This window comes from Ensifer sp. ENS08 (genome assembly GCF_014852195.1).
Taxonomy (GTDB): domain Bacteria; phylum Pseudomonadota; class Alphaproteobacteria; order Rhizobiales; family Rhizobiaceae; genus Ensifer; species Ensifer adhaerens.
The window spans coordinates 110,494-225,836 of sequence record NZ_JACVBF010000002.1 but is presented as its reverse complement, the minus strand read 5'-3'; the positions used below and the strand labels follow the sequence as shown (position 1 = coordinate 225,836).

At 63.5% G+C, this 115,343-nt stretch carries 101 protein-coding genes, 1 other RNA gene, 1 pseudogene and 1 riboswitch (1 of these 104 running past the window's edge); of the genes and pseudogenes, 35 read left to right on the top strand and 68 right to left on the bottom strand.

What is annotated here, in order from left to right; translation table 11 throughout:
- Positions 1-30 precede the first annotated feature (30 nt).
- Positions 31-190: pseudogene (locus IB272_RS34850) on the bottom strand (IS5/IS1182 family transposase); the annotation flags it as partial.
- Positions 191-324: 134 nt separating this feature from the next.
- On the opposite strand from IB272_RS34850, the gene IB272_RS06570 reads away from it, so the two are divergent.
- From IB272_RS06570 to IB272_RS06555, 4 genes are all read left to right on the top strand, one after another.
- On the top strand, positions 325-969 hold the full coding sequence (locus IB272_RS06570; protein WP_060582711.1) for a hypothetical protein: 645 nt from the start codon (positions 325-327) through the stop codon (positions 967-969).
- Positions 970-1,093: 124 nt separating this feature from the next.
- Positions 1,094-1,501, top strand: coding sequence for a carboxymuconolactone decarboxylase family protein (locus IB272_RS06565; RefSeq protein WP_060582710.1), 408 nt, complete (start codon positions 1,094-1,096; stop codon positions 1,499-1,501).
- A 133-nt stretch (positions 1,502-1,634) separates the two neighbouring features.
- Positions 1,635-4,100 (top strand): UvrD-helicase domain-containing protein, encoded by a 2,466-nt coding sequence (locus tag IB272_RS06560; protein WP_060582709.1) that lies wholly within the window; start codon positions 1,635-1,637, stop codon positions 4,098-4,100.
- Positions 4,101-4,255: 155 nt separating this feature from the next.
- A complete protein-coding gene (locus tag IB272_RS06555) occupies positions 4,256-5,506 on the top strand; it encodes an adenylate/guanylate cyclase domain-containing protein (RefSeq protein ID WP_060582708.1) in 1,251 nt (416 codons plus the stop codon).
- Positions 5,507-5,525: 19 nt separating this feature from the next.
- Here the strand turns inward: IB272_RS06555 and IB272_RS06550 are convergent, their stop codons facing one another.
- From IB272_RS06550 to IB272_RS06540, 3 genes are all read right to left on the bottom strand, one after another.
- A complete protein-coding gene (locus tag IB272_RS06550) occupies positions 5,526-5,987 on the bottom strand; it encodes a GNAT family N-acetyltransferase (RefSeq protein WP_060582707.1) in 462 nt (153 codons plus the stop codon).
- A 43-nt stretch (positions 5,988-6,030) separates the two neighbouring features.
- Positions 6,031-6,666 (bottom strand): isochorismatase family cysteine hydrolase, encoded by a 636-nt coding sequence (locus IB272_RS06545; RefSeq protein ID WP_060582706.1) that lies wholly within the window; start codon positions 6,664-6,666, stop codon positions 6,031-6,033.
- Between the two features lie 170 nt (positions 6,667-6,836).
- Positions 6,837-7,508 (bottom strand): phosphoribosyltransferase, encoded by a 672-nt coding sequence (locus tag IB272_RS06540; RefSeq protein WP_060582705.1) that lies wholly within the window; start codon positions 7,506-7,508, stop codon positions 6,837-6,839.
- 333 nt (positions 7,509-7,841) lie between these two features.
- Here IB272_RS06540 and IB272_RS06535 point away from each other — a divergent pair, with 333 nt between their 5' ends.
- Together IB272_RS06535 and IB272_RS06530 are read left to right on the top strand one after the other, a co-directional pair.
- Positions 7,842-9,086 (top strand): GGDEF domain-containing protein, encoded by a 1,245-nt coding sequence (locus tag IB272_RS06535; RefSeq protein WP_162732998.1) that lies wholly within the window; start codon positions 7,842-7,844, stop codon positions 9,084-9,086.
- Positions 9,087-9,239: 153 nt separating this feature from the next.
- Positions 9,240-9,734: a CreA family protein gene (locus IB272_RS06530; RefSeq protein ID WP_034792543.1), complete on the top strand. Its 495-nt coding sequence runs from the start codon at positions 9,240-9,242 to the stop codon at positions 9,732-9,734.
- A gap of 244 nt (positions 9,735-9,978) precedes the next feature.
- Here IB272_RS06530 and IB272_RS06525 read toward each other — a convergent pair whose 3' ends face one another.
- The 3 genes from IB272_RS06525 to IB272_RS06515 form a co-directional block, all read right to left on the bottom strand.
- Positions 9,979-10,287, bottom strand: coding sequence for a hypothetical protein (locus IB272_RS06525; protein WP_060582703.1), 309 nt, complete (start codon positions 10,285-10,287; stop codon positions 9,979-9,981).
- A 260-nt stretch (positions 10,288-10,547) separates the two neighbouring features.
- On the bottom strand, positions 10,548-11,012 hold the full coding sequence (locus IB272_RS06520; protein WP_034792537.1) for a chemotaxis protein CheW: 465 nt from the start codon (positions 11,010-11,012) through the stop codon (positions 10,548-10,550).
- 2 nt (positions 11,013-11,014) lie between these two features.
- Positions 11,015-13,114: a methyl-accepting chemotaxis protein gene (locus IB272_RS06515; RefSeq protein WP_060582702.1), complete on the bottom strand. Its 2,100-nt coding sequence runs from the start codon at positions 13,112-13,114 to the stop codon at positions 11,015-11,017.
- A gap of 370 nt (positions 13,115-13,484) precedes the next feature.
- Here IB272_RS06515 and IB272_RS06510 point away from each other — a divergent pair, with 370 nt between their 5' ends.
- From IB272_RS06510 to IB272_RS06500, 3 genes are all read left to right on the top strand, one after another.
- Positions 13,485-13,643: a hypothetical protein gene (locus tag IB272_RS06510; protein ID WP_034792531.1), complete on the top strand. Its 159-nt coding sequence runs from the start codon at positions 13,485-13,487 to the stop codon at positions 13,641-13,643.
- 338 nt (positions 13,644-13,981) lie between these two features.
- Positions 13,982-14,581, top strand: a complete 600-nt coding sequence (locus tag IB272_RS06505; protein WP_192444242.1) for an SCO family protein — start codon at positions 13,982-13,984, stop codon at positions 14,579-14,581.
- 161 nt (positions 14,582-14,742) lie between these two features.
- Positions 14,743-15,618, top strand: coding sequence for a 50S ribosomal protein L11 methyltransferase (locus tag IB272_RS06500; RefSeq protein WP_034792526.1), 876 nt, complete (start codon positions 14,743-14,745; stop codon positions 15,616-15,618).
- A gap of 71 nt (positions 15,619-15,689) precedes the next feature.
- On the opposite strand, the gene IB272_RS06495 is transcribed toward IB272_RS06500, so the two are convergent.
- Positions 15,690-17,447 carry an adenylate/guanylate cyclase domain-containing protein gene (locus IB272_RS06495; RefSeq protein ID WP_113135686.1) on the bottom strand — a complete coding sequence of 586 codons (1,758 nt, stop codon included), beginning with the start codon at positions 17,445-17,447 and terminating at the stop codon, positions 15,690-15,692.
- A 620-nt stretch (positions 17,448-18,067) separates the two neighbouring features.
- Here IB272_RS06495 and IB272_RS06490 point away from each other — a divergent pair.
- Positions 18,068-19,903, top strand: coding sequence for an aminopeptidase P family protein (locus IB272_RS06490; protein WP_060582699.1), 1,836 nt, complete (start codon positions 18,068-18,070; stop codon positions 19,901-19,903).
- Positions 19,904-20,024: 121 nt separating this feature from the next.
- On the opposite strand, the gene IB272_RS06485 is transcribed toward IB272_RS06490, so the two are convergent.
- The 5 genes from IB272_RS06485 to panC all read right to left on the bottom strand — a co-directional run bounded on the left by IB272_RS06485 (position 20,025) and on the right by panC (position 23,389).
- The gene (locus IB272_RS06485; RefSeq protein ID WP_034792522.1) at positions 20,025-20,264 is read right to left on the bottom strand and encodes a hypothetical protein; all 240 of its coding nucleotides are present in this window, start codon (positions 20,262-20,264) and stop codon (positions 20,025-20,027) included.
- A gap of 182 nt (positions 20,265-20,446) precedes the next feature.
- Entirely contained in the window at positions 20,447-20,761 is a 315-nt protein-coding gene (locus tag IB272_RS06480) for an AzlD family protein (RefSeq protein WP_034792520.1), read from the bottom strand.
- 2 nt (positions 20,762-20,763) lie between these two features.
- Positions 20,764-21,480, bottom strand: a complete 717-nt coding sequence (locus IB272_RS06475; RefSeq protein WP_034792518.1) for an AzlC family ABC transporter permease — start codon at positions 21,478-21,480, stop codon at positions 20,764-20,766.
- Between the two features lie 210 nt (positions 21,481-21,690).
- Positions 21,691-22,512 (bottom strand): 3-methyl-2-oxobutanoate hydroxymethyltransferase, encoded by an 822-nt coding sequence (panB, locus tag IB272_RS06470; RefSeq protein WP_060582698.1) that lies wholly within the window; start codon positions 22,510-22,512, stop codon positions 21,691-21,693.
- A gap of 1 nt (position 22,513) precedes the next feature.
- The gene (gene panC, locus IB272_RS06465) at positions 22,514-23,389 is read right to left on the bottom strand and encodes a pantoate--beta-alanine ligase (RefSeq protein ID WP_192444241.1); all 876 of its coding nucleotides are present in this window, start codon (positions 23,387-23,389) and stop codon (positions 22,514-22,516) included.
- 249 nt (positions 23,390-23,638) lie between these two features.
- On the opposite strand from panC, the gene IB272_RS06460 reads away from it, so the two are divergent.
- From IB272_RS06460 to IB272_RS06450, 3 genes are all read left to right on the top strand, one after another.
- Positions 23,639-23,938, top strand: a complete 300-nt coding sequence (locus tag IB272_RS06460) for a hypothetical protein (RefSeq protein ID WP_060582696.1) — start codon at positions 23,639-23,641, stop codon at positions 23,936-23,938.
- Between the two features lie 320 nt (positions 23,939-24,258).
- On the top strand, positions 24,259-24,669 hold the full coding sequence (locus IB272_RS06455; protein WP_060515938.1) for a VOC family protein: 411 nt from the start codon (positions 24,259-24,261) through the stop codon (positions 24,667-24,669).
- A gap of 203 nt (positions 24,670-24,872) precedes the next feature.
- Entirely contained in the window at positions 24,873-25,526 is a 654-nt protein-coding gene (locus tag IB272_RS06450; RefSeq protein WP_113135685.1) for a CatB-related O-acetyltransferase, read from the top strand.
- Positions 25,527-25,560: 34 nt separating this feature from the next.
- Here IB272_RS06450 and ligA read toward each other — a convergent pair whose 3' ends face one another.
- The 10 genes from ligA to aqpZ form a co-directional block, all read right to left on the bottom strand.
- Positions 25,561-27,717 carry an NAD-dependent DNA ligase LigA gene (gene ligA, locus IB272_RS06445; RefSeq protein WP_060582694.1) on the bottom strand — a complete coding sequence of 719 codons (2,157 nt, stop codon included), beginning with the start codon at positions 27,715-27,717 and terminating at the stop codon, positions 25,561-25,563.
- Positions 27,718-27,792: 75 nt separating this feature from the next.
- Positions 27,793-28,782 carry a hypothetical protein gene (locus IB272_RS06440; RefSeq protein ID WP_162732997.1) on the bottom strand — a complete coding sequence of 330 codons (990 nt, stop codon included), beginning with the start codon at positions 28,780-28,782 and terminating at the stop codon, positions 27,793-27,795.
- A 159-nt stretch (positions 28,783-28,941) separates the two neighbouring features.
- On the bottom strand, positions 28,942-30,615 hold the full coding sequence (gene recN / locus IB272_RS06435) for a DNA repair protein RecN (protein ID WP_060515935.1): 1,674 nt from the start codon (positions 30,613-30,615) through the stop codon (positions 28,942-28,944).
- A 37-nt stretch (positions 30,616-30,652) separates the two neighbouring features.
- Positions 30,653-31,519, bottom strand: a complete 867-nt coding sequence (locus tag IB272_RS06430; protein WP_034792504.1) for an outer membrane protein assembly factor BamD — start codon at positions 31,517-31,519, stop codon at positions 30,653-30,655.
- Positions 31,520-31,692: 173 nt separating this feature from the next.
- Positions 31,693-32,646 (bottom strand): UDP-3-O-acyl-N-acetylglucosamine deacetylase, encoded by a 954-nt coding sequence (gene lpxC / locus IB272_RS06425; protein WP_060582692.1) that lies wholly within the window; start codon positions 32,644-32,646, stop codon positions 31,693-31,695.
- 334 nt (positions 32,647-32,980) lie between these two features.
- Positions 32,981-34,768, bottom strand: a complete 1,788-nt coding sequence (gene ftsZ, locus IB272_RS06420; protein ID WP_034792500.1) for a cell division protein FtsZ — start codon at positions 34,766-34,768, stop codon at positions 32,981-32,983.
- Between the two features lie 105 nt (positions 34,769-34,873).
- Positions 34,874-36,205: a cell division protein FtsA gene (ftsA, locus tag IB272_RS06415; protein WP_192444240.1), complete on the bottom strand. Its 1,332-nt coding sequence runs from the start codon at positions 36,203-36,205 to the stop codon at positions 34,874-34,876.
- Positions 36,202-37,152, bottom strand: coding sequence for a cell division protein FtsQ (gene ftsQ, locus IB272_RS06410; protein ID WP_060515933.1), 951 nt, complete (start codon positions 37,150-37,152; stop codon positions 36,202-36,204). Before ftsQ ends, ftsA begins: the two co-directional genes overlap by 4 nt.
- Positions 37,140-38,066, bottom strand: a complete 927-nt coding sequence (locus IB272_RS06405; protein WP_060582690.1) for a D-alanine--D-alanine ligase — start codon at positions 38,064-38,066, stop codon at positions 37,140-37,142. The genes ftsQ and IB272_RS06405 overlap by 13 nt, the downstream gene beginning before the upstream one ends.
- A 310-nt stretch (positions 38,067-38,376) precedes the next feature.
- Entirely contained in the window at positions 38,377-39,063 is a 687-nt protein-coding gene (gene aqpZ / locus IB272_RS06400; RefSeq protein ID WP_060582689.1) for an aquaporin Z, read from the bottom strand.
- Positions 39,064-39,383: 320 nt separating this feature from the next.
- On the opposite strand from aqpZ, the gene IB272_RS06395 reads away from it, so the two are divergent.
- The gene (locus tag IB272_RS06395) at positions 39,384-40,694 is read left to right on the top strand and encodes an MFS transporter (RefSeq protein WP_060515931.1); all 1,311 of its coding nucleotides are present in this window, start codon (positions 39,384-39,386) and stop codon (positions 40,692-40,694) included.
- A 167-nt stretch (positions 40,695-40,861) separates the two neighbouring features.
- Here IB272_RS06395 and IB272_RS06390 read toward each other — a convergent pair whose 3' ends face one another.
- From IB272_RS06390 to IB272_RS06305, 18 genes are all read right to left on the bottom strand, one after another.
- The gene (locus IB272_RS06390) at positions 40,862-41,425 is read right to left on the bottom strand and encodes a hypothetical protein (RefSeq protein WP_162732996.1); all 564 of its coding nucleotides are present in this window, start codon (positions 41,423-41,425) and stop codon (positions 40,862-40,864) included.
- 150 nt (positions 41,426-41,575) lie between these two features.
- Positions 41,576-42,550, bottom strand: a complete 975-nt coding sequence (gene murB / locus IB272_RS06385) for a UDP-N-acetylmuramate dehydrogenase (RefSeq protein WP_034792458.1) — start codon at positions 42,548-42,550, stop codon at positions 41,576-41,578.
- 2 nt (positions 42,551-42,552) lie between these two features.
- The gene (murC, locus tag IB272_RS06380; RefSeq protein WP_060515929.1) at positions 42,553-43,962 is read right to left on the bottom strand and encodes a UDP-N-acetylmuramate--L-alanine ligase; all 1,410 of its coding nucleotides are present in this window, start codon (positions 43,960-43,962) and stop codon (positions 42,553-42,555) included.
- On the bottom strand, positions 43,959-45,083 hold the full coding sequence (murG, locus tag IB272_RS06375; protein ID WP_060515928.1) for an undecaprenyldiphospho-muramoylpentapeptide beta-N-acetylglucosaminyltransferase: 1,125 nt from the start codon (positions 45,081-45,083) through the stop codon (positions 43,959-43,961). Before murG ends, murC begins: the two co-directional genes overlap by 4 nt.
- A gap of 3 nt (positions 45,084-45,086) precedes the next feature.
- Entirely contained in the window at positions 45,087-46,241 is a 1,155-nt protein-coding gene (ftsW, locus tag IB272_RS06370) for a putative lipid II flippase FtsW (protein WP_034792447.1), read from the bottom strand.
- A gap of 96 nt (positions 46,242-46,337) precedes the next feature.
- Positions 46,338-47,729: a UDP-N-acetylmuramoyl-L-alanine--D-glutamate ligase gene (gene murD / locus IB272_RS06365; protein WP_060582687.1), complete on the bottom strand. Its 1,392-nt coding sequence runs from the start codon at positions 47,727-47,729 to the stop codon at positions 46,338-46,340.
- 7 nt (positions 47,730-47,736) lie between these two features.
- A complete protein-coding gene (gene mraY / locus IB272_RS06360; protein WP_034792441.1) occupies positions 47,737-48,837 on the bottom strand; it encodes a phospho-N-acetylmuramoyl-pentapeptide-transferase in 1,101 nt (366 codons plus the stop codon).
- A 232-nt stretch (positions 48,838-49,069) separates the two neighbouring features.
- Positions 49,070-50,524 carry a UDP-N-acetylmuramoylalanyl-D-glutamyl-2,6-diaminopimelate--D-alanyl-D-alanine ligase gene (locus tag IB272_RS06355; RefSeq protein WP_034792439.1) on the bottom strand — a complete coding sequence of 485 codons (1,455 nt, stop codon included), beginning with the start codon at positions 50,522-50,524 and terminating at the stop codon, positions 49,070-49,072.
- A 1-nt stretch (position 50,525) separates the two neighbouring features.
- On the bottom strand, positions 50,526-51,989 hold the full coding sequence (locus IB272_RS06350; protein ID WP_060528867.1) for a UDP-N-acetylmuramoyl-L-alanyl-D-glutamate--2,6-diaminopimelate ligase: 1,464 nt from the start codon (positions 51,987-51,989) through the stop codon (positions 50,526-50,528).
- A gap of 66 nt (positions 51,990-52,055) precedes the next feature.
- Positions 52,056-53,804, bottom strand: coding sequence for a penicillin-binding protein 2 (locus IB272_RS06345; RefSeq protein ID WP_060582686.1), 1,749 nt, complete (start codon positions 53,802-53,804; stop codon positions 52,056-52,058).
- Positions 53,804-54,187: a hypothetical protein gene (locus tag IB272_RS06340; protein WP_034792423.1), complete on the bottom strand. Its 384-nt coding sequence runs from the start codon at positions 54,185-54,187 to the stop codon at positions 53,804-53,806. The genes IB272_RS06345 and IB272_RS06340 overlap by 1 nt, the downstream gene beginning before the upstream one ends.
- A 6-nt stretch (positions 54,188-54,193) precedes the next feature.
- Positions 54,194-55,219, bottom strand: a complete 1,026-nt coding sequence (gene rsmH, locus IB272_RS06335) for a 16S rRNA (cytosine(1402)-N(4))-methyltransferase RsmH (protein WP_060515925.1) — start codon at positions 55,217-55,219, stop codon at positions 54,194-54,196.
- Between the two features lie 14 nt (positions 55,220-55,233).
- Complete coding sequence (mraZ, locus tag IB272_RS06330) at positions 55,234-55,674, bottom strand: division/cell wall cluster transcriptional repressor MraZ (protein WP_060582685.1); 441 nt, start codon at positions 55,672-55,674, stop codon at positions 55,234-55,236.
- 602 nt (positions 55,675-56,276) lie between these two features.
- Positions 56,277-56,676: RNase P RNA component class A (gene rnpB, locus IB272_RS06325), an RNA gene on the bottom strand.
- Positions 56,677-56,782: 106 nt separating this feature from the next.
- Positions 56,783-57,973 carry an FAD-binding oxidoreductase gene (locus IB272_RS06320; protein ID WP_060582785.1) on the bottom strand — a complete coding sequence of 397 codons (1,191 nt, stop codon included), beginning with the start codon at positions 57,971-57,973 and terminating at the stop codon, positions 56,783-56,785.
- 290 nt (positions 57,974-58,263) lie between these two features.
- Positions 58,264-58,791 (bottom strand): lytic transglycosylase domain-containing protein, encoded by a 528-nt coding sequence (locus IB272_RS06315; RefSeq protein ID WP_060582684.1) that lies wholly within the window; start codon positions 58,789-58,791, stop codon positions 58,264-58,266.
- A 223-nt stretch (positions 58,792-59,014) separates the two neighbouring features.
- Positions 59,015-59,779 (bottom strand): N-acetylmuramoyl-L-alanine amidase, encoded by a 765-nt coding sequence (locus tag IB272_RS06310; protein WP_034792393.1) that lies wholly within the window; start codon positions 59,777-59,779, stop codon positions 59,015-59,017.
- Entirely contained in the window at positions 59,776-60,483 is a 708-nt protein-coding gene (locus IB272_RS06305; RefSeq protein WP_034792391.1) for a DnaJ family molecular chaperone, read from the bottom strand. Before IB272_RS06305 ends, IB272_RS06310 begins: the two co-directional genes overlap by 4 nt.
- 430 nt (positions 60,484-60,913) lie before the next feature.
- Here IB272_RS06305 and IB272_RS06300 point away from each other — a divergent pair, with 430 nt between their 5' ends.
- From IB272_RS06300 to IB272_RS06290, 3 genes are all read left to right on the top strand, one after another.
- Positions 60,914-62,131, top strand: a complete 1,218-nt coding sequence (locus tag IB272_RS06300; RefSeq protein ID WP_060582683.1) for a pyrophosphate--fructose-6-phosphate 1-phosphotransferase — start codon at positions 60,914-60,916, stop codon at positions 62,129-62,131.
- Between the two features lie 128 nt (positions 62,132-62,259).
- A complete protein-coding gene (locus IB272_RS06295; protein ID WP_060515921.1) occupies positions 62,260-62,895 on the top strand; it encodes a LysE family translocator in 636 nt (211 codons plus the stop codon).
- A gap of 116 nt (positions 62,896-63,011) precedes the next feature.
- Positions 63,012-64,046 carry a lytic transglycosylase domain-containing protein gene (locus IB272_RS06290; protein WP_034792386.1) on the top strand — a complete coding sequence of 345 codons (1,035 nt, stop codon included), beginning with the start codon at positions 63,012-63,014 and terminating at the stop codon, positions 64,044-64,046.
- Positions 64,047-64,113: 67 nt separating this feature from the next.
- Here IB272_RS06290 and IB272_RS06285 read toward each other — a convergent pair whose 3' ends face one another.
- Both IB272_RS06285 and IB272_RS06280 read right to left on the bottom strand, forming a co-directional pair.
- A complete protein-coding gene (locus IB272_RS06285; RefSeq protein WP_034792383.1) occupies positions 64,114-65,466 on the bottom strand; it encodes a serine hydrolase in 1,353 nt (450 codons plus the stop codon).
- Between the two features lie 129 nt (positions 65,467-65,595).
- The gene (locus tag IB272_RS06280) at positions 65,596-67,155 is read right to left on the bottom strand and encodes an EAL domain-containing protein (protein ID WP_192444239.1); all 1,560 of its coding nucleotides are present in this window, start codon (positions 67,153-67,155) and stop codon (positions 65,596-65,598) included.
- 178 nt (positions 67,156-67,333) lie between these two features.
- Between IB272_RS06280 and IB272_RS06275 the strand changes: the two genes are divergently transcribed.
- From IB272_RS06275 to IB272_RS06255, 5 genes are all read left to right on the top strand, one after another.
- Positions 67,334-68,584 carry a DUF3419 family protein gene (locus IB272_RS06275; protein ID WP_060582680.1) on the top strand — a complete coding sequence of 417 codons (1,251 nt, stop codon included), beginning with the start codon at positions 67,334-67,336 and terminating at the stop codon, positions 68,582-68,584.
- A 36-nt stretch (positions 68,585-68,620) separates the two neighbouring features.
- Complete coding sequence (locus IB272_RS06270; RefSeq protein ID WP_060582678.1) at positions 68,621-69,256, top strand: class I SAM-dependent methyltransferase; 636 nt, start codon at positions 68,621-68,623, stop codon at positions 69,254-69,256.
- 239 nt (positions 69,257-69,495) lie between these two features.
- Positions 69,496-70,287, top strand: coding sequence for a GH25 family lysozyme (locus IB272_RS06265; RefSeq protein WP_060582676.1), 792 nt, complete (start codon positions 69,496-69,498; stop codon positions 70,285-70,287).
- Between the two features lie 141 nt (positions 70,288-70,428).
- Positions 70,429-71,658, top strand: coding sequence for a lytic murein transglycosylase (locus IB272_RS06260; protein WP_060582784.1), 1,230 nt, complete (start codon positions 70,429-70,431; stop codon positions 71,656-71,658).
- Positions 71,659-71,952: 294 nt separating this feature from the next.
- A complete protein-coding gene (locus IB272_RS06255) occupies positions 71,953-72,891 on the top strand; it encodes a DMT family transporter (RefSeq protein WP_060582674.1) in 939 nt (312 codons plus the stop codon).
- A 743-nt stretch (positions 72,892-73,634) separates the two neighbouring features.
- Here IB272_RS06255 and metF read toward each other — a convergent pair.
- The 4 genes from metF to IB272_RS06235 form a co-directional block, all read right to left on the bottom strand.
- Positions 73,635-74,576 carry a methylenetetrahydrofolate reductase [NAD(P)H] gene (gene metF, locus IB272_RS06250; RefSeq protein WP_060582672.1) on the bottom strand — a complete coding sequence of 314 codons (942 nt, stop codon included), beginning with the start codon at positions 74,574-74,576 and terminating at the stop codon, positions 73,635-73,637.
- A gap of 2 nt (positions 74,577-74,578) precedes the next feature.
- On the bottom strand, positions 74,579-75,598 hold the full coding sequence (locus IB272_RS06245; protein WP_192444238.1) for a metalloregulator ArsR/SmtB family transcription factor: 1,020 nt from the start codon (positions 75,596-75,598) through the stop codon (positions 74,579-74,581).
- 606 nt (positions 75,599-76,204) lie between these two features.
- Positions 76,205-77,854 carry an energy-dependent translational throttle protein EttA gene (gene ettA, locus IB272_RS06240; protein WP_034792366.1) on the bottom strand — a complete coding sequence of 550 codons (1,650 nt, stop codon included), beginning with the start codon at positions 77,852-77,854 and terminating at the stop codon, positions 76,205-76,207.
- A gap of 209 nt (positions 77,855-78,063) precedes the next feature.
- Positions 78,064-78,846, bottom strand: coding sequence for a ribonuclease (locus IB272_RS06235; protein ID WP_060582670.1), 783 nt, complete (start codon positions 78,844-78,846; stop codon positions 78,064-78,066).
- Between the two features lie 186 nt (positions 78,847-79,032).
- On the opposite strand from IB272_RS06235, the gene IB272_RS06230 reads away from it, so the two are divergent.
- The 3 genes from IB272_RS06230 to IB272_RS06220 are packed head-to-tail and all read left to right on the top strand — an operon-like array spanning position 79,033 to position 82,627.
- Positions 79,033-79,968, top strand: a complete 936-nt coding sequence (locus IB272_RS06230) for an alpha/beta hydrolase (RefSeq protein WP_060582668.1) — start codon at positions 79,033-79,035, stop codon at positions 79,966-79,968.
- A gap of 11 nt (positions 79,969-79,979) precedes the next feature.
- Positions 79,980-80,933 carry a DMT family transporter gene (locus IB272_RS06225; RefSeq protein ID WP_034792361.1) on the top strand — a complete coding sequence of 318 codons (954 nt, stop codon included), beginning with the start codon at positions 79,980-79,982 and terminating at the stop codon, positions 80,931-80,933.
- Positions 80,934-80,980: 47 nt separating this feature from the next.
- Entirely contained in the window at positions 80,981-82,627 is a 1,647-nt protein-coding gene (locus tag IB272_RS06220) for a thiamine pyrophosphate-binding protein (protein ID WP_034792359.1), read from the top strand.
- Between the two features lie 309 nt (positions 82,628-82,936).
- Here IB272_RS06220 and IB272_RS06215 read toward each other — a convergent pair whose 3' ends face one another.
- The 3 genes from IB272_RS06215 to IB272_RS06205 all read right to left on the bottom strand — a co-directional run bounded on the left by IB272_RS06215 (position 82,937) and on the right by IB272_RS06205 (position 84,627).
- Positions 82,937-83,287: a cupin domain-containing protein gene (locus IB272_RS06215; protein ID WP_060515907.1), complete on the bottom strand. Its 351-nt coding sequence runs from the start codon at positions 83,285-83,287 to the stop codon at positions 82,937-82,939.
- Between the two features lie 63 nt (positions 83,288-83,350).
- Entirely contained in the window at positions 83,351-83,689 is a 339-nt protein-coding gene (locus IB272_RS06210; protein ID WP_034792356.1) for a TIGR01244 family sulfur transferase, read from the bottom strand.
- A gap of 92 nt (positions 83,690-83,781) precedes the next feature.
- The gene (locus IB272_RS06205) at positions 83,782-84,627 is read right to left on the bottom strand and encodes a DUF4432 family protein (protein WP_060582666.1); all 846 of its coding nucleotides are present in this window, start codon (positions 84,625-84,627) and stop codon (positions 83,782-83,784) included.
- A 164-nt stretch (positions 84,628-84,791) separates the two neighbouring features.
- On the opposite strand from IB272_RS06205, the gene IB272_RS06200 reads away from it, so the two are divergent.
- The 4 genes from IB272_RS06200 (at position 84,792) to IB272_RS06185 (ending at position 89,237) form a co-directional block, all read left to right on the top strand.
- Positions 84,792-86,246 carry a L,D-transpeptidase gene (locus tag IB272_RS06200; RefSeq protein ID WP_034792355.1) on the top strand — a complete coding sequence of 485 codons (1,455 nt, stop codon included), beginning with the start codon at positions 84,792-84,794 and terminating at the stop codon, positions 86,244-86,246.
- 386 nt (positions 86,247-86,632) lie between these two features.
- Positions 86,633-87,922 carry an FAD-binding oxidoreductase gene (locus IB272_RS06195; protein WP_192444237.1) on the top strand — a complete coding sequence of 430 codons (1,290 nt, stop codon included), beginning with the start codon at positions 86,633-86,635 and terminating at the stop codon, positions 87,920-87,922.
- A gap of 262 nt (positions 87,923-88,184) precedes the next feature.
- Positions 88,185-88,550, top strand: a complete 366-nt coding sequence (locus IB272_RS06190) for a hypothetical protein (protein WP_060515904.1) — start codon at positions 88,185-88,187, stop codon at positions 88,548-88,550.
- 156 nt (positions 88,551-88,706) lie between these two features.
- Positions 88,707-89,237, top strand: coding sequence for a dihydrofolate reductase family protein (locus IB272_RS06185; RefSeq protein WP_060582662.1), 531 nt, complete (start codon positions 88,707-88,709; stop codon positions 89,235-89,237).
- A gap of 160 nt (positions 89,238-89,397) precedes the next feature.
- Here the strand turns inward: IB272_RS06185 and IB272_RS06180 are convergent, their stop codons facing one another.
- The 9 genes from IB272_RS06180 to IB272_RS06140 all read right to left on the bottom strand — a co-directional run bounded on the left by IB272_RS06180 (position 89,398) and on the right by IB272_RS06140 (position 100,428).
- Positions 89,398-90,012 (bottom strand): GNAT family N-acetyltransferase, encoded by a 615-nt coding sequence (locus IB272_RS06180; protein WP_234852534.1) that lies wholly within the window; start codon positions 90,010-90,012, stop codon positions 89,398-89,400.
- Positions 90,013-90,146: 134 nt separating this feature from the next.
- Complete coding sequence (locus IB272_RS06175; RefSeq protein WP_060582660.1) at positions 90,147-91,667, bottom strand: globin-coupled sensor protein; 1,521 nt, start codon at positions 91,665-91,667, stop codon at positions 90,147-90,149.
- Positions 91,668-91,936: 269 nt separating this feature from the next.
- Entirely contained in the window at positions 91,937-92,656 is a 720-nt protein-coding gene (locus IB272_RS06170) for a ParA family protein (RefSeq protein ID WP_034792347.1), read from the bottom strand.
- A gap of 187 nt (positions 92,657-92,843) precedes the next feature.
- Positions 92,844-93,590: a ParA family protein gene (locus IB272_RS06165; protein WP_063891130.1), complete on the bottom strand. Its 747-nt coding sequence runs from the start codon at positions 93,588-93,590 to the stop codon at positions 92,844-92,846.
- A gap of 234 nt (positions 93,591-93,824) precedes the next feature.
- On the bottom strand, positions 93,825-94,970 hold the full coding sequence (locus IB272_RS06160) for an iron-containing alcohol dehydrogenase (RefSeq protein WP_060582658.1): 1,146 nt from the start codon (positions 94,968-94,970) through the stop codon (positions 93,825-93,827).
- Positions 94,967-96,352: an aldehyde dehydrogenase family protein gene (locus IB272_RS06155; protein ID WP_060582782.1), complete on the bottom strand. Its 1,386-nt coding sequence runs from the start codon at positions 96,350-96,352 to the stop codon at positions 94,967-94,969. Before IB272_RS06155 ends, IB272_RS06160 begins: the two co-directional genes overlap by 4 nt.
- An 84-nt stretch (positions 96,353-96,436) precedes the next feature.
- A complete protein-coding gene (locus IB272_RS06150) occupies positions 96,437-97,801 on the bottom strand; it encodes a glutamine synthetase family protein (RefSeq protein ID WP_034792288.1) in 1,365 nt (454 codons plus the stop codon).
- A gap of 192 nt (positions 97,802-97,993) precedes the next feature.
- On the bottom strand, positions 97,994-99,541 hold the full coding sequence (locus tag IB272_RS06145) for an amino acid permease (protein ID WP_034792285.1): 1,548 nt from the start codon (positions 99,539-99,541) through the stop codon (positions 97,994-97,996).
- Between the two features lie 113 nt (positions 99,542-99,654).
- Positions 99,655-100,428: an N-formylglutamate amidohydrolase gene (locus IB272_RS06140; protein WP_113135697.1), complete on the bottom strand. Its 774-nt coding sequence runs from the start codon at positions 100,426-100,428 to the stop codon at positions 99,655-99,657.
- A 175-nt stretch (positions 100,429-100,603) separates the two neighbouring features.
- Between IB272_RS06140 and IB272_RS06135 the strand changes: the two genes are divergently transcribed.
- The 6 genes from IB272_RS06135 (at position 100,604) to IB272_RS06110 (ending at position 106,550) form a co-directional block, all read left to right on the top strand.
- The gene (locus tag IB272_RS06135) at positions 100,604-101,482 is read left to right on the top strand and encodes a MurR/RpiR family transcriptional regulator (RefSeq protein WP_034792277.1); all 879 of its coding nucleotides are present in this window, start codon (positions 100,604-100,606) and stop codon (positions 101,480-101,482) included.
- 204 nt (positions 101,483-101,686) lie between these two features.
- A complete protein-coding gene (locus IB272_RS06130; protein ID WP_034792275.1) occupies positions 101,687-102,793 on the top strand; it encodes an ABC transporter substrate-binding protein in 1,107 nt (368 codons plus the stop codon).
- 183 nt (positions 102,794-102,976) lie between these two features.
- Positions 102,977-103,858, top strand: a complete 882-nt coding sequence (locus IB272_RS06125; RefSeq protein ID WP_034792273.1) for an ABC transporter permease subunit — start codon at positions 102,977-102,979, stop codon at positions 103,856-103,858.
- A complete protein-coding gene (locus IB272_RS06120) occupies positions 103,855-104,637 on the top strand; it encodes an ABC transporter permease (protein WP_034792271.1) in 783 nt (260 codons plus the stop codon). The genes IB272_RS06125 and IB272_RS06120 overlap by 4 nt, the downstream gene beginning before the upstream one ends.
- Positions 104,638-104,648: 11 nt before the next feature.
- Positions 104,649-105,710, top strand: a complete 1,062-nt coding sequence (locus IB272_RS06115) for an ABC transporter ATP-binding protein (protein ID WP_034792269.1) — start codon at positions 104,649-104,651, stop codon at positions 105,708-105,710.
- Positions 105,711-105,833: 123 nt separating this feature from the next.
- A riboswitch (FMN riboswitch) is annotated at positions 105,834-105,983 on the top strand.
- Positions 105,984-106,076: 93 nt separating this feature from the next.
- Entirely contained in the window at positions 106,077-106,550 is a 474-nt protein-coding gene (locus tag IB272_RS06110; protein ID WP_060515900.1) for a 6,7-dimethyl-8-ribityllumazine synthase, read from the top strand.
- 380 nt (positions 106,551-106,930) lie between these two features.
- On the opposite strand, the gene IB272_RS06105 is transcribed toward IB272_RS06110, so the two are convergent.
- From IB272_RS06105 to IB272_RS06065, 9 genes are all read right to left on the bottom strand, one after another.
- On the bottom strand, positions 106,931-108,214 hold the full coding sequence (locus IB272_RS06105; protein ID WP_060582651.1) for a low temperature requirement protein A: 1,284 nt from the start codon (positions 108,212-108,214) through the stop codon (positions 106,931-106,933).
- 211 nt (positions 108,215-108,425) lie between these two features.
- Complete coding sequence (locus IB272_RS06100; protein ID WP_034792218.1) at positions 108,426-108,869, bottom strand: RpiB/LacA/LacB family sugar-phosphate isomerase; 444 nt, start codon at positions 108,867-108,869, stop codon at positions 108,426-108,428.
- Between the two features lie 42 nt (positions 108,870-108,911).
- Complete coding sequence (locus IB272_RS06095) at positions 108,912-109,679, bottom strand: triose-phosphate isomerase (protein ID WP_060582649.1); 768 nt, start codon at positions 109,677-109,679, stop codon at positions 108,912-108,914.
- The gene (locus IB272_RS06090; protein WP_034792214.1) at positions 109,676-110,455 is read right to left on the bottom strand and encodes a DeoR/GlpR family DNA-binding transcription regulator; all 780 of its coding nucleotides are present in this window, start codon (positions 110,453-110,455) and stop codon (positions 109,676-109,678) included. Before IB272_RS06090 ends, IB272_RS06095 begins: the two co-directional genes overlap by 4 nt.
- Positions 110,456-110,555: 100 nt before the next feature.
- Complete coding sequence (locus IB272_RS06085) at positions 110,556-111,494, bottom strand: TIM barrel protein (protein WP_060582648.1); 939 nt, start codon at positions 111,492-111,494, stop codon at positions 110,556-110,558.
- Between the two features lie 14 nt (positions 111,495-111,508).
- Positions 111,509-112,360, bottom strand: coding sequence for a TIGR01459 family HAD-type hydrolase (locus IB272_RS06080; RefSeq protein ID WP_210339420.1), 852 nt, complete (start codon positions 112,358-112,360; stop codon positions 111,509-111,511).
- Positions 112,357-113,643, bottom strand: a complete 1,287-nt coding sequence (locus IB272_RS06075) for an FGGY-family carbohydrate kinase (protein ID WP_060582646.1) — start codon at positions 113,641-113,643, stop codon at positions 112,357-112,359. Before IB272_RS06075 ends, IB272_RS06080 begins: the two co-directional genes overlap by 4 nt.
- On the bottom strand, positions 113,640-114,692 hold the full coding sequence (locus IB272_RS06070) for a class II aldolase/adducin family protein (RefSeq protein WP_192444236.1): 1,053 nt from the start codon (positions 114,690-114,692) through the stop codon (positions 113,640-113,642). The genes IB272_RS06075 and IB272_RS06070 overlap by 4 nt, the downstream gene beginning before the upstream one ends.
- 10 nt (positions 114,693-114,702) lie before the next feature.
- Positions 114,703-115,343: the 3' portion of a glycerol-3-phosphate dehydrogenase gene (locus tag IB272_RS06065; RefSeq protein WP_113135681.1), read on the bottom strand. It continues 877 nt past the right edge of the window; the window shows 641 of its 1,518 coding nt (coding positions 878-1,518); the start codon falls outside the window, past its right edge; its stop codon occupies positions 114,703-114,705.

The window sequence follows — 115,343 nt, the reverse complement described above, 5'->3', positions numbered from 1 at the left end:
CCGCTCCGAGCGTTCGAAGCTTCTTCTAGGTCACCGACCTGTAGAGCACAACCAGGTTTTGGCTGAAGCGAGTTTGACGAGAGCAAGGTCGTTTTCGCTGTGCTTGTCGAAGCCGGTGACGACGGCACGGAAGTGCCTGAGTGCTGACGAAGCGTTCGACGAGGTTGCGATAGCGACAGAGGAAGGTGCTGACGGACGGGCATCGTTTCTGGACGGCAACGATGCCGCGGGGTTGATCGAGCGCGGCAAAGGAAGGCGCTTGTTTGCGGGCAAAAGTCTTCGGGAGTATCTTGGGCAGCGGTACGGACAATGGCGGGGGTCGTCATGGGGCCGCATGCATTTTGCCTGACATTCGCACTCGTCTCCATGGGCCTGCTTCTTGCGGGGTGTCAGACCGTGACTGTCCAGGCGGACGACAAGACCGGCCCGACCACGAAACTCGAAATCACCGGCATCCTGGATGACCATGGCAATCCCGACCCGGTCTTCAACGACAGCGGCTGCTGTAACCGCCGCCGAAGCGTCCCCGATCTGGCCCCGCTCACCATTGCGGCTTCGGCCGAGGATCCCGAGAGCGGTGTGCGCGACATTGCCGTCTGGATCTGGGCCATCAAGCGGTGCCGCTACGACGACAGCACGGCAGATTTTCAGATCACGCAATCGACCGTGGCCGCTGCAGGCACGGCTTCAGGGACGTACCCACCCGGCAGTTCCGCGCCGCTCAGCCGCAGTTCGACGGCAACCGTTCGCATGGCCGACACACCCTATGGCGCCTGCAACCCCAAGACCGTCACTGACGCCAGTGGCCAGACGCGCGTGGTTGCCGCGCAGCCGACGGGCTTTTGCGGCCGCAGGGTCTTCATTGTCACGCAGAACGGCAACGCCTATCAGGGCTCGAGCAAGGGCGTGCTGTTTACGACCGGACCATTCGGCACGAACAATCAGCCCTGCAACGAAATCCCCAACTGAACGCATCGGCGACGGCTTCCCCAAAACGCAGCGCTGGCAATCGCCGCGACGTCGGCTATCGTCACCGCTTCAGGCGACCGGCCGGCCCGCACACAACCGCCGAGAACAACAGCGAAGGAGCCCCATGAGCACCGTATCCCCGCCTCAGAACCCGGAATCCGATCCGCGTGTCAAAGCCGTGTTCGACGACATTCGCACCACCCGCAAATCCGACTTCATCAACAATATGTGGCTTTGGCTCGCCTTCGATCCGGAGCTCCTGGAACAGACCTGGCGCGACGTGAAAGCGGTGATGGCAACGCCCTCGGCGCTCGATCCGCTGGTCAAGGAGATGCTCTATGTCGCCGTCTCCGTCACCAATGGCTGCGGCTACTGCGCCCATTCCCATACGGCGGCGGCAAGGGCGAAAGGCATGACCGACGCCGAGCATGCGGACCTGCTCAGGGTAATCTCGCTTGCCGCCCGCACCAACCAGTTGGCGACGGCGCTGCAGGTGCCTGTGGATACCGCCTTCGACAAGACAAAAGAATAGTCCGCGCGACCAAGAATAAGCGGTCTCGAAATCGCCTGTCTTTCCACAGGCTTGGTGCGGCTGGCGCAGAAAACGGAATAAAAGAAGAACATCCTTTCTGGCCTTTCCCCACCGAATCACTACATTGAGCCGCATGATGAGTGGTTTCGACGATATTCCCTTCTTCGACGAGGAGCCGGCGCCGCGCAAGCAGCAGCCCGCCCCCGCAGGTATTCCGGCAACGGGCGGCATCGCCGCGCGCGCCATGGCGGCGCGCGATCGCGCCCAGCCGCGCCCGGACTATCTCTCCGGCCTCAACCCGGAACAGTCCGAAGCGGTCGAGACGCTCGATGGCCCCGTGCTCGTGCTTGCCGGCGCCGGCACCGGCAAGACCCGGGTGCTGACGACCCGCATCGCCCATATCCTTTCGACCAACCGCGCCTTTCCCTCGCAGATCCTGGCGGTGACCTTCACCAACAAGGCGGCGCGCGAGATGAAGGAGCGCATCGGCGTGCTCGTCGGCCATGCGGTCGAAGGCATGCCCTGGCTCGGCACCTTCCACTCGATCGGCGTCAAGCTGCTGCGCCGCCACGCCGAGCTCGTCGGCCTGCGTTCCGATTTCACCATTCTCGACACCGATGACGTGGTGCGGCTGATCAAGCAGCTCATCCAGGCCGAAGGCGTCGATGACAAGCGCTGGCCGGCCAAGCAGTTTGCCGGCATGATCGACGGCTGGAAGAACAAGGGCCTCGATCCGGCGCAGATCCCCGAGGGCGACGCCCGCGCCTTTGCCAACGGCAAGGGCCGCGAACTCTATGCTGCCTACCAGAACCGGCTGTTGACGCTGAACGCCTGCGACTTCGGCGATCTTCTTTTGCACCCGATCCGCATCTTCCGCATGCATGCGGATGTGCTGAAGGACTATCACGACAAGTTCCGCTACATTCTCGTCGACGAGTACCAGGACACCAACACGGCGCAGTACATGTGGCTGCGGCTGCTTGCCCAGCGCCCCAAGGGCGTACCGCAGAACGTCTGCTGCGTGGGCGACGACGACCAGTCGATCTATGGCTGGCGCGGCGCGGAAGTGGACAATATCCTGCGCTTCGAAAAGGATTTCCCGGGCGCCAAGGTGATCAAGCTTGAGCGCAACTACCGCTCGACCGAGCACATTCTGGGCGCTGCCGGTCACCTGATCGCCCACAACGAGGGCCGCCTCGGCAAGACGCTCTTTACCGACCGCACCGATCCGGATGATGAGAAGGTGCAGGTGCACGCCGCCTGGGATTCCGAAGAGGAAGCCCGCGCCGTCGGCGAAGAGATCGAGCAGTTGCAGCGAAAGAGCCACAAGCTCAACGACATGGCGATCCTTGTGCGCGCCTCGTTCCAGATGCGCGAATTCGAAGACCGCTTCGTCACGCTCGGCCTCAACTACCGCGTCATCGGCGGCCCGCGCTTCTACGAGCGCCTCGAAATCCGCGATGCCATGGCCTATTTCCGCCTCGTCTGCCAGCCGGCCGACGATCTCGCCTTCGAGCGCATCGTCAACACGCCGAAGCGCGGTCTTGGCGACACCACCGTGCGCACGCTGCACGACTATGCCCGCGCCCGCGACATCCCGATGCTGGCGGCTGCCTCCGAGATCATCGAGACCGACGAGCTGAAGCCGAAGGCGCGCAAGGCACTGTTCGACGTCGTCACCGATTTCCGCCGCTGGCAGAGCCTGCTTGAAACGACCGTACACACCGAGCTTGCCGAGCAGATCCTCGACGAGAGCGGCTATACGGCCATGTGGCAGAACGACAAGACGGCGGAAGCCCCCGGACGGTTGGAAAACCTGAAGGAACTCATCCGCTCGATGGAAGCCTTCGAGAGCCTGCGCGGCTTCCTCGAACACGTCGCTCTGGTCATGGATGCCGAGCAGAACGAGAACCTCGATGCCGTCTCGATCATGACGCTGCACTCGGCCAAGGGCCTGGAGTTCGATACTGTCTTCCTGCCCGGCTGGGAGGAAGGCCTGTTCCCGCACCAGCGCGCGCTTGATGAGGGCGGCCGCTCCGGCCTTGAGGAAGAACGGCGCCTCGCCTATGTCGGCATCACCCGCGCCAAGCATCGCTGCCACATCTGGTTCGTCTCCAACCGCCGCATCCACGGCCTTTGGCAGTCGACCATGCCGTCACGCTTCCTCGAGGAGCTGCCGCTCGCCCATGTGGACGTGGCCGAGAATGAACAATCCTATGGCGGCTATGGTCGCGGCGGCTACGGCCAGTCGCGCTTCGACAAGGCTGATCCCTTCCAGAACAACTACTCCACGCCCGGCTGGAAGCGCGCCCAGCAGCACCGCTCCGACGCCACCCGCGACAACTGGGGCACCCGCTCCGGCCACGCGGTCGAGCGCATCGGCTACGGCGAAAGCGGCCCGCGCGGCCGCACGATCGACGGCGAGCTGGTGGCGAAATCGACGGCCACCGAACCCTCGCGTTTCTCGGTCGGCGACCGCGTCTTCCACATGAAGTTCGGCAACGGCAACATCGCCGCCATCGAAGGCAACAAGCTCACCATCGACTTCGACCGCGCCGGCCAGAAGCGGGTGCTGGATGGATTTGTGGAGAAGGCGTGAGGAGGTCGAAGCCCTCCTCACGTGCACTCCCTATGGACTGCACAACCATCGATCTCATGGCGCCAACCGGCGAAGTGCAATAATATTGCGGGCACAATTCTCGCGTTTGAACGAAACCATGTACCGATCTCCCTCGACGCAAAGTGGGTGGAGACATGTCCTGGACGAGCGCTGTTCGCAGCCTGCTGGAGCTGGGCGCAGCAAATGCTGCGGAGGGTGACCGTGAAGGCATCCTCGTCGCGAATGTCGCGGCCTGTGTGATCGTCGTCACCACCACGAGCTTTGCCCTCATCTACGCACTCTATGGCGAGCCGAGCCTCATTCCCCTCGTCTATGCCAATCTCGCGCTAGCCGTCGCGGCAGCCATGACTCCGCTTTTTCATCGCTTCGGCCGCGTCGCGTCAGGGCTTTGGGAATTCGGTATCTGTGTGGTGGTCCTCGTCTGGATCGCCTCCTATGTCGGCCGGGACTCCGGCGTCCTGCTGACGCTGCTCGGCGTGACGCCGGTCGCCTTCGCGATCCTCGGGTTTCAAAACATCGCACTGGTGACGGTCCTCAGCGCAATGGCTGCGATCACGGTCATCGCCGCATCCATCGCGTTTCCTCAGGCGCGGTCGGGTGTCTATGACGACACCCGTTTCCTGCAACTCCTCCATTCGTCGTCGATCATCACGCTCACGCTCATGTGCTTCGCAACGATCTACTATGCCTTCCACCTGGCGAGAGAGGCGCAGGGGCGGCTCGCCCGCCTGATGACGTCGATCATGCCGGACGAGATCGTGGCGCGCCTGCTGAGGAACGAGCGTGAAACGATCATCGACGAATTCGAGCATGCGACTGTTGTCCTGATCGACATCGTCCAGTTCGTGGCCCTGTCAAACAGCCTGGGGCCGGAACGGACGGTCAACCTGCTCAACGAGCTCTTCAGCGAGTTCGATCGCCTGGCCGCAGCAACCGGTGTCGAAAAGATCAAGACCATCGGCGATGCCTATCTTGCGGTGGCGGGCGTGCCCGCCCGGCACCCCACGCCCGAGAAGGCGGCGGCAGTGTTCGGCTTCGGCGCCATCGCCGCGGCCCACGAGATCGGCGAACGCCATGGCGTCGTCCTCAAGCTGCGCGCTGGCATGGCCTCGGGATCGGTAACGGCTGGCGTGCTTGGGCGAGCGAAATATGCCTATGATATCTGGGGTGCACCCGTGAACCTTGCCGCGCGCCTGGAAGCGATCGGCAAGCCCGGCTGCATCACCACCACCGCAGAAATCAGGCAGCGACTAGGCGAGTCTTTCCTGTTCATTTGCTCCGGCCGCGAGGACATCAAGGGCTTCGGCCCGACCGAGATCTGGACCACGCGGATGCCGGATCCCGATGCATGTGTCCCTGGCATCCGCGCGCACACGGCGACGTGAGCAGCCGCAGGGAGAGCCCTCAGACCGCCTTGCGATAAACGAGAAACCCCGACTTCTCCGCCACCTTGTCGTAAAGCGTCATCGCCGTCTCATTGGTCTCGTGCGTCATCCAGTAGACGCGTGGCGCGCCGACGGCACGTGCCGCCTCATAGACGCCCTCAATCAACGCTCGTCCGATGCCCTTGCCGCGGGCTTCCGCATTGGTGAACAGGTCCTGCAGGTAGCAGTTCGGCTGGATCATCGTCGTGCTGCGGTGGAAGAGGTAGTGCGTAAGCCCGATCAGCCGCCCTTCGCTCTCCGCCACCAGCGCATGCACCGGCTCGTAGGCGTCGAAGAAGCGCGACCAGGTCATGGCGGTGATCGCCGGGTCCAGCGCGGTTTCGCCCGAGCGACCGTAGAAGGCGTTGTAGCCGTCCCAGAGCGGCAGCCATTGTTCGTAGTCGGTCCGGGCTATCGGGCGGATGTGAAGCTTGTCGGTCATTTGTCGGTCCTGTGATCGATTGGATGGAGCGGCACTGCGGCCCCTAGCGTTTGGTCATCGCGGCGGTGATTGCCTGAACGTCGGTCATGATCGCATCGCCCATGAAGGCGATGTTTTCCATCGCGCGCTCGCCGGCCTCGTGGTGGCCTGCCCCGCAGGCGTCGCGCACGACGACCGGCACCAGGCCGAGATCGGTCGCATGACGCACGGTCGGGTCGATGCCGATTTCCGTGGCGATACCGCAGATGGCGAAGGAAGTAAGCCCGAGGTCGCGCAGGATCATGGCGAGCGGCGTGCCCTCGAAGGCGGAAAACGTGATCTTGTCGAGGATCGCCTCGTCGTCACGGGGCGCAAGTTCTGGCACCAGCTCGAAGCCCGGCGTGCCGCGCAGAAACCAGGGGTGCACCGCATCCGGATCGTCTGTCCGCTGCCAGGCCATCGCCTGGCGTAGCTGGAAGGCGCCCATCAGCGGCCTCGGCATCGACAGATGCCGGAGAAAGATCACCGGAAACCCGCCGGCCCGCGCAGCGTCCAGCACCTTCAGCACCTTGGAAAGCACCGCCGGGCCGTTCTTGACCTGATTGGTAATCCCCACCTGCATGTCGTAGACGATGAGCGCCATCCGCTCCGGCCGGCAGAAATCCTCAAGCGTCTTTCCGATTTCCAGTTTCGCGGCCATGACATCTCCTCCGGGCGCCTCCTCTGGCACCCCTCTCCCGGCAACATCGCGCGCCGGGAATGTGGCGCGGGAGAAGGAGGCTTGCAAGACGGTTTCGGCCGCCTCGCGCAACTATTCGGATGCCTGGCGGAAATCGCGGCAACCGGAGCCCGGCTTGCCCGGAACATGGATCAATCGCGCTCGTTGCGCAGCCGCGCCTTCTCCATCAGCGCCAGCACCTCTTCGTCCGCCGTCTGCTCGAAATTGCGGTAGTACAGGCCGACGGCACGGAAGGCGAAGGGCGTGGCGAGGCAGACGATGCGATCGACCTGGCTGCGCAGTTCGGTAAGTTCGCTTTTCGGCGCTACCGGAACAGCAAGCACGAGGCGCCCCGCCCCCATTCGCCGCAGCGCCTTGATCGCCGCCCGCACGGTGCCGCCGGTGGCGATACCGTCGTCGACGAGGATTACATCACGGGCTCGGGGCGACGCCGGCGCGCGGTCGCCGAAATAGAGCGTGCGGCGGCGCAGGATCTCGGCGCGCTGGCGCTCCGTTTCGGCCTCCAGATAGCCTTTCGGCGGACGGACCAGCCGGATCGCCCGACGGTTGAGTACCAGTTCCGGCTCCTCGCCATCGACCAGAGCGCCCAGACCGAATTCCTCATGCCCAGGCGCGCCGATCTTGCGCACGATCAGGATTTCCAGCGGCGCCGCAATATGGACGGCGATTTCATAGGCGACCGGAACGCCTCCGCGCGGCAGCGCCATGACGAGCGGATCGTCAAGCCCCTCGTCTTCGACCGCGCGCGCCAGCTGGCGCCCGGCATCCGCCCTGTCCTCGAAGAGCCACGTTGCCGTGAACATGTCGCCTCTCCCGGTTCGTCCTCCTGCGTGAGTATCGGGCCCTGAAAACAAGGGGCGCGCATGCCTGGCCCGAGGCTCGGATCGCGCTGCCCGAAGGGCCTCACCCCGGGGCTGCGGGCGGTACCGTTCATGCACGCCTCTTCGCCTGCCGGCGTGCCGCCCCACGGTTGATCGGGCGCCGCTGTGAACAACCGTGCCAATCCCGACCAATCGCTAAAATTGCAACGGATTTCGCCGGGTTTCGTTAAGGCGCCATCGCTACCAATTGGCGTCACATATCTGGCTGAGACGCAAGCCGCCTTTGTTGATTTTAGCACGACAGGCCGTTTCGAAATGAGCTTTCTCCCTGCCATATCGATCATCGCTCTTCTGGCGATGCTCCCGGTGCTGATTTCCCTGCGGGCCTCCATGGTCGAGGGGGGCACGGATTTTGCAGCCGCCTGCGCCATCGCAGCGGCGGCAACGCTGTTTCTGATGCTGTCCGAGATCCCGGCGCTGCGGCCGTTGTCGCTGATCGGCATCGTCTTTCTCATTGGCGCCTGTCTTTTCGTGCTCTCGGGCTTTCACCGGGCGCTCGGCGTCCTCCGGCCGATGTCGACGCCGCTGGTCGCTGCCGCCTCGATTTCGGCCGTGGTGGTGCTGATTGCCGCCTTCGGCCCGCACAGCGCGACATTGCACGCACTGTCGGCCGTCGGCATCGCCGCCGCCTTCGTGCTGATCATCGCCGTCTGTTCGCAGCACCGGCGCGTAGCGCCCGGGCCGATCGAGCGCCTCTGCGTCATCGGCTGCGCCGCCATCGGCTGTTCCGCTCTGATCGCGGTCACGATTTTCTCGCCGATCGCCCACGGGACCGCCGAAACCCCGCTTGCGTCGGCCAGCTGGGACTTCGCCTGCGTTGTGCTTAGATATTTCTACCTGCCTGTGCTGTTCCTCGGCGTGATCCTGATGATCCAGAACCGGGTGATCACCGACCTCAAGAGCGCCATTGCCCGCGATGAGTTGACGGGCGCCCTGTCGCGCCGCGCGCTGCTCGACCTCGGACAGCGGGCGCTGGCAGTGGGTTTTGCGCGCCAGAGACCCGTCACCTTCCTGCTGCTCGATCTCGATTATTTCAAGCAGATCAACGACCGCTACGGCCATGCGGTCGGCGACACGGCGCTCGGCCACTTCGCCGGCACGGTCGCTGCCTGTCTCGGCGGGCGCGGCACGCTCGGGCGCATCGGCGGCGAAGAGTTCGGCATCGTCCTGCCCAATCACTCGGAAGATGCCGCCTTTGCGGTGGCCGAGGAGATCGGCCGCACGGTGCGCGATACGCCGATCGGCCGCTTCGACCGCCCGATCCGGCTGACAGTGAGCATTGGCCTTGCCGAGGCCGAGCCCGACGATACGATCAGCGACATCATGATCCGCGCCGACATGGCGCTCTACGACGCCAAAGCCGACGGCCGCGACCGCTGCACCATCGCCGGCCGCTTCCAGCCCGAGGCCAGCGCACGGGCGCTTGCCGCCGCCGCCGCGCAAATGCGCGCTGCCGACCACCGAAACCTCGAGCCGCAGCTTCTTCGCGGCACCGGTTGAGCCGGCACGCCTTGTAAAGCCAATTCCCGGACCTATGTGAACCTGGCTGCCCGAGCGCATGCCTTCCCGGGGATTGCCTCGGCAAAAACATGCGTCAATTCAAAATGCTACGGCGACCTTGCGTGAGACGTCAGGCGCTGCAGGAGGACATCCATGTCGCGTTCGCTTCGTGCGCTCTTTTTTGCCGGCCTTGCCATAGCCGCCACAGCCCTGCCCGCTCGCGCCGAAACAGTCGGCGAAGTCGGGGTCGACTGGCTCGGCAACGACATCATGATCGATGCCGTGAGCGACCCGAAGATCAAGGGTGTGACCTGCCACGTGACCTATTTCGACCGCAGCGTCATCGACCGGCTGAAGAACGGCAACTGGTTCGAGGATCCGTCGAACAATTCGATCGCCTGCCGGCAGACCGGCCCGATCGAAATCGGCGACATCGATCTTTCCAAGGAAGGCGAGGAAGTGTTTCGCGCCGGCTTGTCGCTCGTCTGGAAGAACCTGCTCGTCACACGGATCTACGACCGAAGGAACGATACGCTGATCTATCTGGCGCATTCGCGCGAATTGACGGATGGCTCTGCCAAGATGTCGATCACCACCATTCCGCTCTACGGCCAGACGGTCAACTGGCAGAACGGCAAGCCGCAGTAGGAGCGGTCCCTGCCGCCGGCATCGGCGTGCAAGGCGATCGGTCAAAGGTTGAAAGCGCCCGCCGCTTTGCGGGCGCTTCCGAAACCTCTTCGGTGCGAAACAGGGAGAAGTCTGGGAGCAACCCGTTCCGCTTTTGTAAGCACCTGACGTTCCGTGCGTTCACACGAACCTACGTGAACTCCCTGCCGCATTCATGCCAAATCGAATTTCCGCCTTCAACGTTTCCACTTCACCGCAGGATGATCTAGTAGGCCGTCGGCGGAACGATGCCCTGGTAGTAGTCGCCATCACCGCCCTGGTATCCGCCATAGGGGTTGCGATCACGGTAGACCGGCGCCGGCGCCGGCGCCGACATTCTGTTGATGCTGCCCGTCGACATCGTGTCAACCGAAGCGCTCGGCCGCTTCATTGGCGTCATCATCTTGTGTGTGTTCTGCGTTCCGGGAGGATTGTTGACGTCGATGCCCTGGTAATAGCTGTCGGCCAAGGCCGGTCCGGCGATGACCATCGTAACGGAGAGCACGGCGGCGAGTTTCCTGAGAGAGATTGTCATAGGTTCAACTCCTGTTGACGGGACCAGGCACCCGGCCTCCGTTCGGGCACCCGGCAACACCGGTAAAGTAGTACAAGTAACCCGCCCAGCCACTTGACGTTTTGTCACAATGGCATCGCCCAAGCGTGAAGTTCATTGCCGAAGTTTAACTTGACCGTTCCGTTCCAGTACGTGCGGAAACGGTCTGAAAACACGCCGAAACGCAAGAAAGCCCCGGCGCCGATGCACCGGGGCTTTCTCAGATAAGGAACAAGCTTGCGTCAGGCGGCCTGGGCCAACTCGTCGGCAATGACAGTATCGAGGTTGAGGAAGCAGACCATGGTCTTTTCCAAAGCGACGATGCCGCGGCAGAAGGCGCGCTGCGCTTCCGGGATGATCTCCGGCGCCGGCTGCAGCGCCTCGCTCTTGATCGTCATCATGTCCGAGACCTGCTCGACCAGGAGGCCAACGAGCTTGCCGGCGATATCGGTGACGATGATCGCCGAGCGCTCGGACGGCTCGGTCATCTTCATGCCGAGGCGGGCCGCCATGTCGATGACCGGGATCACCGCGCCGCGCAGGTTGATGAGGCCGAGCACGTAGGGCGGCGTATGCGGCATCGGCGTTACCGGCGCCCAGCCGCGGATTTCGCGAATCGCCATGATATCGATGCAGAATTCCTGGTCGCCGAGGTGGAACGACACGATTTCGAGATAGGCGCCGGACTGCTTGATTGCGTTGCTCATGTTCAGAATTCTTCCCAGTTTTCACCGGAGGCCGTCGTCGACGGCACCGAGCCCGGTTTGTTGCCGAATGCGCCCGCAAGCTTGCCCATCAGGGCCTTGGCGGGAGATGGAGTTGGAAACGAGGCCATTTTGGCAGCGCCGATCTTGCGCAGCGGCACCGCTTCGCTGGTGCCCTTGGCTGCCGGCCGCTGAACGGCTGAAACCGCAGGTGTTTTCGTCTGCACCGGCGCAGCGGTCCTCGCCGCGGGCGTCACAGGCGCCGGCGCCGCCGTCGGCATGGCGCGCTGCATCGTGTGCCCTTCGCGGAACTGGCCGACGAGGTCCGTCAGGCGTTCGGCGTCCTGCGCCAGCGTGTGGCTGGAGGCATTGGTCTGCTCGACCATGGCGGCGTTCTGCTGCGTCATCTGGTCGAGTTGACCGACGGCCGTGCTGATCTCGTTGAGACCCGTCGACTGTTCGCGCGCCGCCATCACGATCGCGGTCATCAGTTCGTTGATGCGCGCGACATCGGTGCCGATCCGCCCGAGCGCCTCGCCGGTCGCCTGCACCAGCTTGACGCCGGTGCCGACCTCGCTGCCGGAGCGGCTGACGAGCGCCTTGATGTCCTTGGCGGCACCGGCGGCGCGCTGCGCCAGCTCGCGCACTTCCTGCGCCACGACCGCAAAGCCCTTGCCGGCTTCGCCCGCCCGCGCCGCCTCGACGCCGGCATTGAGCGCCAGAAGGTTGGTCTGGAAGGCGATCTCGTCGATGACGTTGATGATCTTGCCGATTTCGTTCGAGGCACCCTCGATGCGGGCCATGGCGGCGATCGCCTGGCCGACGATGCGGCCGGACTCCTCGGCATTGGTGCGGGTCTGGTCGACCATCTGGCTCGCCTCTTCGGCGCGCTGGGTCGCGGTGCGGACCGTCACGGTGATTTCGTCGAGGGCTGCCGAGGTCTGCTCCAGCGAAGCGGCCTGCCGCTCGGTGCGGCGCGCCAGGTCGTCGGCCGCCGTGCGCATCTGCCGCCCGTTGGATTCGATCGAAAGCGCATTGTCCTTGACGCTCGAAAGCACCACGCGCAGCCGCTCGACCGTCTGGTTGAAGTTCTGCCGGAGCTGGTCGAGATTGCCGTCGAACGGTCGGTCGATGGCAACGGCAAGGTCACCCTCGGCAAGCTGGGTCAGCGCGCGGCCGAGATTGTCGATCGCCGCCTGGATGCGGCGCACCGCCTCCTCGCGCTCCTGCTGCTGCTGTTCGCGTTCCTTCTCGATCTCGCGGCGGCTGTGGGCAGCACTCTGTTCGAGAGATTGCTTTTCGATTGCCGACAGGCGGAAGAGGTCGACGGAGCGCGCCATGGCGCCGATTTCGTCGCCGCGGTCGAGCGCTTCCAGCTTGGTCGAAAGTTCGCCCTTCTGGATCCGCTGCATGCCATCGCGCAGGGAGAGAATGCCGCGCCTGAGCGTGCTGCCATGGAACCAGAGCAGATAAAGCAGCGTCGCCATGGCGATGAGGCCGGAGGCGAGCTGAAGCTGGAACGCCTCGTCGGAGGTGGCGCGCGCCTCGGCAACGCGCGTCTGAACCAGCGTCGTTGCCGCTTCGGAAAGGCCGGCGAGCGCCGTGGCGACCCGTTCGCCGGCACCGTCGATCGCGTCGTCGATCTTGCCGAAGTCGTCAGCCGAAGCCTTGCCTTCGATCAGTGCCTTCAGGTCCGTTCCGATCGCCTGGCGCAGTTCCGCCACATCGGCGTCAAAGGTCGAAAGCGCATCGCTGCCGCCAATGAGGCCAGCAAGCGCCTTGATATCGGTCGATTTCGTCTCAAGCAGTTTCAGGATCTCGGCGATGCTGGCGGCGCGCGCCGGCTGGATCGCGCCCTCCTCGCGGTCGATGATGCTGTCCATCGCATTGAGCACGAGATTGGTGGTCGCAAGCCGGACCTCGTCGACCGTGGTCAGCCCGTTCTGCGCGGCGAGCGCGCCCTGCAGGGCATCGTTCGCCTGCCGGCCCTCGTACCAGGCGACCCCGAGCACGGAGCCAAACCCGACGAAAGCGGCACCGGCAAGCGTTGCCAGCCGCTGGCTTACGGAAAGATTGCGCTTCAATGGGGAAGATGCGGCGGTCATAGACATTCCATGCTCACGGACCCGGCGCGGGCCGGATCCTCCGTTAGGATCGATGCGGAAAACCGGGCTCGATCAAACCGGATGACCTCATGTCATGTCGGAGCACAACGCTCCCCCGCGCTGGAAAAACACTGTCAAACAGACCTTAAACATTCGCTAAGGCGACCCGCCGATCCCCAGGGAAAACGCCTTATTTTCGAGATCGCGCATATTTACTGCAAGCGCCGGTTTTCCCGGCATTTGAGGGCACAATCCATCAGCACGCCGGGTGCCGGTTTTGACACCGATCTCGTGACAGGCCCAGACAGACCCACGGTCCGCCGGCAGCGCGCCCGCTTCCCCTTGCCGCCCGAACTGTTATGATGACGCCATGAACACGAAGACCGAGCGCTCGATCCGCCTTCCTCTCGTCGCAACCCTTGCGGCCGCGATCGCCGTCGTGCTGCTGCTTGCCTTCCGCGGCTGGATGGAAAACGGCGCCGAGATGTTCCTGGCACTCGCCCAGTCCGGCCTTTCCTGGTGTTTTTAGCGCGGACACGCTTCTAAGTTTTGCCCCTTACCCTTACCCTCTCCCTGCTTGCGGGAAGAAGGGACGAAAGCGAGCGAAACGTCGCCGTGCGGTTCTTCTGCGGTGGGTGTTGGCGCACTGAGGCTCATTGTCGGAGCGGGAGGTGGGCGTGCGGTCCCTTCTCCCCGTCACGACGAAGGTCGCGGCAGCGGGATGAGTGGCAGCCGCCCGACAAAATGCTCACCCCGCTGTCACAACCTGCGGCAATTGTCCCATTTGCGCGGGGTCCGTGAAGGCGGTATCAAGGGCCTATCAACCGGACACGGCCGTCTTCGGCCCCAACAAAATCGGTAGCACGCATGAAAACCATCCGCATCGTCCTCTGGGCCGCCGTCGTCGTCATGGCGGTCATCCTGGGCTGGCTGACCTATGAAATGACCCAGTCGAAAGAGCAGGCCGCCTCCGGCCCGTTCGGCGTGCCCTTCACGCTGGTTGCCCAGGACGGCAAGGAAATCACCGAGAAGGCCTTCACCGGCAAGCCGACCGCGCTCTTCTTCGGCTTTACCCATTGCCCCGAGGTCTGCCCGACGACACTGTTCGAACTGAACGGCTGGCTGGAAAAGGTCGACCCCGAAGGCAACAAGCTGCAGGCCTATTTCATCACCGTCGACCCTGAGCGCGACACGCCCGAAATCCTCGGCCAGTACGTCTCCAACGTCTCCAAGCGCATCACCGGCATTTCCGGTCCGGCCGACAAGGTCATGGAGATGGTCAAGGGCTTCCGCGTCTACGCCAAGAAGGTTCCGGTCGACGCCGCAAAGCCCGACGGCGACTATACCATGGACCACACCGCATCAGTGTTCCTGCTCGACGCCAACGGCAAGTTCTCCGGCACCATCGCCTACGAGGAAAACCCGGAGACGGCGGTAAAGAAGCTGGAAAACCTGACCAAGGGCTGAGCCCTTCGATCCTGACCTGAAGATGCAAGCGCCGGCCCCGTCCGGCGCTTTGCCTTTGTAGGGCAATCGTGATAGCGCACAGCACACGATTGCCGACGCTTGAGCGCACCCCTTTCAGGGCTTGGTGCGGGCGGCGGATTTGCCAGCCGAAGGACGGACCCTTGAGCGAGATCAGACTTTTCGTCACCACCACCGAGAAGCAGGCGGAAGCCGTGCTCGACCGCATGAGCGAGGTCTTCGGCGAAGAGGACTATGCCATCGGCACGACGGAAGTCGACGAGAAGCGCGACATCTGGGAAGCCTCGATCTACATGATGATGGTCGACGAGGAGAGCGTGGGCGAACGTCTCACCGAAGCGCTCTCCGAAAACTTCGCTCATCTCCCGATCGAGCGCGAAGTGCTGCCGGATATCGACTGGATCGCCAAGTCACTCGAGGGCCTGGCGCCGGTGCGCGCCGGCCGCTTCGTCGTGCACGGCTCGCATGACCGCGACAAGGTCAAGACCGGCGAAATCGCCATCGAGATCGACGCCGGCCAGGCCTTCGGCACCGGCCATCACGGCACCACCGCCGGCTGCCTCGAAGTGCTGGCGACCGTCGCGCGCACCCGCACGGTGCGCAACGTGCTCGATCTCGGCACCGGCAGCGGCGTGCTGGCGATCGCCGCCTGGAAACTGATGCACGTGCCGGTCCTTGCCACCGACATCGACCCGATCGCCACCCGCGTCGCCGAAGAAAACGCCCGGGTCAACGGCGTCGTTACCGGCATGACCTTTGCGACCGCCCCTGGCTTTCATTCGACGGCCTTCAGCACCAACGGCCCCTTCGATCTGATCATCGCCAACATCCTCGCCCGCCCCTTGATGAAGATGGCGCCGCAGCTCGTCGCCAACCTCGCCCCCGGCGGCTCGGTCATTCTCTCGGGCATTCTCGCCGAACAGCGCTGGAAAGTGCTCGCCCATTACAACGGCCAGCATCTGCGCCACGTGCGCACCATCTGGCGCAACGGCTGGGTGACGATTCATCTGGAGAAGTAAGCCGCTCCACACGGAGGTGACACATCGACGGCAGACTTCAATGAGAAGCTGCCGACACCGAGGTGCGCGGCCTACCCCTTTGCCGGACCGGAGGACGGAGCGATAAGCGCTCCTGCTTTGCGGAAGCCACTCAGCCAAAGTTCCGCATCTTCAGGCAAGGCGCACATCTTCGCCGTGTTTCGAGCATAGACTTCCGTGTCAAACGCTTGCGGCATTGCGTGCATTATGGCTGCCGCCTCCTCGGCTCGGCCAAGCTGGGCCAGACACGCCGCCTGGTTCAGCCTGAAGAAGATCGGCGGATCGATAAGGCTTCCGTAGGCTGCCAGCGCCGCATCGAACCGGCGCACCAGATAGTGGCAATCGCCGAGACTGGAGAGGAACGCCGGCGGCAGGAGCGGCTCGAACTTGCAGCCCCGTTCGACAAGAGCCAACCCTTCTTCGTGTAGCCCCGCATAGGAAACGATCATGCCTCGGGCAACGAGACCGTTGATATCGCGCGGGCTCATCGAGATCGCGATGCCCGAGTAGCGCATGGCGTCGTCAACTCTCCCGACCAACAGCAAGCAGGCGGCAACGGTGGAAAGCACGAATGGATCGTTCTTGTCGGCAGCGATTGCTCGCGCTGCGAACTCCTGGCACTCGGCCTCAAGCTTGGCATCCGTCGCCGCGTTCGGCTCGCTGAACCGCCAATAGGCATAAAGCAGCGCCAGCGAGGCGAGTGCGGGCGCATAGGCCGGGTCGAGGACAATCGCCTGCTGCATGTGTTCGCGCGCACCCGGTTCGTCTCCATTGCGCCAGGCGGCCCCTGCCCGCAGCCACGATGTATAGGCAGAGATGTTCGTCTTGGCGCTCCTGGCACGAACGACACCCGCAACCTCTTGCAGATTGAAGAACAGCCGCGCGACGATCGCCTCCACGATTTCATCCTGAACCGCAAAGATGTCGGCCATTTCGCGATCGAACCGCTCGGCAAAGACGTTTGCACCGGTCTGTGCTTCGATCAATTGCACCGAGGCGCGCAGGCGCTGGCCGGCCAGCCGGACACTGCCTTCAAGCACGAAGTCTGCGCCAAGTTCTTGCCCCACGTTCGCCGCGTTTACCGATTGCCTCCTGTAACTCGAGGTGGTGTTTCTGGCGACGACAGAGAGATTTCGGAATCGACTCAACTCGGTGATCATGTCCTCGGTAATGCCGTCGGCGAAGTAGTCCTGGTCCGCATTACCCGACATGTTTGTGAAGGGAAGAACCGCGATGGTGGTAAATTCCTTGCCGCGGGAAGGCGGCACCCCCGCGAGCGGACGTGCCGTTTCCATCCCGAAGGTCCGGACGGGTGCCGCAATGTTCTTGAGCTGCACCAGTCCCAGATCCTTCATCACGACGGGGATTTTGCCTTGAATCTCATTGTGAACCTTTTCCGACATGCAGAGGCCACCGGGCTCGGCCAACGCCTCCAGCCGAGCGGCGATGTTGACGCCCTCGCCATAGATGTCGGAGCCCTCGCCGATCACATCGCCCATGTTGATGCCGATGCGGAGCAAGATCTGGCGAGATTCGGAAACGCCGGCATTCGCCTCCTTCATCTTTCGCTGGAGTTCAATGGCCGCCTCAGCGGCGTCCACCGCGCTGGCGAACTCAACCAGCACACCGTCACCCATCAATTTGACGATGCGTCCTCCGTGCGCCTTAACAACGGGATCGAGCACGTGGTTTCGTCGTTGCTTCAACGTTTCGTAGGTTCCGGCCTCGTCGGCTTCCATCATGCGGGAGTAGCCGACCACGTCGGCAACGAGGATCGCAACCAAGCGACGGTGGATGGGCTTCTCGACCACGCTCCCAGCTCTCCTCCGGGTGATGCACCCCGTTCGGAAATCGAACGTCTCCCACAATATCGGATTATGACGTGCAGCTAAATCACCCCGCCGCACGCACGCGAATGCGGCGCGTCAGCCGCAAGGCAAAGTGGGAAAAACGAAAAGGCCGCCTCGTCCATCATGACGGGCGGCCTTTCGAAACTAAGGCGATGCCAGAGGCATCGCCTGCTGGTTGGCTTGTGGCCAACCATGCCCGCGAGCCTGAGGAGGAGGAGTGCTCGAGCGGGCGTCTACCGTTCCGAAGCTGACCACCCTTGAGGGAGGAGGAGAACAGAGTGACCAACTATTCTCGGAACCGCAGCTTTTTGAACCACCGGATGTTCGTCCGTGTTCGTTGAGGCGGCTTATAAACTATTATTCCGATAGAGAAAGAGTTTTCTGAGCATGGGTGCCATGCGCTGAGCGCATATGTATGGTAAATGAGCAATTGCCCTCCTATTAGGGTGCAACCGCAGCGTTGCGCGGACCGGGGATCAGGCCACCATGCAGGATATCGCCTCTTTCCCGGCAAGGGCGATTTCCGCTAACATAGCCCATCTTTTCCCGCGGTTTGCCGCTCAATCTACCGGAATTCCCTCATGTTTCAGTCATTTGAAGTCACCTCCACGCCGCAGTTCGGCAAGGAGCGCACCGAAGCCCTGCGCGCGTCCTTCGCAGCCCTCGGCATCGACGGCTTTCTCGTGCCGCGCGCCGACGAGTTCCAGGGCGAGTATGTGCCGGCCTCCTCCGAGCGCCTGTCCTGGCTCACCGGCTTTACCGGCTCGGCCGGCGTCGCCCTCATCACGCAGCGTGAAGCGGTCGTCTTCGTCGATGGCCGTTACGTCACGCAGTTGAAGGAGCAGGTCGACGGCGCGGTCTTTACCGGCGGCGACCTCATCGGCGAGCCGCCGCATCTCTGGTTGGAAAACCATGGAGCCAAGGGCTTCAAGCTCGGCATCGATCCCTGGGTCCACACCGGCGCCGAAGTGCGCCGGCTGGAAAAGGCGCTCGCCGCCCTCGGCGGTTCGCTCGTCTTCCTCGATCACAACCCGCTCGACAGGATCTGGACGAACCGTCCGGCTGCCCCGCTCGGCAAGGTGACGATCCAGCCGATCGAACATGCGGGCACGCTTGCCAAGGACAAGATCGCGACGATCGCAGCCGGCCTTTCCAAGACGGGCGCCGAAGCCGTCGTGCTGACCGACCCCTCCTCCGTCGCCTGGACATTCAACATCCGCGGGTCCGACGTGCCGCACACGCCGCATCCGCTGGCCCGCGCCATCATCCACGCCGACGGCCGCGCCGAACTTTTCCTCGACAAGCGCAAGACCGGCATCGAGCAGGAGGCCTACCTCACCCAGATCGCCGACATCGTCGCACCGTCGACCTTCGACGACCGTCTGCGGGCTCTCGGCACCGCCGGCGCCTCCGTCATGATCGATCCCGATCTCGCCTCCTTCGCCATTTCCGAACTGATCCGCGCCAAGGGCGGCAAGGTCGTCGAAGCGGTCGATCCCGCCCGCCTGCCCCGCGCCCAGAAGAACACGGCCGAGATCGAAGGCTCGAGCCGCGCCCATCTGCAGGATGGTGCGGCCATGGTCGAGTTCCTCGCCTGGCTCGACAGCCAACAGCCCGGCACAGTCACCGAGATCGGTGCCACCAACCAGCTGGAAGCTGCCCGCGCCACCGTCGGCGAGCGCATGCAGAACCCGCTGAAGGACATCTCCTTCGACACCATCTCTGGCGCCGGCGCGCACGCGGCGATCATGCACTACCGCGTCACCACGGCCACCGACCAGGCAATCGAAGCGGGCACCATGTTCCTGATCGATTCCGGCGCGCAGTATATCAACGGCACCACCGACATCACCCGCACGGTGGCCGTCGGCGCCGTGCCTGAAGAGCAGAAACGCTTCTTCACCCTGGTGCTGAAGGGCATGATTGCGATCAGCACGGCGCGCTTCCCCAAGGGCTCGCGCGGCGTGGATCTCGACCCCTTGGCGCGCATCGCGCTCTGGAAGGCGGGCGCCGACTATGCCCACGGCACCGGCCACGGCGTCGGCTCCTATCTCTCGGTGCATGAAGGCCCGCAGCGCATCGCCCGTCTTTCGACGCAGGAACTGCTGGCCGGCATGATCCTTTCCAACGAGCCCGGCTACTATCGCCCCGGCGCCTTCGGCATCCGCATCGAGAACCTCATCGTGGTGCAGCCGGCAACGGTGGTTGACGGCGGCGACCTGCCGATGCTCGGCTTCGACACGATCACCTACTGCCCGATCGATCGCCGCCTGGTGCTGCCGGCGCTTCTGACCGACGAGGAACTCGCCTGGCTCAACGCCTATCACGCCGAGACGCGCGAAAAGCTGATGCCGCTGCTGGCCAGCGACGAGACGCGCGCCTGGCTGAAGGCCGCAACGGAAGCGCTGTCACGCTGAGTCATGCTCTCTGCTGGGCTCCTGCTGTCGCGGGAGCCCATAAAACGAGCCGTCGCGCAGCCGATAGCGTGCTGCGCCCTCACCCGCCGGACCTTGGTCTCCGGACGTCCTGGTCTCTCGTTCAGATGCCCAGAAGCTTCTTCGCTTCGCCAAGCGTTGCCTCCGAGGCGGCGTGATCGCCAGCCTGGTGCTGTGCCTCACCCTTGGTGCGCAATTCCTTGACCTTGGCCATGTCGGCATCGGACAAGGAAGCGGTCTGCATGGCCGCATCGATCGCCTTCATCATGGTCGGGCATTGATTGGCAAAGGCCGTTGCCGGCGCAAGCGCCAGCAAAAGGGCAATAGAGATCCTGGTCAACATGGTCGCTCCTCCACTGCCGGGAGGCTTCATGCTGCGGCGACGTCGTACGCCACCTAACGAGCGGGGATATGTCCTGCCTCTCCGGCAACGGCAGAGATGATAGTCCAGGCTGCGCGCGCCGCCAATCGAAACGGGCGCAACACATCCGTCCACGGTTTCGCACACCGCCGCGGACGGGCGTCCTACATCACCAGATGCCGGATCACCATGACCACCACCCAGCCGATGACGAGCATGCGCAGTGTTGAGAGATTCAGCCCGAGCGCGATGGCAAAGGCGACGAACATGGCGATCGTCACGTCGAGCCCGCCATAGACGAAGGCCGGCGCCACCAGCGTCGTCAGAACGGCTGCGGGAACGGCGTTGAGCGCCGCCTCCAGCCGCGGCGGGATCTCTTTCATCTGGGTGATCAGGATATAGCCGCCGACACGCGTCAGGAAGGTCGCAACGGCCGCCGCGATGATCAGGTAGATGAGGTTCAGGTGTTGCGGATCCATGTTCACGCCTCCTTCTCGACACCCGTCGGTGCCACTGCCCGCTCGCTTGGCGGCAGACAGGCGGCAAGAATGATGCCGGCTAGTGCTCCGATGCTGACATGCCATGGCGAGCCGACGAAATGCATGCCGGCGACGGATGCAAGCCCCGAGACGATGACGATCGGCAGGAACCGGTCACGCTTGCGGAAGCCCATGACGAGCCCCATGAAATAGACCGGCAGCAGGACATCAAGGCCGATCGCCTTGGGGTCACCGATCATCTGCCCGAAGATCGCGCCGACCAGCGTGTTGATGATCCACGGGATGTAGATCACGAGACCGAAGCCGAGATACCAGGCAAAGGTGATCGGCAAGCCGCGCTCGCCGCGCTTTTCGGTCTCGGCATATTGCGGATCGACCAGCAGGAAGAAGGCGAGGAACTTCTGCCCGAAGGTGAAGTGCCGGACATATTTGGCGATCGAGGCCGAATAGAGCACGTGGCGGAAGTTGACCGCAAAGACGGAGAGCACCACCAGCCAGGGCTGGACGTGGTTGCCGAAGAGCTCGATGCCGACCATCTGGCTGGCGCCGGCATAGACGGTCGCGCTCATGAACACCGCATCGGCAATGGTGAAGCCATTGTCGACCGCAAGCGCCCCGAACAGCGCACCGAAGGGCGATGCTGCCAGCATGATGGGAAAGCCGCCGCGGACCCCTTCCCAGAATTCATCTTTTTTCATGGAAACCTCCGCCGGCCGAGGCGATGACGCGCCATGCGGCCGGTGCCGGACTGATAGGCGCTTGCGCCCCCGGCAACAATTCAAATGCGCTGATACAATGATTGAATTTTATGATGCCTCGGCGAACGAGGCTTGAACAAAAGGCGCACCGATCAGGAAAACGATGCGCTTTATCGCTTGGAATAAGCGCCGGCGCGGGCCAGCCGCCCCTTACTTCTTGACCTGGAACGTATGCTCGATGCCGGGGAACGTGCGCGCCTTCACCTCCGCCGCATAGTCCTCGGCCGCCTTCGAGATCGCCGGCGCCAACTCGGCGAAATGCTTGACGAAGCGCGGCTTGAAGTCGTTGAAGAGGCCGAGCATGTCGTCGGAGACGAGGATCTGGCCGTCGCAGGCAGGCGATGCGCCGATGCCGATCGTCGGCGAGCGCAACTCGGCCGTGATCTCGCGGGCCACCGGCTCGACCGTGCCCTCGATGACGATGCCAAACGCTCCGGCATCGTCGATCGCCTTGGCGTCGCGGCGGATCTTTGCCACTTCCTTGTCGTTGCGGCCAACCGAGCGGTAGCCGCCGGTCGTGTTGACGAGCTGCGGCATCAGGCCGACATGGCCGAGCACCGGAATGCCGCGGCTGACGAGAAACTCGACCGTCTCGGCCATCTCCGCCCCGCCCTCGAGCTTCACCGCGCTGCAGCCGGTTTCCTTGAGGATACGCGCCGCACTGCGGAACGCCTGCTCCTTCGATTCCTGGTAGGAGCCGAAGGGCATGTCGATGACGACGCAGGCCTGCTGCGAGCCGCGCATGACCGCCTGGCCATGGGCGATCATCATTTCCAGCGTCACGCCGACGGTCGTGTCGAGGCCATAGAGCACCATGCCGACGGAATCGCCGACCAGCAGAAAGTCCACATGCGGATCGAGCAGCCGCGCAATCGGCGTCGTATAGGCCGTGAGGCTGACGATCGGGCGCTCGCCCTTCAGCGCTTCGATGTTGGCGGGGCTGAGCCGGCGCTTGGCGGTCTGAACGCTCATGTCAGGCAACCTTTGCAAATGATGCGGATTTCGGGGCGATCACGCGATTGTCGAGCAGCTTCGTCGTGCCGAAGCGGACGAAGAGCAGAAGCAGCACCGGCCGGTCGCCGATCGTTTCGATCGTCTCCAGCGTCTCGGGATCGCGCACCGCTACGACCTCGGGCTTCGCCAAGGGCTCGCTCGCCAGAAACTCGGTCACCGCCTTTTCGAGTGCGGCGACATCGCTGACGCCGGAGGCGACGAGGTGCTGCGCCTCATCCAACGCCTTCGGCACGATCGCCGCGGCACGCCGCTCTTCGACCGTCAGGTACACGTTGCGCGACGAGCAGGCGAGCCCGTCGGCCTCGCGCACCGTCGGCACGCCGATCACGGTCACCGGCTGGGCGAGATCGTCCACCATGCGGCGGATGATCTGCAGCTGCTGGAAATCCTTCTCGCCGAAATAGGCGCGATCGGGCCCAACGATGTTGAAGAGCTTGGTGACGACGGTGGCAACACCGGCGAAATGACCGGGACGCACGGAGCCCTCGAGCTCGCTGCCAAGCGTCGGCACGTCGACGACCGTTTCCATCGGTCGCGGATACATGTCGGCAACACCGGGGGCAAAGAGATAGTTGACGCTGCCCGCTTCGAGCATCGCCTGGTCGCGGGCGAGATCGCGCGGATATTTGGAAAGATCCTCGTTGGCGCCGAACTGCAGCGGATTGACGAAGATGCTGGCGACGACGACGTCGTTTTCCTCGCGGGCCCGGCGCATCAGCTCCATATGGCCGGCATGCAGGTAGCCCATGGTCGGCACGAAGCCGACCGTCTTGCCGGCGCGTCTATGCTCGGCAAGCGCTGCACGCAGCTCGGCGATGGTGGTGAAAGTCTTCATCTCCGGACCCTCCAATCCGCGCCGGCGCCCTGCCCTTTGGGATGCTGGCGCGCTGCCTTCGCAGATGGCCGCGACCTGCTCCGCGAAAAGGCATCTGCATAAAATTCGGCTGCAATCCTCTATCTTGTGCAGCGCAAAAAAACAATCGGATTGATGACAGCTTGGTGACGCTCAGCCGCGCTTGACTTCCACCGGCAGCCTGTCACGGTTGGCGATCGATGCCACATGCAACCCACGCTGGAGAGCAAGATGAAACCCTGCCTGCGCCTTCTCGGCGTTCTCGTCCCGACGCTTGCCTTCGCCACTGCGTCTGAAGCGAAGATCCCGCTCGTCAACGCCACCTGCCCCGGCAAGATCGAGGTCCATGCCGACGAAGGCGGCCCGATCTACATCAACGGCAAGGAAGCCAAGCTCAAGGTGTTCAACGAGAACTACTACGAAGCGCACGGCGCCGGCGTCACCATCTCGCTCAGCATCAATCCCGACGGCTCGCCGAGCGTGTCCTACACCGGCAAGGGCGGCGCCAACGGCGTGTGCACGGTGAAGTGACAATAACATCGAGCAGCGGCGCGCGCCCTTGGGGCCGCTCGCAGCCGCTAGCACCGTCGATCCTATTTGCAGCATCGAAGCAGGTCTCGCTCCGCTTGAAGACCTGTAGTTGCACCCCACATCAGCCCGGCTCAAAAAATCTTTGAGCCGGTGTCGGGATCGTCGACCGGCATTCGTCCTTAGAGCAACTCCAGGAAAAGTGCGACGCAGTTTTCCGTCCGGAGTTGCGTCAATCAAAGAGTTGGATCGCTTCGCGGTTTCGCCGAAACACCGAAGTGATCAGATCCGTAAAACACGAAATCCATTCCAAGGAGCATTTCATGCGCATGATTTTCGTAAACCTGCCGGTCAAGGATCTGAAGGCCTCGCGCGCGTTCTTCGCCGCCCTCGGCTTCACCTTCAACGAGCAGTTCTCCGACGACACCGCCGCCTGCACGGTGATCTCGGACAATATTTTCGTCATGCTTCTGACCGAGCCGAAGTTCCGCGACTTCATCACCGGCGAGATCAGCGACGCCCGGAAAGGAACCGAGGTCATTACCGCCCTTTCCGCGTCCAGCCGCGCTGAATGCGACGACATGCTCGCCAAGGCGCTCGCTGCCGGCGCCAAGCCCTGGAAGCCGGCTCTCGACTACGGCTTCATGTACGGCATTTCCTTCCAGGACCTCGACGGTCACGTCTGGGAATTCATGTGGATGGACCAGGAAGCCGCCCAGCAGCAGGCCTCCTGATCTCGCGCAGTGCCCCGAACTTTGCGCCTGCCGCCAAAAGCGGCGGGCGTTTTTGTGTGATGGAATGATCGCAGTGCCTGACAAAGCTTCCGGTCGGCGCCCGATTTGAGAAGAAAGCGACCGGTGAATCCGATAGTTGGGACGGGATACGAATGGCGAGCGACGCGCAGCTTCGCTTGCAAGCATTGAGAATGAGGAACCCCATGTCCACGAAGGTCGAAGCCAAGCATTGGTCCAAGGTCGAGCTCTTGCATGAGACAGTGCGCAACCCGAACATTCACGTGCGCGGCAGCAACAGCTACTACAGCAACGCCTGGACCGGATCCTTCGAGGAAAGTGTCGTTCGCTACCTCTATGGCGACGACTACAGCGTCAGGGCCTGGGAACCGCAATGGCCAATCGATCAACTGCTGATCGGCGACTATGTCGCGATTGGCGCCGAGGCGGTGATCCTCATGGGCGGCAACCACACCCATCGCACCGATTGGGTGAGCCTCTATCCCTTCCTCGATGTGATCGGCGAAGCCTATGTCGGCAAGGGCGACACCGTCATCGGCGACGGTGCCTGGATCGGCATGCGCGCCATGATCATGCCGGGTGTGACGCTCGGCGAAGGCGCCGTCATCGCGTCGGGCGCCATCGTGACGAAGGACGTTGCGCCCTACACCATCGTTGCGGGGAACCCTGCCCGCCCCGTGCGCCAGCGTTTCCCCGCGACCGATGTCGAGACGCTGCTTGCGCTCGGCATCTACCGGTGGGAACGGTCAAAGTTCGACGCATTGCGCCGTTTCATCTGCGCCGACGATATTGCCGCCCTGAAAGCCGCCTCCGAAGAGTACGACAGCAGGCAGGCGTAAAGACGCTCTGCCGATTGCATGCAACCGGCGGGGATTACCCGCCGATCAGCGCCAGCCACTCGTCCTCGTCCATGGTCGCGACGCCGAGTTCGCGGGCCTTGTCGAGCTTGGAGCCGGCACCCGGTCCGGCAACGACGATGTCGGTCTTCTTCGACACGGAACCTGCCACCTTGGCGCCGAGGCTCTCGGCCTTGGCCTTGGCTTCATCGCGCGTCATCTTTTCGAGCGAACCGGTGAAGACGACGGTCTTGCCGGCGACCGGGCTGTCTGAGGCAACCGGTGCTTCTGCTGCCTCCGGCGTCACCTCCGACAACAGCCGGGTGACGACTTCGAGGTTGCGCGGCTCCTTGTAGAACTCGACGATGGCACGGGCGACCACCTCGCCGATGCCGTCGATGCTGTTGAGTTCATTCCAGGCGTCGCCCGTAAACGTCGACGCGTCGCGCATCGCCTCGCCGAAGTGCTCGTAGGTGCCATAGGAACGCGCCAGCAGCTTTGCCGTCGTCTCGCCCACATGGCGAATGCCGAGCGCATAGATGAAACGCTGCAGCGCGATCGAACGGCGCGTATTGATGGCGTCGTAAAGCTTGCGCACGCTGACGCGGCCGAAGCCGTCGATGTTTTCGAGCTTGGTGAGTGACGACGCCTCCTGGCGTTTCTCCAGCGTGAAGATATCCGGCGCCGTGCGGATCATCAGCGTCGGGTCTTCGCTTTCGAAGAAGAACTCGATCTGCTTCGAACCGAGGCCCTCGATGTCGTAGGCGTTGCGCGAGACGAAGTGCTTCAGGTGCTCGACGGCCTGCGCGCGGCAGACGAAACCGCCGGTGCAGCGGCGCACCGCATCTACCTTGCCGGTCTTCTCGTTGATGTCGCGCACCGCATGGCTGCCGCAGACCGGGCATGTGGTCGGGAAGCGATAGGGCTCGCTCCCCTCCTTGCGCTCGTCCATGACCACGTCGACGATCTGTGGAATGACGTCGCCGGCGCGCTGGACGATCACCATGTCGCCGATGCGGATGTCGCGGCCCTCGCGGATCGGCTCGCCCGAATTGCCGAGACCCTTGATGTAATCCTCGTTGTGCAGCGTCGCATTGGTGACGACGACGCCACCGACCGTGATCGGCTCAAGGCGTGCCACCGGCGTCAGCGCGCCGGTACGGCCGACCTGGATGTCGATCGCCGTCAGTCGGGTGAAGGCCTGCTCGGCCGGAAACTTGTGCGCGGTTGCCCAGCGCGGCGAGCGCGAACGGAAGCCGAGGCGGGCCTGCAGGTCGAGCCGGTCGACCTTGTAGACGACGCCGTCGATATCGTAGTCGAGATCCGGCCGTTCGCGCTCGATGTGGTGGTAATGCTCCAGCAGCGCGTCGGCCGAGGAGAGCCGCTGCATCAGCGGGTTGACCGGGAAGCCCCAGCTCTTGAACACCTCGACCATGCCCATCTGCGTGTCGGCGGGCATTTCAGAGATCTCGCCCCAGGCATAGGCAAAGAAACGCAGCTTGCGGCTCGCCGTCACCTTGGCGTCGAGCTGGCGCAGCGAGCCCGAAGCGGTGTTGCGCGGGTTGACATAGAGCGGCTTGCCGAGCGCCGCCATCTCGGCGTTGAGCGCGGCAAAGTCCGATTTCGCCATATAGATTTCGCCGCGCACCTCGACGACATCGGGCGCATCTGCCGGCAGCGTCTGCGGGATCATGCCGATGGTGCGGATGTTGGCGGTGACGTTTTCGCCAGTCGTGCCGTCGCCGCGGGTCGCGGCCGTCACCAGCCGGCGGTTCTCATAGCGCAGCGACATGGAGAGCCCGTCGATCTTCGGCTCGGCGGTAAAGGCGATGGAGTTGTCCGGCAGTTGGCCGAGGAAACGATAGACCGAGGCGACGAAATCGCGCGCGTCCTCGTCGGAAAACGTGTTGTCGAGCGACAGCATCGGCCGGGCGTGGACGACCGGCTGAAAGGTGACGGAGGGGGCAGCACCCACCTTCTTCGAGGGGCTGTCTTCGCGGATGAGTGCCGGAAAGCGCTGCTCGATCGCGTCGTTGCGCCGCTTCAGCGCGTCATAGTCCGCATCCGAAATCTCCGGCGCGTCCTGGCCATGATAAAGCGCGTCGTGGCGCGCAAGCTCGGCCGCGAGAAAGGCAAGCTCTTCGGCCGCTTCCGTTTCGTTGAGATTCTCGACGGGTTTCAATTCTTGGGACATACGCGACGACTCCGGATTCGGTACCGTTTTGTAGAGCAACCGTTGGGAAAGAAAAGACCGTCCGGCGCCGTCGGCTCACGCGCCCGTGGCATTGACGGCCCCGGGCGCGAGCCCGGCAAGCGGCCTGACATCCAGTTCGCACCAGCGTTCATAGCGCCTCTGATAACGGCAGCGGATGGCCTCGAGATCCTTTTTCTGGACACCACGCTTGCAGTAGATCCATTTGCCTTCCGCCTGGCCACGCATCACCCGGCTCACCGGCTGCAGGCCGAACATCTTCAGGATCGCGGCCCCGCCCTTGTCCCAGCCGATGCTGTAGATGTCGATGCCGTCGGGTGGAAACGTGTGGTGTTCGAGGATCGCCGAAACCGTCGCCCAGACGAGAATGCCGTTCTGCCTGCGGCGCTCGGCGCGCATGGAATCGAGCAGGAAGCTCATATTGAGGATGGTCGCGAGATAGACGACCTTCGCCTTTCGCGCCTGCGGATGGGCAAGCAGCCCGCTCGCCAGCAGGTTGCCAAAGGCATAATGCCCCTGCAGGAACAGTTTGAAGTGGTTCTTCTCGAAGGCGTAGTAGTCGATGAAGCCGAAGATGTTGCCGTCGAGGTCCTGCAGGCAGATCAGGCTGTAGGGGTCGGAATGGAACGCTCTCATATCCTCTTCGGGATCGATCGCGCCGCTGCGAAACACATCCTGTGCCTTGCGGACCACCTCATAGGCAACCGCCGTCGGCGCCGGGACGCGGACAAGATAGGAACGGTCCCCGTGCGCACAGGGCGCGACAAGCGCCAACGGCGTGACTTCGTCCGCGTTCGGCGGCTGAGGATCGGCCTCCTCCTCCGCCATCCCGACCTGCGAGGCGTGTCGCAGCCTTGCGACGAGAGTTGCTGCAGTCACGGCGATCGCAACGCACGCGAACACCCCGAAGCCGCCCAGTTCCTGGTTCGCTTCCTTTATCGTCAGGATAAGGCCGGCATAGGCGAGCGCGATGAGCAGGATCAGTTCCGGATGCGCACGCATCTGCGCAAACCGGATCTCCAGTCTATGCTCGAGTTTCTCCCACATGCCCGAAGTGCCCCAACCGCAGAGGAAATAGAACACGGGTGCAGCGGCGCAACAATTCAACCAAAAGGCTTAGGAAGCCCAAGGCCGTGGGTTCAGATGAACACTCTGAGGACATCGCATCCTTCAGCCGCCAATGTTTCCACTTGGCGCCAGGATGATCTAGCCGTTGCCGGAAAGCAGGCGAGCGGCAGCCGCCCTCGCCTCTTCGGTGATCGAGGCGCCGGCAAGCATGCGGGCGATTTCCTCGGTGCGCGCCTTGTCGTCCATGCGGGCGACACGGGTGGAAATCATCTCGGCCTTCTCGGTCGAAGGACCCTTGGAGATCAGAAGATGCGTTGCCGCACGGGCTGCGACCTGCGGCGCGTGGGTGACGGAGAGCACCTGCACCGTTGCCGAAAGGCGCTTCAGCCGCTGGCCAATGGCATCGGCCACCGCACCGCCGACACCGGTGTCGATTTCATCAAAGACGAGCGTCGGCGCCGAGCCGCGATCGGCAAGCGCCACCTTCAACGCCAGCAGGAAGCGCGAAAGTTCGCCGCCGGAAGCCACCTTCATGATCGGGCCCGGCCGCGTGCCGGGGTTGGTCTGGACGTGGAACTCGACGAGGTCGATACCGTCGACCGTCGGCAGCGACGGATCGCTTTGCACCTCGACCATGAAGCGTGCCCGCTCGAGCTTCAACGCCGGCAGTTCGGCCATGACAGCGTCGGAAAGCGCGGTCGCGGTATGGCGACGCTTTTCGGAGAGCGAGCGCGCCGAAGCGTCGAACGCTACCCGCGCCACGCCGACTTGTGCATCGAGCTGCTTCAGCTTTTCCTCGCCGGCATCGAGATCGGCGAGATCGGAAATCATGCGAACGGCGAGTGCCGGCAGTTCCGTGACCGGAACCGAATATTTGCGGCTGGCGGCGCGCAGCGCGAACAGCCGCTCCTCCACCCGCTCCAATTCCTTCGGATCGAACTCCGTGTTGCGCAACGCCCGCTCGACCGACATCTGCGCGTCCGAAAGCTGGTTGAGCGCACCGTCGAGCAACTCGACCGTTTCTTCAAGCAGGCCCGGCGCCTCCTGGCTCTTGCGCTCGAGACGGCGCACGAGTGAGGCGATCAGCGGAACCGGCGAAGCGTTGCCGTTCAGGAACTCCGAGGCCTCGTTGATGTCGCCGGCGATGCGCTCGGCCTTCATCATCCGCGCCCGGTTCTCGGCAAGCTCGTCCTCTTCGCCGTCGCGGGGGCTGAGCTTCTCCAGTTCTTCGACCGAAGACCGAAGGTAGTCCGCCTCGCGCGCGGCCGCCTCGACCCGCTCGCGGTGCTTCTTCAGGCCGCGCTCGGCGTCCTTCCAGGCGCGATAGAGTTCGCTCACATGCGCCGCTTCTTCGGCGGTGCCACCGAAGGCGTCGAGAAGCGTGCGGTGCGCGTCGATATCGACGAGCGCGCGGTCGTCGTGCTGTCCGTGAATTTCGACCAGCGTCTGGCCAAGCTGGCGCATCAGCTGGACGCTGATCGGCTGGTCGTTGACATAGGCCTTGGTGCGGCCGTCGGCCGACTGCACGCGACGAAAGATCAGGTCGCCGTCGTCGTCGATGCCGTTTTCCCTGAGCATCAGCCGCGCCGAATGCCCCATCGGCACGTCGAAGACCGCCGTCACCTGCCCCTTGTCGGAACCGTGGCGAACGAGCGAGCCATCGCCGCGCCCGCCAAGGGCGAGCGACAGGCTGTCGAGAAGGATGGACTTGCCGGCCCCGGTTTCACCGGTCAGCACCGAGAGCCCGGCGTCGAAATTGAGATCGAGCCGTTCAATCAGGACGATATCGCGGATCGAAAGCTGGGCAAGCATCCGGGGTTATATCTTCCTTGAAGGGCGCCGATAGATATCAGGCGCCGACGAGTTTCTTGGCGGCGCGCGAAATCCAGGAGTTGCCGCTTTCACGCGGCTCAAGGCCACCCGACTGCAGCAGCTTGAAGCTATCGTTGTACCACTGGCTGTCCGGGTAGTTGTGACCGAGAACGGCGGCAGCGGTCTGCGCCTCCTGGGTCACGCCCATCGCGAAATAGGCTTCCGTCAGGCGCGCCAGCGCTTCTTCAACCTGGTTGGTGTTCGGATACTGCTCGACGACGACACGGAAACGCGACACGGCGGCAAGGTATTCCTTGCGCTCGAGATAGTAGCGGCCGACCTGCATCTCCTTGCCGGCCAGCTGGTCGCGGGCAAAGCGGATCTTCGACTTGGCGTCGTCGACATATTCGGAGTCCGGGTAGCGGTCTACGACCGCCTGCATGGCTTCGATCGCCTTGAAGGCCGGCTTCTGGTCCTGCGTCACCGCCGGGATCTGCTTGGTATAGGCGAGACCCTGGATGTACTGCGCATAGGCAGCGTCTTCCGACTGCGGATAAAGATTGAGGTAGCGGCCGGTGGCGTTGATCGCCTCCTGGTACTGACCGTTACGGTAAGAAACGAAAGCGTTCATGACCAGCGCCTTGCGGGCATATTCCGAGAACGGATGCTGGCGGTCGAGCGCTTCGAACTTGCGCGCCGCCTCCGTCGTCTTGCCGGCATTGAGGTTGGCGAGGCCCTGATTGTAGAGCACTTCCGGCGGATCGGTTTCGGCCGTCAGCTTGGTGATGTCGATATCGGGATCGTTCTGGCAGGCGGTAATCAGGGCGCTGCCGGCAACGGCCGCGACAATGACGGCGGCGACGCGCGCTGACTTTTTCAAATCCACAGAAACTGCAAGAACCATCGGATATTCCCGTTCCATTCTGCGGGCATGGACCCCGCCAGACATGCGCTTTTAGAGCAAGTTACCTTGAGACCGCAACGTCATGATCGGTGATTCATGCAAATTTGTGGCAGCTCTATCATGAAAATGCCGGCCTTTCGGCCGGCGACTGGAGGAGATGATGACTTTTCTTGTTATGCGGACCAGGGCGCGAAGCCCGGAGCTGCCACTGCAACCATATCGCGCGCGCGGGTACGCTGGCGCGGGGTTGCCGTTTCGACGACTTCGTAGGCCGTCGGGTCGCTGAGAAGTGCCTTCAGCGCGTTGGCGTTCATCTTGTGGCCGCCGCGGTACGAGCGATAGCAGCCGATGAACGGCGCGCCGGCGAGCGAGAGGTCGCCAACCGCATCGAGCGTCTTGTGGCGCACGAATTCGTCGGTGTAGCGCAGGCCCTCGACGTTGATCACCGTGTTGTCGTCGGAAATGACGACGGAGTTTTCGAGCGAGGAGCCGAGCGCAAAGCCAGCCGCCCAGAGGCGTTCGACATCGCGCATGAAGCCGAAGGTGCGGGCACGCGACAGCTCGCGCTTGAAGACCGAAGGCGTCATGTCGCCCTTCCAGGCCTGGCGGCCGATCAGCGGGCAATCGAAATCGATCTCGACCTCGAAGCGCATGCCGTCATAGGGCGTGAACTCCGACCAGGAGGCACCCGATTCGATGCGCACCGGCTTGACGATGCGGATGTAGCGACGCTTGACCGCAAGGGCGCGAACGCCCACCTGCTCGATCGCGTCGATGAAGGGTTCGGAGCTGCCGTCCATGATCGGCATTTCGGCGCCGTGCACTTCGACCGTGAGGTTGTCGAGGCCGAGCGCGTAGATCGCCGCCATCACATGCTCGATCGTGGCGATCGAAGTCGCCGGCGACATGCCGAGAACGGTGCAGAGATCGGTGTTGCCGACCTGCGAGGAAACCGCCTTGTATTCGCTGACCCGGCCGTTGGAGAGAATGCGCTGGAAAACGATGCCCGCATCGGCTTCGGCCGGATGGAAGGTGATCGACACTTCCGCACCGGAATGAACGCCAATTCCCTTGAGCGTTACCGGGCTTGCAATCGTCGTCTGAAACCCGAGCAATTCGATTCCCATTCTCGTCACTTTCAATACCTGTGGCCAATGGCCAAAACCTGCTGGTGGACGCAACGATCTTCAGGGCACAAGAAAGATGCCCGAGAGTCCCGGTTCAACGACCGGTCCTCTGCGTTTCGAACAGACAGCGCTTGATCGAATCGCATGCGTCCCCAATTCCGAGTCTGAAAATAGGAGTTTGGAGGCACCATTCCAAATCACTGTTCGTTTCGCTTTGTTACGCATTTGCGACGGTCCGTAACATCGAATCAAACACCTGAAATAATGAACAAAATGCAAAAATGCCCGGGCAGTTGCCCGGGCATTCGGCAAGGTGAAGGAACGGGCCTTCCAATCAGTTCGATTGACGGCGCAGGAACGCCGGGATTTCGAGCTGATCATCTTCTTGCGGGCGCGCCTGCGGCGAAGCGCGACCGTGATCGTCAAGCTGGCCGCGGCGCGGCGCATAGAGGCTCGCTTCCGGCGAGAGCGGCCGGCGCTGCTGGGAAGCGGCGGTCGGGGCGGAAGCCGTCATGTCGGCGGCTGCCGGGGTCTGTTCGCGGTCACGCAGGCCGAGCGAGCTGGTGATGCGGTTGAGCAGACCCATCGGGCCGCGCTCTTCCTGCATCGGGGCAGCCGGCTGTGCGCGGCGGTCCATCTCTGCCTTTACGACCGGCGGAAAGTCTTCGACCTTCGGCATGCGAACCTGTTCCGGCTGCTGGCGCATGACCGGAGCGACGGGCTCCTGGCGCATGATCGGCTGCGGCTGGGGCTGAACCGGCTGCATCTGCGGCTGCGGCTGGCGCATGACCGGAGCGGCCTCTACCGGTGCAGCACCGGCGAAAAGCTTGCTCTGGGGACGAAAGTTGTCGTCGTGCATCGGCTGCTGAACCGGGGCCTGGGCCTGCACCTGGGCAGCCCGGGTCGCGATGTCGAGCTCGCGCTCCATTTCGGCTTCGCGGATGGCGGCTGCGATCTGGTCGGCGGTTGCCTGCTGCTGCATCGGCTGCTGAACCGGCTGGGCGACCGGCTGCTGCATCACCGGCTGGTGAACCGGGGCCGGCTGGTGCTGGGCAACCGGCTGCGGCTGCTGGGCCGGAACGGCGGCGGACGGGCGGACGACCGGCTTTGCTGCTACCGGACGAAAGTCGGCGGAACGACCCGCCACCTCCGCGGCCGTGCGGTCGATGCCGGTGGCAACGACCGAGACGCGGATGAGGCCTTCGAGGTCTTCGTCGAACGTCGCGCCGAGGATGATGTTGGCATCCGGGTCGACTTCTTCGCGAATACGGGTAGCCGCTTCGTCGAGTTCGAACAGGGTGAGGTCGCGCCCGCCGGTGATCGAGATCAGGAGGCCCTGGGCGCCCTTCATCGAGGTTTCGTCGAGCAGCGGGTTGGCGATCGCGGCTTCGGCGGCGGCCAGTGCGCGGCCTTCGCCCGAAGCTTCGCCGGTGCCCATCATGGCGCGGCCCATTTCGCGCATCACCGAGCGGACGTCGGCGAAGTCGAGGTTGATGAGGCCTTCCTTGACCATGAGGTCGGTGATGCAGGCAACGCCCGAATAGAGAACCTGGTCGGCCATAGCAAACGCGTCCGCAAAGGTCGTGCGGTCGTTGGCGATGCGGAAGAGGTTCTGGTTCGGGATGACGATCAGGGTGTCGACCGACTTCTGCAGTTCGGCGATGCCCTGGTCGGCGAGCCGCATGCGGCGCGCGCCTTCGAAATGGAACGGCTTGGTGACGACGCCGACCGTCAGGATGCCCTTGTTGCGGGCGGCCTGTGCGACGATCGGGGCTGCACCGGTGCCGGTGCCGCCGCCCATGCCGGCGGTGACGAAGCACATGTGGGTGCCGTTGAGGTGATCGATGATCTCATCGATGCACTCTTCGGCGGCCGCGCGGCCGACTTCCGGCTGCGAACCGGCGCCGAGACCTTCGGTGACGGCGACGCCCATCTGGATGATGCGCTCGGCCTTGGTCATGGTGAGTGCCTGGGCATCCGTGTTGGCCACGACGAAATCGACGCCCTGGAGGCCTGCGGTGATCATGTTGTTGACAGCATTGCCGCCGCCGCCACCTACACCAAAGACGGTGATGCGGGGCTTCAGCTCCGTGATATCCGGCTTCTGCAAGTTGATAGTCATAGTCCCGTTCCTTCTGGTTTCTGGCCGCCTTGCCGAGCCGGCCAAATCTTTCAAAGTCCTAGTTTGTCTTCACCCGGCCCCGTCCCTGTCGGAGCCGGCCGTCACTCAAAAGCTCTCTTTCAGCCACTGGCCCATGCGGGCGATGCGGCCGTTGCCGGCGCCGAGCGCCGAGAACATGCCGCCGTGGGAGGCATGGGTCTCGAGGTCGGCGACCTGCGGATAGATCATCAGGCCGACCGCCGTGGAGAAGGCCGGGCCCTTGGCAGCGGCCGGCAGCCCGGAAACTCCGAGCGGACGGCCGATGCGAACATTGCGGGCGAGGATGCGGCGAGCCGCTTCCGGCAGGCCAGTCAGCTGGCTGGCGCCGCCCGTCAGAACGATTCGCTTGCCGACGATCGGGCTGAAGCCCGAGCGCTGGATGCGATCGCGGATGAGTTCCAGCGTCTCTTCGATGCGGGCGCGCACGATGCGCGACACAAGTGCGCGCGGCACATGCGTCGGCTGATCGCGGTCGTCCTCGCCGATCGGCGGCACCGATACGATGTCGCGTTCGTCGGCGCTGTTAGGCAGAGCCGACCCGTGCACGACCTTCAGCCGTTCGGCATCCTCGATGCGGGTCGAAAGACCGCGCGCCAGATCCGTCGTCACGTGATGGCCGCCGAGGCTGACAGCGTCAGCGTGAACCAGCTTGCCTTCGGCAAAGACCGAGATCGTCGTCGTGCCGCCACCCATGTCGATCGCCGCACAGCCGAGCTCAACCTCGTCGTCGACCAGAGCGGCAAGACCGCTGGCATAGGGGGTCGCCACCATGCCCTCGACCGAAAGGTGGGCGCGGTTGACGCAGAGTTCGAGGTTCTTGAGCGCTGCCCGTTCGGCCGTCAGCACATGCATGTCGACGCCGAGAACGTCGCCGAACATGGCGAGCGGATCGCGGATGCCGCGCTCGCCGTCGAGCGAGAAGCCCGTCGGCAGCGAGTGCAGGATGGCGCGATCGGAGCGCAGCGACTGCTGGCCGGCGGCGGAGAGAACCTTGCGCAGATCATTGGCGTCGACTTCCTGGCCGCCGAGATCGATCGTCGCGGTATAGACGTCGCTCTGCAGCCGGCCGGCCGAAACGTTGACAATCAGGCTGTCTATGGTGAGGCCGGCCATGCGCTCGGCCGCATCCACGGCGAGCCGAACGACGCTCTCGACCGCATCGAGGTCGGCGACGACGCCGTTCTTGACGCCGCGGGACTTCTGGTGGCCGATGCCGATGATTTCGACGCTATGCGTACGGTTGGGCAGGATCTGGCTTTCGGCGCGCGGCGCCAGCCGGCCGATCATGCAGACCACCTTGGTCGAACCGATATCCAGCACCGAGACGACATGAGACCGCTTCGAGGAAAGCGGCTTCAGGCGCGGCAGGCCAAAGCTGGAGGAACCGAATAGACTCATATGCGGCCTTCTTTCTTCTTTTCGGTCTCCTGCGCCTTCAGCATCTTGTCCCTCGCCTTCAAGGCAACTTCGCGCCGGGTCACTGCGTCCGGCGTCAACTGAACTGTTGTTCTGTCTTCGAGCCTCAGATCCACGGCAGCGATATCGCGCTCGAGGAGCTGGTGCTGGCTTTCCATGTCGGAGAGCACCTTCATCGCCCGGGCGACGTCGTGCTCCGGCAGCTTGACGACGATGCCGCTGTCGAGGCGCAGGTCCCAGCGGCGGCCGGCCACGCGCACGAAGGCCTTCACGCGCGAGCGGATCTCCGGCCAGCGGGAAAACTCGTCGTAGAAATCGGCAGCCGCCGTTTCGGCGTCACGGCCGACGAAGAGCGGCAGAGCGGCGAACTTGTTGTCGCGCAAGGGCGCGATCACGCTGCCGCTGCGCTCGATCAGCGAAAGATCCGAACCGTGCTGCCAGATGCCGAAGGCCTTGCGCTCGGTGAGGCTGACCTCGATCGTACCGGGATAGATCTTGCGAACGGTGACGCCCTGCACCCAGGGCATTTCCGCAATCAGCTTGCGCGCCTCGGCGATATCGAGCGCCACCAGCGACGTCGTGCCGTCGAGGCCGAGCTGCTGGAGAATGTCGATTTCCGAGGTCTGATCGTTGCCGGAAACCTTGACGTCTTCGATCGCGAAGCCTGCGGCCGTGGTCGAGGCCTGCGCGAAATTCTGCGTATGGCCGCCGAGCGACATGCCGTAAAAGCCGGTGGCGGCGAAAAAGGCGATCGCCGACAGCGTGCCGGTATAGGCGGGAAAGCGGATGCGGCCAGCGCCGAGGCTGACGAAGAAGCGCACAACGCGACGAAGCGGACGCGGCAGTACGCGCGCGCCATCCACATCGACGGCGGCGGCGCCATCGAGGTGACGAACCCTCTTGCCCCTTTTGCCCCTCAACGCAAACACGACGCGTCCTCCACCATCCAACTCAAAAACTCACCGAAGCTGTAGCCGGCATGCGCGGCCATCTCGGGCACCAGGGAGGTCGGTGTCATGCCGGGCTGGGTGTTGATCTCCAGCCAGATCAGCTCGCCCTCGGCGGAGGAACTGTCATCGAAACGAAAGTCGGATCGGCTGACGCCCCGGCAACCGATTGCCTGATGCGCCTTCAGAGCGAGTGTTTGTATTCTTTGGTAAATATTTGGTGAAATCTGTGCCGGAATGACGTGACGCGAACCACCTTTTACGTATTTGGAATCATAATCGTAGAAGGCATGGCCCTGCGGGATGATTTCGGTGACGCCGAGCGCCTTGTCGCCCATGACACCACAAGTCAGTTCGCGGCCGGCGACATAACGCTCGACCATGATTCGGTCGCCGTAACGCCATTCGCTCGATGTCACCACCTGCGGCGGATGCGACTGATCTTCCTTGACGATGACAACACCGAAGCTGGAGCCTTCGGAAACCGGCTTGACCACGTAAGGCGGCTTCATCGGGTGCTTCGGACCAAAGGCATGGCGATCCATGACCTGCGCATCGGCAACTGGAATGCCCGAAGCAGCCGCAACGTGCTTGGCCTGCGCCTTGTCCATGGCGAGCGCCGAGGCCAGTACGCCGGAATGGGTGTAGGGGATCTCAAGATATTCGAGGACGCCCTGGATTGTGCCATCCTCGCCGAACGGTCCATGAAGGGCGTTGAAGGCAACGTCGGGTCGCAGCGCGGCCAGCGTCTCTGCGACATTGCGATCGACGTCGATCCGGGTGACGCGATAGCCGGCAGCCTCCAGGGCATCCGCACAGGCAGCCCCGGACGACAGGCTAACCGGTCGCTCCGAAGAAAATCCACCCATCAGGACAGCCACATGCTTGCCGTTCATTCAAACCCCCAGACAATACGCCACTATCGCAAGGCTTCCTTGCGTCTGGCTGGCTCCCGCCCTCGCGAGTCAGCTGCGCCATTGGGGTCACTAGAACGTCATTAAGGTTAACGAACCGTTTACTTTCGTTAACCCCGGTCAGGAAATGAAACGCCGGTTGCAGGCGCAAGCGCATGTGGAACAAGGCATTTTAGCGAGAGATCAAAGGGTTGCGGAGCAATCTTGAATCTAATGCATAAACAGAAGAAAAAATGAAAAAACCCGCCGCAGCCAGGGCGGCGGGTCTAGGCGTCACGGCATCCGAATTGGATCAGTCGTCATCACCGACGATCTTCCAGACGATGCCGGCGATCGCCGCGCCGACGATCGGCGCCACCCAGAACAGCCACAATTGCGCGACCGCCCAATCGCCGACGAAGAGCGCCTGCCCCGTCGAGCGGGCCGGATTGACCGACGTGTTCGTCACCGGGATCGAGACCAGATGGATCAGGGTCAGCGCCAGGCCGATGGCGATCGGCGCAAAGCCCGCGGGCACTCGGCCATGGGTGGAGCCGAGAATGATGAACAGGAAGAAGGCGGTCAGCACCACCTCGGCAACCAGCGCCGCCGTCAGCGAGTAGCCGCCCGGCGAATGCTCGCCGTAACCGTTGGCAGCGAAGCCACCGAGCTGGAAATCCCCCTTGCCGCTGGCGATCAGATAGATAACCGCCGCCGCGGCGATGGCACCCAGCACCTGGGCGATGACATAGCCGACAAGTTTGTGCGCCGGGAACTTGCCGGCAACCAGCAACCCCACCGAGACGGCCGGATTGAAATGCCCGCCGGAAATGCCGCCGACCGCATAGGCCATGGTCAGCACCGTCAGGCCAAAAGCAAAGGAGACGCCGAGATAACCAATACCGACCTCAGGAAGGGCAGCGGCCAGCACGGCGCTGCCGCAACCGCCGAAAACGAGCCAGAATGTACCGAGAAATTCCGCAGAAAGCCTTTTGAACATGCATTCGCTCCTGAAAAACGAAGCCGATCGCTTCGCCGCCGAGAGTTTGCCACAATTTGATTCTCGTCAATCCGGGTTGTCCCGCCAGGCGAAGCTCCCGCAAAACGTGAAAATCTGCCTACGGCAAAGCAGTTGAGGCGCAAGCGAAAAGGCCCTCCCGCGCCGCGGCCCCAGGGCGGAGCGCCGACAGAATAATGATGCGCATGACGCCGATATCGTTCGCACTTCTTACGATATCAGGGTTTCGTCATGTCGAAACTTGCGTTAAGACGCCCGCACCCGCCTCCCAAGACGGTCTTACATCCATAGGAACAATGATAATGACAGACGCGACAACCTCCCTGTCGCCGAAGGACAATGCGTCAAAGCACGCGGCAGTGAACTCCCCTGCCCGGGTGCTGTTCGCGAGCCTCGTCGGCACGACCATCGAATTCTTCGACTTCTACGTTTACGCCACCGCCGCCGTTCTGGTGTTCCCGCACCTGTTCTTCCCGGGCTCGGACCCGACCTCGGCAATGCTGCAATCCTTCGCGACCTTCTCGATCGCTTTTTTCGCCCGCCCCTTCGGGGCCGTGATCTTCGGCCATTTCGGCGACAAGGTCGGCCGCAAGGCGACGCTGGTGGCGGCGCTGATGACCATGGGCATCTCCACGGTCGTCATCGGCCTTCTGCCGACCTATGCCACGATCGGCGTCGCAGCTCCGCTGCTGCTCGCACTTTGCCGTTTCGGCCAGGGTCTCGGCCTTGGCGGCGAATGGGGCGGCGCAGTGCTGCTTGCCACCGAGAATGCGCCTGAGGGCAAGCGCAGCTGGTACGCCATGTTCCCGCAGCTCGGCGCGCCGATCGGCTTCATCCTGTCGGCCGGCACCTTCCTGATCCTCGGCGAAGTGATGAGCAACGAAGCCTTCCTCGCCTGGGGCTGGCGCGTGCCGTTCATCGCCAGCATCCTGCTCGTCGCCGTCGGCCTTTATGTCCGCCTGAAGATCACCGAAACGCCAGAGTTCCAGAAGGCCGTCGACAAGCACGAGCGCGTGCAGGTGCCGATCGCCGAGATCTTCCGTTTCCACAAGCGCAGCCTGGTGCTCGGCACTTTCGTGGCGCTTGCGACCTTCGTGCTGTTCTACCTGATGACCGTCTTCTCGCTCTCCTGGGGCACGGCGAAGCTCGGCTATTCGCGTGAGCAGTTCCTGGTCGTGCAGATGACCGGCGTCGTCTTCTTTGGCCTGATGATCCCGGTTGCCGGTATCCTCTCGGACCGCTACGGCCGTCGCCTGATCTTGATCATCACCACCATCGGCATCGGCGTCTTCGGCCTGTTCATGGCCCCGCTCCTTGCCGGCGGCCTTGGCGGCGCCTTCCTGTTCTCGATCATCGGCCTCGGCCTCATGGGCCTCACCTACGGCCCGATCGGCGCAGCGCTGGCAGCCCCCTTCCCGACCTCGGTGCGCTACACCGGCGCGTCCATGACCTTCAACCTCGCCGGCATCTTCGGCGCGTCGCTGGCGCCGTACATCGCCACCTGGCTCGCCACCAACTACAGCCTCGATTACGTCGGCTACTACCTGCTCGCCGCCGCCGCCATCACGCTTCTGTGCCTGGTGCTGTCGACGGAAGACGAGGTTTCGGCCTGATCACGACTGGCCCCGCCTAGCGCGGCCGATCACAACGAAGAAGGGCCGCAGCGGCAACGCTGCGGCCCTTTCGTTTGGCGCCCTCTGTTCGCGAAGCCTCCGAAGCCAATCCGATGACGATCGCAGCACGCGGCGGGCCAGCGCCAGCAAAGCGCTGGCTGCTCGACTCACTGCTGCTCCATGAGGTCCGGATCGTCGGCGCAGTCGCCGGTCATGGCGCAGCTAGAGCCGACCTGCCGCGTGGACTTGGGAAGACGCGCAATCAACTCGCAGCGATGCATCGATTCCGCAAAAATATTGTCGACCTCCGTGCCGTCGATCATGACAACGCCGTTTCGGATGGCTGGGTGAGTGCCGTTCGCGATCGTCATCGCGACGATGCGGATGGCAGCATTGGCGTAGTGGCATGGCCCCATTGAGAGTGCGATCTGCTGCCAACCGGGCGTCGCGTTCGCTTGCTCCGGCTGCTCATAGAACTTTGCCAGAATGTCGAGGAAATCGCCGTCTTTCATCCGGATCTGTTCGGCCAGCTTCGCAAGCTCGATCTGGTCGCCTGATTTTACGAGATCGGCAACCCTGGCTTCGAGACGCTGGGCGTCAGCACCGTCACCGAGCGAGGCGACGGCAGCTTGCAGACGCACCTCATCCATAGCCTTGACGGGCGCAAAGAACGCAAGATTGGCCAATAGGGCTGAAACGGCGAGCAACCTCGCATACGACAGTCTTTGCAAGCAACGCACTCGAGCTTTCTCCTCGACCGTGATTGAGTAGGCGACCCGGCATTCTGCAAAGGCGCTGGCAGCCGCTTGTCGCCCGCCGGAAAAACAAGAGGCCGCAGCGCTTCCGCCACGGCCTTTCAGATCACGTCTCGCAACCGAGCCTTACGCGATGCCGCGGCCGAGGAACTCCTTGATCTCGTAGCCCGGCATGAAGTTGCCGATGCGCTTGATCTCCCATTCGAGCCGGACGCCGGAATGTTCGAGCACGCGCTGGCGCACGGTTTCGCCGAGATATTCGAGCTCGTAGCCGGTCGCCTGGCCGGTGTTGATCATGAAGTTGCAGTGCAGCGGCGACATCTGCGCGCTGCCGATCATCATGCCGCGGCAGCCGGCCTCGTCGATCAGCTTCCAGGCCGAGTGGCCCTCCGGGTTCTTGAAGGTCGAGCCACCGGTCTTTTCGCGGATCGGCTGCACCGTTTCGCGATGCTGGCGCACGGCATCCATGTCGGTGCGGATCTTGTTCTTGTCCTCGGCGTAGCCTTCGAACACCGCGTGGGTGAAGATGAGGTCCTTCGCCGCCGCCGAATGGCGGTAGGCATAGCCCATGTCGGCATTCGACAGCACATGCTGGTTGCCCTGACGGTCGACCGCGTGCACCTCGACGACCCGCTCGCGGGTCTCGGCACCATTGGCGCCGGCGTTCATGCGCAGCGCGCCGCCGAGCGAGCCGGGAATGCCGTAGTAGAAGTAGAAGCCGCCAATGCCGTGATCGAGCGCCATGGCCGCGATGTTCTTGTCCGGGCAGATCGCGCCGGCCTTGATGCGGTTTTCGCCGACCAGCTCCAGATCGCCAAAACCCTTGGCCGACAGCCGGATGACGACGCCGGGAATGCCGCCGTCGCGCACCAGCAGATTCGAGCCGACGCCGACAACCATGACCGGCACTTCAGCCGGGACCAGCTTCAGGAAGGTGATGAGATCGTCGGTGTCGTGCGGCTGGAACATCAGCTCGGCAAGACCGCCGGCGCGGAACCAGGTGACACGATCCATCGGCGCATCCGGCGTGATACGGCCGCGCACAGCGCTGACGCCACTTCCGAGCGATTCCAGTAGTTTCTGACCGTTGACCTGTTTCATGCTCAATTTCCTGAAATATCCGCGAGTTCCTTAGGCAGGGCAGCCGCCCAGTAGGTGATGCTGCCAGCCCCCAAGAGAACCACAAAATCGCCGGGCTGTGCAATCTTGCTGACAACCGGCGCGATTGCCTCCGGACCGGAGACGTAACGGGCGTCGCGATGGCCACCCGCCTTGATGCGATCGACCAGTTCCTCGGCCGTTGCGCCCGGAATGAGGTCTTCGCCGGCCGCATAGACAGGCGCGATCAGGATCGTGTCGGCATCGTTGAAGCAGGCCGAGAAATCTTCAAACAGGCTCGAAAGGCGCGAGTAGCGGTGCGGCTGGTGCACGGCGATGATTCGGCCCTGGCAGGCCTCGCGTGCGGCGCGCAGCACCGCCTTGATCTCGACCGGATGGTGGCCGTAGTCGTCATAGACGCGCACGCCGTTCGTCTCGCCGGTCAGCGTGAAACGGCGCTTGACGCCGCTGAAGGAGGCAAGCCCCTTGGCGATCGCTTCCGGGCTGACGCCGAGGCGCTGCGCAACGGCGATCGCCGCGGTCGCATTGGACACGTTGTGGCGGCCGGGCATCGGCAGGCGCAGGTCCTTCATCGGGATCACCTGGCCGGTGCGCCGGCGGCGGATCTCGATGTCGAAGACGGAGGTGGCGCCGTCCATGCGGATGTTGTGGAAGCGCACGTCGGCCTGCGGGTTCTCGCCGTAGGTCACGACCTTGCGGTCCTCGATCTTGCCGACCATGGTCTGCACTTCCGGATGGTCGAGGCAGAGCACGCCGAAACCGTAGAAGGGCACGTTCTCGACGAACTGGCGGAACGCGGCGCGTACGGCATCGAAATTGCCGTAGTGGTCGAGATGTTCCGGGTCGATATTGGTGACGATGGCAACGTCAGCCGGCAGCTTCAGGAAGGTGCCGTCGGATTCGTCGGCCTCAACCACCATCCACTCGCCCTCGCCCATTCGGGCGTTGGTGCCATAGGCATTGATGATGCCGCCGTTGATGACGGTCGGGTCGAGCCCGCCGGCCTCAAGCAGCGCTGCGACCATCGAGGTCGTGGTCGTCTTGCCATGAGTGCCGCCGATCGCGATCGCATTGCGGAAGCGCATGAGCTCGGCCAGCATCTCGGCGCGGCGCACGACGGGAAGGAACTTCTCGCGCGCGGCGATCAGTTCCGGATTGTCCTTCTTGATCGCGGTCGAAACGACGATCACCTCGGCTTCGCCGAGGTTTTCCGCCTTGTGGCCGACGAAGACCTCGATGCCCTTGGCGCGCAGGCGCTGCACATTGGCACTGTCGGACTGGTCGGAACCCTGGACCTTGTGTCCGAGATTGTGCAGCACCTCGGCGATGCCGCTCATGCCGATGCCGCCGATACCGATGAAATGGACCAGCCCGATGGTTTTCGGCATTTTCATGAGCGTGTTTCCCTGAATTTCTCGACTGTCAAACCGCTGGCAATAGCCTCTACGAGGGATGCAAGCAAGCTTGCTGCGTCCGGCTTGCCGGTTTCCCGGGCATTTGCCGCCATCTCCGCGAGCGATTGCGGCTTGCCGATCGCATCATTGAGGATGCCGGCGAGACGGTCGGCGGTGAGTTCGGCCTGCGCGATCACGCGTGCGCCACCCTTGGCGGCAAGGGCGGCCGCATTGGCCGCCTGGTCGTGATCGAGCGCATAGGGATAGGGCACGAGGATCGCCGGCCGGCCGATGACCGCAAGCTCCGATACCGTCGAGGCGCCGGAGCGGCAAATGACGAGCTGAGCGCCGGCGATGCGCTCGGCCATATCGGTGAAGAACGGCGAGACCTCGGCGGGCACACCGAGCTTCTCATAGGTGGCGATCACGCCGTCCCTGTCTTCCGGCCGGGCCTGCTGCGTGACCTTGAATCGCTGGCGAACCTCGTCGTCGAGACGGCAGATCGCCTGCGGTACTGCCTTGGAAAAATACTGTGCGCCCTGGCTGCCGCCGAAGACGACGAGATGGAATGGCGCGTCGCCGACAGCCGACGCATAGGGCGTGTTGGCGGCGGCTAGCACCGCCGGGCGAACAGGGTTGCCCGTCGTCACGGTTTTCGCGGCAAAGGCGCCCGTGCCCTCCGGAAGGAAGCCACCGGCGATCGCCTTGACGCGCGAGGCCAGCGCCTTGTTGGCGCGTCCCATGACCGCGTTCTGCTCGTGGATGATCGACGGCACACCCATGCCGGTTGCCGCCAAGAGCGGCGGCACGGTCGGGTAGCCACCGAAGCCGACGACGGCCTTGGGCTTCAGCCGGGCAATCAGCTTTCGCGCCGCGCGCATGCCGCTCCACAGCGTCCAGAGCGATTTGACGACGCTGACCGGGTTCTTCGAGCCGATTGTCGCCGAAGGCACGACATGAACCTCGTCGGCCGGGAACTTGCCGGCATAACGTTCGGCGCGGCTATCGGTGACCAGATGCACCGAATAGCCCATGGCCTTCAGTTCGTGGGCCAGCGCTTCTGCCGGAAAGAGATGGCCGCCGGTACCGCCGGCGGCAAGCAGGATGATGCCTTTAGTCATATTTTACTCCGCCGGCACGCCAATGCCGGACCGAAACAGGCTGCGCTCCACGGCGCGCTTCTCCGGGCGGTGACGGGTCAAGGCCAGGATGAAGCCGGCAGTGACGCAGATCGCCACCATGGACGAGCCACCATAGGAGATCAGCGGCAGGGTCATGCCCTTGGCCGGAAGCAGTTCGAGGTTCACGCCGATGTTGATCATCGACTGGATGCCGATCTGAAGCACCAGGCCGGCAACGGCGAACCGGTTGAAGTCGTTGCGTTCGCGGAAGGCATGGTTGAGGCCGCGCATCACCAGGAAGGCGAAGATCAGCACGATGACCATGCAGAAGACGATGCCGAATTCCTCGGCGGCAACGGAAAAGACGAAGTCGGTATGGCTGTCCGGGATGATGCGCTTGACGATGCCTTCGCCCGGGCCCCGGCCGAACCAGTCGCCGCGGATGATCGCCTCGCGGGCGGTATCCATCTGGAAGGTGTCGCCTTCGCCCGTCAGGAACTTGTCGATACGCGCGGCCACGTGCGGCAGCAACGTATAGGCGACGAAGAAGCCGCCGAGGGCCGCACCGCCGAGCAGGATGATCCAGAGCCAGGGCATGCCGGCCATGAAGAACATGCCGCCCCAGACGGCGGTGGTCAGGATCGTCTGGCCGAGGTCGGGCTGGGCGACAAGCAGGGCCGCGACGATGCCGAAGAGCAGGATGGCAAAGAGATTACCGGGGATTTCCGGCTGGCGCGCATGTTCGGAAAACAGCCAGGCACAGACGACGACGAAGGCCGGTTTCATGAACTCCGACGGCTGGATCGAAATCCCACCGAGCGAAATCCAGCGCATCGAGCCCTTCACCTCTTCGCCGATGAAGAGCACCAGCACCATCATGCCGAGCGAACCGGCAAGAAGCAGAATCGCCGCGCGCCGGACCTGGCGCGGCGAGAGAAAGGAAATCCCCACCATCACCACCAGCGACGGCAGAAGGAAGAGTGCGTGGCGCCGGACGAAGTGGAAGCTGTCGAGGCCGATGCGCTCGGCGACGGCAGGGCTTGCGGCGAAGGACAGCATGAAGCCGACGCCCATCAACAGGATGAAGGTCGCCAGAAAGAACCTGTCGATCGTCCAGAACCAGTCGGCCACGGGGCCACGTTCGGCTCGGCTTACCATCTTGTCAGTCCCCTTCTCCGGCGCCCATCGCGCCCACGTCCGAAATCCCGCACCACCTTCCGCATCGACCGGCACGCATGCGCGCCGGCCGAGGGATCAAATCAGCATCGTCACGCCTTCGATCGCGCGCACATGTCCGACGAAGGCATCACCGCGTACCTCGAAGTTCTTATACTGGTCGAAGCTTGCGCAAGCCGGTGAGAGCATCACCGCCGAGCCGCCCGTCTCGTCCCTGCCGGCATCGGCCGCGGCATGCGCTACCGCCTGCTCCAGCGTGCCTGAGATCTCATAGGGTACGGCTTCGCCGAGCGTCGCGGCGAAAGCCGGTGCGGCCTCGCCGATCAGATAGGCCTTGGCGATCTTCGGGAAGAAGGGTGCAAGCGTCGTGATGCCCCCTTCCTTCGGCAGACCGCCGGCGATCCAGTAGATGCGGTCATAGCTCGAAAGCGCCGGCGCCGCCGCATCCGCATTGGTCGCCTTGCTGTCGTTGACGAAGACCACCGTACCCTTGCGGCCGACCGGCTGCATGCGGTGCTTGAGACCGGGGAAGCTCTTCAGGCCTGCGTGGATTTCCGCCGCGCTGACGCCGACCGCAAGGCAGGCCGCGATGGCCGCGGCTGCGTTCTGGGCGTTGTGACCGCCGCGCAGCGTCTGGATGCCGTCGAGATCGACGAACAGGCCGGAAGTGCCACCTTCAGCCTTCAGGATGCGCGAGCCCTCGGCATAGAGGCCGCTTGCCAGCACATGGCGACGGGAGATCCGCACGGTCCTGGTGCCGGCGCGCTCGACCCGATCGGCGATCAGCGCCGAGAAACTGTCGTCGACACCGACGATTGCCGTGCCGCTACCGGCGACCAGCCGTTCCTTGATGTCGGCGTAATGCTGCATCGTGCCGTGGCGATCGAGATGATCGGGTGTCAGGTTGAGCAGAATGCCTGCCGTCGGGTTCAGCGTCGGCGCCAGATCGATCTGGTAGGACGAGCACTCGACCACGTAGAAGCGCCCGGCCTTCGGAGGATCAAGCGTCAGCACCGCGGTGCCGATATTGCCGCCGAGCTGCGTGTCTCGGCCGCTTTTTTTGAGGATATGTGCGATCAGCGCCGTCGTCGTCGATTTGCCGTTGGTGCCGGTTATCGCGATGAAGGGGCAATCGGGCGCATGCGCCCGGCGTTCGCGCACGAAAAGTTCGACGTCGCCGATGATCTCGACGCCGGAAGCATGGGCAAGATCCACAGTCCAGTGCGGCTTGGGATGCGTAAGCGGCACGCCGGGCGAAAGCACGAAGGCGGCAAAGGCCGCCCAGTCGACGGTGCGCAGGTCCGCCGTCGGCACGCCTGCGGCCGAAGCCTTGGCGACGCTATCCGGGTTGTCGTCCCATGCGGTAACCTCGGCACCACCGGCGACGAGCGCCTGCGCGGTCGCAAAGCCCGAACCTCCGAGACCGAAGAGAGCGACTTTCCTGCCCTTGAAGGAAGTGACCGGGATCATCGTCCGCTCACCGCAGCTTGAGGGTGGAGAGGCCAACCATCGCCAGGATGACGGCGATGATCCAGAATCGGATCACGACCTGGCTCTCGGTCCAGCCCTTCTTTTCGAAGTGGTGGTGGATCGGCGCCATCAGGAAGACGCGGCGGCCGGTGCGCTTGAACCAGAAGACCTGGATGATGACCGACAGCGTCTCCATGACGAAGAGGCCGCCGATGATGATCATGACGATCTCGTGCTTGACGGCAACGGCTACGGTGCCAATCAGGCCGCCAAGCGCCAGCGACCCGGTGTCGCCCATGAAGATGGCGGCCGGCGGCGCATTGAACCAGAGGAAGCCGAGGCCGGCGCCGATGACAGCGCCGAGGATGACGGCAAGCTCGCCCGTGCCGGGCACGAAATGGATCTGCAGATAGTTGGCGAAGACGGCGTTACCAGCGAGATAGGCAATCAGGCCGAAGGCGGCAGCGGCGATCATCACAGGCACGATCGCAAGACCGTCGAGACCGTCGGTCAGGTTCACGGCATTGCCGGCGCCAACGATGACGAAGCCACCGAACAGCACGAAGAAGTAGCCGAGATTGACGATCAGGTCCTTGAAGAAGGGGAAAGTGACGGAGGAGCCGAAAGTGGAGCCGGACGGACCGCCCGAAAGCGAGGCCTGCATCATGAAGAACACAGCGATCGCCGCGATCACGAACTCGATGCCGAGGCGTGCCTTTCCGGAAAAACCCTTGTCCGACTGCTTCGTAACCTTGAGGTAATCATCGTAGAAGCCAATGGCGCCGAAGCCGAGGGTGACGAGCAGCGTCGAGACCACGTAGACGCTCGACAGATCGGCCCACAGCAGCGACGAGACGACGATGCCGGCCAGGATCATCAGGCCGCCCATGGTCGGCGTGCCGGCCTTCTTGAAATGCGTCTGCGGCCCGTCGGCGCGGATCGGCTGGCCCTTGCCCTGGCGGATGCGCAGCGAGGCGATCATCGCGGGCCCGAAGAGGAAGACGATCATGGCCGACGTGAAGAGCGCCGCGCCGGTGCGGAACGTGATGTAGCGAAAAAGATTGAAAAACTGAAAGTGGTCCGCCAGTTCCACAAGCCAAATGAGCATAAGGGACCTTTCCCCAAAGGTTTCCTGCACAATGATGCAGCAGTTTAAAGTGTTACAGCGAAGCTTTCCCGCCCCGGGAGACGCGGCGCCGTAGTATTTCGAATACACGTCCAACAGAATCATCTGAAAAACGATACGCGCTTGCATGCGAAAGTGTTAGGGCGCGCCGCCTAACCTCAAACTGTATCCACCGCGCCATCATGGGCGGTTCCGCCGGCTTTTATTACGCCGGCTATCCCTCGGCTTCGGTTCCCTCGGCCCCGTATTCCTCGGCTTGCGTCTCCGGATAGCTCTCGATCAGCGCCTGCACGATCTTGGCGCAGCCGGTCCCCTTGGACGACTTGACCATGACAACGTCGCCCGGCGCGACAGCGGCCAGCGCATAGGCTTTGAGGTCCTCAACACTCTCGCGATAGATCACCGAAACTTCGGGCGGAAGCGCGTCGCGCAGGTGCGCCATCAGCGGTCCGGCGAGCCAGACATCGGTAATACCGGCTTCGATGAGCGGACGGGCAAGGGCCGCATGCACCTCGGCCGCGTGCTCGCCCATTTCGAGCATGTCGCCGAGCACGGCGACACGACGGCCGCCGACCGGCGGCTCGCTGTCGCGCAGCAGCGAAATTGCCGCCCGCATCGAGCTCGGATTGGCGTTGTAACTCTCGTCGATCAGCTTCAGCGTACCGCCGCCGATCGAAAGCGTGTGGCGCCGGCCCCTGCCCGTTTCGGCCTGCATAGTTGCGAGCGCCGAAGCCGCATAGTCGAGATCGCCGCCAGCAAGCTTCACCGCTGCCAGAACCGCAACGGCATTCTCGGCGATGTGACGCCCGGGGGCACCGATCGCGACTTCCAACGTGCGACCGCCGATGCCGGCCCAGAGAATGGAACCCTCCGCACCGCCGCTGAATTCAACCAGCCGGAATTCGGCCTTCGGGTTGGCGCCGAAGGAATGGATGTGGCTGACGCCGGCCGCTGCCGCGGCGTCTTCAAGCAGCTTGTACTGCGGGCTGTCGTGAATGATCAGCGCGTGGCCGCCATTGACGACGCCTTCGAAGATCTCGGCCTTGGCTTCGGCGATCTGGTCGAGGCTCTCGAAATTGCCAAGATGGGCGGCAGCGATGCTGGTGACGATGGCCACATGCGGGCGCACCATGGCGGTCAGCGGCCGGATCTCGCCCGGATGGTTCATGCCGATTTCGAAGACGCCGAAATCGGTTGCCTCGGGCATGCGCGCAAGCGTCAGCGGCACGCCCCAGTGATTGTTGAAGGAGGCGACCGACGCATGCACGCGGCCCTGCGGCTGAAGCACGTGGCGCAGCATCTCCTTGGTGGTCGTCTTGCCGACCGAACCGGTGACGGCGATGATCTTGGCGGCACTGCGGTCGCGCGCCGCACAGCCGAGCCGGATCATCGCTTCGAGCACGTCGTCGACGACGATCATCGGCGCATTCAGCCGTCCGAGCGCCGGCAGCTTGCCTTCGCTGACGACCAGCACCGCGGCGCCATTGGCGAGCGCGATCCCCGCATAGTCGTGGCCATCCACGCGATCACCCTTGATCGCGAAGAAGGCTTCGCCCTTGCCGATCGAGCGGCTGTCGATGGAGATCCCCGAGATGCCTTCAGGCAGATTGCCGACCGGCCGGCCATTCATGGCGGCCAGGAGATCGCTGCTTGTCCAGAGCCAGTTCAAATCACAAGCCTCCCAATGCCTTGCGGACCTCCGCGTGATCCGAGAAGGGCAGCGTGACGGAGCCGATCGTCTGCCCCTCCTCGTGCCCCTTGCCGGCGACGATCAGCGTGTCGCCGGTTTTCAGCATGCCGACCGCCGTGCGGATCGCCGTGGCGCGGTCGCCGATTTCGATGGCGCCCCTGGCCGCCGCCATGATTTCGGCGCGGATCACATCGGGCACTTCCGAGCGCGGATTGTCGTCGGTCACGATCGTCACGTCGGCAAGCCGGGTGGCGATCTCGCCCATGATCGGGCGCTTACCCTTGTCGCGGTCGCCGCCGCAGCCGAACACCACGACGACGCGGCCGGTCGTGAACGGCCGCACCGAGGCGAGCACGTTTTCCAGCGCATCCGGCTTGTGGGCGTAATCGACATAGGCGAGCGCGCCGTCCCTGGTCTGGCCGACCAGTTCAAGACGACCGGAGGCCCCCTGCAGCTTTTCAAGCGCGGAGAAGGCAGCCTTGGCGCTGATGCCGGTGGACATGGCAAGGCCGGCCGCCACGAGCGCATTGGCCACCTGGAAGTCGCCGGCAAGCGGAATGTGGATTTCGAAGATGTCGTCGCCGACATGCACTTCGGCCGACTGCTTGTGGCGGAAGTGCTCGACCCGCTTCAGCGAAATGTAATCGCCCTTGCGGCCGACCGTTCGCACGTCGAGCTTGGCCTTGCGGGCAGCGGCGATCGCCTGGTCCGACCATTGGTCGTCGGCAAAAATCACCGCGGGCGCGCCCTTCGGTAACAGCGCCTCGAACAGCCGCATCTTGGAGGCCATGTAGTGCTCCACCGTCGGGTGGTAGTCCATGTGATCGCGGCCGAGATTGGTGAAGGCGGCAGCCGACAGGCGCACGCCGTCGAGCCGGCTCTGGTCGAGGCCGTGGCTGGAGGCCTCCATCGCCGCATGGGTGACGCCGGCATCGGCAAGTTCGGCGAGCAGCTTGTGCAGCGACACCGGATCGGGCGTCGTCAGCGAGCCGTAATCGTTACGCCCGGGTGCGACGACGCCGGTCGTGCCGATCATCGCGGCTGCAAGACCGGAATGCGCCCAGACCTGGCGGGTGAAGGAGGCGACCGAGGTCTTGCCAGCGGTGCCGGTGACGGCGACCATGGTTTCCGGCTGGCGGCCATAGAAGGCAGCGGCAGCGCGGGCGAGAAAGGCGCGAGGTTCGGAAAGCTTCAGGACCGGCGCTGCCGAAGTGTCGACGTCTGAGCCAGCTTCGGTGACGACGGCGACCGCGCCGCGCTTCAGGGCATCGGCGACATAGGCGCTGCCATTGGCCTTGCTGCCGGAAACGGCGACGAAGAGATCCCCTGGCTGAACCTGCCGGCTATCGGCCGTCAGTCCGGCAACGTCGATATCGGCGGCAGCGCCGCTCAGTTGCGCCGAAAGTTCCGGGAAGCTCGATCCCGCCAGGTCTTTGATCTTCATGAACGCACGTCTCGCATCGATTTCGATCCGCAAGAATCGCGAATCGTCCGCTTTCTCATTTCATGTCTAATAAGACACAAGCAAGGCAGAACCGTCTTCTCCAAACTTTGGTTCGACACCGAGCAGCGGCGCAGAGCGGCTGATGATGTCGCGAACCATGGGAGCCGCGTTCGAGCCTGCGGTGCGCCCGCCACCCTCGCCGGTCTTCGGCGCGTCGATGAAGGTCAGCACGATGTATTTCGGGTTGTCGATCGGGAAGGCCGCGAGGAAGGCGTTGAAGTTCTGGTCGCTGGCATAGCGGCCGTTGACCACCTTGTCGGCCGTGCCGGTCTTGCCGCCGACGTTGAAGCCCGGCACCAGTGCGCGCTTGCCGGAGCCTGCAATGCCGTTCCAGCGAAGCAGGAAGCGCATGTCGTCGCTGGTGCTCTTCTTGACCACCGGTGTGGAGACGGCGTCGGCCTGCTCCTCGGTGCGCGGCAGGAAGGTCGGTTCGATCAGCTTGCCGCCGTTGACGAGTGCAGCACCCGCGACTGCCGTCTGCAGCGGCGTCGTCGAGACGCCGTGACCGAAGGAGATGGTGACCGAGTTGATCTTCTTCCATTCGCGCGGCTGCGTCGGGGATTTCACTTCCGGCAGTTCGGTCGGCAGCTTCGAAAGCAGGCCGAGGCGCGTCAGGAATTCCTTGTGGCCGGGAATGCCGACGAGATCGGCAATCTTCGCGGTGCCGATGTTCGACGAATACTGGAAGATTTCCGGGACAGTCAGCACGCGGCGCTTGCCGTGGAAGTCCTTGATGGTGAAGCCACCGATACGGATCGGCGCCGAGGCGTCAAAGCTGTCGTTGAGCGTCACCTTGCCGGAATCGAGGCCCATGGCGATCGTGAAGGTCTTGAAGGTGGAGCCCATTTCGAACGTGCCGTTCGACATGCGGTTCATCCAGCCCTCTTCCGCCCCTTCGGCCGGTTTGTTCGGGTCGTAGTCGGGAACGGACGCCATTGCCAGCACTTCGCCGGTATGCACGTCGAGCACGACGGCGCCGGCAGCGAGCGCCTGGTAGTTCTTCATGCCCGCGTCGATGACGTCGCGCACGATGTTCTGCACGCGCACGTCGATCGAAAGCTTCACCGGCTCGAGCTTGGCGTCGCTGGTCATGCCGATCGCGGCAAGGTCGGCCAGCCCCTGGCTGTCGATGTAGCGCTCCATGCCGGCAACGCCGCGGTTGTCGATGTTGACGTGGCCGAGGATATGCGCGGCGGTGTGGCCGCCGGGATAGAAGCGGCGCTTTTCCGGGCGGAAACCGACGCCGGGAATGCCGAGCGCCAGGATCTCCGACTGCTGCTTCGGGGTCAGCTGCCGGCGCAGCCACTGGAAGCGCGATTTCGACTTGAGCTTGTTGTAGATTTCGCGGGCGTTGATGTCGGGCAGCACCGTCGACAGCCGCTCGACCGCTTCGTCGGCATCGACGATCTTGTGTGGTTCGGCATAGAGCGAGACGGTGCGGATGTCGGTCGCGAGGATCTCGCCGTTGCGGTCGAGAATGTCGGGGCGCGACGCCATCAGGTTGTCGGCCCGGCCGATGCTGGAAACGGTTTCGGGTGCCGCCATGCCGTATTGCACCAGGCGGCCGCCGATGACGGCATAGACGATGCCGAAGCTGGCGATCACGATGGCGACGCGGTTCTTCGCCTGGTTCGTGGTCTTCTTGCGCGTCCCCTGGAAGGTGACGTTGACGCCGCTTTCAGCCGGTCGGTTGTTGCCGCCCGCCGAGAAGTGCGCCTTGCTTTTCAACACCATGATGCGGGAGAGAAACGACATCAGCGCGCCACCGAGCCAGTTGCGATCTTATCGGTCTTTTCGATGATGGCGGCGATGCCATCCTTGGCCGACTTGTCCTCGGGCACGGGCAGATCGGCCTTCAGCATCGGCAGTTCCTGCGGCTGGGCGAGCTGTGTCGAGGGGGTCGGCACGAGTTGCAGGTCGGCTCCGAAGGCACCGACAAGACGCTCCAGGCGGTTCGGTTGGGTCAGAAGCGCCCAGTCGGCCCGCAGCAGGTCGATCGTGTCTTCCTCGAGCTTGATCGCCACGTCGAGCTTGCGGACTTCCTCAAGCTTGTTTTCGGCGCGGTGCTTGATCGTATAGGTCACCGTGGCCGCGGCCGTCATGACGACGATCAGAACGATATCGAACGTTCGAAGCATGTCTTGTCAGCCCCCCAGCCGTGCAAGGCTTGCCAGTTCCGGCAGATTGAAAATGGACAGATCGTTTCCCGGCGACGCAGCTTGCGTGCGGATACCGGCGCGAAGTTTGGCAGAGCGGGCGCGCGGATTGAGGGACGCTTCTTCCTCGCTGGCTGCCACCATAGGCTTGCCAACTGGCGTGAAGGTTGCGGCACGCGCGGACACCATCGGCAGGTGACGCGAGCCGCTGGCCTTGCCGGAGCGGTCCTGGAAGAAGGCCTTGACGATGCGGTCTTCGAGCGAATGGAAGGTGACGACGACAAGACGGCCGCCGGGCTTCAGCGCTCGCTCGGCCGCAAACAGCGCCTCTGCCAGTTCGCCGAGCTCGTCGTTGACGAAGATGCGCAGCGCCTGGAAGACGCGGGTGGCGGGATGGATCTTGTCCTTGGCCTTGCGCGGCGTCACCACCTCGATCAGACCGGCAAGATCGCGGGTCGTTTCGAAGGGCTGCTCGGCCCGGCGCTTCTCGATCGCACGCGCGATGCGGCCGGCCTGCTTCTCTTCACCGAGAAAGCCGAAGATGCGGATGAGATCAGAGACCTTGGCGCGATTGACGACATCGGCCGCCGAAACGCCCGAAGCCGACATGCGCATGTCGAGCGGCCCCTTCTTCTGGAAGGAGAAGCCTCGCTCGGCCTCGTCGATCTGCATGGAGGAAACGCCGATATCGAGCACGACGCCATCGAGCCCGCCTTCGGGCGCATGGGCAGCAAGATCGGAGAACTGTGCATGAACGAGCTTCAGCCGACCGCCCCACTCGGCGACCTGCGCCTGCCCTGCGGCAATCGCCGTCGGGTCGCGATCGAGCGCGATCACGTCGGCACCGGCCTTGAGGATTGCGGAGCTGTAGCCACCGGCACCGAAGGTGCCATCGAGGATGACCTTGCCGGGCGCAGGCTCGAGAGCAGCAAGCACCTCGGGCAAGAGAACGGGAATGTGACGAACCGGTCCGCCTTCGGCTTCAGAAACACCTCCGCCTTGATCCGTCACCATTCCCTCTCTCCATTCTATTCTGGACGCAACCCCCGTGACTTGCGCCCTTCCCGGGCCGCCGCCTGCGCCTTTTGAAAGGCCTGCGGCTCCCAGAGCTGAAAATAATCGCCCCGCCCGACGAACATCACGTCGGTCGAGATGCCGGTGAAGTCGCGGATAAAATCCGTCATCATCAACCGGCCTTCCGGATCGAGCTTCACAAAGACGCCACCCCCGTGAACCAGCAGCGACATCTCGTTGGCTTCCGGAGAAAATGGATCCTCGGCCGCCATCTGCCTCTCGAACCGATCCAGGAGCTCCGGCCCGCCGACGCTGATCGCCGGAAAGACGAAATCCTGAAAACAGTATAGCTCCCGAACGCCCCCATCCGACAGCACGGAGCGAAACGCCGAGGGAACAGAGACCCGCCCCTTCGCATCGATCCGATTGGCGGCATGTGACAAGAAGCGGTTCATAACGCGAAACGGCCGCCCAAGACTGACGGGCCACGATCATCGACCCGCGAGAACACGTCACTCCGCACGCAAGACCGCCCCGCCGAACAGTGGAATGCCCGACCACCCTCCGAAGCCGGAAGGCATTGGAATCTTGCGATATTGGGCCGCGAAGCAGCCCCTGCGCAGTGCCATTATGGGATATCATGGGACCATATGGGCGTCAATGGGAATGGATCACAAACAGCCGTCGGGCTGATCAAATATTGATAGGTTGTTAAGTTTAACGAAGGGTTACGAAGAGACCCCCACCGTGCGGGAATGCGACGGTCGAACGGCTTCAAATCGTTGAAAAATCAGAATGTGAGAAAAAGCGCAGACACACCGTTGTGCAGAGGCCCTTGCGCGTCATCGCAAGAGAAGAATGCACGGCGGCAACGACAAAACCGCCTAAACCTGCACCGCTGCCGGCCGCAAAAATGGCATGCGGATCAGCCCGATTTGCAAGGCGCGATCCGCACGCGCTGAACCGTTCGGCCCGCATTGAGAGAGAGAGAGAGAGAGAGAGAGAGAGAGAGAGAGAGAGAGAGAGAGAGAGAGAGAGAGAGAGAGAGAGAGAGAAAATCGCCAGTTGGCCTGTAAGCCGGGTTCTGTATGGCCCCGCCACCCGAAGGCAACGGAACGTGGCAGCCATTCATCTGGGACTACGTTTGCACGCAGCCTCTTGCAACCCACCCGGATGACTGGCCCGGAAACAGGCTGGGCGCTTGCGCGTCCGCGTCATCCCTATTCGGTCTTGCTCCCGGTGGGGTTTGCCGTGCCGTCCATGTCGCCATGTCCGCGGTGGGCTCTTACCCCACCCTTTCACCCTTACTCCGCAAGCGGAGCGGTTTGCTTTCTGTGGCACTTTCCCTGAGGTCACCCTCGCCGGACGTTATCCGGCACCGTGCTTCCGTGGAGCCCGGACTTTCCTCCCCCCGCGGCCTTTCGGCACTTGCGGAGAGCGGCTGCCCGGCCAACTGGCAGGCGCTCCTTAACGCAAGCCCCCGCCCGGCGCCAGAAAAAACGGCAGTGTTTTTCAAGCTGCCAACAGGGCAGATCGGCCGAGACCGGGTGGATGCCGCCGCACCTAGCGAAAGGCGACCGCGAAGTCGGCGTCGTATTCGGGCTCATCGAGCCGGCCATTTTGCACAAGGACAGCGCCGAGCCTGCCGATCTCGTCGGAGCTTTTTGCCGCCTGGCCGTTGCCGCCGGTGACGACGGCAATGCGGTCGCCCTTGGCAAAGCCGATATAGGGCAGCCCGTCGCGGGTAAACGAGGTGACACAGGGTGAAAAGCGGATGGAGACCGGCCGGAAGTCAGGCATCACCTCGGCCAGCAGCCGACGCAGATGCTCGGCCGCTGCCGCACCGCCCGGCCCGCGGAACCAGTGCCGTATCGCCGGCTCGTCACCCAGGATCCTGTCGGTCGGATCGCCGCCGATCTTGATATAGGTCCTGCCGTCGGCATAGCCGACCGGCGGCAGCAGGTAGTAGCTCTTCTCCTGCTCGGGTGCTGCACCGATCAGCGAGGGCATGCCCTCGAAGTCAGGCAGCTCGCTCGCCGCCACCTCCGCGAACAGCACCGTGCGAGCCTTGACCGTCAAGTCGATCGGCCGCGGCAGCAGTTTGTCGGACAGGGAAAATCCGCCGGCCGCAACGATGACCCGGCCCGCTTCCAGGCGCATGCCCGAGACCGTCGTGACGACAACGCGATCGTCCGCTTCGGAGACGGCGCCGACCTCGTCGCGCACGATCCGTGCGCCGGCCTTCTCGGCACAAATGACCTGCGCCGCAACGAGCGCGCGTGGATTGATGTAGCCGGCGCCAAGGCGCTCATAAACGCCGGCCGTGCCCTCGGGAAAACGGAACCAGGGAAAGCGCCGCGACAGCGCCTCGCTGTCATAGAGCGGCGCTTCGACGCCGAGCGCATCCCGCGCCTTTTCCACCTGCTCGATATAGTCGTAGCTCGAGCCCGGCGCTGGCCCCGCCATCAAGCAGCCGACCTCGTGATAAAACCGGATGCCGCTTTCGCGTTCGATCTCGTCGTAGCGCTCGATCGAGCGATGGGCGAGACGCGCCCAGACGGGGTCGTCGTCGATCGTGCGGGTGATGCGGGCATTGTCGTAGTGGCTGGAAAAGACGCCGGAATGACTGGCCCAATCGGTCGGCTCGTCAGGACCGACGAGCGCGACGCCAGCACCCGAGAGCGCCAGGTGCCGGGCAGCCGCAGCGCCCATCATGCCCTTGCCGACGACAATGAAATCAAAGCTTTCCGACATGCTCATCCCCGCTCCGCTGACACGGAAGGAGGTAGCATATCGGTGCTGATAGGGCACCACCACTCAAGGATTTAATTGGTGCGCCGGAACGCGAGACCTGTCCGGCTGGAGCATCCGCCATTGCCGCATGGCCGGCGGACGATGCTCTCTCGTCGCGTGGGCAAATGGATCACCCACGCCTGTCAGGGACTAGAGCATTCCGCCCTCAGGTGGAAACACCGAGGCGGCCAGATGCTCTAGAATAGGGATGTCAAAGCGCCCCTCGTGCGTTCGCTGGAACCCACGGCGTTCTAGTCGATGATGTCCTGGACCTTGCCGCAATAGCGCTTGGAAACCGGGTTCATGCGCTTGGCGCCATGGCCGGCATTGTACTTGAGGATCGTGCCGCAGGTGGTGCCGCCCGAAAGTTCATGCGCCATGGCGAGATACTTCATGCCGAACTTGATGTTGGTTTCCGGGTCGTAGAGACCCTTGGAGGAGCCCGAATAGCCCATCATGCGCGCCGTGGCGGGCTTGATCTGCATCAGGCCGATCTCGCCGGCGCTGCCGCGTGCCTTCGGATTGAAGTTGCTTTCGACCTTGACGACCGCATGCGCCAGATCGACGGGAACGCCGTACTGCTTCGCATAGCTCTTGATCAGGGCCGTATACTGAACGTTCTTCGGAAGGTCCGGTTTCGGGAAGCCTGTGGTCCGGGTGACGGTCGGGATGGAAGAGGTCTTGATGGTCTTGTCGACATTCCCCGCATACGACGTACCCATCCCGGCGAAGAACATGCCAAGGCATGCCGCCACCGCAGCAACAGACGATATTCTCATGTAGTTTGAATTCTCCGGTCTGGGGATTGGACCGAAGCGCACCCCGCTTCGAGCCTCACGTCCCGATCGTTTCATTCACAGGACGTGAGCGTTGCGCCCCGAAGTTCCTGCAGTTTCAATGAGCGGGAAATGAACGGCGCATCATGGTAAACATGTGGCAAAGCTAAAAAAACATGCCACGAACATCCGGAAAACAGGCTTCGGGACGAAAAATTCTTCCGCGTCAGGCGATAAATTGCGGCAGCCCGGAAAGCAGGCGATGGAGCGTATCGAGGGTTGAGATGTCGGCGATGCCGTCTACCCTCTGTTGCCGGAAATGCCTTTGGAACGCGGCGACGGCGCCCTCGGTTTTTTCGCAGAAATCACCAGTCACTTCAATGCCGTAGCCATAGAGCGACAGCATCGACTGGATGGCCTCTACCGGCTGACCGCGGTCGCCGCGCTGAAAGAAGCGCCCGCCGCCGATCGGAGCCGGCTCAACCCAGTGCCCGACCCCTTCACGGTGAAGAACATGCCAAGGAAATTTTTCTCCCGGATCAACCTTGCGAATGGGGGCGATATCGCTGTGCGCCAGCACCCTTTCCGGGGCGATCGACCACCTCTGGCCACAGTCCCGACACAATTCGACGACCGCATCGATCTGCTTCTTCGGGAAATCCGGCAACCCGCCGGGGTGACCCGGGTTGGCGATCTCGATACCGATCGAACAGGAGTTGATGTCGGTCTCGCCCTTCCAGTAGCTCTTGCCCGCGTGCCAGGCACGCAGCGTCTCAGGCACGAGCTGGTCGACGCGTCCGTCCTCATGAACGAAATAATGGCTGGAAACCTGGCTCTCTTCGCGACACAGCCATTCGAGCGCCGAAGCGCCCGTCGCCATGCCGGTGTAGTGCAGCACGATCATATCCGGTGCCCGCCTGTCGGCGCGGTCGCCAAAATTGGGCGACGGCATGAAGCGAGCCCCCGGATAGTCGCAGTATTTCGAAGTCATGCAGCTCGGCGTTCTTTCTCGATCGCCTCATAGGCGGCGTTCAGCGCCGCCATGCGATCATTGGCGATCGCGTGGAATTCTTGCGGTACGCCGCGCGCCACCAGCATATCCGGGTGGTTTTCGGAAACCAGCACACGGTAGCGCTTGCGGATGTCGGCGAAATCATCCTTACGCGAAACGCCGAGCACCTGATAGGGGTCGCGACCGTCTCCGTGCACATGGCGGGCCATGATGAGCTCGAAATGCGCCTCGTCCATGCCGAAGATCTCGGCGACCCGCACCAGGAACGCCAGTTCGCGCTCATGAACTGCACCGTCGGACTTGGCGATGTGGAACAGGCCGTCAACGATATCCTCGAGGATCGGGCAGTTTTCTTCGCAGGACGAACACAGCGACGCCATCTTCTCCGCATAGGCCTCGTAGCCGGCGACGTCCTGGCGCGCCAGATTATAGAGACGCGCGACGTTCTGCGCCTGGTCGGGCGGGAACTGGAAGATGTCGCGGAAGGCGGCGACCTCGGCCTCGCTGACGATGCCGTCGGCCTTGGCCATCTTGGCCGAAAGCGCGATCATCGCGACGGAGAAGGCAACCTTGCGCCGTGTCTCCGGGTCGCCCTCAAACAGGGTACGCACGGCCTCGACCACACCGGCAAGCGCATTGCCGGTGGCGGTAACGATTTTGAGGAGGCTGTCCCAGAATGACATGCGAGAATCCCTGTCTCTCCAGCGTATAGCATGGACTTGTGTGGTGGCAAATTGCAAGCGGTGGGACGGTCCGAACCACGAGGATGACGAATTTGTGATGGCACCTCACTATTGTCAATCCATCGATTGGAACTTGCGACAGCTGGTAGACGGAAAGCTGTTCCCTTGGGAACAACCTAGCGATCCGAAGCGGCGAATTTATGCCGAAAAACACGCCAAATGCACCGGCCGCGAAGGGCGCTCCGCCCGATTGCGCTCCTCCGGCTGCGACAATCGGCGCGACACCGAGCCCGCCCCGCGTTTCCGACGGCGCCCAGCAGCCGTTCTCGCGCAGCCTCGACACAACATCCACAGGCCCGTCATTTAAATTCCATCTGATTTGCGCTATGGAGGCCGCACCCATCGCATGCCAAAGTCCCGAGGAGGAAACATGGCCAAGAAAAAAGTCGCAATGCTGACGGCCGGCGGGCTCGCGCCCTGTCTGTCATCGGCCGTTGGAGGACTGATCGAGCGCTATACGGACGTAGCACCCGAATATGAGCTGGTCGCGTATCGCTCGGGCTACCAGGGCGTACTCCTTGGAGACCAGATCGAAATTACGCGCGACATGCGCGAAAAGGCCCATATCCTGCATCGCCATGGCGGCTCGCCGATCGGCAACAGCCGCGTCAAGCTCACCAACGCCGCCGACTGCGTTAAGCGCGGCCTGGTCAAGGAAGGCGAAAACCCGCTGCGCGTCGCAGCCGAGCGCCTTGCCAAGGACGGCATTTCGATCCTGCACACCATCGGCGGCGACGACACCAACACGACCGCTGCCGACCTTGCCGCCTATCTCGGCGCCAACGGCTACGACCTGACCGTGGTCGGCCTGCCGAAGACCGTCGACAACGACGTCGTTCCGATCCGCCAGACGCTCGGCGCCTGGACGGCTGCCGAATACGGCGCCCGCTTCTTCGACAATGTCAGCAACGAACAGAGTGCCGCCCCGCGCACGCTCGTCGTCCATGAAGTCATGGGCCGCCATAGCGGCTGGCTGACGGCAGCCACCGCCCGCTCCTATATCCAGATGACCGACGACAAGGAATTCGTCGACGGCTTCATGATGAACCGCCAGATGAAGAACATCGACGGCCTCTATCTGCCTGAGATGAAGTTCGACCTGCAGGGCGAAGCCGATCGCCTGCGCAAGGTTATGGACCGCACCGGCTTCGTGACGCTGTTCGTCAGTGAAGGCGCCTGCCTCGACGCCATCGTCGCCGAGCGGGAAGCAGCCGGCGAGACCATCAAGCGTGATGCCTTCGGCCACGTGAAGATCGACACGATCAATGTCGGCAACTGGTTCTCCAAGCAGTTTGCAGCCCTTCTCGGCGCCGAACGCTCGATGGTGCAGAAATCTGGCTACTACGCCCGCTCGGCCCCGGCCAACGGCGACGACCTGCGCCTGATCCAGGGCATGGTCGACCTTGCCGTCGAAAGCGCCCTCAACAAGGTCTCGGGCGTCACCGGTCACGACGAAGACCAGGGCGGCAAGCTGCGCACCATCGAATTCCCGCGCATCAAGGGCGGCAAGCAGTTCGATACCTCCACCAAGTGGTTCGGCGAGGTGATGGATGTCATCGGCCAGAAGTGGAAGGCCCAGAAGCACTGACCGACACTTGCCGGCGGGTGGATATGCCACCCGCCGACAACGCTTGATTAGACGTTGACGGCTCCGCGTTTCCGTGGCTGGCTCGGCGAATTGATTGCCGAACACCACCTTCAGCGCGGAGCTTTTTCATGTCGTTCGAACACTGGTTTGCCTTTGCCGCGGCCTCGGCCGTGCTGCTCGCCATCCCCGGCCCCACCATTCTCCTCGTCATTTCCTACGCGCTCGGCCATGGCCGCAAGACGGCGGGCGCGACGGTCGCCGGTGTGGCGCTCGGCGATTTCACCGCCATGACCGCCTCCATGCTCGGCCTCGGCGCCCTGCTTGCCACCTCTGCCGCCATCTTCACCGTCTTGAAATGGGTGGGCGCTGCCTATCTTATCTGGCTCGGCATCAAGCTCTGGCGCGCGCCGGTGGCCGCCGGCGGCGACGTCGACCTCGAAACCACGTCGACGGAACGCCCGCTTCGCATCTTCTTTCATACCTATGCGGTGACTGCGCTGAACCCGAAGAGCATCGTCTTCTTCGTCGCCTTCCTGCCGCAGTTCCTCGATCTCAGCCAGCCGCTCTTTACCCAGATGGCGATTTTCGAGCTGACGTTCCTCACGCTCGCGATCCTCAATGCCAGCCTCTATGCAGCCCTTGCGACCGCCGCCCGCAGCACGATTTCCAAGCCGAATGTGCGGCGGATCGTCAACCGCGCCGGCGGCTCCATGCTGATCGGCGCCGGGCTTTTGACGGCCACGATGAAGCGGGCCACGGCCTGAAATTCGACCCCACGCTTGCCGCCGCCAGCCTCATAGGTTAATGGAGATTCACGCTTGGCGGCTGGCAACCGCTGATTTGCAGGGGCTACGGGGCCCAGAAGCACGAAAGTGACAGAATGGCGAATTACCGTATTTCCCTTTCCAAACAGACGTTTGGCGTGGCAGCTTTGTTGTCGGCGACCATCGTCTCGGGATGCTCAACGGTAGAGCACACGTCGCTGGCAGACCTCACGGCCGTGCAGACGGTTACGCCCCTCGCAAAGCCCGGCACCGAAATGACCGCCTATGCACTGCCGACGCCCGACGGCGCCGCTACCGCAACGAGCGCGGCCTTGACGGCTCAGACCGCTGGGGTCGCCGCCACCTATCCGGTCGCGACCGATCTGGCACAGGGTGCGGAAGCAGCACCCGCACTGGTCGCGGTCCCCGCGGCCAAGCCGGGCGACACCATGGCGCTTGCCATGGTTGCCCCGACGACGCAGACCGGCGCCAGCGCGGCGATTGCCGCAGCGGAAGCCCCCTCGCCCGCCGACTCCACTCAGGTGGCATCCGCCGCCCTCTCGCCGGCGGCAACCAAGACCGCTCGCGTCCAGGATCTGCCGGTCTCGACGCTCGCAGTTGCAGCAGCAATGGAATCGGACTTCGACACCGGCGAACCGGTCGGCCTCGAAACTCTGGTCGCCAACCGCATGATCGTTCCGACCGAGCGCCCGAAGACCGGTGTCATCGGCTCGACGGTGGCCGCAGTCGCCAACGTCATCCCGGATTCGATGAAGTTCACCAAGACGCCGACGAGCTCGCGTCCCGAACTCGACAAGATGATCAAGTACTATGCCGATCTCAACGGCATTCCGGTGGAACTGGTGCACCGCGTCGTCAAGCGCGAGAGCAACTACAATCCGCGCGCCTACAGCAAGGGCAATTACGGCCTGATGCAGATCCGCTACAACACCGCCAAGGGTCTCGGCTATGACGGTCCGGCGGAAGGTCTGTTCGACGCCGAAACCAACCTCAAATACGCAACCAAGTATCTGCACGGCGCCTGGATGGTGGCCGACAACCAGCATGACAGCGCAGTAAAGCTCTATGCCAGCGGCTATTACTATCACGCCAAGCGCAAGGGCCTGCTCGAAGAACTCGGCATGAAGTAAGCCGGCCACCCGGCTGGCCCGAAGCGAAGCTGCTTCTCGACGGCTCTGGAATATCCTTACGAGGCGCTCAATCGAGCGCCTCTATTATTTTGGCGTTGAGTGTCTGCACATCATAGCCGAGCCGCGAAGGCGTAAGCCCCAGCCGCACGACCGCCAGCTTCAGCGAAGGCACCAGCATGATCGCCTGGCCGTCATGCCCGAGCATCCAGAAGGCATCTGCCGGGAAACTGCCCGTTCCCGCCCGCGCGCCGTTTTCCTCCAGCCATACCTGGCCCTGGCCGTATTTGCCGCCCGATGCCTTGGTCGGCGTGCGCATGAAGGCGACATAGTCCTTCGGCAGCATCGCCCTCCCCTTCCAGACACCGTCCTGCAGCAGGAGCTGCGCGAACCGCGCCCAGTCCTGCGTCGTCGCATACATGTAGGAGGAACCGACGAAGGTGCCGCTCTCGTCCGTCTCCAGGACGGCGCTCGTCATGCCGAGCGGCGCAAACAAAGCGTCATAGGGAAAGGCAAGCGCTGCCGTCGGATCGTCGAAGGTGCGCATCCAGATCCGCGACAGCAGCGTGCTGGTGCCGCTGGAATAGCTGAAGTTCGTGCCGGGCTTTGCACCCAACGTCCGCGTCGCGGCAAAACCCGCCATGTCCCTTTCCAGATAGAGCATGCGCGTCACGTCGGTGACGGCGCCATAATTCTCGTTAAAGGCAAGCCCGCTCTGCATCCCCATCAGGTCCGCAAGCGTGATGCCCGCCCGCTCGTCCCCGGCCCATTCCGGCAGCAAGTCGCCCTGCGACACGTCCATGCGCCCTTCTGCAATCCTGAGGCCAATCAGCGCCGCCGTCACCGATTTGGTCATCGACCAGCCGAGCAACGGCGTCGAACGGTCGAAACCCTGGCCATAGGTTTCCGCCACCAGTTGGCCGTCGTGGATCACGGCGATCGCCCGCATGCCCGGCCCGGCGAGGTCAGCGTCCTCGACGAGCTTCTGCAAGGTCGGCTCGATCACGGCCCCCTCGCCTTCGGGCCAGGCCACACCCGGCACGGGCGCCGCTGCGGCGGTTTTCGTTTCGATTGGTGCCAGAGCCGCGGCATCGCCGTCCGGCAGGCTGGCGCAGCCGGCACCCGGACGATAGGCCGCGTAACCGGGTGCGGCAAAACCGAGGATGCGTGCCGTCACCAGCTGTTTCTCTTTGTCGACACCGACGCGCACCAGCTTGAGCAACGGGTGGCCGGGGGCCTGCACGTCGTCGGCGAGCACAGCCTGGGCATCGCGCCCGGCGATGAAGACGTTGGAACAGACGATTTTTGCCGCATAGCCGTCGCCGACCTTCAGCAGTTGCGGCGGCGCCAGCGCAAGCCAACCGAACAGACCGACGACGATCAGCGCCAGCACGGCACCCGAAATCTTCAACAAACGTCCCATGCGATCCTCCGGCCTGATGCGCAAAGAGAACCAGCATTTTGCTGCAAGGGAAAGCCCCGGCCGCCTCAACTTTTCATATTGGAAAAACGCACAAGCAGTCGAAAAAAGTGCAGCGCTTCGAGCTCTCGCTCACGCACTCGCAGAGAGGCGCGCCTCTCCCGCTTCGCCGTCGCCGACGAGCACCGACACGTCGGCCATAACAGGCGAAACCCAGGGACCGCGGATCTCGGCAGCGCCACAGGTCCGCGCGCAATCCGCCTCGCTCTCCTTCTCGACACCGCTGACGGCGATCGAAAGCCGCAGCACCTGTCCGGTCTTGATCAGGCAGGCGAGCAACGCCACGCTGCGTTCGCTGCCATGTGCGGCCCGCACGGCGGCGAGATCGACGGTCACCTGGTCGGGCTGCACCTCCGAGATCTGGTTCAGGGGCAGCGACGAGGCGGAGCCGCCGCCAAGCGCGACGCGAACGCCGAGCGCGCGCAGCCCCCGCAAGTTTTCGGTGACGATGACGAGATCGTCCGTCGAGACGCCCTCGGCGACCTCGATCGTCAGGCGTTCCGGCGAAAGGCCAGCATCCGAAAGGCACCGCTCCACCTGCGTGACGAAATCGCGGTCGCGCAGTTGCGAGACGAAGGGCGCAATCGTCAGCCCTTTCGGGAAAGACCAGCCGGCCGCCTGCCTGCAGGCGGACTGAAGCGCCCAGGCGGCAAGCGCCAGCGTAGTCGCGCTCTGCTCCGGCGGCTCGAACGTTTCCGCGCCGATGACGCCGAGATGCGGATGCCGCCAGCGCAGCAGCGCCTGGAACCCACCGATGGAGCCGCTTTCGATGCCGAGGATCGGCAGGAATGCGAGAAAGAACTCCTCTGCCTCGAAACCGCGCGTAAGATCGCGCTCGGCTTCCGCCCGCTGCCGCACGGCATGGCTCAGGGTTTCCGAGTGGAAGGCATGACTGTTGCCGCTGATCGCCTTGGCTTCGTAAAGCGCCAGGTCCGCCCTTTTCAACACGTCGGATGTCGATTTGTCCGACCGCTCGATGAAGGCGATGCCGATGCTGCAGCCTGAAGCGATGCGCGTTTCCCCGAGATCGAACGGCGCTTCGAACAGCTTTTCCACCCGCGTTGCGAGCATTTCCGCATCGGCCTGAGACGGCGCGCACGCGGCCGCAAGCACGAACTCGTCACCGCCGAGGCGGTAGACCGTCGCCTCGCCGGCAAAGGCACGCCTGAGCCGGGCGCCGAACAGAGCCAGCAACCGGTCGCCGGCGTCATGTCCCAGCGTGTCGTTGATCACCTTGAAGCGATCGAGATCGAGAAGAAGCAAGGCGTTGCGCGCAAACGCGGCACCTTCTGCGCTGAGTGCCTGGCTGATATCGGCCTCGAGCGCAGCGCGGTTTGCAAGCCCAGTCAGCTTGTCGCGATGGACTTCGTTGCGCAGGCGACGCTCGGCGCGCCGCGCGGCACGCAGCTCCAGCTCGAGCCGGCGCGAGTAGCGCCAGCGATAGAAGGAGCCGCCGAGGATGAAAGGCATGGCGCCGGCCGCCATAACGGCAGGGACGTCCCAATGCGGCGCCATCTGGTCGGGAAGAGCGGTTCCGCTGGCAAGCCACGCCACAGAAACCAGAGCCCCCAATGCCGCGCCGGCAGCCGCAAATCGCTGCTCGGGCTTCGGCAGAAACGTACCTAACATCATGTCGACGCCCCCCGTATGTAAGGCGGTGCTAGCACGTCAGGGTTTAATGAATTCTTATGGGTGAAAAATTGTAGATTTGCGTTCCGGAGACCGCCCCGGCCCTGTGAGAAAGCCCGTCATCAAAGTGTAGCCGAGTCACTTTAGAAGCGCCTAAGTTTCAACTGGATGACCGTCTGAGATGAATGAAATCGCTTCCGACGTTGGCTTTGGCAGAAAAAATCCGAAGCTGAAAAACGCCCTGCTCCAGCACAAGACCCTCTCCCTCGCAGGCTTCTCGGAACGTCTGTTCGGCCTGCTCTTTTCGGGCCTCGTCTATCCGCAGATCTGGGAAGATCCGATCGTCGACATGGAGGCGATGCAACTGACCCCGGAAAGCCGGATCGTCACCATCGGCTCCGGCGGCTGCAACATGCTGACCTATCTGTCGGCCGGCCCACGGAAAATAGACGTCGTCGACCTCAACCCGCACCATATCGCGCTCAACCGCCTGAAGCTCGCAGCCTTCCGCCATCTGCCGAGCCACAAGGATGTCACGCGCTTCCTGGCGATCCAGGGCACGACGACCAACGTCCAGGCTTTCGATCTATTCCTCGCGCCGAAGCTTGATACAGCGACGCGCAGCTACTGGACCGGCCGCGACATGACCGGTCGCCGGCGTATCGGCGTCTTTGGCCGCAATATCTACCGCACCGGTCTGCTCGGCCGCTTCATTGCCGCCAGCCACCTGCTTGCCCGCCTGCACGGCGTCAATCCGGAGGACTTCGTCCAGGCGCGCTCCATGCGCGAACAACGGCAGTTCTTCGACGAGCGCCTGGCGCCTCTCTTCGATCGTCCCGTCATCCGCTGGATCACCGGGCGCAAGAGCTCCCTTTTCGGCCTCGGCATTCCGCCGCAGCAGTTCGACGAACTCGCAAGCCTGAGTGCCGAAAAGTCGCTCGCCGCCGTTCTGCGCCATCGCCTGGAGAAGCTCACCTGTCACTTCCCGCTGCGCGAAAACTACTTCGCCTGGCAGGCCTTCGGCCGCCGCTACCCGCTGTCGCATGAAGGCGACCTGCCGCCCTATCTTGATGCCGGCGCCTATGAGGCGATCCGCAACAATGCCGAGCGCGTCGAGATACATCACGCAAGCTTCACCGAGCTTCTCGCCGGCAAATCCGCCGGCTCGGTCGACCGCTATATCCTGCTCGACGCGCAGGACTGGATGACCGACCAGCAGCTGAACGACCTCTGGACCGAGATCACCCGCACGGCGGATGAGGGTGCGGTCGTGATCTTCCGCACGGCGGCGGAAGACAGCATCCTGCCCGGCCGTGTCTCCCCGGCCCTGCTCGACCAGTGGCACTACGACGCCGAAACCTCGCTACGGCTGGGCGCCGAAGACCGCTCCGCCATCTATGGCGGCTTTCACATCTACCGCAGGAAGGGCTGAGACGTGCAACAGGCCGGGATCTCCCACGCGCGGCGCATGGACCATATGTACCGCTATCAGCGGCACTTCTACGATCTCACGCGGAAGTACTACCTCTTCGGCCGCGACACGCTCATCCGCGACATGAACCCGGCCTCCGGTGCCTCGGTGCTTGAGGTCGGCTGCGGCACCGGCCGCAATCTGGCGCTGATCAGCCGCTGTTTCCCGTCGGCCCGCCTGTTCGGGCTCGACATATCCCAGGAAATGCTGACCTCGGCCGATGCGAAGCTCAATCGCGGCGGCAACAGGCGCGCCACGCTGCACGTCGCCGACGCGACGGACTTCGACCCGGCGATCTTCGGCGAAAGGGGTTTCGATCACATCGTCATCTCCTACTCGCTGTCGATGATCCCTGACTGGCAGAAGGCGATCGACGCGGCGATCGCAGCGCTTAATCCGGGCGGTTCGCTGCACATTGCCGATTTCGGCCAGCAGGAACGCCTGCCGACGAGCTTCCGCCGGGCGCTGCACGGCTGGCTCAACCGCTTCCACGTGACGCCGCGCGAGCGGCTGTTCGACGTGTTATGCGAGAAAGCCCGCGAAAATGGCGCCGATCTCGAGCGGCGCACGATCGGCCGCGGCTATGCCTGGCTCGCCGTCTATCACCGCCCTTCCGTGGCGATCGCCGCCTGAGTGGCAGGCGGTTTACACAAAGGTTTTGCATCCCGCCTGAGGGCAGCCATTCCGGCAAGCGCCGAAACCGCCTGGTTTTCGGCGTTTTTGCGCTTTTCCGCCGTCCGCAATTCCCGCTTGAGCTAACTCAATTTTTACGATGATATGGTGAAAATGGGGTTCACGCCTCACTGGGGAAATCACCGACAGGAAGCCATCGTGTGAGGCAGGATCATCGATCGTCTCTAGACAGGAAAATCATGCGCCGGCTTCTCCTGGCTCTCTTGCCGCTTGCGACCCTTCTTTCCGGCTGCTCGTCGACCGACTATGACCTGATGCAGACGGCATCGATCCCGCCGCGCTTCCACGATACGGACCCGCAGAACTTCGGCGACCGGACCCCGCAGCACCACAATATCCACGGCATCGACGTTTCGAAATGGAATGGCGATATCGACTGGATGAAGGTGAAGAAGTCGGGCGTCTCCTTCGCCTTCATCAAGGCGACGGAAGGCAAGGACCGGGTCGATACCCGCTTTCCCGAATACTGGCAGAAGGCACGGGCCGCCGGCATCCCTTATGCGCCCTATCACTTCTACTATTTCTGCTCGACCGCCGACGACCAGGCCGATTGGTTCATTGCCAACGTGCCGAAGAGTGCCGTCTACCTGCCGCCGGTTCTCGACGTCGAGTGGAACGGCGAATCGAAGACCTGCCGCCATCGCCCGACGCCGGACGAAGTGCGCGTCGAGATGAAGCGCTTCATGGACCGGCTCGAAGCCCATTACGGCAAGCGCCCGATCATCTACACCTCGGTCGACTTCCACCGCGACAATCTCGTCGACCAGTTCAAGGAACATCACTTCTGGGTGCGCTCGGTCGCCAAGCATCCGGGTGAGGTCTATGTCGAGCGCCGCTGGGCGTTCTGGCAATATACCAGCACCGGGGTCATCCCCGGCATCGACGGCGCCACCGATATCAATGTCTTCGCCGGCTCGGCGAAAAACTGGAAGAACTGGGTCGCAGCGGTCTCGCAACCGAAGCAGGACTGACATTCCTGCCGGCAGGTGCGGCAGGAAGACCCATTTTCTTCTTTCGGTCATAATGCTCTGAGAGAGCAACGGCAGATTTCGCAGCGATTTGATTGCCCGTGGTGGTGCAAGGCGCCCCACGGCAAAGAAAGGAATTTCATGATGACCCGCACAGCCCGGCGCGCGCTTGCCTCCGTCGCTCTTCTGGCGCTGACCGCCTCGGCCGCCGCCGCCCAGACCGCAGCCTCGACAGGCGCGAAGACGGCATCCCCGGCCGTTGCCTGCGGTGGCGATCTCGCAACCTTCCTTCAGGGCGTGAAGGCCGAAGCGGTCGCCAAGGGCGTTCCGGCCGATGTCGCCGACCGGGCGCTCGCCGGTGCCGCCATCAATGAAAAGGTGCTCAGCCGCGACCGCGCCCAGGGCGTCTTCAAGCAGACCTTCACCGAATTCTCCAAGCGCACCGTCAGCAAGTCGCGCCTCGATATCGGCCAGCAGAAAATGAAGGAATATGCTGACGTCTTTACTCGCGCAGAGAAAGAATTCGGCGTGCCGGCCCCGGTCATCACCGCCTTCTGGGCGATGGAGACCGACTTCGGCGCCGTCCAGGGTGACTTCAACACCCGCGACGCGCTGGTGACGCTGTCCCACGACTGCCGCCGTCCCGAGATGTTCCGCCCGCAGCTGATCGCGGCGATCGAGATGGTCCAGCATGGCGACCTCGACCCGGCGACGACGACAGGCGCCTGGGCCGGCGAGATCGGCCAGGTGCAGATGCTGCCGGAAGACATCATCGCCTATGGCGTCGATGGCGACGGCGACGGCCACGTGAACCTGAAGAAGAGCTCGCCCGACGCGATCCTGACCGCCGCCAAGTTCATCCAGAGCCTCGGCTACAAGGCTGGCCAGCCGGTAATCCAGGAAGTCAGCGTTCCCGAGCAACTCCCCTGGGAAAAGACCGGCCTGCAGCCGGGCATGAAGGCCAGCGACTGGTTCGCGCTCGGCGTCAAGCCGCGCAACGGCGACACCGCCTTCGGCAACCTCGAAGCCTCGCTGGTGCTGCCGCAGGGCCGCAAGGGCGTGGCCTTCCTCACCTACCCCAACTTCAACGTCTATCTCGAATGGAACCAGTCGTTCATCTACACAACGTCTGCCGCCTATTTCGCGACCCGTCTCGGCGGCGCGCCGACCTATGAAGGCGGCAATCCGGAACCGGGCCTCGACGACACCGGCATGAAGGCACTGCAGAGCAAGCTGCAGACGCTCGGCCACGATGTCGGCAAGATCGACGGCATCCTCGGCTCCGGCACCCGCGCGGCACTCCAGAAGGAGCAGCTCCGCCTCGGCCGTCCGGCCGACGGCTGGGCGACGCTCGAACTCCTGAACGCGCTTTAAGCCCGAACCGCCGTTTCAAAACCATGACCCCGGAGATCGGATCGATCTCCGGGGTTTTTTCATGCCACAACGGCCGACCGGATCCCGGTTGATGAGAGCCCACCGGCTCGCCCCCACGCATGCCGCCCTAATCATCGCCGCAAGAACCGGGTGGTTCCGCCGGGCGTGCCGGGTTATGTATCCTGTGTCGGAGCACAACCGATCCGGGAGCGGTAACCAGGCGCTTGCGCCATGGCGTCCACCCGGCGGAGGGAGACTGACGCCACCACGCAATCAGCACGGATAGGCATCACCATGAATGCGCGAAGCACCGTCGATGGCAATCAGATGAGCGCCGGGACCTGGGCGCTGCTTGCCCTGCTCGGCCTGATCTGGGGCGGATCGTTCTTCTTCGCCCGCGTTGCCGTCGCCCATGTGCCGCCCTTCACGCTGGTGTTCCTGCGTTTGGGCCTGGCAGCCCTGGCGCTGCATATCTACATCCGCGGCCGCTTCGGCATGTACGAGGCGCTTGCCGGCCGCTGGCGCGAATTCGCGCTGATGGGGCTGATCAACAACGCCATTCCGCACGCCTTCATCTTCCTTGGACAAACCCACATCGGCGCCGGACTGGCGGCGATCCTCAACGCCACGACGCCGGTCTGGACGGTGATCATCGCCAACATGGCGACCGAGGACGAGAAGCTGAGTTCCGCCAAGATCGCCGGCTGCCTGCTCGGGCTCGCCGGCACCGTCGTCCTGATCGGGCCGAGCGCCGTTGCCGGTCTCTTCGGCACCACAAGCAGCGTGCCGCTCTGGGCGCTGCTGCTGCCGGTGCTTGCCGCCATCAGCTATGGTTTTGCGGCGACCTACGGCAAACGCTTCCGCGATCTCGCGCCTCCCGTGACGGCCGCAGGCCAGCTGACCGCCTCGACGCTGATCGCGCTGCCGGTGGCCGCCTTTACCGACACGCCCTGGCTGCTGCCGATGCCGCCCGTCGAGGTGATCCTGTCGATCCTCGGCCTGGCGCTGGTTTCGACGGCCTATGCCTACATCCTCTTTTTCCGCATCATGCGCGCGGCCGGCGCCACCAATGCCTCACTGGTCACCCTGCTGGTGCCTCCAAGCGCGATCCTGCTCGGCTACCTCTTTCTCGGCGAGACGCTGCAGGCGGCCGATTCTGCCGGCATGGTGCTGATCGCCCTCGGCCTCGCCGTGCTCGACGGTCGAATCCTGCGTTTCCGGCGGGTCGCCTGACATCTGATCGTGGTCGGTTACAGGAAAAGCCCACACACCTTGAGTGCTTCGCACCGCGTGAAAAAGACATGGTTTGCGGGGGAATCGACGGCCGATTTTCGTCCCGCTCCGGGCCACTCACGCACGGTTACGAACGTTTATATTAACCTTCCCGAAGCGATTGTGAAAAAAATGTGGCAGCCTGGAAAATTAAATAAAATCAGAACTATAGGCCTGTGAATAAGGCAGCGCCGGCTCACGCATTTCGCACTGCAGCACAAGTTTCCCTTTAACGTGTCGTGATTTCGCCCTATGTTTTAACGCGTTAACGCAGGGAGGGTCTTCCATGGGCCTTACACATTCGCTGAATGTCATCATGATCAGTGCAGCGTTCGTATTCGTGGCCACGATGCTCTTCATCTGAGGAGCGGCCGCTGAGAGTCCAAACCGAATAGGGACTTAAATTTCCGGGAAACCATTTTGCAGCACCAAGCCAGTTAGACCGCCAAGAGAGCATAAGGTCTAGACGCTGCGACAAACGAGAAAGCGCCTGAAGATCGATCTTCGGGCGCTTTCCTTTTTGGTGGATGCTGTAGCGATCGGGACGCTTGCTGCGACCGCAGCCGAAGAGACCCCAAAAGGCATGGAGCCATACCAAAGCGCGGCGGCGACCTCTGTCTGCCAGGACACGCGGCGCGTTCGCAGCCATTCGGAAGTTCAACATGGCGAAGCGCACCTTGCCCGTCGCAAGGTGCGAGCGAAGGTCAGGCGGCCGCGCCGGCCGCCACCATCCGCGGTGCATCGATCGCGCCCTCCACAGAGACCCGCTCGAAACCGACGAGATCCAGCACGGCTGTCACCAGCGGCGTGCGGTTCATCGAATAGATATGGAAATCGCGTACGCCGCGCCGGGCGAGATCGACGATCTGCTCGGCGGCGATGTGGGTCGCCTCCTTGAAGCGCTCGACCGGCTGGTCCTCGAGATGCACGAGCCGCGTGACGATCGCCTCCGGCACGGTGGCGCCACAAAGGCCAGCGAATTTCTGCACCTGCGCCAGATTGTTGATCGGCAGGATGCCCGGCACGATCGGGATGTTGACGCCAGCGCGCCGCACTCGTTCGAGGTAGCGCTCGAAATCATTGTTGTCGAAGAAGAATTGGGTCAGGGCCCGGGTTGCGCCCGCATCGACCTTGCGCTTCAGCATGTCGATGTCAGCGGCGACGTCAGGGCTTTCCGGGTGCTTCTCCGGATAGGAGGAGACGGAAATCTCGATGTCGTCCCCGCGCGCACGGATCGCCCGCACGAGGTCGGTGCTGCTGGCGTAACCCTCGGGATGCGGCTGGTACGTGCTGCCGATGCCGCCCTGGGGATCGCCGCGCAGCGCCACGAAGTGGCGGACGCCGAAGCTGAGATACTCGTCGATCACGGCATCGACCTCCGCCTTCGGCGCGCCGACGCAGGTCAGGTGCGCGGCGGTATTGGCAATGCCGCTATCCGCGATCAATCGCCTGACCGTCGTCAGCGAACGCGCCTTGGTCGAGCCGCCGGCGCCGTAGGTGACGGTGATGAAGGCCGGACCGAAGGCCGAAAGGTCGTCTGCCGTCTGGAAGAGCTGCGCTTCCATCTCGTCGGTCTTGGGCGGGAAATATTCGAAGGAGAGCCGGAGATTGCCGCGTTCGGCCGGGTAAAGCGTCTGTGCCGTCATTATTATACTCCCCCCGCCTGGACACGCGGCCGCGGCGTTTCATTCTCGTTCACGGCCCGCCGATCACGCGCGAGCCAGATCGTCACCGTCAATTTTCCATCATTCGCCCCCTCAGGCGAAAGATCCGTGGTCTTCTCGAGCACAAGGCCAGCCTTCGCCAGCCAATCGGCCATCGCCTGATGCGAGAAGCCGAGGCGCGCATGGGCGTGCTCGTCGCGCAGATACTCAAGCCCGTGCGGCGCGAAGTCGATGATGACCAGCCGTCCACCCGGCATCAGCATGCGCGCGGCTTCCGCGATCGCGGCTTCTGGCTCTTCGAGGAAATGCAGCACCTGGTGAATGGTGACGAGGTCGAAGGTCTGGCCGTCGAGCGGCAGGTTGAAGATGTCCCCATGGCGGATCGACGCCTTGGTGATGCCGGCGCGATCGAGATTGGAGCGCGCCACCGCAAGCATGTCGCGGCTGGCGTCGACGCCGATACCGCGACGATAGAGGCCCTCGAACAGCTGCAGGATGCGGCCTGTGCCGGTGCCGAGATCGAGCAGGCTTTCGACCGGCTCGTCGCCCACCATTTCGCGCAGCTTCGCCTCGACGTCACGCTCGCTGACATGCAGGCGGCGAAGCTCGTCCCAGCCGGCGGCGTTGCGGCTGAAATAGGCCTGCGCCTTCTCCGAGCGCGCCTTCTTCAAGGTGGTAAGCCGGGCTGCATCACGCGCCAACACCGCGTCGTCGACGGAGGCGGAAGCCAGCATCGCCCGCACGAGCCCGACCCGGGCACCGTCCTGACGGAGGCGGAAATAGGCCCAGGCGCCCTCCTGGTAGCGGTCGATCAGCTCGACCTCCGCCAGCAGCTTCAGATGCCTGGAAATGCGTGGCTGCGATTGACCGAGAATTTCGGTAAGATCGGTGACGGTCAGATCGCCGGCGGCGAGAAGCGCGACGAGACGCATGCGGGTCGGCTCGCCCGCCGCCTTCAGCACGTCCACCAACGCATCCAGACCCAGTTCTCTCTGCAGAGCCATAGCGATCCCCATCAACACATAAAGATATGTTTATGTGATTTGCGGTGGTGACGCAAGCGGATTTGCGCGGAGAGGCCAAACAATGGCGCCGGCGGAACAGATGCTTGTGTATGGACGCCATGCGCCACAAACGATGTCTCGGGCGGCACGTCAGGAGACCTGCGAAGGTCCCGCTAGTAGGCCGACTTCACGACCCGAATGAGGGCAGCCCCACGCAACCGTGACAAACCTGGCGCTGTTCCCGGCGTTGGGACGCCACCCTATCCGCGCCTCTGCCGCCCGAGGTACGCGTCATCCGCGGCCAGCCCATCTCGCCGCAGCGATAGACAAACCTGCAAACGCCCGTTCGCGCCCGCCATCTGGACGGCAACCGCAGAGCTGATCGCTACGCCGACCCTGGAGCGTCCCGCACGTTCATCCCCCGCGCAGGCCAAGCGACAAACAGACCCTGGCGCGCAACCGAGCGACAGCTGGTCTTCGCCTCAGGTCAGGAGACAAGGGAAAACGGGCGAAGCCTGCGCCTCGCCCGTTCCTAGAACAAATGTTGCAGCGCCCGCTTCAACGGACGCAGCAAGGTCCAGCGCCACGATATGGCGGCGGCTGAAATCAGCGCGTCAGGCGCTTGTAGGTGACGCGCTTCGGGTTGACCGAGTCCGGGCCGAGGCGGCGGATCTTGTCCTTCTCGTAGTCTTCGAAGTTGCCTTCGAACCACTCGACCTGGCTGTCGCCTTCAAAAGCGAGGATGTGCGTTGCCAGGCGGTCGAGGAACATGCGGTCGTGGCTGATGATAACGGCGCAACCGGCGAAGTTTTCGAGCGCGATTTCGAGCGCTGCCAGCGTCTCGGTGTCGAGGTCGTTGGTCGGTTCGTCGAGCAGCAGCACGTTGCCGCCGTTCTTCAGCATCTTGGCGAGGTGAACGCGGTTGCGCTGACCGCCCGAGAGGTTGCCGACCTTCTGCTGCTGGTCGCCGCCCTTGAAGTTGAAGGTCGAGCAATAGGCGCGCGAGTTCATCTCGTGCTTGCCGAGCTTGATGACTTCAGCACCGCCGGAGATTTCTTCCCAGACGGTCTTGTTGCCGTCGAGCGCGTCGCGGCTCTGGTCGACATAGCCGAGGTGCACGGTATCACCGATGCGGATCGAGCCGCTGTCGGGCTGTTCCTGGCCGGTGATCATGCGGAAGAGCGTCGTCTTACCGGCGCCGTTCGGGCCGATGATGCCGACGATGCCGCCCGGCGGCAGCTTCAGCGACAGGCCGTCGATCAGCAGGCGATCGCCATAGCCCTTGGTGACGCCTTCCATCTCGATGACCACCTGGCCGAGACGTTCGCCGACCGGGATGATGATCTGCGCGTCGCCGGGGCGCTGGTTTTCCGCCGCGTTGACCAGTTCGTCATAGGAGCGGATACGCGCCTTGGACTTGGCCTGACGAGCCTTGGGGCTGGATGCGATCCATTCCTGTTCGCGAGCGATCGCCTTCTGGCGGGACGCCTCTTCGCGACCTTCCTGCTGCATGCGCTTGGCCTTCGCAACCAGGTAGGCCGAGTAGTTGCCCTCGTAGGGGATGCTGCGGCCGCGGTCGAGCTCGAGGATCCAGCCGGTGACGTTGTCGAGGAAGTAACGGTCGTGGGTGATCATCAGCACGGCGCCCGGATACTCGCGCAGGTGCTTTTCGAGCCAGGCGATCGTCTCGGCGTCGAGGTGGTTGGTCGGTTCGTCGAGGAGCAGCAGGTCCGGCTGCGAGAGCAGCAGCTTGCAGAGCGCGACACGACGCTTTTCACCGCCCGACAGGTTGGTGACTTCCGCGTCGCCCGGCGGGCAGCGCAGCGCTTCCATGGCCATTTCGACCTGACTTTCCAGATCCCAGAGGTTCTGGCTGTCGATGATATCCTGGAGCTTGGCGCCCTCTTCCGCCGTCTCGTCGGAATAGTTCATCATCAGTTCGTTGTAGCGGTCGACGATCGCCTTCTTCTTGGCAACCCCTTCCATGGCGTTTTCAAGCACCGTCTTCGTCGGATCGAGCTGCGGCTCCTGCGGCAGGTATCCGACGGTCGCACCTTCGGCCACCCAGGCCTCGCCGGTGAATTCCTTGTCGAGGCCGGCCATGATGCGCAGAACCGTCGACTTACCGGCGCCGTTGGGGCCGAGGATACCGATCTTGGCATCCGGGTAGAACGACAGATGAACGTTCTCGAGAACCTTCTTCGCGCCGTAGGACTTATTAAGCCCGGCCATATGATAGATGAACTGACGTGCCATGAGGGAATGCTCCGCAGGGATAAGGAAATTTGCCCGCTATGTAGGCGAATTATAGGAAGGGGGCAATGATCAAAGGCATCCGCCCCCGCCCTATCCCAAAACGAACATCCCCATCGGAACGCCCGGCAGGCTCTCCCGGAAGGCGCCTAAAGCCGGCGCGGTCCAGGCCGCACCATAAGGCGCTGCCACGGCCGACCGGGCGAAACGCCCTACCCGCGACCGGCAGTATCGGCGATACCCTTGGCGCATTTGAACTCGGTCGTGCCTGCGGCCTGGATCAGCGGCCCGAGGCTCGCAGCCTTCATGACATCGCCCGTGAGCCCGATCGTCAGCCCGGTGATGATGCTGCGGCCCTGCACGGTCTGGCAGCGCATGCGCACCCGGTCGCCGGCTCCAGCGCCAAAACTCTGGTCGAAGGCCTGCTTGATCGCCGCCTCATCGAGTTCCGCACCCACACGCTGGCGGAAAAGTGCCCCGACCGCCGAGCGGTTGAGCTCTTCCAGCATGCGCAGCTGCACCGAGAAATAGTCGTCGACCGAGCCGCTCTGGCAGGTGCCGCTTCGCAGCCACTGGTGCCGGTCGAGACCGGACTGTACCCCGGGCATGGCGATAAGCAGCCGCGCCGCGGTGTCGTCGGCCATGGCAAGCTTCGGCAGCTCTAGCCAGCTGCCCTTGCGGTCGGTTGCCCGCGCTTCTGCCGCGACCCCGCAATAGCTCTTGCGCAGCGGCCACAGGCCATGCAGCGAGAGGTTGGTGGCATCGAAGCGTTCCGCCGTCTGGCTCTCGCATTCCTTGCGTTGCGGCCGCGTCTCGCAGAAACCGGGCTGCCAGCTGACCGCCAGTACGTAGTCGGTGCGGCTGGTTGAACTTGCCGGCGCAGCACCCTTGGATGCGTCTTCACCGGCAGCAAAGGCGCCGGAACCAAGCAACAGCGTCAGCGCCGCCAGGATGCCCGCCACAGAACCTGATATCGCTTTACAAAAACGGACCATGATATACTCCCGCAAAAACAAAACGGGAACAAATATCGCCCAAAACGGGAAAATTGCAACCCCTAATGTAATGCACCGTCAAATCGCTTGTGACCTCATGCGCAACGATCAACAAGCGGCGATTGCCTTTGCCACGCAAATCGATTTGAAATCTCAAAGGTCTGTCGATTGCTTCCGGGAGTAGAGATGTTCGGGCAGGTGAAGACGCATCAGAGCCCGACCGGTGCCAGCTTGAGCTGGCGGCATTTTCCGGCAACCACAGAAGCCCGTGGCATCCTTCTCGTCAGCCATGGCCTTGCCGAGCATTCCGGCCGATATGCCCGCTTTGCCGAGGCGATGGCCGGCCACGGCTTCCATGTCTATGCCCACGACCATCGCGGCCACGGCGCGACGCAGGCGCCTGACGCCCAGCTTGGGATGTTCGCAAGCCGCGACGGCCTCGACAAGATATTCGCGGACATCCGGGCAGTGCGGGAGATTGCGACCACCGCCCATCCGGGCTTGCCGGTCATCCTCTTCGGCCATTCCATGGGTGGACTGATCGCGCTCAATGCCGCCGAAACCGATCCCGGCCTCTACGATGCGCTTGCCGTCTGGAACTCCAACTTCCGGCCGGGCCTTGCCGGCCGTGGCGGACAGGTGATCCTGAAGATCGAAAAGGCGCTCAAAGGGTCTGACGTGCCGAGCCCGCTTCTGACCAAGCTCACCTTCGGCATGTGGGGCGGCGCCATCAAGGATCGCAAGACCGATCTCGACTGGTTGTCGCGCGACGATGCCGAGGTCGCCAAATACGCCGCCGACCCGCTCTGCGGCTTCGATGCGACGGTCTCGCTCTGGCTCGATCTTTTCCGCCTGTCCTTCGATGGAGCCCGGCCCGACCGGCTGGCGCGGCTCCGGAAAAACCTGCCCATTCATCTCGTCGGCGGCAGCGCTGACCCGTCGACCGAGATGGGCAACGCCGTCCGCTGGCTTGGCACGAAGATGAAAGCCGCCGGTCTCAGCGACGTTAGCGTCACCGTCTATGACGGCATGCGCCACGAAACACTGAACGAACTCGGCCGGGACCAGGCGACGGCCGACTTTGCCGCCTGGTGCCTGCGCGCCGTCGCAGGGCGGCGCTGACCGGGAATATCATGGCCGACATGTCGCTTCCCAAGATCGCCGCCGACCACAACCGCATCTCCTTCGGGCTGACGCTGATGGTGATCTCGGTGCTTCTGTCGCCGCTGATCGACATCTTCGCCAAGCTCGCGATCGCCACCGTTCCCTCGGCCGAAATCACCGCCGTGCGCTTTCTGCTGCAGGTCGTCTTCATCCTGCCGATCGTGCTCTTCCGCGGCAGCCTGTTTGATCTCACCTGGAAGAAGACCGGGCTGCACGCGTTGCGCGGCGGTCTGCTGGTCGTGACCATGCTCTCCTTCATTACCACGCTGAAGGTCATGGAAGTCGCCGACGCGATCGCGATCTTCTTCGTCGAGCCGATCATCCTCACGATCCTTGGCAGCATCTTCCTGAAGGAGACGATCGGCTGGCGGCGCTACACCGCCTGCGGCGTCGGCTTCTTCGGCGCGCTGCTCGTCATCCAGCCGAGCATGCAGGAGGTCGGCTGGATCGCCCTTCTGCCTGTTGTGGCCGCCTTCGGTCTTGCCGTTTTCCTGCTCGTCACCCGCATGGTCGCGCAAAATGAGGACCCCTGGTCGATGCAGTTTCACGCCGGCGTCTGGGGCGCGCTCTTCTGTCTCGTGCTGCTTTATTTCGGCGAAGGCACCGGTTCCGGCATCTTCGATCCGGTCTGGCCGGAAGGGTACACCTGGTATTACCTGCTCGGCGTCGGCGTCACCGCCACCATTTCAGGCGTGCTCGGCGTCTATGCCTATCGCGCCGCCCCGGCCTCGGTGCTGGCGCCGCTGCAGTATCTCGAAATCGTTTCGGCCACGATCTTCGGCTGGCTCGTCTTCGGCGACCTGCCCGACGCGCTGAAGTGGCTCGGCATCGCCATCATCATCGGCTCCGGCCTCTACATCATCTGGCGCGAGCGCCGCGTGCACAAGGACACGAGCGTCGCTCCGGTGTCGCCAGCCATCTGAAAACAAAGCCATCTGAAAACAAAAGAAAGACCATCGGGAGGAATATCATGAAAACTGGAGGTCAGCTCATCGTTGACGCGCTCGTCGCCAACGGGGTGAAGCGCATCGCCTGCGTGCCGGGGGAAAGCTATCTCGCCGTGCTCGACGCGCTCTACGACACCGACATCGACGTGCTCGTCTGCCGCCAGGAAGGCGGGGCCGCGATGATGGCGGATGCCTGGGGGCGGCTGACCGGCGAGCCCGGCATCTGCATGGTGACCCGCGGCCCTGGCGCGACCAACGCTTCCGCCGGCCTCCATGTCGCCAAGCAGGATTCGATCCCGATGATCCTCTTCATCGGCCAGGTGCAGAGCGAAGCGCGCGAGCGCGAGGCCTTCCAGGAGATCGAATACCGCCGCGCCTTCACCGAGGTCGCCAAATGGGTGGGCGAGATCGACGATCCCGCCCGCATTCCGGAATTCGTCACCCGCGCCTTCGCGGTCGCCACGTCCGGCCGCCCCGGCCCTGTCGTGCTGACGCTCCCCGAGGACATGCTGACCCGCAGCGCCGAGGCGCCCGCCGCCAAACCCTACCAGCCGGTCGAGGGTCATCCAGGTCCGGCGCAGATGAAGCGGCTCGGCGAAATGCTGAGCAACGCCAAGCGCCCGATCGCCGTCCTCGGCGGCACTCGCTGGACAGCGGAAAGCGTTGCTGAATTCCAGCGCTTCGCTGAACGCTGGAAGCTGCCGGTCGGCTGCTCCTTCCGTCGCCAGATGCTGTTTGATCACCTGCACCCGATGTACGCCGGCGACGTCGGCATCGGCATCAACCCCGCTCTGGCAAAAGAGGTCAAGGAAGCGGATCTCATCCTGCTTATCGGCGGCCGCTTCTCGGAAATGCCCTCGTCCGGCTACACGCTGATGGACAGCCCCTACCCGCACCAGACGCTGGTGCATGTGCATCCTGACAGTTCCGAACTCGGCCGTGTTTACAGGCCGGAGCTGGCGATTGCCGCCAGCCCGCGCGACTTCGTCGCCGCGCTCGAAAGCCTTGCACCGCCGAGCGAACCGAGCTGGTCCGCACGCACCGAGACCATGCACGCCGCCTATCTCAAGTGGTCGACCCCGCCGGAAACCGGCCCGGGCGCGGTGCAGATGGGCCCGATCATGAACTGGATCGAGGCGAACGTGCCGGAGGATACGATCTTCACCAACGGCGCCGGCAACTACGCCACCTGGGTGCATCGCTTCCACCGCTTCCGCCGCTACGCCACCCAGGCAGCCCCGGCTTCGGGCTCAATGGGTTACGGCCTGCCGGCGGCGGTCGCCGCCAAGCAGCTGCATCCGGATCGCGAAGTCATCTGCTTTGCCGGGGATGGCTGCTTCCTGATGCACGGCCAGGAATTCGCAACCGCCGTGCGCTACCGCCTGCCGATCATCACCGTCGTCGTCAACAACGGTATCTACGGCACGATCCGCATGCACCAGGAGCGCGACTATCCCGGCCGCGTCAGCGCCACCGATCTCACCAACCCGGATTTTGCAGCCCTTGCCCGCGCCTATGGCGGCCACGGCGAGACGGTCGAGAAGACGGAAGAGTTTGCCGACGCCTTCCTCAGGGCGCGCGCCAGCGGCAAGCCGGCGATCATCGAGATCAAGCTCGATCCCGAAGCGATCACCCCGACGCGCACGCTAAGCGAGATCAGGGCGGGCTGAGCAAGTCTTGTTCGTGAAGGGTCCAATCACGGCGCAGACGCGCCGTGATTGGATTTCTGTGACAAGCACAGGAATGAGGACGATTGAGCATTTGCGATGGGGGCCTTCTTCCCACGCGCCCGCGCTTCTGTGCCTGCGAGCGCGCGGGCGAAGCGACGGTTCTCAGGGCGTCGTGCGCCAATTGAACGCCGATCGGCCACCATTATATCTCCTTCGTTCCTGTGCTTGTCACAGGAATCCAGCAGCGCCGCCTCGGCGGCGCGGGGAACGATCACGCCCGCTAACTGCCTACGAGATACGTCCAGCCGCTTACTCCAGCCATTCCGTCGAAAACGCACCGGCTTCATGCAGGTCGGTCGTCTCCAGGCGCCCTGGCCCGAGGTTCTCGAACTTGTGCGGCACATTGGCCGGCGCCACGACGATCTGACCGGCCTCGGCATCGATGATGCGGTCGCCGACGGTGAAGCGGGCGCGGCCGACGCGGACGATGAAGGTTTCCGGATAGGGATGGCGGTGCAATTTCGGCCCGTACCCGATCTCGTCGGTGGAAACGAAGATCACCGAAAGGCCTGCGCCATAGGCGCCGCCCTCGAATTCGCCCTTCCAGGCGTCGGGCTCATCCGCCCATTGCTCCCGCGAAATGAGATGCGCTTCGGCCATGCCGATCCTCCACTGTCAGATGGAACGATGCGGCCGAGCGCGAGAGTTTGGATTTTGCGTGGCTCAGCCGCGGATATGCTGGGTCTGCTGGTAGACGGCCGTCGAGCGCGCGCCGGAACGGCAATAGCCGAGCATCGGCCGCTGGAACTCGTCGAGCGCGTCGACCATGCTCTTCACGGCGTCGGCGGTCACGCCCATCGGGCCGACGGGAATGTGCTTGGTTTCGATGCCGAGTTCTTCGGCACGGGCAGCGATGGAATCAAAGGTCGGCTGGTCCGGCGCCTCGAAGTCCGGGCGGTGGCAGACGATGGACTTGAAGCCGAGCGCCTTGATCTGGTCGAGGTCCTCGACCGCGATCTGGCCGGTAACCGAGTATTCGTCGTTGATCTGGCGGATGTCCATGGTCGTCTTCCTTGAGGCAAATTTCCCGGCCTCTGATGTAGGCGCAGCCTTATCTCCCGTCAATTCAAAAGCCGCATCGTCAAGGCGCAGGATCAGACGACCGAAAAGGCGATGGCGTAGCTGCGCGCCTCGCCCGGCTGAAGCGGTGTCAGTTCCCCGGCCGCAGCCAACTCCGGCCGTTTGGCGATCCGGTGCGATACCGGCTCGATGCTGATCACGTTGGCCTCGCCGCGCTGGCAGCGCCACATCTGCAGGAAGGGCAAAGTATCGGCCCGGAACCGCACTTTCAGATTTCGGCCGCCGAGCCCCGCGAGATCCGCAAGCGTGACCTCCGACCAGCCATCGGAACCGACGGCCGCCGGCAGGCAGAAATGTGCGCTCTCGCCGGTGCCGAAGCGCCAGGCGCTCTCCCCGCCTGCAAGCGAAGCGCTGACGATGCGGGTCTCGTCCCCAAGCAACCGGCCGCCAATGTTGAGGTGATACATCATGACAGGCGGAAAGGCGGTGACGCCGGAATTGACGACGCGATCTTCGAGCACCACTTCGTGCCGCGCGGCATCGATTCGCCAGCGCCGCTCGACCCGCGCCCGCCCGCCATCGGCGAGCGCCACCTCGATCGTCGCCGTGCACTCGGCCCCGTCGCTCGCCATCTCCGTGTGGCTGACGGCTGTTCCGGCCAGTGACCCGTGCAGCGGATAGCATGCGCCTTCCGCGCCACCTTCGATCGCCTCGGGATGGCGGATATGGTCTGGACCGCAGGTAAAGAGAAAACCGGCCAGCGCCCGGTCGATCCTCGGGTCCCCATCCGACGGGATCGCAGCACCCGGCGACAGGTCGACGCCGTCGACGACGAAGGCGGCGATATCGAGCGCGGAGAGCCGGTCGAACAGCACATGATTCTCTTGAAAATCCTGAGGTTCTTCGAGCGTCTTCAGCATGTTCTCTTCCTCAAATCGGCCGCAGAATCACTGCAATCACAAAGAGATGATAGCTGAGGAGAGACGCATTTCAGCGGTTGAAGGCCGGGATTGCGCCGCCTAGATAGAATTTAACTGCTTGTTCATGATGAATTCATTTTTTTCACATTAACGTCGAAATCGAAATGTATCGCGCCACATTCACCACAATGAAAACAGGTTCTCTCGTGACGTCAGCGACCCGCACAGGCCTCTCGCTCCTCGCCGCAGTCGGCTTTCTTGCCGTGGATCTGACGGCCGCCTTCGCGCAGGACTATCGCGGCTACAATCGCTATGGCGACGATGTCATGCTGGTCACGCCCGACGGCGAAATCCTCGATTATGTACCCCGCTCCGACGAAGTGCAGACCATGCGCGACAGCCGTGGCCGCACGCTTCTGATCGACAGCTGGGGCAATGTGGTCGCAACCGTGGTGCCCAATAATCGCGGCCGCCAACGCGACTACGGCGGCAACCGCCAGGGCGATTACGGCGGCTATCGCCGTCAGGGTGACGTGGATATCTATTCCAACCGACGCTACCGGGAAACCGAGCGCGGCTACGGCTATTCCGAGCCCGGCGACGTCACCGGCTCCGTTCCCGACTACCGCGACGTCGTTCCGCCGTCGACCGACGGCAACGAACTGCCAAACAGCCTGCCCGGCCTGATCGACGGCACCCAGGAGGCTTCCGTCGATCCGAACGACGGCAACCCAATGCGCCAGTCGATGCCGCCGGCGATCTCGGTCAAGTCGAAGTCGCGCGCCGAGATCACAGCACTTCAGGTCTTCCTCGACCGCGAAGGTTTTTCACCAGGCGTGATCGACGGCAAGATGGGCTCGAACGTCACCAAGGCGATCGAAGCCTTTCAGCAGTCGACCGGCGAAACGCTCGATCCCAACAACACCGACGACATTCTCGAGCGGCTGCGGATGAACGGCGGCATGCCGATCACCAGCTACACGATCACGGCCGCCGACGCCGCCGGCCCCTATGTCGCGTCGATCCCCGAGGATTACGCGCACAAAGCGATGCTGCCGCACATGTCCTTCACCTCGACGACGGAAATGCTCGGCGAGAAGTTCCACATGGACGAGGCCTATCTGCGCGAGTTGAACCCGGGCGTCGATTTCACCATTCCAGGCACGATCATCAAGGTGATCAACCCCGGTGCCAACAAGACCGGCAAGGTCGCCCGCATCCTCGCCGACAAGGCGCGCAAGCAGGTGCTCGCCTATGACGACGCCGGCAAGCTGATTGCCGCCTATCCGGCAACGATCGGCTCGTCCGACACGCCGTCTCCGTCAGGCACGGTCAATGTCGAGCGCATCGCGCTCAATCCGGGCTACACATACAATCCGAAGATCAACTTCAAGCAGGGCAACAACGACAAGATTTTGACCCTGCAGCCGGGCCCGAACGGTCCCGTCGGCACGGTCTGGATCGCGCTCTCGAAGCCCACCTACGGCATTCACGGCACGCCGGAACCCTCGAAGATCGGCAAGACCCAGAGCCATGGCTGCGTGCGCCTGACCAACTGGGACGCGACCGAGCTTGCCAAGATGGTGAGCACGGGCGTCACGGTCGAGTTCGTCGACTGAGCGAAGCCGGCCGCCCGTTAACCGAACCGTTGTTTTTTTGGCATTTTTCTTGAGGCTTCCCCCAATTGGGTGAGTGACTTCGCGCCTGCAGCATAGATGATGGAGTTGCCTGGCCGACCATCCACGACGAGGCACTCTTTTTTAAATTTCTTTGCGCCGACCCGTCGGCTAAATCGTTTCAGACCTATCCATTTACGAAGACCGCAGCTGCCGACGACCCAGCTGCGGTTTTTTTTCGAGCGCCGGGTGCAAAAGCCCTCCCGCCGCTCTCCCCGTCCATCATGACTTCATGAAACATTGTCATGAGAATTTTTCCGGCAATCGGCTATCACCGGATATCTCAACGACAATGGCCGACCTGCGGCCGCACTTGAAGGATGGCCTGAATGGCGACGGAGCGCACCCTGCCCAACCTCTGGCATGCGACGGCACCGGCCGCCCCTGAGACCAGGCCGCTCAGCCAGGACCTGACGACCGATGTGGCGATCATAGGCGGCGGCTTTACCGGCCTCTCGGCAGCGCTGCACCTGGCCGAAAAAGGCGTGAAGGCAACGGTCATCGAAGCCAAGATGATCGGCTTTGGCGGCTCCGGCCGCAATGTCGGCCTCGTCAATGCCGGCATGTGGGTGAAGCCCGACGACCTGATCTCTACCCTCGGCCCCGAGGCCGGCAACCGGCTGCTGACCGAACTCGGCGACGGCCCGTCACAGGTCTATGCGCTCGTCGAGAAGCACGGCATGCCTTGCGAGGCGGTGCGCAACGGTACGCTGCACATGGCCGTCGGCAGCGAGGGCATCACCGAGATCAAGGACCGCGAAGCGCAGTGGCAGAAGCGCGGCGCGCCGGTCGAGGCGCTTTCGGCCGAGCGGGCGCACGCGCTCACCGGCGCTGAAGGTTTTTCCGGCGCCCTGCTCGACCGCCGCGCCGGCACCATCCAGCCGCTCGCCTATGCCCGCGGGCTCGCCCGCGCTGCCCTTGCCGCCGGTGCCGAGATCTACACCGACACGCCGCTGACCGGTGCGGAGCACCAGGGCGACAGCTGGGTATTGAAGGCCGGCAACAACACGGTCCGCGCGAAACAGGTGATCCTCGCCACCAATGCCTATGGCGGCCTCTTCGCCGAGAGCCCCTGGCAGGCCCATACGCAGGAACTGACGATCCTGCCCTATTTCCAGTTCGCCACCAATCCGCTGCCGGACGCCGTCGCCAAGCGCATCCTGCCGGAGCGCCAGGGCACTTGGGACACCGGCCTCGTCATGACCTCCTTCCGCATGGACCAGCAGAACCGGCTGATCTTCGGCTCGATCGGCCGGCTCGACGCGATCGCTGAAGGCACGCACCGCGCCTTTGCCGCCCGCTCGCTGCGCAAGCTCTTCCCCTTCATCGGCGATTTCCGGTTTGAGTACTGGTGGGACGGCCGCATCGGCATGACCACCAACAACCTGCCGGCCATGCACACGCTCGCCCCCAACGTCGTTTCCGTCAGCGGCTACAACGGCCGCGGCATCGCGCCGGGCACCGTCTTCGGCCGCGCACTCGCCAGCCACGTCACCGGCGAAACCTCGGCGATCCCGCTCGCCGAAACGCCCGTGACCCCGGACACCTGGCGCGGCGTGAAGTCCGCCTTCTACCACGCAGGCGCCCAGGCCAAGCACTTCATCGACCGTCGGTTCTGAGGTAGCGCACGGTGCGGACCGTTCATTTCGGTTCGCGACCATGCCATGCGGTTTCGCCACGGGGTGAAATGCGCGCCAGCCGGACTGCGCCGGCCCATGCTGACCTATCTTGAATGTTGAAACCCTGAGGTGTAGCGTCCGCCGCGGGTGCCCCTCCAAACCTGCTGCCGGGTTGAAGGGCCGCGGAACTTTACTCGACGACCATGTTCATCAACGTCGAAGCGTAATCGGCAGACTTCGACCAGGAGCATCGGATCGTCTCATGCTGCACCCGCAGGTCAGGTTCTCGCCGTCCAATATCGCCGCCCTGAAGAAGTCCCTCCGGGATCGTTACCCGCACATCAAGTCATCCCACCTGGACGAGGCAATCGCCGCGTCGTTCGGCTTCAAATCCCATGCGGCATTGCGCCCGGCGCTGCTTCAGGTCGGCAACCACGCCCGGCTGATCGTCATCACCGATCATATGTTGCTTCTGCTTCGGCTGGAGGAACTGGGATACCGAGATATCGACGCCGGAGACTTGCGCCACCTGATGTGGGACATAAAATTCCCCGACCACTGGTACGATCAACACCTTGAAAAGGCCGTGACGAAACGCAGACGGCCGACAGCGGCCAATTCGCAATAGCGCAGCAGCGACCATCGGTGGCCCGTGCACGGTAGAGACCGTCGATGGCAAAGCCCAAAAACCGCTTGCGATTTGAAATCAGTCGGCTTAGCGTTGACCGATTGCACGTCGCAAGCAGACCCGTGCGAACGGGCCATTCGAGACAAGGAACTGGCCATGGCTAAGCTCGTGTTCGGAATGAACCAGTCGCTGGACGGCTACGTCGACCACATGGAGTTTGCGCCAAGTCCCACGCTCTTCCGCCATTTCATCAAGGAGGCCGAACAGCAGACGGGCAGCCTGTACGGTCGCCGGATCTATGAGATCATGCGCTACTGGGACGACGAGCATCCGGAATGGGATGCGGACAGACAGGCCTTCGCAGCCGCGTGGCGAAAGCAGCCGAAATGGGTCGTCTCGCGCTCCTCGGCGTCCGTCGGCCCCAATGCCCGGCTCGTCGACGGTGATATTGCGGGCGCCGTGCGCAAGCTGAAGGCCGAGCACGACGGCGAGATCGAAGTGGCAGGCCCCGTCCTCGCGCACAGCCTCACCGAACTGGGCTTGATCGACGAGTACCGGATCTACCTGCACCCGGTCGTCCTTGGTCACGGCAACCCCTATTTCGCCGGCCCCCGCCCGCGGCTCCGCCTGATCGCTCATGATCGGATCGGCGAGGACGTGGTGCGGCTGGTCTACGTTCCCGCTTAGTCGCCGGACTTGCCGGTCCCGTCAGCGAGCGGCTCTGTGCTTCGCGCTAACGGCGTGAAATCCGCATTCGACCCGGTTCGTTTCAGCTGCGACCTTGGCTTTCAAGCCAGATGAGCGCTCCGCGAACTGCGGCTCCGGCAAGTTGGTGCTGCCTTTGCTCTCACTCGGAGCGTCTCCAGCGATACGACCAACCGTCGATCCTCTCCTCGGTGGCCTTCAGCAACAAGGCGTCAGGCAGGAACTGGCCACGCACCAGGCCAATCTTTTCGAGAACACGGCAGCTGGTCTCATGTGCAGCCGCGCATATGGTATGAACCTCGGATAGGGGTGACTGCTGCTTGACCCAATGCATAATCGCAAGACCGGCTTCCGTCGCCAGCCCCCGTCCCCAATAGGCCGGACCGATGCCATAGTGAATTTCCGCACGGTCCCCATCCACAAACATGAGGAAGAGGCCCATCGGCCGCTGGTCGCTGCGGTCGATGATGCTCCAGATGAAGCGGTCACCATCCGCCCAGTTGCTTTCTCCCCACGCATGGATGACCGCCTCGGTGCTGGATTGCGCGGGATGAGCGCCGCGCGGCAAAAATCGTGCTGCCATGTTGTTGCCGGTGTATTCCGTAAACACGGACGCTGCGTGTTCAGAGCGGGCTGCACGCAGGTGAAGGCGGCTTGTCGTTAGTTCAACGGGCGGCGTGATCAACTTCAGGTGTCCGGGCGGGGCAGAGCGCGCGGACATCTTAATTCCATCGGGACAAAGAGCGAAAGCCACCATCGATCGCTTCCGGCGTAGAAAGTCCCTGGCCGCGCGGTGAAGCTGCCCCCAACATCACTGCGCCGCGATCAGCAAAGCAAAACGCCTCGGATCATCCCTGACCCGAGGCGTTGTCTCTCGAACGGAAGGCGCGATTACGCCGCTGCGCGGTAACCCGAGCCGGCGCTGACCTGCACCTGACCCGACGTGCGGAACGCCCGCAGACGCGTGGCGATGTGCTCGGCCTCTCCCGTCAATGCCTGGCTTGCGGCGTTCGCCTGCTCGACCATGGCGGCGTTCTGCTGCGTGATCTGGTCCATCTGGGTAATCGCGGTGTTGACCTCCTGCAGGCCGGTCGCCTGTTCGGCGGTGCTGGCGCGGATGGCGCCGAAGACGGAGCTGACTTCGACAACCTGGGCGACGATCTGCTGCAGCGACTGCGCCACCTGATTGACCGAATTGACGCCGTCGTCCACCTGGCCGCGCGACTTGGCGATCAGGCCCTGGATGTCCTTGGCCGCCTCGGCGCAGCGCTGCGCCAGCGCGCGGACTTCGGAGGCGACGACCGCAAAGCCCCTGCCCGCCTCGCCGGCGCGGGCCGCTTCGATGCCGGCGTTCAGCGCCAGGAGGTTGGTCTGGAAGGCGATCTCGTCGATGACGTCGACGATCCGCGCGATGCTGGCGGAAGACGTCTGGATCTCCTGCATCACCTCGATCGCGTGGCTGACGATCTCGCCGCTCTGTTCGGCATTGGCGCGGGCGGCAATCACGGTCGAGTTCGCCTGGTTGGCGCCTTCGGCCGTCTGCTTGACCGTGCGCGTCACCTGCTCGACGGCAGCGGCCGTCTCTTCGAGGTTGGCCGCCTGGCGTTCCGTGCGCCGGGCCAGATCGTCGGCAGCCGCCGCAATCTCCTTGGCGCTTGTGTGGATCTGGCTGGCGCCGGCCTCGATTCCGCCGATGGCGCGCGCAAGCTCGCCGATCGCGTGGTTGAAATTTTCGCCAAGCTCCTGATAGGCAACCGGCAGGTCCGCACCGATGCGTGCCGTCAAGTCGCCATCGGCGATCTTCTTCAGCGCCGCGCCGAAGGTCTTGCTGATCAGCGCGCGTTCGGCAGCCAGCACTTCTTCCTGCACCGCACGTTGCTTGGTGACGTCGGAGGCGTCCATGTAGACGGAGATCGACAGATCCATGTCGAGGAAGACGCCCTTGATCAGGCTCGACAGCATCGCGCCCATGTCCTCGGCCGAGGTCCCCTTGCGCGAGAACAGGCCGGCCTTCGGCCAGTGCGCCTTGACGATTTCGGTGATCAGATGCTCGGCGATCAGCGCATAGCCGCCGATGTACCAGCGCGGCTCGAGCCCGATGCGGGCGTGCACCAGGCCGATGGTGCGAACCTTGGCGCTGTAATCCTCGTTGAAATTGGCATCGACGATATTGGCCCAGTGGCCGACCTGGGCGCCCTTGGCGCGGTCGATATGAGCGTCGGAGGAGAAGAAGCGCTTGGTCTCGGGCGTCGTCTTGACCTTGACGTAGAACTTGTCGAGCGCGGGTTTAAGTTCCTTCTCGAGGATCGGCTTCAGCGCCTTCAGGCTCGTCTTGGCGGCGTCATCGAGCGCCATGAAATTCAGACGACCGGCAACGTCTTGCGTGCCGGCAGCGGCGTGTTCCGTTTTCATGCGCGAACTTCCCTGCATGCTCATTTCTGGATCATGGAGACAGGATCTAGGGCGCTGAAGCGTCTGAGATCATGGCCGCAATCATGGCGGCCGGTTGCCCTGTTCAGTCGGTCGCAGGGGCAAGCTGTGTCCTGGGCCACTGATAGAAGCGCAGGGTAAAGGAAGCCTTACGCGAAACAGCTATTTCGCGAGGCCTGAAATACAACTCAACCGGAACTGACGAATATCAATTCCGGTTGATACGCAATAAACGGTGGAACGGCAAAGGATCAGGCGGCGTTTCGCGAAGCCCAGGACGGCATGCGCGCAGCCCAGGAGCGGCGCGTCTTGACCGGCATCAGCGCCTGCACTTCCTTGGCGAGGGCTGCTGCGTTTTCGCGCGCCTTGTCGAGATTGCTGACGCGGTTCGGATCCATCGTCTGCAGCGTGCCGCCAAAATCGAAGATCTCGCGATAGGCGGCGCGCTCGACGATCGGCGTGTCGAGAACCGAGACGCCGCGCTCGGCGAGCATCGCCTTGATCGTCTGCAGCGCACGCGTGGTGACCAGCGAATTGACGCGGGTGAGCACCACAGAATGGTTGATGCGCAGGCCCGAACGATCCTGGATCTGGCGGATCAGCTCAAGAATTTGAGCCGCACCCTTGGCATCCATGGCGCAGCCCTGCACCGGGATCAGCACCTGGTCAGAGATGGCGAGTGCAAGTGCTACGATCTGGTCCTTGGCGCCCGCGAGATCGATGACGATATAATCCGCTTCGTCCTTCGCCTCGCGGATATGACATTCGAGCGAGCCGGGCGTGATGTGCGAAATGACGGTGAGGTTGGCGATATGGCCGGAAGCCTCCGCCCAGCTGGTGATCCAGCGCTGCGGATCAGCGTCGAGGACGACCACCCGGTGTCCCTGCCGCGCCAGTTCCGTCGACAGGATCAGCGCCGCGGTCGTCTTGCCCGCACCACCCTTTGCATTGGCGAAAGTGATGACCGCCATGATATTCCCCATTCTATGCCTGTATCGCGCTGAACCGGACGGCCACAGCCGGTGGTTCGCTTCTTAACGAAACCTTACAGAATTTGGTTAACGAAACGGTAACGCCGGCACGTCAAACCTGACAGTCGGCCTTAAGGCTGCGTGCCAGCGACACTGCTATGGTGATGAAAATGCTGGAGTTCTGGCCTCAGACCGGCAAAACTGCCGGTTCGCTCACGTGCTGTGATCGATAGCACATCGACGAGAACGGCCCGTGCCGCACCGCCTCGCCTGTCGGGCTGAGCAGGGTCAGCACGTCATTCGCAAACGCCTGGGCGTTGGCCTGCGCCTTGGCAAGGTTGCTGACCTTAGCGGGGTCGAGAGAGGAAAGCGTGTCGCCCCGCTCAAAGAGTTCGCGGAAGGCCGTACGCTCCACCAGCGGGGTATCGACGAGCCGGATCCGGTTCTCCGAAAGCAGCAGCTTGACCCGGCGCATCGCCCGCGTCGTCACGATCGGGTTGACCCGGGTCAGCAGAACCGCGTGGTTGATGTTGGCGCGCGCGTTGTTCTCGATGTGGCGGATCAGGTCCAGCACCTGGATGGCGCCGCGCGCATCCATCACACAGCCCTGCACCGGGATCAGCGTCAGGTCCGAAAGACCGATCGCCAGCGCCACCAGCACGTCGGCCGCCCCGGAGAGATCGATGATCACATGCTCGACCTGACCGCGCAGCCGCCGGAGATGATCGCTGAGCGTGGTTGTCGCGACACCTGAGAGAACGAAGAGATTGCCATCGTTGCGGCCGTGGCGGAACCAGTCGGTCATGCAGGCGAGTGGATCGCAATCAAGAACCGCAACGCGATCGCCGCGCCGGGCGAATTCGCAGGCAAGCAGCAAGGCTGCCGTTGTCTTGCCGGCTCCCCCCTTCGCATTCGCGAGGGATACAATCGCCATCGGTCGACCCTAACTCAAGGCCCGGATTTTCGCGGGCCGATACATACGCACACCCTAATGCAAACGTTCCAGACCGCGGTAAACAAAGCGTAAAGAAAACGCTCCGCGAGCCCGAAACGTGACAGTTCGATGACGATTAGGTGACAGATCCGCCGCAATGGCAAGTGGTATTTTTGGGCTAACTAAACCGAGAGGCCGACGCCTTCGCCTGGGGGCAAAGGCGTCGGGAATTGGTCAGATGCACTCGCGGAAGAGCTTCTTCGCGGCGTCGAGCGTCAACTCGACCGGGTTGCCGCCGGCCGTCGGGTCGACGATCGCCATCTCCGACATTTCGTCGATCCGGTCGGTGCCAACGCCGAGGGCTGCGAGCTTGTCCGGAACGCCGAGTTCCTCGCGCAACTTCAGCACGTAGTCGTAGAAGCCGTCGAAGCCACCGGAAATGCCGAGATAGGCGGCAGCGCGCACTATTCTGTCCTCGATCGCCGGACGGTTGAAACGCAGCACCGGCGGCATCACGACCGCATTGGTCATGCCGTGGTGGGTGTTGTAGATCGCGCCCACCGGATGCGACAGCGAGTGGATGGCGCCAAGGCCCTTCTGGAACGCGACGGCACCCATGGCGGCCGCACTCATCATGTTGGCGCGCGCCTCGATGTCGGTGCCGTCCTTGTAGGCGCGCGGCAGGTATTCCTTCACCAGCCGCATGCCTTCAAGCGCAATGCCCGCAGACATCGGATGATAGAAGGGCGAGGAATAGGCTTCCAGGCAATGGGCAAAGGCGTCCATGCCGGTGCCCGCCGTGATCACCTTGGGCATGCCGACCGTCAGTTCCGGGTCGCAGATCGTGACTGCCGGTAGGAACTTCGGATGGAAGATCACCTTTTTCACATGGCTTGCCGAATTGGTGATGACGCTGGCGCGGCCGACTTCAGAGCCGGTGCCGGCGGTGGTGGGCACTGCAATGATCGGTGCAATGCCTTCGACGCTCGCCCGCGTCCACCAGTCACCGATATCCTCGAAGTCCCAGACGGGGCGGCTCTGCCCGGCCATGAAGGCGACGCACTTGCCGAGGTCGAGGCCAGAGCCGCCGCCGAAGGCGACGACGCCGTCATGGCCTCCATCCTTGAACGCCTTCACGCCGGCGGCGAGATTGATGTCGTTCGGGTTCGGATCGACGTCGGCAAAGATCGCGCGGCCGAGGCCGGCGGCGTCGAGGATATCGAGCGCATTTTGCGTAATCGCCATCGGCGCGAGGCCCCGATCGGTAATCAGCAGCGGCTTCTTCATGCCGACCGCCTTGCAATGGTCGGCAAGCTCCTTGATCCGGCCGGCACCGAACTTGATGGACGTCGGATAGCTCCAGTTGGCGGTGATGGTCATGCGGTGACTTTCTTCAGATGATAGGATTTCGGACGGGTGAGGTTCTGGAAGCCGATGACCGAAAGCGAGCCGCCGCGGCCGGTCTCCTTGACGCCGGTCCAGCAAAGCGCCGGGTCGAGATAGTCGGCGCGGTTCATGAACACCGTGCCAGTCTCGATGTCGGCGCCGATGCGCGCGGCACGCTCGGCATCCCTGGTCCAGAGCGATGCGGTAAGGCCATACTGGCTATCGTTCATCAACTCGATCGCCTGGCTGTCGCTCTTCACCTTCATTATGCCGACGGCAGGGCCGAAGGTCTCTTCGCGCATGAAGGCCATGGAGTGGTCGACATTTACGAGGATCTGCGGCGCGAGATAGGCGCCGCCGTCGTCGGCAGGGAAAAGCTTCGGGTCGATCAGAGCCTTGGCGCCCTTGGCAACGGCGTCGGCGATCTGCTCGCGCACGGTGGCGGCAAAACGCTTGTTGGCCATCGGCCCCAGCGTCGTTTCCGGATCGAGCGGATTGCCGAGCTTGTAGTTGGAAACCCAGGCGACCGACTTCTCGACGAAGGCGTCGTAGAGCTTTTCGTGCACGTAGATGCGCTCGATGCCGCAGCAGCATTGGCCGGAATTGTAGGTGGCGCCGTCCATCAGCGTATCGACGGCCGCGTCGAGATCCGCGTCTTCCATGACGTAGCCCGGATCCTTGCCGCCGAGTTCGAGACCGAGACCGGTAAAGGTACCGGCCGCCGCCCGTTCGATCGAACGCCCGCCTTCGACCGAACCGGTGAAGTTGACGAAGTCGAAGCTCCTGGCCGCAATCAGCGCCGCCGTTGTTTCGTGGTCGAGGAAGATGTTCTGGAAGACGTCGGCGGGAACGCCGGCCTCGACGAAGGCGCGCACCATGCGCTCGCCGACGAGGATCGTCTGGCTCGCATGTTTGATGATGACCGTGTTGCCGGCCATCAGCGCCGGCGCGACCGTGTTGATCGCGGTCATGTAAGGGTAGTTCCAAGGTGCAACGACGAAGACGACACCGTGCGGCTCGCGCGAGATGCGGCGCTCGAAGCGGTCGCTCTCCTCGATCACCAGCGGCTTCAGTGCATCGGCGGCGATGGTCGCGACATAGTTCGAGCGCTCGTTGAAACCCTTGAATTCGCCGCCATAGCGCACCGGCCGGCCCATCTGCCAGGCAAGCTCTGGCACCACTTCGTCGACCATCTCGTTGAGGCGCGCGACACCGGCCAGAACCAGATTGACGCGCTCGTCGAGCGGACGGCGCGCCCAGGCCTTCTGCGCCTGGCGGGCGCGGGAAACCACCTGCTTTGCCATGTCCAGTGGCATCGCCGGGCGTTCTGCGTAGACCTCGCCGTTCACCGGCGAAATGCACTTGATCATGCTCATGATCGTCTTCCTGCTTTCATTGCGAATGATGCGATGGCCGCTCCGGTCAGGAACGGCCATCCTTGTGAATGATTATGTCGCGGGTCAGGCCCGTTCGAAACCGCGTGCGACCTCCCAGTCGGTGACGCGGCGATCATATTCTTCCTGCTCCCAGCGCCCTGCCCGCGCATAGTGCTCGATGACCTCGTCGCCGAAGGCGGCGCGCAGCATCTTCGATTCCGTCAGCGCGGCCGTCGCATCGCGAAGCGTGCGCGGGATCTCGCGCACGTCCTTGCCGCCATAGGCGTCGCCGACGAAGGGCGCCTCCAGTTCCATCTTGTTTTCGATACCGGAAATGCCCGCCGCGATCAAAGCGGCGAAGGCGAGATAGGGATTGAGATCGGAGCCGCCGACGCGGCATTCGATACGGATCGCCTTGGTGTCTTCGCCGCAGAGACGGTAGCCGGCCGTGCGATTGTCCTTGCTCCAGACCGCCTTGGTCGGCGCGAAGGTACCGGCCATGAAGCGCTTGTAGGAGTTGATGTAGGGGGCGAGGAAATAGGTGATCTCGCTCGCATGGGTCAGAAGCCCGGCCACGTAATGGCGCATCATCTCGGACATGCCGTATTTGCCGCTCTCGTCGTAGAACTTCGACGACTTGCCGTCCGCGCTCCAGAGCGACTGGTGGATATGCGAGGACGAACCGGCGGCCGCATAGTTCCACTTTGCGAGGAAGGTGATGGCCTTGCCGCGCGACCAGGCGATTTCCTTGCAACCGTTCTTGATGATCGCATGCCGGTCGGCCATCGTCAGCGCGTCGGCATAGCGTACGTTGATCTCTTCCTGGCCGGCCGACGCCTCACCCTTGGAATTCTCGACCGGAATGTCTGCGCCCTGGAGACCATTGCGGATCGCCCGCATCACGTCCTCTTCCTTGGTCGTCTGGAAGATGTGGTAGTCCTCGTTGTAGCCGCTGACGAGCTGCAGATCGCGATAGCCGGACTGGCGGGCGTCGTCATAGGACTGGTCGAAGAGGAAGAATTCGAGCTCGCTCGCCATATAGGCCTTGAGGCCCATCTTCTCGAGACGCGCCACCTGCTTCTTCAGGATCGCCCGCGGCGAATGCGGCACTTCCTCATGGGTGTGATGGTCGAGCATGTCGCAGAGAACCAGCGCCGTGCCTTCGAGCCAGGGGATGCGGCGAAGCGTCGAAAGGTCCGGCTTCATCGTATAGTCGCCGTAGCCTTTTTCCCAGCTTGTCGCCTTGTAGCCGGGAACGGTCTCCATCTCCATGTCGGTCGCCAGCAGGTAGTTGCAGCTATGCGTTTCCTTCCAGGCGCCATCGACGAAGAACTGCGCGTGGAAGCGCTTGCCCATCAGCCGGCCTTGCATGTCGACCTGGCAGGCGAGCACCGTATCGATGCGGCCGGCGGCGACGTCTTCCTTCAACTCGTCAAACGTATAGCTCATCAACTTCCATCCCATGTTTTGTCACGCGGCCGTTCCCTTGAGGTCACGATATTTTTTGGCCGCGTGAACGTGATCAGCTCGAATTGTCTGGCGCGGAGTGCGGGCCGGAAGCCGCGCACATTGTTTTCGATTTCGTCCGGCCCCAAAGAAAAGGCGGAAGTCGCGGTCGCGCTTCCGCCCTTTTGTCGTTGATCAGATCTGGCCGACGGCCTTCTCTGCAGCGGCGATCTCTGCCTGGCGGCGTGCCACTTCGTCACCGATCGGCGGGCCGCGGAAGCGGCGGCTCTCGAAGCCGAACCAGACAGCGCCGGTCAGCACCAGGAAGCCCACGGTGATGTAGAGTGCCCAGTCGTTCGGCGGCTGCACGCCGAGGATGAAGATCAGCACCATGGCGATGATCGAGAGCACCGCGAACAGCTTGAACATGCTCTCGCCGAGGTTCCACGGACCCATCTTGTCCCACTTCGAGGTTCCCCAGGCGAACAGGCCGAGGGTGATCGGGATCGCGAAGGAGAAGAACAGGAAGATGACCGTGCACGAAACGACGATGGTGTAGACCGGCGTCTCGCCGATCGAGACCAGCGACGAGCCCCAGACGAACAGGACCGACAGGATCGAGCCGATCCAGATCGCGGCAACCGGCGTGCGGTAGGTCGGGCTCACCTTGGCAAGCGCCTTGGAGGCCGGCAGGCCGCCGTCACGCGAAAACGCGAAGATCATGCGCGACACCGAGGTCACCGTTGCCAGGCCGCACAGCCACTGGCTGACGAGGATGGCGAGATAGAGGATGTCCTTGATGATGGGGTGCACCTGCGCATCCATCGCCCAGAAGAACACGTTCCAGCCCTGCTTGGCGGCTTCGTCCATGTTCGGGATCATCAGCACGAACGAGCACAGCATGATATAGCCGAAAAGCGCCGACCAGAGCACCGACGAGACCATGCCACGCGGCACCGAATGGGCGGCTTTGACCGTCTCTTCGGAGGTGTGCGCCGAAGCGTCATAGCCGGTGATCGTGTAGATCGGCAGGAGCAGGCCGAGCAGGAACACCCAGGTGCCCGAGGTCTGAGGCCACACGTTGCCGCCGGCTTCACCGGAGTAGTTGGAGAAGGTGAAGAGACGGGCGATGTCGTAGCTGTCGGCTGCGACCAGGCACACGAGCGCCAGCAGGATCGACGTCGCGAAGATCAGGTAGCCCGAAAAGTCGGTGAGCTTGGCCGTCAGCCCGATGCCCATGTGGTTTACCAGCGCCTGCCCGCCGGTGATGATGGCGAGGAAGACGATGCGCGTCAGAGTCGTATCGGCGAGGCCGAAATAGGGCGTGCCGAAGGAACCCATGAAGAAATAATAGGTGCCGACGTTGATCGCACCGAGAACGGTGACGAGACCGAGCAGGTTGAACCATGCTGTCAGCCAGCCGGTGAAGCGGTTGCCGAGGATCGAACCCCAGTGATAGAGGCCACCCGCCGTCGGATAGGCCGAGCTGATCTGTGCCATGGCAACGGCGAAAACCAAGGAGATGAAGCAGCCAAGCGGCCAACCGATGCCGATCGCGGCGCCCCCCGCGCCGGCGGTCGCTTGGGCGAGCGAGTTGATGCCGCCCGAAAGAATGCAGATGATCGAGAACGACACCGCGAAGTTCGAGAACTGGCTCATGCGCCGCTCGAGCTCCTGGGCATAGCCCATCGAGTGCAGGACGCTCATGTCCTGCTTTTTGTCTGAATCACTGTAGTCCGACATTTTTCTTCCCCTGATTTCTTCAGACCACACCGCCCCATTGCGGCAGGGTCCCATCAACCACCTGCCCCGGCTGGCCGGAACAGGACCGCGGCAACGCCGCTCCCCAGGGTCTTTTATTGTGCTGAAACAGCCGCAGCGCCTTTGCGCAGCAGCCCTTCCAGGTAATCGGCCATGACCCTTTGGCCGATGTCATTGCGAATGAGATCGTTGCGGATCTCGATCATCACATTCGGCAGTCCGTTGTGGACGCCATATTCGATCAGGCTATGGGTAACGCCGTCGGCCGGCCCATAGGGCTCGTTGCGCCGGATGTCGTAGGCAACCTGCCCCTTGGTGGCAGTCGCGAGCATATGGTCGGCAAGCCGGCTGTCGGCATCGTGAAGCACGCCGACTTCGACGGCGCGCGGCTTGCCGAAATAGACGGGCGTGAAACTGTGCATCGTCACGAGAACAGGCGGGCGTCCCGCGGCCTTGCGATCGGATACGAACCGGGCGACGGCATCGTGGAACGGCCGATAGATCTCGTCGACCCGCGCCTGGCGCTCGTCGGCCGACATCGTCCGGTTTCCCGGGATCTCGTAGACCTCGCTGACAGAAGGCATCGCCGCGTCCGCTTCCGGCGGTCGGTTGCAGTCATAGGCAAGGCGGGAGAAGCGCTGGTAGATCAGGGACCCGTCGAGCTTTGTCGCAAGCAGCTTGGCAACCGCAAGCGCACCCGGGTCCCAGGCAATATGACTTTCGAGCGCCTGTTCGCTGAGGCCAAGCGTGCCCAGGCGTTCGGGAACGAGGCGCGAGGCATGCTCGCAGACGAGCACAATATCGCCCTTGCCTGCGGCGTTCTCGATCGCAACCGGATCGCCATCTGCTTCGGTCAAAAGTCGCGTCAACACCGGCATCCCCTCTTGCCCCGTTAGACGTTCGTTAATGAAAAGAATTCTTCAGAGGATGACGCATGTCAATCAAAATCTGAAACGATCTCTTCAAAATTGCGATTGACTCCAATTGTGACAGCGATGTTTAATCTGTCACAAACCGGCTTAAGATCGGTTCAGGGGAGACAATTTGAGCAGCAAGGCGACGTCCACCACCGTGTCGGATGTGATCAACGCCCACTTCACCGTGCTGACCCGCGCGGAGAAGCAATTGGCAGAGACGCTTCTCGACAATTATCCCGTTTCGGGACTCGGTTCGATCACCACGGTTGCCGAGAACGCCGGCGTTTCGACACCGACGGTCGCCCGCATGGTGCAGAAGCTCGGTTTCCGCGGTTTTCCGGATTTTCAGGCAAGGCTGCATCAGGAATTGGAAGCGACGATTTCCAATCCGATCACCAAGCACGACCGCTGGGCTGCCAATGCACCCGGCACCCACACGCTCAACCGCTTTGCCGACGCGATCACCAGCAATCTGCGCGAGACGCTGACCCAGATCGAGCCGCAGGAATTCGACGAGGCGGCCGCGCTGATCGCCGACCGCAAGCGCAGCATCTATCTGCTCGGCGGCCGCATCACCCGCTCGCTCGCCGATTATCTCTTCACCCACCTTCAGGTCATTCGGCCGGGGGTCACCGAAATCGCCACCAATGCCAGCGCCTGGCCGCACTATGTGCTCGACATGCGCCAGGGCGACGTGCTGATTCTCTTCGACATCCGCCGCTACGAGCAGGAGATGGTGACGCTTGCCAAATCCGCCCGCGAGCGGGGTGTCGAGATCATCCTTTTTACCGATCGCTGGAGTTCGCCGGTCGCCAAGTCCGCCTCAAGGGTGTTTCGCTCGCAGATCGAGGTGCCGTCCGCCTGGGACAGCTCCGTCGTCATCCTGTTCTTGATCGAGGCTCTGATCGAGGCCGTTCAGAGTTCGAACTGGGACGAAACCCGGGATCGGATGAAGACGCTCGAGGGCCTGTTCGATTCCACCCGCATCTTTCGCAAACCGGTCTAGGAGAATTCGCCGACACGTTCACAGGATTTCATGCAGTTATGCGACAGTGGCCCGCCGAAGCCAAAAAAGAAATGTTCTTCCAACGACATACGCGGCGCGAACGGATAAACCCCTGTCACATTACTTTCATCGCATCTCTTTAACAGCTTCGCCGAAATCGACTGAAACCCCACGAATTTGACTAAACCCATAAGGAGAACTCCAGTGATTTCAAAAACCCAACGCCTGCTTTCGCTCTCCACCGCCATTTTCCTGGCAACGACGGCAATCGCCGCTGCCGAACCGAGCGCCGAGCTCATCGAAGCCGCCAAGAAGGAAGGCATGCTGACGACCGTCGCCCTGCCCCACGACTGGTGCGGCTACGGCGACGTCATCGCCTCCTTCAAGGCCAAGTATCCGGAAATCCAGGTCAACGAACTGAACCCGGACGCAGGCTCGGCCGACGAAGTCGAAGCCGTCAAGGCGAACAAGGACAACAAGGGCCCGCAGGCTCCTGACGTCGTCGACGTCGGTCTCGCCTTCGGCCCGCAGATGAAGGCCGAAGGCCTGCTGCAGCCCTACAAGGTCTCCACCTGGGACGAGATCCCGGACAGCGTCAAGGACGCCGAAGGCTACTGGTACGGCGACTACTACGGCGTCATGTCCTTCCTCGTGAACAAGGACCTCGTCCAGAACGCACCGAAGGACTGGGCTGATCTGCTGAAGCCGGAATATGCCGGCCAGGTTGCTCTCGCCGGTGACCCGCGCGCCTCGAACCAGGCGATCCTCGGCGTTCTCGCCGCTGGCCTCGCCAAGGGCGCAAAGTCCGGCAAGGAAGCCGGTGAAGCTGGTCTCGGCTACTTCGCCGAACTGAACAAGGCCGGCAACTTCGTTCCGGTTATCGGCAAGTCGGGCACGCTCGCCCAGGGCTCGACCCCGATCGTCGTTGCCTGGGACTACAACGCGCTCGGCTGGGCAAAGACGCTCAACGGCAACCCGCCGACCGAAGTCGTCGTTCCGGCCAGCGGCGTTCTCGCCGGCGTCTACGTTCAGGGCATCTCCGCCTACGCGCCGCACCCGAACGCAGCGAAGCTGTGGATGGAGCACCTCTACTCCGACGAAGGTCAGCTCGGCTGGCTCAAGGGCTTCTGCCACCCGACCCGCTTCAACGCCATGGTCAAGGCCGGCAAGGTTCCGCAGGAGCTGATCGACGCCCTGCCGCCGGCAGCCGCTTACGAGAAGGCCTACTTCCCGACGCTCGAAGAAGTCGACGCCAACAAGGCTGCCGTCACCGGCGGCTGGGATTCCGTCGTCGGCGCGAACGTTCAGTAAGCCTTTCCACAGACATGTCGCCCCGACCGGTTTTCCGGTCGGGGCGCATAGGTTATTCGTAAGAAATTCAAGTCCTTGGAGCGAGATCTGGGAGCCGTGCGCGGCTTCGTCGGTTTCCCGCTTCTTGCTTGCAACAATCGATAACGCCCGCGTGGAAAACGCGGCTTCAGGGGCGCGAACGGAATGTCATCTGCTAAACCCGACGCCAGCCCGCCGGCGCGTCGCCTACCGCTTCACTGGCTGGGCATTCTTCCCTTTGCCGCCTTCGTGACGCTGTTCCTGCTTTTGCCGACGATGAAGATCGTGGTCGGCGCGTTTCAGACGCCCGATGGCAGCTTCACGCTCGACAACATCCGCGGCCTGTTCACGCCCTCGATCCTGGCTGCCTACTGGATCTCCATCAAGATCAGCATCGCCTCGGCGCTTCTCGGCTGCCTGATTGGCTTTGCCATGGCGTCCGCCATCGTCTTCGGCGGCTTGCCGAAGGGGATCCGCGGACCACTCCTGACCTTCTCCGGCGTCGCCTCCAACTTCGCCGGCGTGCCGCTCGCCTTTGCCTTTCTCGCGACGCTTGGACCTGTCGGCATCGTCACTGTCTTCCTGCGCTCGAACTTCGGGCTCGACCTCCGGATGCTCGGCTTCAACCTGCTGTCCTTCTGGGGGCTGACGGTCACCTATCTGTTCTTCCAGATCCCGCTGATGATCCTGATCATCACGCCGGCACTCGACGGCCTGAAGCGTGAATGGCGCGAGGCCGCCGAGATCCTCGGCGCCACCGGCCTGCAATACTGGCGCATGGTCGCCTTCCCGATCCTGCTTCCGTCGCTGCTCGGCACGCTGGCGCTGCTTTTCGCCAATGCCTTCGGCGCCGTTGCGACCGCGATCGCACTCACCGGCTCGTCGCTCTCGATCGTGCCGATCCTGCTCTTTGCTCAGATCCGCGGCGACGTGCTCGGCAACCCGCATCTCGGTTACGCGCTCGCCTTCGGCATGATCGTCGTCACCGGTATCGCCAACGCGATCTACATCTGGCTGCGCAGCCGCAGCGAAAGGTGGCTGAAATGAAGAAGATCTGGGCCTGGGGAGCCCTCGTTTTCGGCCTCCTCTATTTCACCCTGCCGCTCATCGGCATGACCAACTTCTCCTTGAAGATGCGCCGCGGCGAATACTCCTTCGACGCTTACCAGAAGGTCTTCGCCGACCCGCGTTTCCAGGAGACCTTCACCTACTCGGTGCTGCAGGCCTTGTTCACCATCCTCTTCGGTGTTCTGCTCGTCGTGCCGACAGCCTACTGGGTCCGCCTCAAGCTGCCGCGGCTGCGCCCCGTCATCGAGTTCATCACGCTGCTGCCGCTGGTCATCCCAGCGATCGTCATCGTCTTCGGCTACATCCGGCTCTACAACACCTCGAGCTGGCTGCCGTTGACGGGCTCGCTCACCGGCACCAACATCCTCCTGATGTTCGGCTATGCGACGCTTGCGCTACCCTACATGTACCGCGCAGTCGACACGGGCCTTCGCACCATCGACGTCGCCACCTTGACCGAGGCCGCCCAAAGCCTCGGCGCCGGATGGACGACGATCCTTGCCAAGATCATTCTGCCGAACGTGCTCGTCGCCGTGCTCTCGGGAGCCTTCCTGACCTTTGCCATCGTCATCGGCGAGTTCACCATGGCGGCCCTGCTAAACCGCCCGGCTTTCGGCCCCTACATGCAGCTCTTGGGCGCCAACCGCGCCTATGAACCGGCCGCACTCGCCGTCATTGCATTCGGCATCACCTGGGGCTGCCTCGGCCTCATCCAGCTCGTCTCGCGCTTTCAAAAAAGCGCGCCTCCTAAGGCCTGAGGACCGCACCCATGAGTTTCCTGTCACTCACCAGCATCAAGAAGTCCTTCGGCCCGGTTCACGTCGTGCACGATTTCAACATGGACATCGAAAAGGGCGAGTTCGTCTCGTTCCTCGGGCCATCGGGCTGCGGCAAGACCACGGTCCTGCGCATGATCGCCGGCTTCGAAAGCCCGACCAGCGGCAAGATCGTCATCAACGGCCGCGACCAGAACTCGCTGAAGCCCAACCAGCGCAACATCGGCATGGTGTTCCAGGCCTATGCGCTGTTTCCCAACATGAACGTGCATGACAACGTCGCCTTCGGCCTCAAGGTCGCAGGTACAGACAAGTCGGAGATCGACGCGAGGGTGAAGCAGATGCTCGGGCTGATCAAGCTCGAGCACCTGGCGGACCGCTTCCCCTACCAGCTCTCCGGCGGCCAGCAGCAGCGCGTTGCGCTTGCCCGCGCCATTGCGGTCAAGCCGCAGGTGCTGCTGCTCGACGAGCCGCTGTCGGCGCTCGACGCCAAGATCCGCGTATCGCTGCGCGAGGAAATCCGGCAGATCCAGCAACAGCTCGGCATCACCACCGTGTTCGTGACCCATGACCAGGAAGAAGCGCTGTCGATCTCCGATCGCATCGTCGTCATGAATGCCGGCCGCGCCGACCAGATCGGCACCCCCTTCGAGATCTACAACACGCCGTCAACGCGTTTCGTCGCCTCCTTCGTCGGCACGCTCAGCATCATCGAAGGCAAGGTCGCGGACCCGGCCGCGGGTGCCGTCACGATCGGCAACCAGCAGATCGCGCTGAAGGATCCGATTGCCGGCATGAAGGGCGGCGACAGCATTTCGCTGGCGCTTCGTCCCGAAGCGGGCTCGATCGCCGAGGGCGCCACGGGCGACACGTCGCTTGCCGGCGAGGTCGTCTCGACGAGCTTCCTCGGCTCGGTCATCCGCACGCGCCTTCGCGTCGGCGGCGACGTCATCTCCTTCGACATGTTCAACAATCCGGGTGTTGCCCCGCCGGTTTCCGGCGACAACGTCACGCTGCGCTTTGCCGCCAAGGATCTCTTGGTCATCCGCGAGTAAGCGGATTGAAAGCCATCGGAACGATTTCTTCCGATGGCTCCAAACACTGGAAAAATCTGTCGTGATTTCTGGCATTTTCGTCGCACCGTGCGTTTGACCGCGCGCGGTCGCGCTATATAGTCGCGTTGTTCTCAGGGCGGGGTGAAATTCCCCACCGGCGGTAGCGGCCGAAAGGCCGAAGCCCGCGAGCGCCTCAGGGTTTCACCCTGGGGGTCAGCAGATCCGGTCAGATTCCGGAGCCGACGGTCACAGTCCGGATGGAAGAGAGCAAGCAGCAACGTGGGTCCCCGCGACGGGACCTCGCGCGCATGCATGTTCGCCCGACGGGATCATTGGAAAACGCCAAACCCTGAAAGGCTTGAGACCATGACCATTCTTTCCCACCCCGCCGCCAAGATCGCGATCGTTCGTGCCCGCTGGCATGCCGATATCGTCGACCGCTGCGTCGATGCCTTCGTCACGCAATGGACGAAGCTTGGCGGGTCGGCCGCCGACGTCGAGATCTTCGACGTACCCGGCGCGCTCGAAATCCCGCTGCATGCGCAGACGCTGGCCAAGACCGGCCGCTATGCCGCGATCCTCGGCACCGCCTTCGTCGTCGACGGCGGCATCTACCGCCACGATTTCGTCGCCGGCACCGTGCTCGACGGCATGATGCGCGTGCAACTCGACACCAATGTGCCGGTGCTTTCCGCCGTACTGACGCCGCACAATTTCCAGGAAAGCGAACCGCTGATCGCCTTCTTCCGCGAGCACTTCGTTACCAAGGGTACGGAGGCGGCCAACGCCTGCGCCCAGATCCTCGATGCCCGCGCCAAGCTGGCGCTCGTCAACGCCTGATCCGCGAGATGCGGTTGAGGTTGGCTCGCCCCTCATCCGCCCGGTGAAGGCTTGCCCCTCATCCGCCCGGTGAGGGGAATGCCCCTCATCCGGCCTGCCGGCCACCTTCTCCCCGCGGGCGGGGAGAAGGACACAAGCGGCATCCTTGTCGCGCAAACTCTCTCCCCGGGGCTACCGAGAACGGCCTTCCACCCGGGTCCATCACAAACTCCGAGGCAGCTTGCGTTCTCGTTCCTTCTCCCCGCCTGCAGGGAGAAGGCTAGCGTGAGGGGGCAGCGGCAGGGGCGAACAGCGCCAAACGCTGCGCTTGAATCAACCTCTGAACCACCTGAATCGGCTCACCAGCTTGAGCCGGCAACGCGCTGTTTCGACTCGCAAAATCAATGCGCAGCCTCGTTCTTGCGCAGGCTGCGATCCAGTGCCGCCACGCGGTGCCGGTGCCCCGCCACCTCGTAGCCGACGATGGTGACGACGGGCGCGAGCATCAGGATGATCAGGCACTTGGCCATGTCGAGCCCGGCCATGGCCGCGACCACTGACGCGGCCAGCACCACTGCCGTGCCCGCGAGCAGCCAGAGATGCAACCGCTCCACCTGCTGCATAAGATAGGCGTACATCGCATAGAGCAGCCCGATGTAGCACGCGACGGGCACCGCAACGGTCAGCACCGTTGCGACCGAGCCAATATGCGCCTTGTGCTCGATGTAATAGGCCGCCACATGCAGGCCGGCGCCAGTCGCGACGATCGAGGCGAAGATCGGCATGTGGCCGTAGCCCCAGACGAAGGAGCGTTTTTGACGGTGCCGGTGCAGGATCTCGGCGCTCGGCAGCAGAAAATAGATCCACCACATGCCGAAGGTGAGCCCCGTCCCGGCGAGGCAGACGAGCGCGACATCGAGGTTCCAGCCCTGCCCTTCGACCACGGCCGAGATTGAGGCGACCGTGCCGACCACCCCTTCCCCAAGCGCGATGATCGCGAGCAGCCCGTAGCGCTCGGCGATGTGATGGGCATGCCAGGGCGTTCCGCCGTAGCGCATCTCGGCGACATAGGGGCCGAGCATCTCGATCGCCGTCAGCCCCACGACCATGACGAAGGTCACCAGCAGCGAGAAATCGAAGAAGATCAGAACGACCCAGCCGAGCTGGGCGAGGCTGATTGCTTTGACATAGGCCGTGCAGGCATCCCGTCGGGCCGGGTCCTGCCGGCTGGCGCGCAGCCATTGGAAGAGCATCGCCACCCGCATGACGACATAGCCGAGCACCATTATGCCGTTGTCGAGATGCTCACCCTTGTCGATCGACTCGAACATCGGCGGCAGGCCGATCGCAAGGATCAGCACGCCGACCATCTGCACCATGGTGACGATGCGGAATACCCAGTCGTCCGTGTCGTAGGCGGAGGCAAACCAGCTGAAATTGATCCAGGCCCAGCAGATGGAGAAGGTCGCAAGCGCGAAGCCGAAGAGGCCGGAAAAGAAGTGCCCTTCGGCCAGGAAATGAGCAAGCTGCGAAGCCGCCAGGCTAAAGGCGATGACGAAGGTCAGGTCGAACAAGAGTTCGAGCGTCGTCGCCGTCCTGTGATGTTCATGCGTGTCGCGACCGCTCATGCGCGCCACATGGTGGTGCGCGCTTTGATGCGGCTCGGTCGGGGTGGTTTCACTCATGCGGCGACGCCCTTCAATTGACGATCCGCAAGAATATTCAAATATTTGCAGAAGCTTCGTCAAGGCGAAGCGGGAGACCGGACATGAAAACGCCCGGCATCGCTGCCGGGCGTGTCGTCACGATGCCTGAGGGAGGATCAACGGCATCGCGAGATAAGGTAGGCCTTGAACCGGGAACCGGATGCAGACGGCAAGCCGCCCGCCCCTTTCCTCAACCGGCTCTTGCGGCATCCAGGCGATTGATCGCCTCGACATTGCCGGCCGAAGAGCCGTTCGGGTCGAACTCGGACGCGAGCCAGGTGTCGACGATCGACTTTGCAAGCTCCGGACCGATGACGCGGGCGCCCATGGTGATGATCTGGGCGTTGTTCGACTTGGCGGCCCGCTCGGCCGAATAGGTGTCGTGCGTCAGCGCCGCGCGGATGCCCGGCACCTTGTTGGCCGAGATGCATACACCGATGCCGGTACCGCAGAACAGGATGCCGCGGTCATGCTTGCCCTCGACAACCTGCTGCGCCAGGTTCTGTGCGAGGTCCGCATAGAAGCCGGACTGGCTGAGATCCACGACTTCCACGTCGCTGCGGCCACCGAGATGGGCGGCAATGACATCCAGCAGGGGCTTGCCGGCGCTGTCGGCTCCGATTGCAATCTTCATGATTGTTCCTTTCCTTCTTCTTGAGCTGCAACGGCTGGGGGCTCAGATCGCCTTGGCGACACGCTGCAGAATGTCGAGATAGCCAGTGACGTCCCAGGCGGAGCGGCCGATGAAGAGGCCGTCGATATGCGCCTGGGTGATCAGTTCTTCGCAATTGCCGGGATTGACGCTGCCGCCGTAGAGCACCGGCACGCGACGGCCGAGGGCGGCTTCCGCCACCTCTGCGATGCGCTTGTGGCGCTCGTCGGCATAGTCAGCCGTCGCCGGAATGCCGTTGACGCCGATCGCCCAGACCGGCTCGTAGGCCAGCAGGATCGTCGCCTTCTTCGCCGCGCCTTCGAGAAGTGCCAGCGCGCCTTCGACCTGGCGCTTCAGCACCTGATCCGCCTCGCCCGCTTCGCGCTCGGAAAGCGTCTCGCCGATGCAGATCAGCGGCGCCAGACCATGGCGCACGGCGGCTGCCGTCTTCAGGCCGACGGTGCGGTCAGTCTCGCCGAAATGCTCGCGCCGCTCGCTGTGGCCGAGCTCGACCACATCGAGGTTGCAATCCGCAAGCATCAGCGGCGACACCTCGCCGGTCCAGGCGCCGGCATCGTCCCAATGCATGTTCTGCGCGCCGACCTTGACGCTGGTGCCGGAAAGTCGCGCCTTGACCTCACGCACCGCCGTGAACGGCGGAATGACAAAGCGCTGGATCCGCTCGTCCCGTGACGCGTCGGCAGCCGCCAGGCCGTCGGCAAAGACCATCGCCTCGGCAAGCGTCTTGTTCATCTTCCAGCTGGTGCCGACCCAAAGGCCTGACTTGCTCATGCTTTCTCCTTGAGATTGTCGATCCTGACCAGCCGGATGCCTGCCTCTTCGAGCGGTGCGGCATGTTCGGCCGAAACTTCAGCGCCGGTCAGCACCGCGTCGAAGGAATCGAGCCCGGTCAGGAAATGGAGCGCAGAGCGCCCGAATTTGTCGTGGTCCACTAAGAGGTATTTGCGCTTGGCCGCCTTCACCATCAGGCGCTTGGCCTGCACCACCTCCTGGTCCTGGTGGAAGGCCGTGGTGCCTTCGATGGCAGAACTGGAGAGAAAGGCGATATCGACGCGCAGCGACCGCAGCGCCTCGTCGGTGACGATGCCGAAGAAGCCGTTGAACTTCTTGCTGTACTGACCGCCAAGCGCGATGACGTTGATGCCCGCAGCACCCGAGAGGCTGGTGATCACGCCGAGATTGTTGGTGATGACCGTCAGCGGCCGGATGTCGCGGATGCAATCGGCGATCGCGCCGGTGGTCGAACTGTCGTCGATGAGGATGCTCTGCCCCGGCTCGATCAGGCTCGCCGCATGTTCGGCGATCCGCCGCTTTTCGGAGATGGCGATCTTTTCGCGGTAGCGGAAATCGCTTTCGAATTGCGGGCTCGACTGGATCGAGGCGCCGCCATGGACCTTGCGCAAGAGGCCCGCCTGCTCGAGGTCGTCGAGGTCGCGATGCACTGTCATCTTGCTGACGCCGAAGCGCAAGGAGAGGTCTTCGACGGAGGCCGTTCCGGCCTCCATCAGCACATCCATGATCGCCTGTCGCCTGTCTTCCGGCTTCATCGTCTCGGTCCCGATCACGCGCAGCCTCAACCACGCTCACCGTGAGAAGATAACACCTATTTGTGATATTTCAATTTGAACAACGTGATTTTGTGATCTTTCAGTGTGATTTTCCTGTGCGATTGAAGCCCGTATCGATATGCGGCTCCCAGAATTCGACCGACTCCCGGATCATCTCGACGACGTTGTGGTCCGTCGGCTCGCGTTCGCGGAAGGAAAGCTCCAGGCAGATCTCGTTGTCGGTGCCGCCACCGGCCTTGACTGCGCCGATCAGCTTATCCGGCGTGATGCGGCCGTCGCGGTTATAGGCGGCGGTGAACGGCCAATGACCGCCCTTGTTCATCGAGGATTGCTTGATGTGGATGATCGGCGAGCGCTCAGGGAACGCCGCCGCCCAGGCATAGGGATCGATGTCGTCGGGGTTGTCGGAGGTGACGTCGCCGTGGTCGATATCGACCATCATCTTCATCGGGATCGGCAAGTGGGCTTCGGCGAGCCGCCGGTCGAGCGCACGGCATTCCTCGATCGTGTGGCCGAACTCGCGCCCGACCGACATCGGCTCCCAGAAGACATAGGAGAGCCCCGCCGCCTTGCCGTGCTCGGCAACTTCGCGCCAGCAGTCGATGGCGATCCGCATCATCGCCTCGCGCCGCGACGGGTCGTCGTAATCGCGAAGCGTGAAGATCGCGAACTGCGTGCCCATGCCCGAGGCGCCAAGTTCGGCGGATATATCGGCGAAGGTCTTGAACCAGTCGACATAGTAGCGCCTGACATCCGGGTCCGGATGGCCGAAATGATTGAGCCGACCATAGGGGCCGGTCATGCCGGAGGTGATCTTCACGCCGGTACGGTCGAGCGCCCGACGAAACTGCCTGACGGTCTTGGCGATCGTTGCCGCCGGCCAGCCGGGATTGACGAACTCGTGGGTGAGCTGGACGTAGCCGATGCGGATCTTCTCCGCGATCGTGTCGATCAGGTCGTCAGGCTCGGCGAAGCGGTTGACCAGCGGATTGGTGTTGAGCGACAGCGTGAAGGCCACAACCTTACTCCCGGCTACCAGAGAAATTTCGGAAGGATGAAATCGGGGTTGGCGCCGTGTTCGGCAAAGAGCTTGCGGCGCTCCGCGTCCGAGGCGCGCTCCAGGATCCCCGTCGTCACCAGTATCGAGTGAAGTCCCGCGCTCGCGGCACCGGCAATGTCATGCTCGATGCTGTCGCCGATCGCGCAGACACGCGTCGGATTCGGATGGCCGAGGAATTCCAGCGCGGCTGCATAGATGTCGGCAAAGGGCTTGCCGATCCAGCGCACACCGCCGCCAAGCTCTTCGTAGAGCTCGGCGATACGCCCGGCGCCGAAGGCGGTACCTTCCTTGGTCAGCATCACCTTGTCCGGATTGGTGCACAGGCAGGGCACGCCGCGTCTGGCGGCCGGCGCCAAAAGCGCCTCGTAGTGGGAAAGCGGATGGACATCGCCCTCGCTCGCGGCGAGCAGCACGAAATCGGCATCGGCACCACTGGTCGTGCGTTCGAGGTCTAACCCCGTCAGCGGCGAGAGGTCACCGTCGCGACTGATCAGCAGGCACTTGCGCCGCCCACCGGTGGCACCCTCGCCCTCCCGCCTGAGAATCTGCCAGGCGACCTCGCCCGAGGTCAGGAACCAATCCCAGCTCCCCGCGACGAAACCGAGATCGACGAGGCGACGGTCGTTTTCCGCCGAGCGCTTGCCGGAATTCGAGAGGATGATGATGCGCTTTCCCGCATCCTTCAGCTTGACCAGCGTTTCGGCCGCACCCGGATAGGGCCCGCGGCCATCGCGCAGCACGCCGAACTGATCGATCAGGAAGGCGTCGTAGCGATCGGCAATCTCGCCAAGTCTCGCGATCGCGGTCGTTTGAGCAAACGTCACAGCACACCAGCCTTTCTGGCACCGGCCAGCGCCAGCCGTGCCGTGCCGGCCGCCGCCTCCTCGGACAGGACGGGTTGGAACGGCACGCCGAGCTTGCGCGCCCGGATCGCGCTCCAGGCCGCGTTCTTGGCGCCGCCGCCGACACTGCGAAGCGATCGGAGCCCCGGCCCGCCAAGCGACGCCAGCCGCTGATAGGCGAGGCTCTCGACGCCGGCGATGCCCTCGAAGATTGCCTTGAGGAAGGTCGCGTCATCGGCCGGCCGCGGGCTCATGCGCGGGGCGAAATCCGGATCGGCGATTGGGAAGCGCTCGCCGGGCTTCACCAGCGGATAATAGTCGAGCCCGGTGTCGACGGCCGGATCGATCCCGGCCGAAAGTGCAGCGATCCGCTCCGGCGAGAAATGCTCGGCCAGCACCACCCCGCCCGTATTGGACGCCCCGCCGGCGAGCCACATCTCGCCGATGCGGTGACTGTAGAGCCCGTATTCCGGCGCAAACAGCGGACGCTCGGACAGCATCTTCACCGTCAGCGTCGTGCCGAGCGCGCTGACGCCGTCGCCCGGTCGATCGGCGCCAGTGGCGAGAAACGAGGCGCATCCGTCCGTGGTGCCGGCAACGACCACCACCTCACTTGAAAGCCCGAAGGCTTCGGCCGCTTCCGGCGAGATCGTCGCGACCGGCGCACCGGCCGGCAGCACATCCGGCAGCAGTTCGACGCAGGCGCCGGTCTTTTCCATCCAATCCGGCCAGGACCGCGACACGGGATCGTAGCCGGTCTTCAACGCATTGTTCTCGTCGGAGACATCGTAGAGCCCGGTGAAATGCCCGGCCAGCCAATCGGCCTGATGGATCACCCGGAACACGCCCGGCACAGTCTGGAAAGCGAGAAGCTTGGCAAGGCCGGATGTGGCGCCATGGGCCGCACTTTCGCGCGGCGCATAGGCAGAGACCGCATCGAGCGGTGCGCGGTCGGCAACCGGGTCGTTGTACATCATAGGCGTTGCCAACGGCGCGCCCGCATGATCGACCGGCAGCATCGTGCCTGATGTACCGTCGATCGAAAGTGCAACGACCTTCTGCCTGTCGGTACCCCCAAGCGCTTCTTCGAGCGCCGCCTGCACGGCCTTCCACCAGCCGATCGGATCGCGGTGATCCGCAGAAAAAGCCGAGAGCTTCGCTGCACCCGATGCCACGACCGTGCCGTCCGCCGCCATCGCGACCGCACGGGCGCCAGAGGTGCCAAGGTCGATGCCGACGACCAGCTTGCGATTGTCGCCGCTCATTGCAGCACCTGTCCGGCGCGGTTGAGCTGCTGGCGGTATTTCTCGGCGTCCCAGCCGAGAAGCTCGGCATTCTCCGCCTCGGTCAGGTAGCGTAACCGTGCGTCCGCCGGAATGCGTGCCGTCACGTCGGCAAGGCACCGCGCCATGGCGAAGGCACCGGCAGAAATCTCCTTCTGCACGAGCACGCCCTTGCCCGGGAAGAGCAGCAAGGGTGGGAGGCTGTCGCCGCTCGCACGCCGCTTCGTCTCGATCGAAAGCGCGGTCTCGCCGGGCGCGGCCACCGACGCCCCCTTGCCGAGGAAGATGACATGATCGGGATAGAGACTGCCGCCGGCAGCAAGCCGGCAACTGTCGAGATCGGCGGCGACCGAATGCAGGGCAATGTCCTCCGGCAGCCGGTAATCGCTGTCGACCGCAAGCCGACCGAGCGACGCGAGATCGGCGGCCAGCGCCTGCCGACGCGTGCCGGTCAGGCGGCTGGTAATGTCGGTGAGCAGGATCGCCGCGTCGACCACGGTTTCAGCGGCGACGACCAGGCCGTGATTGCCGAGGATCAGAACCGACGTGTTGTCCTGCATCCGCTCAGCGATCGCTCTTGCAAGCGGCAGGCCCGGGCGGGCATAGGGCACGAAAACATGGGGGTAGCCGGCAAGCCGCTCAGCAGTGATCGCCGCACCGTTGGTCTGCACCGCCGTCGCGATCGTCTCGACGCAGTGCACATGCACCACCACCTTCTGCGGCATCAGCGCATGCACGGTGGTTTCGATCGAGGGGCGCAGGCCCGAAGGGTTGCGCTCGGCGATCACGAAATCCTGCGCCTTCTCGGTTGCCGGGTCGTTCGCTTCCAACGCATTGAGCAAGGGCTCGAGCGCCACCGGCACCATGACGTCGCGCTGGCGCGCATGCGCCAGCCACAGGCCCGAGGCCTTGATCCAGAGCGTGCCGCCCTCCTTGATCGAGGTATTGCCGCCCGCCCCCTGCACCAGCAGCGGATCCGCCCCGACGCGGGCCGAAAGATCGAGAAGCGCTTCGAATTCCAGACTTCGCATCCGTTCTCCTTCAGGCCGCGGCCTGCTGGCGGTCCAGCCACTGAGTAAAGGCCTGCCGCTCGGCCGGCGTCATGTGCAGGCCATGCTTGGTGCGCCGGTCGAGAATGTCGTCCGCCGTCAGCGCCCATTCGTTTTCGATGAGGAAACGCGCCTCGCGCTCGCGAAAGAGCGAACCGAAAGCCGGGCCGAGATCATCAAGCGATGTAGCGCCGGCAAGCAGCGCATGCGTGCGAGTGCCATAGAGCCGCGCATAGTGTTTGGCGAGATCCGATGGCAACCAGCGATAGCGCGCCTTCAACTCACCCAGGAACAGATCGAAATCGGCCGCCGCCATGTCGCCGCCCGGCAGATGCGCCTTCGCCGTCCAGGCCGGCCCCATCTTGGGGAAAAACGGCTTCAGCCGCTCCAGCGCATGTTCGGAAAGCTTGCGGAAAGTGGTGATCTTGCCACCGAAGACCGAGAGCAACGGCGCCTGGTTGTCAGTCGCATCGACCTCGAAAATATAGTCACGGGTGACGGCCGAGGGGTTTTCGGCATTGTCGTCATAGAGCGGTCGTACGCCGGAGAAGCTGTAGACGATATCGTCCGACGTCAGCTGCTGCTTGAAGTAGCGGTTCACCGATTTCAAGAGATAGGCGATCTCGTTGCCGT

Bases quoted from the DNA above. Each gene is read 5' to 3' on its own strand.
- metF (WP_060582672.1), bottom strand. From the start codon at position 74,576: ATGACGGCACAGACGCTTTACCCGGCCGAACGCGGCAATCTCCGGCTC.
- IB272_RS06150 (WP_034792288.1), bottom strand. From the start codon at position 97,801: ATGAGCTATACGTTTGACGAGTTGAAGGAAGACGTCGCCGCCGGCCGC.
- ettA (WP_034792366.1), bottom strand. From the start codon at position 77,854: ATGGCACGTCAGTTCATCTATCATATGGCCGGGCTTAATAAGTCCTAC.
- IB272_RS06340 (WP_034792423.1), bottom strand. From the start codon at position 54,187: ATGCTTCGAACGTTCGATATCGTTCTGATCGTCGTCATGACGGCCGCG.
- lpxC (WP_060582692.1), bottom strand. From the start codon at position 32,646: ATGGGAATCGAATTGCTCGGGTTTCAGACGACGATTGCAAGCCCGGTA.
- IB272_RS06270 (WP_060582678.1), top strand. From the start codon at position 68,621: ATGGACCATATGTACCGCTATCAGCGGCACTTCTACGATCTCACGCGG.
- IB272_RS06520 (WP_034792537.1), bottom strand. From the start codon at position 11,012: ATGAGCAACGCAATCAAGCAGTCCGGCGCCTATCTCGAAATCGTGTCG.
- IB272_RS06160 (WP_060582658.1), bottom strand. From the start codon at position 94,970: ATGACCATCACCGCCAACTGGAGCTATCCGACGTCCATCAAGTTCGGT.
- ftsZ (WP_034792500.1), bottom strand. From the start codon at position 34,768: ATGACTATCAACTTGCAGAAGCCGGATATCACGGAGCTGAAGCCCCGC.
- IB272_RS06205 (WP_060582666.1), bottom strand. From the start codon at position 84,627: ATGCTGAAGACGCTCGAAGAACCTCAGGATTTTCAAGAGAATCATGTG.
- IB272_RS06170 (WP_034792347.1), bottom strand. From the start codon at position 92,656: ATGGCGGTCATCACTTTCGCCAATGCAAAGGGTGGTGCGGGCAAGACG.
- IB272_RS06455 (WP_060515938.1), top strand. From the start codon at position 24,259: ATGCGCATGATTTTCGTAAACCTGCCGGTCAAGGATCTGAAGGCCTCG.
- IB272_RS06485 (WP_034792522.1), bottom strand. From the start codon at position 20,264: ATGTTGACCAGGATCTCTATTGCCCTTTTGCTGGCGCTTGCGCCGGCA.
- IB272_RS06405 (WP_060582690.1), bottom strand. From the start codon at position 38,066: ATGAACGGCAAGCATGTGGCTGTCCTGATGGGTGGATTTTCTTCGGAG.
- IB272_RS06305 (WP_034792391.1), bottom strand. From the start codon at position 60,483: ATGTCATTCTGGGACAGCCTCCTCAAAATCGTTACCGCCACCGGCAAT.
- IB272_RS06395 (WP_060515931.1), top strand. From the start codon at position 39,384: ATGACAGACGCGACAACCTCCCTGTCGCCGAAGGACAATGCGTCAAAG.
- IB272_RS06260 (WP_060582784.1), top strand. From the start codon at position 70,429: ATGACCCGCACAGCCCGGCGCGCGCTTGCCTCCGTCGCTCTTCTGGCG.
- ligA (WP_060582694.1), bottom strand. From the start codon at position 27,717: ATGTCCCAAGAATTGAAACCCGTCGAGAATCTCAACGAAACGGAAGCG.
- IB272_RS06505 (WP_192444242.1), top strand. From the start codon at position 13,982: ATGAAAACCATCCGCATCGTCCTCTGGGCCGCCGTCGTCGTCATGGCG.
- IB272_RS06155 (WP_060582782.1), bottom strand. From the start codon at position 96,352: ATGAGCATGATCAAGTGCATTTCGCCGGTGAACGGCGAGGTCTACGCA.
- IB272_RS06230 (WP_060582668.1), top strand. From the start codon at position 79,033: ATGTTCGGGCAGGTGAAGACGCATCAGAGCCCGACCGGTGCCAGCTTG.
- IB272_RS06070 (WP_192444236.1), bottom strand. From the start codon at position 114,692: ATGCGAAGTCTGGAATTCGAAGCGCTTCTCGATCTTTCGGCCCGCGTC.
- panC (WP_192444241.1), bottom strand. From the start codon at position 23,389: ATGAAGACTTTCACCACCATCGCCGAGCTGCGTGCAGCGCTTGCCGAG.
- IB272_RS06510 (WP_034792531.1), top strand. From the start codon at position 13,485: ATGAACACGAAGACCGAGCGCTCGATCCGCCTTCCTCTCGTCGCAACC.
- IB272_RS06265 (WP_060582676.1), top strand. From the start codon at position 69,496: ATGCGCCGGCTTCTCCTGGCTCTCTTGCCGCTTGCGACCCTTCTTTCC.
- IB272_RS06195 (WP_192444237.1), top strand. From the start codon at position 86,633: ATGGCGACGGAGCGCACCCTGCCCAACCTCTGGCATGCGACGGCACCG.
- IB272_RS06440 (WP_162732997.1), bottom strand. From the start codon at position 28,782: ATGTGGGAGAAACTCGAGCATAGACTGGAGATCCGGTTTGCGCAGATG.
- IB272_RS06275 (WP_060582680.1), top strand. From the start codon at position 67,334: ATGAATGAAATCGCTTCCGACGTTGGCTTTGGCAGAAAAAATCCGAAG.
- IB272_RS06345 (WP_060582686.1), bottom strand. From the start codon at position 53,804: ATGTCGTTTCTCTCCCGCATCATGGTGTTGAAAAGCAAGGCGCACTTC.
- IB272_RS06550 (WP_060582707.1), bottom strand. From the start codon at position 5,987: ATGACCGACAAGCTTCACATCCGCCCGATAGCCCGGACCGACTACGAA.
- IB272_RS06225 (WP_034792361.1), top strand. From the start codon at position 79,980: ATGGCCGACATGTCGCTTCCCAAGATCGCCGCCGACCACAACCGCATC.
- IB272_RS06450 (WP_113135685.1), top strand. From the start codon at position 24,873: ATGTCCACGAAGGTCGAAGCCAAGCATTGGTCCAAGGTCGAGCTCTTG.
- IB272_RS06430 (WP_034792504.1), bottom strand. From the start codon at position 31,519: ATGGTTCTTGCAGTTTCTGTGGATTTGAAAAAGTCAGCGCGCGTCGCC.
- mraZ (WP_060582685.1), bottom strand. From the start codon at position 55,674: ATGAACCGCTTCTTGTCACATGCCGCCAATCGGATCGATGCGAAGGGG.
- IB272_RS06475 (WP_034792518.1), bottom strand. From the start codon at position 21,480: ATGAAAAAAGATGAATTCTGGGAAGGGGTCCGCGGCGGCTTTCCCATC.
- IB272_RS06110 (WP_060515900.1), top strand. From the start codon at position 106,077: ATGACCATTCTTTCCCACCCCGCCGCCAAGATCGCGATCGTTCGTGCC.
- IB272_RS06115 (WP_034792269.1), top strand. From the start codon at position 104,649: ATGAGTTTCCTGTCACTCACCAGCATCAAGAAGTCCTTCGGCCCGGTT.
- IB272_RS06535 (WP_162732998.1), top strand. From the start codon at position 7,842: ATGAGCTTTCTCCCTGCCATATCGATCATCGCTCTTCTGGCGATGCTC.
- IB272_RS06315 (WP_060582684.1), bottom strand. From the start codon at position 58,791: ATGAGAATATCGTCTGTTGCTGCGGTGGCGGCATGCCTTGGCATGTTC.
- IB272_RS06295 (WP_060515921.1), top strand. From the start codon at position 62,260: ATGTCGTTCGAACACTGGTTTGCCTTTGCCGCGGCCTCGGCCGTGCTG.
- IB272_RS06120 (WP_034792271.1), top strand. From the start codon at position 103,855: ATGAAGAAGATCTGGGCCTGGGGAGCCCTCGTTTTCGGCCTCCTCTAT.
- IB272_RS06310 (WP_034792393.1), bottom strand. From the start codon at position 59,779: ATGACTTCGAAATACTGCGACTATCCGGGGGCTCGCTTCATGCCGTCG.
- IB272_RS06125 (WP_034792273.1), top strand. From the start codon at position 102,977: ATGTCATCTGCTAAACCCGACGCCAGCCCGCCGGCGCGTCGCCTACCG.
- IB272_RS06235 (WP_060582670.1), bottom strand. From the start codon at position 78,846: ATGGTCCGTTTTTGTAAAGCGATATCAGGTTCTGTGGCGGGCATCCTG.
- IB272_RS06300 (WP_060582683.1), top strand. From the start codon at position 60,914: ATGGCCAAGAAAAAAGTCGCAATGCTGACGGCCGGCGGGCTCGCGCCC.
- IB272_RS06190 (WP_060515904.1), top strand. From the start codon at position 88,185: ATGCTGCACCCGCAGGTCAGGTTCTCGCCGTCCAATATCGCCGCCCTG.
- IB272_RS06530 (WP_034792543.1), top strand. From the start codon at position 9,240: ATGTCGCGTTCGCTTCGTGCGCTCTTTTTTGCCGGCCTTGCCATAGCC.
- IB272_RS06285 (WP_034792383.1), bottom strand. From the start codon at position 65,466: ATGGGACGTTTGTTGAAGATTTCGGGTGCCGTGCTGGCGCTGATCGTC.
- IB272_RS06570 (WP_060582711.1), top strand. From the start codon at position 325: ATGGGGCCGCATGCATTTTGCCTGACATTCGCACTCGTCTCCATGGGC.
- IB272_RS06165 (WP_063891130.1), bottom strand. From the start codon at position 93,590: ATGGCGATTGTATCCCTCGCGAATGCGAAGGGGGGAGCCGGCAAGACA.
- murD (WP_060582687.1), bottom strand. From the start codon at position 47,729: ATGATCCCGGTCACTTCCTTCAAGGGCAGGAAAGTCGCTCTCTTCGGT.
- IB272_RS06280 (WP_192444239.1), bottom strand. From the start codon at position 67,155: ATGATGTTAGGTACGTTTCTGCCGAAGCCCGAGCAGCGATTTGCGGCT.
- IB272_RS06255 (WP_060582674.1), top strand. From the start codon at position 71,953: ATGAATGCGCGAAGCACCGTCGATGGCAATCAGATGAGCGCCGGGACC.
- IB272_RS06320 (WP_060582785.1), bottom strand. From the start codon at position 57,973: ATGTCGGAAAGCTTTGATTTCATTGTCGTCGGCAAGGGCATGATGGGC.
- IB272_RS06350 (WP_060528867.1), bottom strand. From the start codon at position 51,989: ATGAAGATCAAAGACCTGGCGGGATCGAGCTTCCCGGAACTTTCGGCG.
- IB272_RS06095 (WP_060582649.1), bottom strand. From the start codon at position 109,679: ATGAGCAAGTCAGGCCTTTGGGTCGGCACCAGCTGGAAGATGAACAAG.
- IB272_RS06090 (WP_034792214.1), bottom strand. From the start codon at position 110,455: ATGAAGCCGGAAGACAGGCGACAGGCGATCATGGATGTGCTGATGGAG.
- murG (WP_060515928.1), bottom strand. From the start codon at position 45,083: ATGACTAAAGGCATCATCCTGCTTGCCGCCGGCGGTACCGGCGGCCAT.
- IB272_RS06075 (WP_060582646.1), bottom strand. From the start codon at position 113,643: ATGAGCGGCGACAATCGCAAGCTGGTCGTCGGCATCGACCTTGGCACC.
- mraY (WP_034792441.1), bottom strand. From the start codon at position 48,837: ATGCTCATTTGGCTTGTGGAACTGGCGGACCACTTTCAGTTTTTCAAT.
- IB272_RS06180 (WP_234852534.1), bottom strand. From the start codon at position 90,012: ATGGTGGCTTTCGCTCTTTGTCCCGATGGAATTAAGATGTCCGCGCGC.
- IB272_RS06290 (WP_034792386.1), top strand. From the start codon at position 63,012: ATGGCGAATTACCGTATTTCCCTTTCCAAACAGACGTTTGGCGTGGCA.
- murB (WP_034792458.1), bottom strand. From the start codon at position 42,550: ATGAAACAGGTCAACGGTCAGAAACTACTGGAATCGCTCGGAAGTGGC.
- IB272_RS06105 (WP_060582651.1), bottom strand. From the start codon at position 108,214: ATGAGTGAAACCACCCCGACCGAGCCGCATCAAAGCGCGCACCACCAT.
- IB272_RS06245 (WP_192444238.1), bottom strand. From the start codon at position 75,598: ATGGCTCTGCAGAGAGAACTGGGTCTGGATGCGTTGGTGGACGTGCTG.
- recN (WP_060515935.1), bottom strand. From the start codon at position 30,615: ATGCTTGCCCAGCTTTCGATCCGCGATATCGTCCTGATTGAACGGCTC.
- IB272_RS06560 (WP_060582709.1), top strand. From the start codon at position 1,635: ATGATGAGTGGTTTCGACGATATTCCCTTCTTCGACGAGGAGCCGGCG.
- IB272_RS06545 (WP_060582706.1), bottom strand. From the start codon at position 6,666: ATGGCCGCGAAACTGGAAATCGGAAAGACGCTTGAGGATTTCTGCCGG.
- aqpZ (WP_060582689.1), bottom strand. From the start codon at position 39,063: ATGTTCAAAAGGCTTTCTGCGGAATTTCTCGGTACATTCTGGCTCGTT.
- IB272_RS06145 (WP_034792285.1), bottom strand. From the start codon at position 99,541: ATGTCGGACTACAGTGATTCAGACAAAAAGCAGGACATGAGCGTCCTG.
- ftsW (WP_034792447.1), bottom strand. From the start codon at position 46,241: ATGGTAAGCCGAGCCGAACGTGGCCCCGTGGCCGACTGGTTCTGGACG.
- rsmH (WP_060515925.1), bottom strand. From the start codon at position 55,219: ATGGTGACGGATCAAGGCGGAGGTGTTTCTGAAGCCGAAGGCGGACCG.
- IB272_RS06185 (WP_060582662.1), top strand. From the start codon at position 88,707: ATGGCTAAGCTCGTGTTCGGAATGAACCAGTCGCTGGACGGCTACGTC.
- murC (WP_060515929.1), bottom strand. From the start codon at position 43,962: ATGAAAATGCCGAAAACCATCGGGCTGGTCCATTTCATCGGTATCGGC.
- IB272_RS06525 (WP_060582703.1), bottom strand. From the start codon at position 10,287: ATGACAATCTCTCTCAGGAAACTCGCCGCCGTGCTCTCCGTTACGATG.
- IB272_RS06210 (WP_034792356.1), bottom strand. From the start codon at position 83,689: ATGGACATCCGCCAGATCAACGACGAATACTCGGTTACCGGCCAGATC.
- IB272_RS06100 (WP_034792218.1), bottom strand. From the start codon at position 108,869: ATGAAGATTGCAATCGGAGCCGACAGCGCCGGCAAGCCCCTGCTGGAT.
- IB272_RS06460 (WP_060582696.1), top strand. From the start codon at position 23,639: ATGAAACCCTGCCTGCGCCTTCTCGGCGTTCTCGTCCCGACGCTTGCC.
- IB272_RS06200 (WP_034792355.1), top strand. From the start codon at position 84,792: ATGTATCGCGCCACATTCACCACAATGAAAACAGGTTCTCTCGTGACG.
- IB272_RS06540 (WP_060582705.1), bottom strand. From the start codon at position 7,508: ATGTTCACGGCAACGTGGCTCTTCGAGGACAGGGCGGATGCCGGGCGC.
- IB272_RS06215 (WP_060515907.1), bottom strand. From the start codon at position 83,287: ATGGCCGAAGCGCATCTCATTTCGCGGGAGCAATGGGCGGATGAGCCC.
- IB272_RS06480 (WP_034792520.1), bottom strand. From the start codon at position 20,761: ATGGATCCGCAACACCTGAACCTCATCTACCTGATCATCGCGGCGGCC.
- IB272_RS06555 (WP_060582708.1), top strand. From the start codon at position 4,256: ATGTCCTGGACGAGCGCTGTTCGCAGCCTGCTGGAGCTGGGCGCAGCA.
- IB272_RS06220 (WP_034792359.1), top strand. From the start codon at position 80,981: ATGAAAACTGGAGGTCAGCTCATCGTTGACGCGCTCGTCGCCAACGGG.
- ftsA (WP_192444240.1), bottom strand. From the start codon at position 36,205: ATGAGTCTATTCGGTTCCTCCAGCTTTGGCCTGCCGCGCCTGAAGCCG.
- IB272_RS06175 (WP_060582660.1), bottom strand. From the start codon at position 91,667: ATGAAAACGGAACACGCCGCTGCCGGCACGCAAGACGTTGCCGGTCGT.
- IB272_RS06565 (WP_060582710.1), top strand. From the start codon at position 1,094: ATGAGCACCGTATCCCCGCCTCAGAACCCGGAATCCGATCCGCGTGTC.
- IB272_RS06515 (WP_060582702.1), bottom strand. From the start codon at position 13,114: ATGACCGCCGCATCTTCCCCATTGAAGCGCAATCTTTCCGTAAGCCAG.
- IB272_RS06490 (WP_060582699.1), top strand. From the start codon at position 18,068: ATGTTTCAGTCATTTGAAGTCACCTCCACGCCGCAGTTCGGCAAGGAG.
- panB (WP_060582698.1), bottom strand. From the start codon at position 22,512: ATGAGCGTTCAGACCGCCAAGCGCCGGCTCAGCCCCGCCAACATCGAA.